This is a genomic window from Prosthecomicrobium sp. N25 (assembly GCF_037203705.1).
In the GTDB taxonomy this organism is placed as follows: domain Bacteria; phylum Pseudomonadota; class Alphaproteobacteria; order Rhizobiales; family Ancalomicrobiaceae; genus Prosthecodimorpha.
In genome coordinates this window covers 111,392-223,768 of the sequence record NZ_JBBCAT010000006.1, presented here as the reverse complement: position 1 = coordinate 223,768, position 112,377 = coordinate 111,392, and the positions used below count along the sequence as shown (strand labels likewise).

Genomic DNA, 112,377 nt, shown 5'->3' with positions numbered 1-112,377 from the left:
CCTTCACGTCGCCTTTCTGGTTGCCCACGAAGGCATCGGGGGCATCGAGGCCGGCCTTCAGCACCTCCGTGAAGGTTTTGGTGTCGTGGGCGGCATTGGGGCCCTCGTCCCACTCGACCGGCAGGGCGTCGAGGGCGGTCTTGGCGCGCCACCAGGTGTCGGCGACGACGGCGACGCCGGTGCCGTCGAGGGCCATCACCTTCTTCACGCCCGGCATGGACTGCACCTTGGCAGCGTCGAAGCTCTTCAGCTTGCCGCCCGGGACGGGGCAGTCGCGAATGGCGGCGTTGAGCATGCCCGGGAGCTTCAGGTCGATGCCGTAGACCTGGCTGCCGTCGAGCTTGCCCTTGGTGTCGAGCCGCTTCACGGGCTGGCCGGCGATCGTCCAGGTCTTCGGGTCCTTGAGCGGCGGGTCCTGCGGGACCTCGAGCTTCGCGGCGGCGGACGCCACCTTGCCGTAGGTGGTCGAGCGGCCGGAGGCCTCGTGGCTGATGACGCCCTTGGACACCTTGCACGCGCCGGCCGGTACGCCCCATTCGGCGGCGGCGGCGTTGACGAGCATGATGCGGGCCGCGGCGCCGCCCTTGCGGACGTAGTCGTGGCTGTCGCGGATGCCCCGGCTGCCGGCGGTGCCGAAGTTGCCCCAGACGCGCTTGCGGGCGACGTTCTGGCCGGGGGTCGGGTACTCGGTGGTGACCTTCGACCAGTCGCACTCGAGCTCCTCGGCGACGAGCTGGGCGAGGCCGGTCAGCGTGCCCTGGCCCATCTCGACGCGGGCGACGCGGATCACGACGGTGTCGTCGGGCTTCACGACGACCCAGGCGTTGATCTCCTTGAGGGCGTCGTGGGTGCCCTCGGCGGCGGCATCGGGGACGTGGAAGCCGAGCGTCAGTCCGCCGGCCGCAGCAGCGGCGCCGGCCAGGACCTCGCGGCGGGAAAGCTTGATCATGCCCATGGGAATCCTCCTCGAGGATCGAATCGATCGCGGTCGGCGGTATCGGCGGGTCAGATGGCGATGCCGGCGGCCTGCTTGATGCCGTCGCGGATGCGGTTGTAGGTGCCGCAGCGGCAGATGTTGGTCATCGCCGCCTCGATTTCGGCATCGCTGGGTTTCGGCGTCTTCGCCAGGAGCGCGGCGGCGGCCATGAGCTGGCCGGACTGGCAGTAGCCGCACTGGGGCACGTCGAGGGCCGCCCAGGCCTTCTGGAGCGGGTGCGAGCCGTCGGGAGATAGCGCCTCGATGGTGACGATCTTCTGCTTTTCGTTGAAGGCCGAGACGGGCAGGGAACAGGACCGCAGGGCCTCACCGTCGACCATCACGGTGCAGGCGCCGCAGGCGGCGACGCCGCAGCCGTATTTGGTACCGGTCAGGCCGAGCTGCTCGCGGATCACCCAGAGCAGAGGGGTATCGGGTTCGACGTCGACGTCGCGCGCGACGCCGTTCACGGTCAGGCGTGCCATTCGGGCCATCCTCCTGTTTGGATTTTTACGTAATCCATTCGACTGAGAGGATGTCATCGGGTCGACTGACTGCGCAAGGCGCGGTCAGGAGGGCCTCATCACCTTTCGGTGAGGGCCTCCGCGGCGGGCCGTCCTCGTCCGGCGGCGGGCGCCGGGCCCGTGCTGCCGCCGGGCCGCAGCGTCGCGTGGAAGCGCACCACGTGCGGCGGCAACTCGGACGTCCCGCCGCGCATCCTCTCGATCAGGAGCTCGGCGGCCTTCTGCCCGATGGCGCCGCGGGGCTGCACGACGGTGGTCAGGGGCGGTTCGCAGTAGCTCGCGAAATCGATTGCATCGAAACCGACCACCGAAACGTCGCGGGGCACCTGGAGACCGGCGTCCCGGACGGTCTTGACGAAGCCGATCGCCATCTCGTCGTTGGCGCAGAAGACGGCGCCGGGGCGCTCGGCCAGGGCGAGGAAGCGCTCGGCGGCGGCGCTGCCGGAGCGGAACGAGAAGTCCCCGGGGAAGACGACGAGGCTCGACTTCGGGATCCCGGCCCGCTCCAGCGCGTCCCGGAAGCCGCCGCCGCGCTCGCGCTCCAGGATGTTGGCGCGCGGGCCCTCGACGTAGCCGAAGCGGGTGTGGCCGAGGTCCAGGAGGGTGCGGGCGACCGCCTCGGCGGCCTCGCGGTTCTGCACCTCGACCTGCGGGATGGGGGCGCCGGGAATGGTCTCGCAGGCGGCCACCACGGGGGTTGCCGCGTCGGTCAGCTTGCGGCCGCGGGCCTGCAGGATGCGGCCGTTGAGCAGGATCACGCCGTCGACCTGGCCCGCGAAGGCGACGTCCACGAAACGGCGGCCCTCGTCGTCGTCCTGGCCGATGTTGCCGATGATCAGGCCGTAGCCGGCGGCCGAGAGGGTCTCGTCGATGCCGCGCAGGACCTCGGAGAAGAACGGGTTGCCGATGTTCGGGACCACCACCAGGACCATGCGGCTCTTGCGGGCGCGCAGGTTCCGGGCCGCGACGTTGGGCGTGTAGCCGGTGGTCCGGACGGCGGCCATCACCTTCTCGCGGGCTTCGGGGCTCACCTTCTCAGGGTTGGCGAGGGCGCGCGAGACGGTGGCGGCGGACACGCCGGCGAGCTTCGCCACCTCGGCGATGCGGGCGGGCCCGGAGGGGGCGCGCTTTCGGCTGGGCTTGGCGGCGGTCATGGCGGGTGCGGGCTCGCGACGTGGAAAGGGCGGCTCGAGGCCGGGCGGCGGCATGCGGGGCGGGGGCATTTACCTCTTTTCGACCCACGCATTCCATGCTAGCGTATGTGTAATCGATTTCAACAATCGTTTGAAGTCGGACGGTCAAAGAACCGAAAACGGGAGGAACACGAGCATGTTGTCCAAGCGAACCGTCTGCCTCGCCCTCGCCGGAGCGCTGATGTCCGGCGCGGCCGCCTTCACCCCCGCCCAGGCGGCGGAGCTGAAGGCCGAGGTCATCCACTGGTGGACCTCCGGCGGCGAGTCCGCGGCCGTGAAGGTGTTCGCGGACCAGTTCACCAAGGCCGGAGGCACCTGGATCGATACCGCCATCGCGGGCGGCGCCAACGCGCGCACCGCGGCGATCAACCGGGTGGTCGGCGGCAAGCCCCCGACGGCGATGCAGTTCAACACCGGCAAGCAGTTCGACGATCTCGTGGCCGGCGACCTCCTGCGCGACATGGACGCGCTCGCCAAGGCGCAGAACTGGGACAAGATCGTTCCGAAGCCGATCCTCGACGCGGTGACCCGCAACGGGCACGTCTATGCCGTGCCGGTCAATATCCATGCCCAGAACTGGCTCTGGTACAACAAGGCCGTGCTCGAAAAGGCCGGCGCCAAGGAGCCGAAGACGATCGACGAGCTCTTCGCCACCCTCGACAAGATCAAGGCCACGGGCGTGATCCCGCTCGCCTTCGCGAGCCAGAAGACCTGGGAGCGCGGCCTCTTCAACTCGCTCCTCGCCGCCCAGAGCCGCGACCTGTTCGTCAACGTCTACACCAAGCGCGACGTGGCGCTCGTCAAGAGCCCCGAGTTCCGCAAGGTGGCCGAGGCCTTCGGCAAGATGCGCGACTACACGGACCCGAGCTCCAAGGGCCGCAACTGGAACGACGCGACCGCGCTCGTGATCACCGGCAAGGCCGGGATGCAGTTCATGGGCGACTGGGCCAAGGGCGAGTTCAACGCCGCCGGCCAGACGGTCGGGAAGGAATACGGCTGCGTGGTCGTGGGCCCGAGCTACGTGATGGGCGGCGACGTGTTCGCCTTCGCGAAGATCAAGGACGCCGACCAGACGGCCGCGCAGGATGTGCTCGCCAAGACGCTCCTCGACCCCGAGACCCAGATCAAGTTCAACGCCAAGAAGGGCTCGGTCCCGGTCCGCACCGACATCGACGTCTCCACGCTCGACGCCTGCGCGCAGACCGGCGCGAAGCTCCTGTCCGACCCGAAGGCGCAGGCCCCGGCGGTCGAGCTGATGACGCCCGCCACCGTCACGGGCGCGGTCGAGGACGTCATCTCGCAATACTGGAACAACCCCTCGATGCCGGTCGACGACTTCCTCAACAAGTTCGCGGCCGCGCTGAAGAGCGACATCTGACGCATCCCGGTCCGGGCGGCGCATGCCGCCCGGATCGTCCGGGCTTCGGTCCGCAGAGACCTTTCCCCGCTTGCGTTTCCAGCCTTGGCGGCGCTCCGGCGCCCGACCCTCCGTGCCCCTGGGGCCATGGGGCGCGGGTCCGGCGACGGGGCGACCGCGGCCGACGGCGAAACGGGCCTGCGCCCCTCGCGCCGGAGGCAAGAGCCCCCGCACCGACGGCAACCCGCATCGAGACCAGAGGCGGACCCATGAAACCGCGCCGTTTCCTGCGCCACATCCCGGGCTTCATCGCGCTCGCGCCGGCGACGCTCGTGGTCCTCGTCGTCTACATCGGCTGCGTCGCCTGGTCGATCCAGATCTCCACGACGAACTCGCGCATCCTGCCGTCCAGCCAGTATGTCGGCCTGCGCCAGTACGAGATCCTGTTCGCCAACGAGCGCTGGCTGACTTCGCTGCAGAACCTCGTTATCTTCGGCCTGCTCTTCATCGCCATCGCGATCGCGATCGGCTTCCTGCTGGCGATCCTGATCGACCAGAAGATCCAGGGCGAGGGCTTGTTCAGGACCGTGTACCTCTATCCCTTCTCCATGTCCTTCGTGGTGACCGGGCTCGCCTGGCAGTGGATCCTGACGCCCGCGAACGGGATCGAGAAGGTAGTGCGCGATCTCGGCTTCCCGAACTTCCGGTTCGACTGGATCGTGGACCAGCAGATGGTCATCTACACGATCGTGCTGGCGGCCGTCTGGCACGCGGCCGGACTCGTCATGGCGATCGCGCTCGCCGGGCTGCGCGGCATCGATGCGGAGATCTGGAAGGCGATCAGGATCGACGGCATCCCGAAGTGGCGGGCCTACCTGTTCATCGTCATCCCGATGCTGAAGGCGAGCCTGGCGACCGCGGTGGTGCTCCTGTCGATATCGGTCGTCCGCCTCTACGACCTGGTGGTCGCCATGACGCACGGCGGGCCCGGAATCGCCTCCGAGGTCCCGGCCAAGTTCGTCATCGACTATCTGTTCGAACGGCAGAACATTGGCCTCGCCACCGCGGGCACCACGGTGATGCTGGTGACCGTGCTCGCGGTTCTCACGCCCTATGTCTACCTGCAGCATCGCCGGTCGCTGAAGGGAGGCCACGCATGAGCGCCACCGCGTCCGCCTCCGTGCCCGCCCGGTCGGGCGCGATCGAGCCGGCAGGCCGGAAGCCGGGCCGGATCAGCGTGGAGATGATCGGCGTCTACGCCGTCCTGATCCTCGCCGCGCTCGCCATCGCGATGCCGCTCTACGTCATGGTGGTCACGTCGATGAAGACCATGCCGGAGATCCGCGAGGGCGCGCTGTTCGCGCTGCCGTCGCGGGCGAACTGGGACGCCTGGGTGAAGGCCTGGACGTCGGCCTGCACGGGGCTCACCTGCGAGGGGATTCGGGTCGGCTTCTGGAACTCGGTGCAGATCCTGATCCCGAGCGTGATCGTCTCGATCGCGGTCGGCTCGATCAACGGCTATGCGCTCGCCTTCTGGAATGTGCCCGGGTCGAAGATCCTGTTCGGCATCCTGCTGCTCGGCGCCTTCGTGCCCTATCCGATCTTCGTCTATCCGCTGGTCCGGATCCTCTCGACGCTCGGGCTCTACGGCTCGCTGCCGGGCATCGTGCTGATCCACACGATCTTCGGCCTGCCGGTCATGACGGTGCTGTTCCGCAACTTCTACGCCTCGCTGCCGATCGAGCTGTTCAAGGCGGCGCGCGTCGACGGCGCCGGCTTCGTCCGGCTCTACCTGAAGATCATGCTGCCGATGTCGATCCCCATCCTGGTCGTCGCCGTGATCCTGCAGGTGACGGGCATCTGGAACGACTTCCTGCTCGGGCTCGTGTTCGCCGGCCGGGAGAACTTCCCCATGACCGTGCAGCTCAACAACATCGTCAACTCGACCCAGGGCGAGCGCGAATACAACGTCGAGATGGCGGCGACCATGTTGACCGCCCTCGTCCCGCTCGCCGTCTATTTCCTGTCGGGCCGGTGGTTCGTCCGCGGCATCGCGTCCGGCGCCGTGAAGGGGTGAAGCCATGAACGCCGTGACCGCTCCCTCGCCCGCCGACGTGCTCGGCATCCGCCCCTCGAACGTGTCCGTGCGGGGCATCGACATCTCGTTCGGCTCCGTCAGCGTGCTGAAGGGGCTGGACCTGGAAGTGGCGCAGTCGGAATTCCTGGTCCTGCTCGGGCCCTCGGGCTGCGGCAAGTCCACTCTCCTCAACGCCATCGCGGGGCTGATGGACGTCGATGCCGGGCAGATCTGGATCGGCGGGCGCAACGTCACCTGGGACGAGCCGAAGGACCGGGGCATCGGCATGGTGTTCCAGTCCTACGCGCTCTATCCGCGCATGTCGGTGCGCCAGAACCTGAGCTTCGGGCTGGAGGTCGCCGGGCTGCCCAAGGCCGAGATCGAGAAGCGGGTGACGGCGGCGGCCGACATGCTCCGGCTCGGGCCTCTCCTCGACCGCAAGCCCTCGCAGCTCTCCGGCGGCCAGCGCCAGCGCGTCGCCATCGGGCGGGCGCTCGTCAAGGAGGCGCCGGTCTTCCTGTTCGACGAGCCGCTGTCGAACCTGGACGCGCAGCTGCGCTCCGAACTGCGGGTCGAGATCAAGCGCCTGCATTCGCGCATCGGCGCCACGATGATCTACGTGACGCACGACCAGATCGAGGCGCTGACGCTCGCCGACCGGATCGCGGTCATGCAGTCGGGCGTCATCCAGCAGCTCGACACGCCGCACAAGATCTACCGCGAGCCGCAGAACCGCTTCGTCGCCTCCTTCGTCGGCTCGCCAGCCATGAACTTCATCCCCGGCCGCATCGAGGGCGGCACGACCTTCGCGGCCGAGGGCATCTCGGTGCCGCTCGCCGGCTACCGCTACAAGCCCGCCGGCGTGCCGGCGGGCGCTGCGCCCGTGACGCTCGGCATCCGACCCGAGCATGTCGACCTCGACCCGGAGGGCGGCCTGGAGGCCGTCGTCGAGATGGTCGAGCCGATGGGCGCCGACAGCCTGGTCTGGTGCCGCCTCGGGCGCAAGGTCTCGATGTCGGTGCGCCTCGACGGCGAGCGCCGGGTCGCGTCCGGCGACCGCCTGAAACTCCGCTTCCCCGCCGACCGGCTGTCGCTCTTCGACGACGCCAGCGGCGACCGCCTCTGAGATCCGAGACCGGAGAGATCCCGTGAGCATTCTCGACCGCCTTTCGTTCCAGCTCTACTCGGCCCGCTTCATTCCCTCCCTCGAAGACCAGTTCGCCATGCTGGCGAGGATCGGCTATCGGCTCGTCGAGCCCTTCGGCGGACTTCTCGGCGAGCCGGACCGGCTGCGCGGGCTCCTGGACAAGCACGGCATGACGGCGCCGAGCTGCCATGTCGGCCTCGACCGCTTCCGGGCCGACGCCAGGGCGACGACCGCGCTCCTGAAGTCGCTCGGCGTGGAGATCGCGCTGGTGCCGGCGCCGCCGCCGAACGAGCGTGAGAAGGACGCCGAAGGCTGGGCCGCGCTCGGGCGGGAGCTCGCCGAGATCGGCAAAGTGGTGACCGGCGAGGGCCTGCGGTTCGGCTGGCACAACCACCATTGGGAGTTCCAGCGGACCGCCGACGGACGCCTGCCGCTCGACCTGATGTTCGACGCCATGCCGGGCGCCGTCTGGGAGGCCGACCTCGCCTGGATCGTGCGCGGCGGCGCGGACCCGATCGCGGAGGTCGCAAAGCGCGCAGACCGGCTGGTCGCCGTCCACGTCAAGGACATCGCGCCGGCGGGGGAATGCGCCGACGAGGACGGCTGGGCGGACGTCGGCCACGGCGTGCTCGACTGGCCGTCCATCATGGCCGCCGTAGCCGAGACCCCGGCCCGGCTCTTCGTCGTCGAGCACGACAAGCCGAACGACGCGGAGCGCTTCGCGCGCCGCTCCTACGAGACCATCGCCCGCTGGTGAACCGAAGAAGGCCCTGTTCCATGTCCGATCTGACCATCGCCGTCATCGGCGCCGGCAACATCTCGACCCGCTACCTGCAGAACGCGCCCCTGTTCCGGGGCGTGAAGATCGCCGCCGTGGCCGACATCGTGCCGGAGGCCGCCGCCCGGCAGAGCCAGCGCTTCGGCGTGCGCGCTCTCTCGGTCGACGAGGCGCTGGCGAGCGACGAGATCCAGGCCGTCATCAACCTCACGGTGCCGAACGCCCATTTCGCCGTCTCGATGGCGGCGCTGTCGGCCGGCAAGCATGTCTTCTCGGAGAAGCCGCTCACCGTCTCGGTCGAGGATGGGCGGCGTCTCGTGCAGGAGGCCGACGCGCGCGGGCTGGCGCTCTCGGTGGCGCCGGACACGTTCCTGGGACCGGGCGCGCAGACGGCCCGGCGGCTCCTCGAAGAGGGCAAGGTCGGCCGGATCGTGGCCGGCACCGCGACCGTCATGTCGCGCGGCATGGAGCACTGGCACCCGAACCCGACCTTCTTCTTCAAGCCGGGCGGCGGGCCGGTGCTCGACCTCGGGCCCTACTACATCACCACCCTGGTGGCGATGCTCGGGCCGGTCCGGCGGGTCGTCGCCATGACCAAGATCGGCCTGCCGGAGCGGCTCGTCACCGCCGAGGGGCCCATGAAGGGCGAGAAGATCCTGGTCGAGACGGCGACGACGGCCTTCGCGGTGCTGGAGTTCGCCTCGGGGGTCGTCGTCTCCTTCGACGCGTCCTGGGACGTCTTCAAGCATGCCCACAAGCCGATCGAGCTGCACGGCACCGAAGGGTCGCTGCGCGTGCCCGACCCGAACTTCTTCGGCGGGCTCGTCGAATATTCGGAGGGGCGCGGCGACTGGGTCGGCATCGACACGCGCATGGAGGTCTGCGGCAAGCCGAACCATCCGGACGCCGACCCGCTCCACGCCAACTACCGCATGCTCGGGGTCGCGGAGTTCGCGGCCGCCATCCGGGCCGGCCGGCCGCCGCGTACGTCCGGGCGCCTGGGCCTTCATGTCCTCGAGGTGATGTACGCGATCCTCGAGGCCGGCGAGACGGGGCGGCAGATCGCGATCGAGGGCGGCGAGCGGCCGGCGGCGCTCGGCGAGGCGGAGCTGCGCAGCCTTCTCGTCGACCCCTTGGCGACGGCGGGCACTGCGGCGGCAGCCGCGGCCTGATCCGCGCCGGACGGAGACAGGCGGCCGGACCGCGGGCCCGGCCGCACGACTAAGAACGATGTCGACGCGCAAGGGAGCAATGCATGCCTGCCACCATCCAGGGACCGGGGATCTTCCTCGCCCAGTTCGCGGGCGACGCGCCGCCCTTCAACAGCTTCGAGGGCATGACCCGGTGGGCCGGCGAGCTCGGCTACAAGGGCGTCCAGGTGCCGACCTGGGACGGGCGCCTGATCGACCTCGCCAAGGCGGCGTCCTCGCAGGACTATTGCGACGAGCTGAAGGGGATCGCGGCCGGGAACGGGGTCGCGATCACGGAGCTCTCGACCCATCTGCAGGGCCAGCTCGTCGCCGTGCACCCGGCCTATGACGAATTGTTCGACGGATTCGCGCCGGCTAACGTCCGGGGCAATCCGACCGCCCGGCGGGCCTGGGCGGAGGAGCAGGTCCGCCTCGCCGCGCAGGCCTCGCGCCGGCTGGGGCTCACCGCCCACGTCTCCTTCCCGGGTGCCTTCGCGTGGCCGTTCCTGTATCCGTGGCCGCAGCGCCCGGCGGGACTGATCGAGACGGCCTTTGCGGAGCTCGGCCGGCGCTGGCGGCCGCTCCTCGACGCCATGCAGGAGAACGGGGTCCGGGTCGGCTTCGAGATCCATCCGGGCGAGGACGTCTTCGACGGGGCGACCTTCGAGATGTTCCTGGACGCGGTCGGCGGGCACCAGGCCTGCGGGATCAACTACGATCCCTCGCACTTCCTGCTGCAGCAGCTCGACTATCTCGACTTCATCGACATCTACCACGAGCGGATCTACGCCTTCCACGTGAAGGACGCCGAGTTCAACCCGACGGGGCGCCAGGGCGTCTACTCGGGGTTCCAGCCCTGGCTGAACCGCGCGGGGCGGTTCCGGTCGGTCGGCGACGGGCAGGTCGACTTCTCGGGCATCTTCTCCAGGCTCGCCGGCTACGGCTACGACGGCTGGGCGGTGCTCGAATGGGAATGCTGCCTGAAGCATCCGGAGGACGGGGCGGCCGAGGGCGCGCCCTTCATCGCCAGCCATATCATCCGCGTCACCGAGAAGGCCTTCGACGACTTCGCGGCCTCCGGCGCCGATGCGTCCCTCAACAACCGTGTCCTGGGGATCGGCCGATGACCATCGAAGCCGCTTCGGAGAAGGATGCCGCCCGCCCGGTCCGCTACGGCATGATCGGCGGCGGCGAAGGCGCCTTCATCGGCGCCGTGCACCGCATCGCAGCCCGCCTCGACGGGCGCTTCGCGCTGGTCGCCGGCGCGCTCTCGTCGAGTGCCGAGAAGGCCCGGCGCTCCGGCCGGGCGCTCGGGCTGGCGGACGAGCGCAGCTATCCCGACTTCGCGGCCATGATGGCCGGCGAGGCGGGGCGGCCGGACGGCATCGAGGCGGTCGTGATCGTTACGCCGAACCACGTGCACGTGCCGGCGGCGCGCGCCGCGCTGGAGGCGGGGCTGCACGTGATCTGCGACAAGCCGCTCGCCGACAGCCTGGAGGCGGGCTTGTCGCTGGAGCCGGTGGTGCGGGGGAGCGCGCGTCTCTTCGCGGTCACGTACAACTACACGGCCTATCCGCTGGTGCGCGAGGCGCGGGCGCTGGTCGCCTCCGGGGCGCTCGGGACGATCCGGACCGTGCAGGCCGAATATGTGCAGGACTGGCTGACCGAGAAGCTCGAGGACACGGGCCACAAGCAGGCGGAATGGCGGACCGACCCGGCGCGCTCGGGCGCGGGCGGCGCCATCGGCGACATCGGAACCCATGCGTTCAACCTCGCCGAGTTCATCACCGGCGACACGGTGGCGTCGCTGGCCGCCGACCTGACGAGCTTCGTGGAGGGCCGGCCGGTCGACGACAACGCCCAGATCCTGCTCCGCTTCGCCTCGGGCGCGCGGGGCTCGCTCTGGGTCAGCCAGGTCGCGCCCGGGCACGAAAACGGGCTCCGGATCCGCATCTACGGCTCGAAGGGCTCGATCCGCTGGGGCCAGGAAAACCCGAACGAACTCCTCTACTCACCCTTCGGCGACACGACCCGCATCGTGACGCGGGCCGGCAACGGCGCGACCGCGGCCTCCTCGGGGCTGGTGCGCATCCCGGCGGGCCATCCGGAGGGCTATCTCGAGGCCTTCGCGACCCTCTACGACGAGATCGCCGACGCCATCGTGGCGGCGCGCGGCGGAGGCCGGCCGGATGCGGGGCTCGTGCCGGGCATCGACGCGGGGCTGCGGGGGCTCAGGTTCGTGTCGGCCTCCATCCGGTCGTCGCGGGCGGGCGGGGTCTGGACGGAGGTCTGAGCGCGCCGCGTGCGGTCGGCGGCGGCACAGGAGAAATGCCGAGGGCGCGGTTGCGGTCGACCCGTCGGCCGGCTAGGGCTCGGCGCATGACCCTCCGCAGCCTCGGCCTCGCCCTCGTGCCCGTCGTGTTCGTGCTCCTTTGGAGCACGGGATGGGTGGTGGCGCGCTATGCGGCCCCGCATGCCGATCCGCTGACCTTCCTGTCGCTTCGCTACGCGGTGGCGACGGTCGTGATCGTCGTCTTTGCGCGGCTCTCCGGCGTCATGCTGCCGCGCAACCGGGACTTGGTCCGGCACGGGCTCGTCTCCGGTGTGCTCCTGCACGCGATCTATCTCGGCGGGGTGTGGTGGGCCATCGCGCACGGCATCCCTGCGGGCCTGTCGGCCCTGATCGCCGCCGTGCAGCCGCTGCTCACCGCGCTGCTCGCGCCGCGGCTCCTGGGCGAGAAGCTCGATGCCTGGCGGTGGGCCGGGATCGGGCTCGGCTTCGTGGGACTCCTGATCGCGCTGTCGCCAAAGCTCGCGGCGGCCGGCGGGGCTCCGCTCGGCGTGATCCTGCTTCCGGTCGCGGTGAACGTGGCCGCCATGGTGGCGGTGACGGCCGGAACCTTCTACCAGAAACGTCATCTCCAGGGCGGCGACCTCCGGGCCATCGCGGCGCTGCAATATGCCGGCGCCTTCCTGGTGACGCTGCCGGCGGCGTTCCTCCTGGAGGACATGCGGCTCGACCCGGTGCCGGAACTCTTCTATGCGCTCGCCTGGTCGGTGCTCGCCCTGTCGATCGGCGCCATTGCGCTCCTCCTCCTGCTGATCCGGCGGGGCGAAGTCTCGCGGGCCGCGACCCTCATCTACCTGATCCCGCCGACCGCGGCCCTGCAGGCCTGGGCGGTGCTGGGCGAGACGCTCATGCCGATCCAGATCGCCGGCATGGCGCTCACGGTTGTGGGCGTGGCCCTGGCGAGCCGGCGCTAGGCCGGCCCGGCGGCGCGGCCCCGCGTCGAAAGGCCTCCGAAAGGACGGCTTGCGGATTGCCGACTCCGGCATATTTTCGCGCTGCAACAGTGACGAAGAGCCGGCGGAGCCGCCGCCCGGGAGGATGCCGATGACCCTCGCCATGCCCGTTTCGCCCGCCGCCAGCCCGGCTACCCTCATCGCCGACGCCCGCGCGGCCGTCGAGGCGCTCGACGTGCTCATCGCCAGCGCCCGGGCGCGGGTCCGGACGCGGGTCGAGCGCGGCGGCAGGATTTCCGGGGACCTGGTCGACCGCGAGCAGCGTGCCGCCCATGGCCTCGCCTGGCTGGCGACTTACGTCGAGGCCCTGCGCGAGATGGCGGCCTATGCGGAGCGGCTCGAGCCGGAGGGCAAGTTCGGGCCCGTCGAGGAGGCGATCGTCCGCATCGCCTTCGGCGAGTACCTGGAACAGGTCCAGGGCGGCATTCCGATGAACCAGGGCGAGATCGTTCGCCCGTCCGACCTCGGCCTCTCCAAGGGCGACCTCGCGGTCCTCGACACGCCCGAGGTCGCGCGGCTCGTCGCCACCGGCAACACGGCCGAGAACCGCGCCGTGCTGACCGCCGCCATGCGGCGGGACGCCGGCAAGCTCACGGTCGGCGAGGACGGGCTCGACGACACGCTCGCGCAGTTCCGGGTCGAGATGCGCAAGTTCGCGGTCGACGAGGTGCTGCCGCACGCCCACGAGTGGCACCTGAAGAACGACTACATCCCCCTCGAGGTGATCGGAAAGCTCGCCGAGCTCGGCGTCTTCGGCCTGACGATTCCCGAGGACTTCGGCGGCCTGGGGCTCGGCAAGGAGTCCATGTGCGTCGTCTCCGAGGAGCTGTCGCGCGCCTATATCGGCGTCGGCTCGCTGGGGACGCGCTCGGAGATCGCGGCCGAACTCATTCTCGGCGGCGGGACCGAGGAGCAGAAGGCCGAGTGGCTGCCGCGCATCGCCTCGGGCGAGGTTCTGCCGACGGCGGTCTTCACCGAGCCCAACACCGGCTCTGACCTCGGCTCCCTGCGCACCCGGGCGGTGCGCGAGGGCGACGTCTACAAGGTCAGCGGCAACAAGACCTGGATCACGCATCCGGTGCGCGCCGACCTGATGACGCTGCTCGTGCGGACCAATCCGGCGGAGCCCGGCTACAAGGGCCTTTCCATGCTGCTCGCGCCGAAGCCGCGAGGCACGGACGCGGAGCCGTTCCCGGCCAAGGGGATGTCGGGCGGGGAGATCGAGGTGCTCGGCTACCGCGGCATGAAGGAATACGAGATCGCGTTCGACGGCTTCGAGGTGCCGGCCGGCAACCTGCTCGGCGGCGTCGAGGGGCAGGGCTTCAAGCAGCTCATGCAGACCTTCGAGTCCGCGCGCATCCAGACGGCCGCCCGGGCGGTCGGCGTGGCGCAGTCGGCGCTCGATCTCGGGCTCAAGTATGCCCAGGACCGCGTCCAGTTCGGCAAGGCGCTGATCGAGTTCCCGCGGGTGGCCGACAAGCTCGCCATGATGGCGGTCGAGGTCATGATCGCCCGCCAGCTCACCTATTTCGCGGCGCGCCAGAAGGACCACGACAAGCGCTGCGACCTGGAGGCCGGCATGGCCAAGCTGCTCGGCGCGCGCGTCGCCTGGGCGGCCGCCGACAACGCCCTGCAGATCCACGGCGGCAACGGCTTCGCGCTCGAGTACCCGGTCAGCCGCGTGCTCTGCGACGCCCGCATCCTCAACATCTTCGAGGGGGCGGCCGAGATCCAGGCCCAGGTGATCGCGCGACGGCTGCTCGACGGGGCCAACTGATCGCCCGGCCGCGTCCCCAGCATATCAAGCATTCAAATAAAACTATGCTCCAAGGTTAACGGAATGCCGGACTCGGGGGCCCCTCGGATTAACCGTCCGGAAGCTTTCGTGTTGTGAAGGAAGGATGACTGTGCGAGAAAACATTCACACGGTCATTGCATACTCCATGACGGAGCCGGTCGGTCCCACCGACCGGCTCTTGTCATTTCCGGGGCCCCCGCGCGGCTTGATGGCGGCCCGCGATCGTGGTCTCGTCCCGGCTTCCGCACCCCCCGCCCGGACGTGCCCATGACCCTCCGCTCCGTCCTCGTCACCGGCTGTTCGTCCGGCATCGGCCGCACCGCCGCCCTCGGGCTGAAGGCCCGCGGCTGGCGCGTCTTCGCGACGGCCCGCAAGCCCGAGGACCTGGCCGCCCTGGATCGGCTCGGTCTCGAAACGGTACATCTCGACTACGCTGACCCGGCGAGCATCGCGGCCGCAGCCGACGCCGTGCTGGCGCGCACCGACGGGCGGCTCGACGCCCTCTTCAACAACGGCGCCTACGGGCAGCCTGGGGCCCTGGAGGACCTATCGACCGATCTCCTTCGGGCGCAGTTCGAGGCGAACCTGTTCGGCTGGCACGACCTGACACGTCGTGTCGTTCCGGCCATGCGGGCGCGGGGCTCGGGGCGGATCGTGCAGTGCTCGTCGATCCTGGGGATCGTGGCGCTGAAGTACCGGGGTGCCTACATCGCCTCCAAGTTCGCCCTGGAAGGGCTGACCGATACGCTCCGGCAGGAGCTCGACGGCTCGGGCATCCGGGTCTCCACCATCCGGCCGGGGCCGATCGCGTCGCGCTTCGTCGAGCACTCCATGGCGCGCTTCCACGCCACCATCGACATCGAGGGGTCGGCGCACCGGGAGGTCTACCGGCGCCGGCTCGAGCGCATGGCGAAGGGCGGGGCGAACCGCTTCAAGCTGCCGCCCGAGGCGGTCCTGGCCAAGCTGATCCACGCGCTGGAGAGCCCGAACCCGCGGCCCTACTATGCGGTCACGACCCCGACCGTGTTGATGGGCTGGGCGCGACGCGTCCTGCCGGACAGGCTGCTCGTCTGGGGCCTCGGGCGCGTCTCCGACTCCGAGCAGTGACGCCGCCGTGACCGGGTGACGCGGGAGCGCGCGATCCGCCCGCGCGTTCGGGCCGTATCGGACGTCGCCCCTTGCGGGCGGGCCCGTCCCATGGTCAACGTCCGCATCCGACCGGCCAGCCGGCCGCCCGTCCACGCCAGCCGAGTCCGTCCTGCATGGCGATCCTGTTCTACAATCTCGTGCCCTTCGCGATCGGCGCCGTCGGCATCGTGCTGGTCTGGGGGCTCTTCAACATGGCGCGCGGCGGCAGTCCGAACCTGTCGCAGAAGCTGATGCGCGCGCGTGTCCTGCTGCAGTTCGGCGCGATCGTCATCATCATGATCACCATCTGGCTGATGGGCCGCTGAACCCGGAGGAATCCCCGATGGTCGTCCTGAACCGCATCTACACCCGCACCGGCGACGACGGCACCACGGGCCTTTCGACCGGCGAGCGGCGGCCAAAATACGACCTCCGGGTGGAGGCCTACGGGACGGTCGACGAGACCAACGCCACGGTGGGGCTGGCGCGGCTCCATACCGCCGAGGCGCATCCGGTCGTCGACGCCATGCTGGGGCGCATACAGAACGACCTCTTCGACCTCGGCGCCGACCTCGCGACCCCGGAGGGCCGCGAGCTGAAGTGGGAGCCGATCCGCGTCACGGAGGCACAGGTCGCCCGGATCGAGAGCGAGATCGACGAACTCAACAAGGACCTGCAGCCGCTGCGCTCCTTCGTGCTGCCGGGCGGCTCCGCGGCGGCGGCGGCGCTCCACCAGGCGCGGACCGTGGCGCGGCGGGCCGAGCGGCTGATGGTCCACCTGGCGGCGGAGCCGGGGGAAGTCGTCGGGACACCGGCGCTCCACTACATGAACCGCCTGTCCGACTTCCTCTTCGTGGCGGCCCGCTGGGTCAACGACAAGGGGACGCGCGACGTTCTGTGGGTGCCGGGCAAGAACCGATAGGGCCGCGCGGACGGGGACCGCCGTCTGGCTCCCGTCGGCTTGCGCGGGGGGCGGCAGTCACTACACTGCGGTCGCCCGCGCTCCGGAGACCCGGCCCCCGTGTTCCTTCCCCTCCACGACACGAACCCGCTTCGCCATGTCCTGCGGCCCTACGTGACATGGACGCTGATCGCGGTGACGTGTCTCATCCACGTGGCGGTCAACTACGGCGCCGTGGAAGGGGTCGCGCAGGCGGTTTCGGTCTCGTTCGGCGTCATCCCGAGCGTGGTGGAGGGATCGCGCCGGCTGCCGGCGATCTACGAGATCGTGCCGGCGCCGCTGACGCTGGTCACCTACGCGTTCCTGCACGGCGACTTCATGCATCTCCTCGGCAACATGCTGTTCCTCTGGGTGTTCGGGGACAATGTCGAGGACGCCTTCGGGCATGTCAGGTTCCTGCTCTTCTACCTGGTGGCGGCGGCCTTCGCGGCGATCGTGCACATCGCCACGCATCCGACCTCCGGGCTGCCGCTGATCGGCGCCTCGGGGGCGATCGCCGCCATCGTGGCCGCCTATCTCCTGCTCCACCCGCACGTGAAGCTCTGGGTCCTGGCGCTCGGCCGCATTCCGTTGTCGATTCCGGCCTGGGTGGCGCTCGGCGCCTGGATCGCGTTCCAGTTCTACAATGTGGCGATCCAGCCGGACGACACGGTGGCGTGGTGGGCCCATGTCGGCGGGCTGATCGCGGGGGCGATCCTGGTGCTCGTCTTCCGCCGGCCGGGGGTGATGCTGCTCGACCGGCAGCCCAAGCTCGACATTCCGGCCTGAGCCGGCGGATCGGCCGCGGCGTCGGCGTCCTTTCGGCCGATTGACTTGGAAAGGTGCCGTCAGTAGCGTCCGGCCGCGTTTCGAAGTCGGGTTCGGCAAAGTCGGTCCGGCCCGTTCCCGTGTATCCGGGACGTCGGGAGGCCGCCTTCCAGGCAGCCACGGACCGAAGCGAGCGAAAGCAGGGCGGAGAGCCATGAAGATACTGGTGCCCGTGAAGCGGGTCGTCGACTACAACGTCAAGATCCGCGTCAAGGCCGACGGATCGGGCGTCGACCTCGCCAACGTCAAGATGTCGATGAATCCCTTCGACGAGATCGCCGTCGAGGAGGCGCTCCGGCTCAAGGAGGCCGGCAAGGCGACCGAGGTGATCGTCGTGTCGATCGGCCCAGCACAGGCGTCCGAGACGCTGCGCACCGGCCTCGCCATGGGGGCGGACCGCGGCATCCTGGTGAAGACCGACGAGACCGTCGAGCCGCTGGCGGTCGCCAAGATCCTCAAGGGGGTCGTGGCCGCCGAGGCGCCCGGCCTCGTCATCCTCGGCAAGCAGGCGATCGACGACGATTGCGGCCAGACCGGCCAGATGCTCGCGGCCCTGCTCGGCTGGGCGCAAGGGACCTTCGCGTCGAAGATCGTCATCGAGGGCGAGACCGCCGCGGTCACCCGCGAGGTCGACGGCGGCCTGCAGACGGTGTCGCTGAAGATGCCGGCGATCGTGACGACCGACCTGCGCCTCAACGAGCCGCGCTACGCGTCGCTGCCCAACATCATGAAGGCCAAGAAGAAGCCCATCGACGAGAAGACGCCGGCCGACTTCGGCGTCGACGTCGCGCCGCGCCTCAAGGTCCTGAAGACGGTCGAGCCCTCGGCCCGCAAGGCGGGCGTGAAGGTGAGCTCCGTCGCCGAGCTCGTCAGCAAGCTCAAGTCCGAAGCCGGCGTGATCTGAGGAGAGAGCCGATGACCATCCTTCTCGTCGCCGAGCACGACAACGCCTCGCTCAAGGACGCGACCCACAAGGCCCTGTCGGCGGCCGTCGCCATGGGGGGCGACGTGCACGTGCTGGTCGCCGGCTCCGGCGCTGTGGCGGCCGCCCAGGAGGCCGCCGGCCTCGCGGGCGTCGCCAAGGTGCTGCACGCCGATGCGCCGGCGCTGGCGCACGGGCTGGCCGAGCCGCTCGCGGACCTCATCGTCTCGCTCGCGGGCGGCTACGACGCGATCGTGGCCCCGGCCACCTCGGCGGGCAAGAACGCCATGCCGCGCGTCGCCGCGCTGCTCGACGTCATGCAGGTGTCGGACATCACCAAGGTCGTCTCGGCGGACACGTTCGAGCGACCGATCTACGCCGGCAACGCCATCCAGACCGTGCAGTCGACGGACGCCAAGAAAGTCGTGACGGTCCGCACCGCCGCCTTCCCGGCGGCCGGGACCGGCGGCTCGGCGCCGGTCGAGACGGTCGGCGCCGCGACGGATGCCGGGCTGTCGCGCTTCGTCGGCGAGGAGCTATCGAAGTCCGACCGGCCGGAGCTGACGTCCGCCCGCATCATCGTCTCCGGCGGCCGCGCCATGCAGAGCCGGGAGAACTTCACCACCTACATCGAGCCCGTGGCCGACAAGCTCGGGGCGGCCATCGGGGCATCGCGGGCGGCCGTCGACGCCGGCTACGCGCCGAACGACTGGCAGGTCGGGCAGACCGGCAAGGTGGTGGCGCCGGAGCTCTACGTGGCGGTCGGCATCTCGGGGGCCATTCAGCACCTCGCCGGCATGAAGGACAGCAAGGTGATCGTGGCGATCAACAAGGACGAGGAGGCGCCGATCTTCCAGGTGGCCGACTACGGCCTCGTGGCGGACCTCTACCAGGCCCTGCCGGAGCTCGCCGCCGAGCTCGCCAAGACGGGCCGCTGAGGCGGACTGTCGCACCGCAGCAAAAGGGCCGGCGAAGGATCGCCGGCCTTCTCGCCCGGAGCAGCCCCCCGGCGGGCAAGGGACCCGGACCGCGGCCGCGGGCGCAGCCTTCCGGGGCCGATCTCAGACGATTTGCGTGCTGGCGCAAGGCCGGCGAGGCTTGTATGCCTGACGGAGCGCGCTAGGATACGCGCCCATTCACCGGAATGGCCGATTGGACGCGGACGGCGCCGGAGAGAGCGAGATCACGATGGGAATCGAAATCAGGAAGGTCGGCGTGATCGGCGCGGGCCAGATGGGCAACGGCATCGCCCACGTCTGCGCGCTCGGCGGCTACGACGTCGCGCTCAACGACATCTCGCTCGATCGCATCCAGTCGGGTCTCGCCACCATCAACGGCAACCTCACCCGGCAGGTCAACCGCGGGCTCATCTCGGACCAGGAGCGGGTGACGGCCCTCGGCCGCATCAAGTCGGCCGAGAATCTCGACGCGCTGGCGGACTGCGACATCGTCATCGAGGCGGCCACCGAGAACGAGCAGATCAAGCGCAAGATCTTCGCGCAGATCTGCCCCCTCCTGAAGCCCACCGCGCTCTTGGCGACCAACACCTCGTCGATCTCGATCACCCGGCTGGCCGCCTCCACGGACCGGCCGGAGAAGTTCGTCGGCGTCCATTTCATGAACCCCGTGCCGCTGATGCAGCTCGTCGAGCTGGTGCGCGGGATCGCCACGGACGACCCGACCTTCGACGCCTGCAAGCAGTTCGTCGCCAGGCTCGGCAAGATCTCGACGGTCGCGGAGGACTTCCCGGCCTTCATCGTCAACCGCATCCTGCTGCCGATGATCAACGAGGCGATCTACACGCTCTACGAGGGCGTCGGATCGGTCGACAGCATCGACACGGCCATGCGGCTCGGCGCCAACCACCCGATGGGCCCGCTGCAGCTCGCCGACTTCATTGGCCTGGACACCTGCCTGTCCATCATGCAGGTCCTCTACGAGGGGCTGGCCGACTCCAAGTATAGGCCCTGCCCGCTGCTGGTGAAGTATGTCGAGGCCGGCTGGCTCGGCCGCAAGACGCAGCGCGGCTTCTACGACTATCGCGGCGAAAAGCCCGTTCCCACCCGCTGAGCGTCTCGAGGGGCCGGGTTAACCTTTGATCAACCTGCGCCGTGCGATCCTGGCCGGTAGCGTGAAGGTTCAGCCATGGCCCTGACCGGGATCTCCAAGTACCGGCCGCAGTTCTATACGCCCAAATATGCGAGCCTGCTGAACCGGCAGGCCGGCCGCGACGCCGCGGACGCCATCGCGGTCGCGGCCAACACGTTCGCGAGCCAGTTCACCGACAACGGCTCGAGCATGGTCAACCTGACGATCAAAAAGGCCGTCGCGCGCGTGCAGGAGCAAGCGAAGGCCAAGCTTGCCAAGAGCATGTCGGGCGTCAACAAGATCGCTTGAGGCTCGAACGAGCCGGGTGCAGGCGTTCCGCCCGGCGCGGCCTGCGCCACCCCGGCGCCGATCGGCCGCCGCCCGCCCCGAGACCGACATGCCCGAGCCCCTCAACCTCGCCCGCCACTGCCTTGCGGCTGCCGGACGATCGCCCGGCAAGACGGCGCTCCTGGTCGCCGAAGGCGCACAGGCGCGCATCGTCGAGACGTGGACCTATGCGAGGGCCGCGACGGCGGTCCTGTCGGCGGCGGCTGCCTTCCGCGCCGCCGGGCTCGCGCGGGGGGACCGGGTGCTCCTGCGCGTCGGCAACACGTCCCGCTTTCCGGTCCTGTTCTTCGGCGCGATCGCGGGCGGCTTCGTGCCGATCCCGACCTCGACCCAGCTGACCGCCGACGAGGCCGGCTGGATCCTGGCCGACAGCCGCGCCGCCCTGGTGGTGCACGACGGCTCCGGAGCGCTGCCGGCGGATGCGGGCCGGGCAGGCGTGGTCGAAGCCGGCCTCGTGGCCGAGAGCGGCCTTTCGCCCGCCGACTTCGCGGAGACGGAGCGGGACGACCCGGCATTCCTGGTCTACACCTCAGGCACGAGCGGCCGGCCCAAGGGCGTGTTGCATGCCCAGCGGGTGATCCTGGGGCGCGCGCCCATGGTGCGCGGGTGGTACGGGCTGACCGCCGAGGACAGGCTCTTCCATGCGGGGGCCTTCAACTGGACCTACACGCTCGGTGCCGGGCTGATGGACCCGTGGGTCGCCGGCGCGACCGCGATCGTGCATCTCGGCGAGCGCCCGCCCGAGGCCTGGCCCGACCTGATCGAGGCGACGGGCGCGACGCTCTTCGCGGCCGTGCCGGGGCTCTACCGGCGCATCCTGAAATATGCGGCTGTCACCCCCGAGCGGATGCCGGCGCTCCGCCACGGGCTCGTGGCCGGCGAGGCCCTGAAGGCGGGGCTGCACGAGGACTGGACGACCCGGACGGGCCGGCCCCTCTACGAGGCGCTCGGGATGAGCGAGATCTCGACCTACGTCTCCTCCGGGCCGGAGGTGCCGACTCGGCCGGGCTCGCCCGGCAAGCCGCAGGCGGGCCGCCGCGTTGCGGTCCTGCCGGCGGAGGGCGGCCCGGACCCGGCGCCTTCGGGCACGACCGGGCTCCTCGCCGTCCACCGGTCCGACCCGGGGCTGATGCTCGGCTACTGGGGCCTGCCGGCGGAGACGGCGGCCGCGTTCCGGGGCGACTGGTTCGTCACCGGCGACCTCGCCCGCTTCGACCAGGACGGCTATCTCTGGTACGAGGGTCGGGCCGACGACCAGATGAACGCCTTCGGGTACCGGGTCGCGCCGGAAGAGGTCGAGCGGGCCCTGGCGCTGCATCCCGCGGTCGCCGAGGTGGCGGTGACCGAGGTGCCGGCCGGGGACGTCAGTCTCGTCACCGCGTTCCTGGTTCTGCATCCCGGCATGACCGCGACCGAGCATGATCTGGCCGGCCACGCGGCCCGGCATCTCGCCGACTACAAGCGTCCGCGGGCCTGGGTCGTGCTCGAGGAACTGCCCCGGACGGCCTCCGGCAAGGTCCTTCGCCGCGCGCTGCGGGATATGTCTCCCCCTTGAGCGGCCGCCCGATACGTGCCGGGCTCCGCAGGGCTCCGGATTGGCTAGGGGTCCCGTCCGGGCGATACTGAAGCGTTGCCGACGGAGATGGGCCCATGCCGATCGTGAACCGTTTCGAGGAACTGGCCCCCGAGATGACGGCCTGGCGCCGCGCCTTCCACCGCGCGCCCGAACTGCTCTACGACGTCCAGGGCACGGCCGCGGCCGTGGCCGAGCACCTCCGGTCCTTCGGGGTCGACGAGGTGGTCACGCAGGTCGGCCGGACGGGGGTGGTCGGGGTCATCCGCGGGCGGGCGCCCGGTCCCGCGATCGGCCTCAGGGCCGACATGGACGCCCTGCCGATCCTGGAGACCACCGGCAAGCCCTGGGCCTCCGCGGTGCCCGGCCGGATGCACGCCTGCGGGCACGACGGCCATATGGCCATGCTGCTCGGGGCGGCCCGGCACCTGGCCGAGACGCGGAATTTCGCGGGCAGCGCGGTGATGATCTTCCAGCCGGCCGAGGAGGGGGGCGCGGGGGCGCGCGCCATGATCGAGGACGGGCTGATGGAGCGGTTCGGCATCCGCTCGGTCTACGGCATGCACAACGTGCCGGGCCTGCCGGTCGGGCGGTTCGCGATCCGGAGCGGCCCCTTCCTGGCCTCCTGCGACACGATCGTGATCGACCTCGAGGGGGTCGGCGGCCACGCCGCCATGCCGCACCTCTGCGCCGACACGGTCCTGGCCGGTGCCGCGATCGTGCAGGCGCTCCAGCAGATCGTCTCCCGCACGATCGACCCGATCGCGTCGGCGGTCGTCTCCATCACCTGCTTCAACGCCGGCCATACAGACAACGTGATCCCGCAGACGGCCCGTCTGGTCGGGACCGTGCGGACGCTCGACCGGGTCGTGCGCGATCATGTCGAGGGCCGACTGCGCCGGATCGTCGAGGCCACGGCGGCGGCGCACGGGGTGCGCGCGGCGGTCGACTACCAGCGGGACTATCCGGTGCTCGTCAACGACGTGCGCGAAGCGGCGTTCGCGGCCGAGGTGGCGCGCGAGGTGGCGGGGGTCGACAAGGTCGATACCGCGGCTGCGCCGGAGCTCGGGTCGGAGGACTTCGCCTTCATGCTGGAGGCCCGGCCCGGGGCGTTCATCTTCGTCGGCAACGGCGACAGCGCCTACCTGCACCACCCGGACTACGACTTCGACGACGAGGCGCTCGCGTATGGGGCGTCCTACTGGGTGCGGCTCGTGGAGCGTGCGCTGCCGGCCTGACGGCTCGGAGGCGGACCCATTCCGCAGGCTGTGACAGAACACGGGCCCTGGCGTTCCGCCGGGGCGTGGCGAGCCGGAGGCCGGGTCATCTCGGGACGGCTCCCGCGGGGGGGCGTCGCGTACGTCTTGCGTGCAAGGGAGCGGCGAGCAAGGTCCCGGGCGGCGGGAACCGGCGCCGCGGCTCGACGGTTCTCGCAGCGATGGGGCGCCGGGTCCGTGGCACGGGCCGGCCGACCTCCGACCTTGCGGCCGGGCCTCCGCGCCGCGCAGCGATCCGGGAGCCTGCCATGGCCGAAGTGACCACCGACCACGACCAGATCCGCAAGTGGGCCGAGAAGCACGGCGGCAAGCCGGCGGCCGTCGACCGGACCCACAAGGGCGGCGACGTCGGCATCATCCGCATCATGTTCCCCGACGCGCCGAATTCCGAGCACGGCCACCTGGTGGAGATCAGCTGGGACGAGTTCTTCGAGGAGTTCGAGGACCGCCAGCTCGCGCTGCTGCACGAGCCCGACAGCATGTTCTCCAAGATCGTCGGCCGCGACACGGCGGAGAAGCGGGCCCACGGCGACCACAAGGCGGCGCGGTAGGGACGGCGGGCCGGAGAACCCGGTCGGGACTGCGCGAACACGAAAATGCCCGGGAGGTCCCGGGCATCGTCGGATTCCGGTCAGGCCGTGTCCGTCAGTGCGCCGAACCCACGTTGCCGAGGACGGCCTGGACTTCGCGGAGCTGGTCCAGCTTCTCCTGGGCGAGGCGCCGCTTCTCGTCGGTCTGGGCGTCGGCGACGTCCTCGGAGGCGTCCTGGATTTCCCGGGCGATCACGTCGGCCCTGAGTTCCTCGACCGGGATCGCGCGCTCGGCGAGGATCGTCAGGCTGGTCGGCGAAGCCTCCGCGAAGCCGCCGCGCACGAAAATGCGTGCGATCTTGCCGGCCTCTCGGGTCACCTCGATCACGCCGGGGCGGATGGTCGACATGAAGGGGGAGTGACCCCGAAGCATGGTGAACTGGCCCTCGGAGGCCGGGACGACCACCTGGGCGACGTCCTCGGACATGAGGAGCCGCTCGGGGGAGACCAGCTCGAACTTGAACGCTTCAGCCATCGGCTCCATCCGCCTTCATGACGGCGGCCGCCAAGACGGGCGACCGCTCCTTGCCGTTTCGGGTCGTCGCGGCCGGATCAGGCCGCGGCGGAGGCGAGGCGCTTGGCCTTCTCGACCGCTTCCTCGATCGCGCCGACCATGTAGAAGGCGGCCTCGGGGAGATGGTCGTATTCGCCGTTCACGAGGCCCTGGAAGCCGCGGATCGTGTCCTTCAGCGGCACGAGCTTGCCGGGCGAGCCGGTGAAGACCTCGGCCACGAAGAAGGGCTGCGACAGGAAACGCTCGATCTTGCGGGCGCGGGAGACGGTGAGCTTGTCCTCTTCGGAAAGCTCGTCCATGCCCAGGATCGCGATGATGTCCTGGAGCGCCTTGTAGCGCTGCAGGATCGCCTGCACCTGTCGGGCCACCGCGTAGTGCTCCTCGCCGACGATGAGGGGCGAGAGCATGCGCGAGGTCGAGTCGAGCGGGTCCACGGCCGGGTAGATGCCCTTCTCGGCGATCGAGCGCGACAGCACGGTCGTGGCGTCGAGGTGGGCGAAGGAGGTGGCCGGGGCCGGGTCGGTCAGGTCGTCGGCGGGCACGTAGATGGCCTGCACCGAGGTGATCGAGCCCTTGGTGGTCGTGGTGATGCGCTCCTGCAGGGCGCCCATCTCGGTGGCGAGCGTCGGCTGGTAGCCGACGGCGCTCGGGATGCGGCCGAGCAGCGCCGACACCTCGGAGCCCGCCTGGGTGAAGCGGAAGATGTTGTCGACGAAGAAGAGCACGTCCTGGCCGCGGTCGCGGAAGTCCTCGGCGACGGTCAGGCCGGAGAGCGCGACGCGGGCGCGGGCGCCCGGCGGCTCGTTCATCTGGCCGTACACCAGGGCGCACTTGGAGCCCTCGCCGCCGCCGTGCTTGTTCACGCCGGACTCGATCATCTCGTGGTAAAGGTCGTTGCCCTCGCGGGTGCGCTCGCCGACGCCGGCGAAGACCGAGAAGCCGCCGTGGGCCTTTGCGACGTTGTTGATGAGCTCCATGATGAGCACGGTCTTGCCCACGCCGGCGCCGCCGAAGAGGCCGATCTTGCCGCCCTTGGCGTAAGGCGCGAGCAGGTCCACGACCTTGATGCCCGTGACCAGAATCTCGGCCTCGGTCGACTGCTCGACATACTCGGGCGCGGACGCGTGGATCGGGCGGGTCTTGTCGTGGACGATCGGGCCGGCCTCGTCGACCGGCTCGCCGATGACGTTCATGATGCGGCCTAGCGTGCCGTCGCCGACCGGCACCTGAATGGCGTTGCCGGTGTCGACGACCTCCTGGCCGCGGGCGAGGCCCTCGGTCGAGTCCATCGCGATCGTGCGGACGGTGTTCTCGCCGAGGTGCTGGGCGACCTCGAGCACGAGGCGCGAGCCGCGGTTGTCCGTCTCGAGCGAGTTCAGGATCGCCGGCAGATGGCCGTCGAACTGGACGTCGACGACGGCGCCCATCACCTGCCGAATGCGACCGATCTTGTTGTCAGCCATCGTGTATGCCCTCGTTCGGTTCTCAGACAGCCTCGGCGCCCGAGATGATTTCGATCAGTTCCTTGGTGATCATGGCCTGACGCGTCCGGTTGTAGGTCTGCGTCAGCTTCTTGATCATCTCGCCCGCGTTGCGGGTGGCGCTGTCCATCGCGGACATGCGCGCGCCCTGTTCGGAGGCGGCATTCTCTAGCAGGGCCCGGAAGACCTGGACCGCGACGTTGCGCGGCAGCAGGTCCTCGAGGATCTCCTCCTCGCTCGGCTCGACCTCGTAGATCGCGCCGTTGGTGCCGGCGCCGGCCGCGCCCTCGGGGAACTCGGCCGGGATCAGCCGCTGGGCCGTCGGGATCTGCAGGATCACGGAGCGGAAGCGCGAGAAGAAGAGCGTCGCCACGTCGAAGCCGCCGGCTGCGAAGAGGTCGAGCACCTTGCGGGCGACCATCTGGGCCTCGCCGAAGCCGATCGAGCGGATGCCCTTCAGCTCGATCACCTCGATGATCTTGTCGCCGAACTGGCGGCGCAGGACGTCCGCGCCCTTGCGGCCGACGCAGAGGATCTTGACCGTCTTTCCGTCCGCAATCAGCCGATTGGCGTGGTCGCGGGCGAGGCGGGAGATCGAGGTGTTGAAGGCGCCGCAAAGGCCGCGCTCGGCGGTGCAGACGACCAGGAGATGCACGTCCGACCGGCCGTTGCCGGCGAGCAGGACGGGCGCGTCGGTGCGTCCCTCGAAGGCGGCGCCCAGGTTGGCGAGCACGGCGGACATCCGCTCGGCATAGGGCCGGGCGGCTTCGGCCGACAACTGCGCTCGACGCAGCTTGGCGGCCGCGACCATCTGCATGGCCTTGGTGATCTTCTGCGTCGCCTTCACGGAGGCGATGCGGTTGCGCAGTGACTTTAGGCTCGGCATCGGGCCGTCGAAGCTCCCGGAAGAGGCCTAGGGGCCGCGCCGCCCGGAGGAGCGGCGCGGACTTGCGGGATCAGGAGAAGGACTTGGCGAAGCCCTCGACCACGGCCTTGAGGCGCGCGCCGAGTTCGTCGGTCAGTTCCTTCTTGTCCCGGATGCCGTCGAGCAGGGACTGATGCTCGGAGCGGAGCAGCCGGAGCAGGCCGTCCTCGAAGGCGCGGACGCGGGCGACCGGCAGCGGATCGAGGTAGCCGTTGATGCCGGCGTAGATGACCGCGACCTGCTCTTCCGTCTTCAGCGGCGAGAACTGCGGCTGCTTCAGGAGTTCGGTCAGGCGGGCGCCGCGGTTCAGGAGCTTCTGCGTCACCGCGTCGAGGTCCGAACCGAACTGCGCGAAGGCGGCCATCTCGCGATACTGCGCGAGCTCGCCCTTGATCTTGCCGGCGACCTGCTTCATCGCCTTGATCTGGGCCGAGGAGCCGACGCGCGACACCGACAGGCCGACGTTCACGGCCGGACGGATGCCCTGGTAGAAGAGGTCGGTCTCGAGGAAGATCTGGCCGTCGGTGATCGAGATGACGTTGGTCGGAATGTAAGCCGACACGTCGTTCGCCTGGGTCTCGATCACGGGCAGCGCGGTCAGCGAACCAAGGCCGTTGTCCTTGTTCAGCTTGGCGGCGCGCTCGAGCAGGCGGGAGTGCAGGTAGAACACGTCGCCCGGGTAGGCTTCGCGGCCCGGCGGGCGGCGGAGCAGGAGCGACATCTGGCGATAGGCGACGGCCTGCTTGGAGAGGTCGTCGTAGATGATGACCGCGTGCATGCCGTTGTCGCGGAAGTACTCGCCCATGGCGCAACCGGAGAACGGCGCGATGAACTGCATCGGCGCCGGGTCGGAGGCCGTGGCGGCGACGACGATCGAGTATTCCAGCGCGCCGTGCTCCTCGAGCACCTTGACGAACTGGGCGACCGTCGAGCGCTTCTGGCCGACGGCGACGTAGACGCAGTAGAGCTTCTGGCTCTCGTCGCCGAGTGCGTTGATCGGCTTCTGGTTCAGGATCGTGTCGAGCGCGATGGCGGTCTTGCCGGTCTGGCGGTCGCCGATGATGAGCTCGCGCTGGCCGCGGCCGATCGGGATGAGCGCGTCGACGGCCTTGAGGCCGGTGGACATCGGCTCGTGCACCGACTTGCGCGGGATGATGCCCGGGGCCTTGACGTCGACACGGCGGCGCTCGGTCGCCGGGATCGGGCCCTTGCCGTCGATCGGGTTGCCCAGGCCGTCGACCACGCGGCCGAGCAGGCCCTTGCCGACGGGGACGTCCACGATCGCGCCGGTGCGCTTGACCGTATCGCCTTCCTTGATGTCCCGGTCGGAGCCGAAGATCACGATGCCGACGTTGTCGACCTCGAGGTTCAGCGCCATCCCGCGGATCCCGTTCGCGAACTCGACCATCTCGCCGGCCTGGACCTTGTCGAGGCCGTAGACGCGCGCGATGCCGTCGCCGACGGAGAGAACCTGGCCGACCTCGGATACCTCGGCCTCCTGGCCGAAGTTCCTGATCTGCTCCTTGAGGATTGCGGAAATTTCCGCCGCCCGGATATCCATCAGCGGACCTCTTTCAGTGCGACCTTGAGGGAAGTGAGTTTCGTCTTGAGCGAGGTGTCGATCATGCGGCTGCCGATCTTCACGATCAGCCCGCCGATGAGGGACGGATCCACAGACGATTCGAGTTTGACGTCCTTGCCGCCGGTCACGCCGCGAAGCGCGTCCTTGAGCGCGGAAACCTGCGTCTCGGAGAGAGGCTCGGCCGAAACCACGTCGGCCGTCGCCTCGCCCCGGTGGACGGCGACCAGCGCGCGGTAGCCCCGGATCATGTCGGGGACGACGAAGAGACGACGGTTCTGCGCGGCGAGCTTGATCAGGTTGGCGGCGAGGCCGCCGATGCCGGCCCGGTCGAGGACCGCGCCGACGGCGCGGAGCTGCTCCTCGGCGGCGAAGACGGGGCTCCTGACGAGACGGGCAAGGTCCGGGCTCTCCTTGACGAGCCGGTCGAAGCCGTCGAGCGCCGTCCCGACCTCGTCGACGACGCCGGCGTCGAGCGCCAGCTCGAACAGGGCGCCCGCATAACGCGACGCCACGCCGGATACGATGGTTGTCTCAGTCAAGGGCGACGACCCCCACGCCAATTCGGGCGGGAGAAGGTTTGCTACCTTCGCACGCCCTTGATATTGTTCGGCTTTTTGGTCGGGACATCCGAAGGAACGGGCCGAATTCCCGAAGCCGGGCGTGTCCTAGCACACGGGGTCTGGCCACGCAACATGGTGCGATGCGACATTTCCGAAAGTCTAACGTCAGCCTCGCGAGGGGGCCGGGCCGCCCTCGGGGCCGGACCCGGGCGGCGCGTCACAGGAAGCTCTGCGGGTCGATGTCGACGTGGACCTTGACGCCGCCCTGGCCCCAGCGGCGGGCGCCGAGCCAGCCGGCGAGGTAGGCCTGCAGGTCGGCGTTGCGCGGGGCGATGACCAGGAAGCGGAAGCGGTGCCGGCCGCGCACGACGGCAATAGGGGCCTCGGTCGGGCCGAGGACCCTGATCGTGTCGGAGGGGGGAATCGCCTGCGCCAGCGACTGGGCGGCGCCGAGGGCGGGATCGCGCCCCTCGGCCGAGACGACGATGCCGGCGAGCCGGCTGAAGGGCGGCATGAAGGCCCGCATGCGCTCCTCGATCTCGGTCCGGTAGAAGCGTTCGCGGTCGCCGGAGACGATCGCGCGCAGAACCGGGTGCTCGGGGGCGTGGGTCTGCAGGTAGCCGTGCGCCTCGCCGCCGGCGCGGCCGGCGCGGCCGGTCACCTGCTGGAGCAGCTGGAAGGTCTTCTCGGCCGCCCGCGGATCGCCGTGGGCGAGGCCGAGGTCGGCGTCGATCACGCCGACGACCGTCATGCGCGGGAAATTGTGCCCCTTGGCGACGAGCTGCGTGCCGATGACGATGTCGACGTCGCCGCGGGCGACCGCGGCGAGTTCGTCCTTGAGGCGGCCGGTGCCGCCGGGGAGGTCGGAGGAGAGCACGAGCCGGCGGGCCTCGGGGAAGAGCGCGGCGGCCTCCTCGGCGACGCGCTCCACGCCGGGCCCGCAGGCGGTGAGGCTGTCGAGGTCGCCGCAGGACGGGCAGGCCTCGGGCTTGCGGATGGTGTAGCCGCAATGATGGCAGGCGAGCACGCCGCGGAACCGGTGCTCGACGAGCCAGGTCGAGCAGTCGGGGCACTGGAAGCGGTGGCCGCAGCTCCGGCAGAGGGTCAGCGGCGCGTAGCCGCGGCGGTTCAGGAAGAGGAGCGCCTGCTCGCCCCGCCCGATCGCCTGGTTGACGGCCGCCTCGACCAGCGGTGCGACGGAGCGGCCGCGCGGCAGGCCGTTTCGCCTCAGGTCGACGGTGGTGATCTCGGGGAGTTGCGCGCCGCCGACGCGCGCCGGCAGGACCAGCCGGCGGTAGCGGCCGAGATCGGCGTTGACCCGGCTCTCGATCGAGGGGGTCGCGGAGGCGAGCACGACCGGGAAGCCGCCCAGGCGGCCGCGCACCACGGCCATGTCGCGGGCATGGTAGACGACGCCCTCGTCCTGCTTGTAGGCGCCGTCATGTTCCTCGTCGACGACCACCAGGCCGAGGTCGGGGTAGGGCAGGAACAGGGCGGAACGCGCGCCGATGACGGTGCGAATCTCGCCGGTCGCGACGCCGCGCCAGGTGCGGGCGCGCTGCCGGGCGCTGATCTCCGAGTGCCACTCGGCCGGTTTCGAGCCGAACCGGGCCTCGAAGCGGTCGATGAACTCGGCGGTCAGCGCGATCTCGGGCAGAAGCACGAGGGCCTGGCGGCCCCGTCGGACCGTCTCGGCGATCGCCTCGAAATAGACCTCGGTCTTGCCGGAGCCGGTGACGCCGTCGACCAGCAGGACCTTGAAGCCGCCGTCCCGGACCGCCTCGGTGAGGACGCCGGCGGCCTCGCGTTGGTCGGCGGAGAGTTCAAGCCGCGCGTAGTCGGGCTCCGGGATCTGCGCCGGCCGGCCCGGCATCAGGTCCACGGGTTCGAGGGTGCCGCAGGCGATCAGGCCGTCGACGACGGAGGCGGAGACGCCCGCGGAGGCGGCGAGGCCGACACGCGACCAGGCGAAGCCGCCCTCCAGGGCCTCGAGCACGCGGCGCCGGGCCGGCGTCAGGCGTTCGGGCGGCGGGCCCGCCAGGCGGACACCGCGGACCGGGGGCTCCGGCTCCAGCGCCTCGGGCGCGCGCAGCACCATGCGCAGGACCATGCCGCGCGGCATCATGTAGTAGTGCGCCACCCAGTCGACGAAGCGGCGCACGGTGGGGTCGAGGGGCGGGGCGTCGAAGACGCCGGCGATCGGCCGGAGCCGGTTGTGGCCGACGGGCTCCCCGCCCGGCTCGTCGTCCCAGACCGCGCCGATCACCTCGCGCGGCCCGAGCGGCACGGTGACGATCGAGCCGGGGCGCACCGTCATGCCGCGAGGCACCTTGTAGGAATAGGCCGTGCCGATCGCGACCGGCACCACAACCGGGACCACGTCGCGGTCCGGTCGGGCGGGGTCGGCGAAGAGGAGGTCGGTTTCGTCCATGGGGGCAGGGGGGCGATTCGGACGGGGCGGGAGCATGAGGGGAAGATAGGCGGTAATGGGCCGTTCATCACGTGCCCGGAAGATGCGGCCATGACCAGTCAGGCTCCTCTCCTCATCGCCGCGCCGGACCTCGCCGCCGCCGTCCAGGACTGGCTCCGCCACCTGGGGGCCGAGCGGCGCTATTCGCCCAAGACCCTGGAGGCCTACGAGCGCGACGCGCGCCAGTTCCTCTCCTTCCTGACCGGGCACCTGGGGGAGCCGCCCCGGATCGCCGCGCTCTCCGACCTCCGGCCCGCCGACGTCCGCGCCTTCCTGGCCCGCCGCCGGCACGAGGGACTCGAGGCGCGTTCGCTCGGCCGCGCGCTCGCGGGGGTCCGGTCCCTGGTGCGCTTCCTGGAGCGGCGGGACGGGGTCAACGCGGCGCCCTTCGCGGCCGTGCGCGCGCCAAAGCCGGGGAAGTCGCTCCCAAAGCCGCTGGAGGCCGGGCCGGCGCTCAGGCTCGTCGACGCCCGCGAGAGCCTCGCCGAGGAGCCCTGGGTGGCCGCGCGCGATGCCGCCGTTCTGGGCCTCCTCTACGGGGCGGGACTGCGCATCTCCGAGGCCCTGGCGCTGACGCGGGCCGCCGCGCCGATCGCCGCCGAGAGCCTGCGGGTGACGGGGAAGGGCGGCAAGACCCGGGTGGTCCCGATCCTGCCGGCGATCCGGCGGGGCGTGCTCGACTACCTGAAGCTCTGTCCCTGGCCGCTCGAGCCGGAGGGGCCGCTCTTCGTCGGCGTGAAGGGCGGACCCTTGTCGCCGCGGGTGGTGCAACTGGCCGTCGAGCGGCTGCGCGGGGCGCTCGGCCTGCCGGACAGCGCCACCCCGCACGCGCTCCGGCACTCCTTCGCGACCCACCTGCTGGCCGGCGGGGCGGACCTGCGCTCGATCCAGGAACTGCTCGGGCATGCCAGCCTGTCCACCACCCAGGTCTATACGGGGGTCGACACCGCGCGGCTGATCGAGATCTATCGCAAGACCCATCCCCGTGCCTGACCGTCCCGGAGGCGTCCCATGCGCGCCCTGCGCCTTCTTCCGCTGATCGTCGCCGCCCTCCTGTCGGCGCCGGCCGAGGCCGCCCCGCCGGTCTGCGGCGGGCGCGACTTGCTGGCCGAGATGAAGACCGCCGATCCGGTGCAGCATGCGGCGATCCTGGCGAGCGGCGCGGCGGTCGAGAACGGGGAGGCGGGCTTCTGGCGCATCGACCCGCCGAACGGGGCGGCCCCCTCGTGGCTGCTCGGCACCGCCCATCTGTCGGATCCGCGCATCCTCGACCTGCCGCCCGCCCGGGCCCGGGCGCTCGACGGGGCGCGGGTGGTGGCGCTCGAGAACACCAATGTGCTCGACCCGGCCTTGGCCCGGGCCGCCTATGGCGAGGGCCTCACGGCCATGGTCTACCAGGACGGCCGGACGCTCGCGGGCGTGATCGGGCCGGAGGCCTGGGCGGCCGTCAAGGCGGAGGTCGAGCGGCGCGGCATCCCGGGCTGGGCGGTGATGGGCTGGAAGCCCTGGATCCTCTCCTTCGGGCTCCTGATGTATCCGCCCTGCGAACTGCAGCGGTGGATCGCCGGGGTCGACTTCCTCGACATCGCCATCGGCAAGCGCGCGAAGGCGGCCGGCAAGCCGGTGGTCGACCTGGAAACCGTGATCGACCAGTTCCAGGCCATCGACGCGATGAGCGAGGCGGAGCAGATCGCCTTCCTGCGGGCGCTGGTCGCCGCGGGGCCGCGGCTCGAGGACCTGCAGGAGACGACCGTCGCGCTCTATCGGAGCGGCCGGGTCGGACTTTTGTGGGCGACGGCGGTCGCCCTGTTCAGGCCGCCCGAGGGCGGGTCGGGCTTCGCGGAGGGCCTGTTGCGCAACGCGTCCTTCCGCCGCAACCACGCGATGGCCGCGACCGCGCGTCCGCTGATCGACGGCGGCAACGCGTTCCTGGCGGTCGGGGCCCTGCACCTCGTCGGCGAGGAGGGCCTCGTCGCCCTGCTGCGCCGGTCGGGCTACCGGCTCACGGCGGTCCCGTGACGGCTGCCGGCGCAGACGTGATGAGCGGGCGGATGGCCAGGGCGGGGCGGATGATGCTAGGCTGACAACCGCGGGGTCGGCTTCCCCGATCCCGCGCCTTTCTGCGAGGAGAACGATCGATGATCCGGACAGCATCCGTCGTCGCTGCGGGCCTGGGGCTCGCGCTCTCCGCCTCGGCCGCCCTGGCCGATTGCGGGCACAACGTCAACGCCCAGTCGAAGCCCGCCCAGCCCATCACCACAGCCGAGGCCCCGCCTCCGGCTCAGGCACCGGCCACCGTGAAGAACTGAGCCCCCGGCCGGTCGCGAAAGGCGCCTCCGGGCGCCTTTTTCACGAAGGGGCGGCCGCATGAACCGAAACTGAACGCGCATTTCCCGGGGCATTCACGCAGCCCGGTCCACTCTCCCCGCCAACCGGACCTAAGAACCGGGGAGAGCCACGATGAGACGTCATGGGATCGGAGCCGCCGGCGTCGCCGCCGCAGGGTTCCTCGTTTTCACGCTGGGCCTGACGCCCGAGCGCGCCGGGTCGACCGACGCCGCCTGCGACGCGGCCCGATTCGCCGGGGCCTGGCGCAACGTGGCGCCGGTGGAGGGCAGCGACGTGATCGCGGCCGACATCCGCGTCGACTGCCGCGAGCAGGACGCCGGCAAGCCGAGGGCCGAGATCGCCCTCAGGGTGCGTTGCCTCCGCTACGAATGCGCCTGGCAGGCCATCCCCGCGGCCTGGACCGGGTCCCGGGCCGACCGGCTCGGGCTCGTCGCCGCCTACCGGGAGGACCGGGTCGAGCGGGCCATCACGGTGGAGGCGCCCGCGAACGGGCGCCTCAGACTCAGCGTCACCACCCGGTTCCTGCGCGTGCCGCTGGAACCGCGCCAGGTCACCTACGAGATGGAGCGGGTGGAGAACTGACCTCCGGCCGTGCCGCGGGGCGCACGCGCGCCCGCCTCACATGTGGATGGGGCGCTTGTCGACCGCCAGGGCCGCCTCTTTGACGGCCTCCGACATGGTCGGGTGGGCGTGGCAGGTGCGGGCGAGGTCCTCGGCGGAGCCGCCGAACTCCATCAGCACCGCCGCCTCGTGGATCATCTCGCCGGCGCCGGCCGCGATGATATGGACCCCCAGCACCCGGTCGGTCGCGGCGTCCGCGAGCACCTTGACGAAGCCGTCCGTATGGCGGGTCGACTTCGCGCGGCCGTTGGCGGTGAAGGGGAACTTGCCCGCCTTGTAGGCGATGCCGGCGGCCTTCAGCTCCTCCTCGGTGCGTCCCACGGAGGCGACCTCCGGCATGGTGTAGACCACGCCCGGGATGACGTCGTAGTTCACGTGGCCCGCCTGGCCGGCGAGGATCTCGGCGACCGCCACGCCCTCGTCCTCGGCCTTGTGGGCGAGCATGGGGCCCTTCACGACGTCGCCGAGGGCGTAGATGCCGGGCACGCTGGTGCGGAAGTGGGCGTCGATCTCGACCCGGCCGCGATTGTCCCTGGCGACGCCGACCTCCTCCAGGCCGAGGCCGGCCGTGTAGGGGACCCGGCCGATGGCGACCAGCACCACGTCGGCATCGATCGCCTGGGGCTCGCCGCCGGCCGCCGGCTCGACCGTCACCTTCAGGGAGTCGCCGGCCTTCTCGACCTTCGTCACCTTGGTTGACAGGCGGAAGGCGAACTTCTGCTTTTCGAGAAGGCGCTGGAACTGTTTGGCGACGTCGAGATCCATGCCGGGCAGGATGCGGTCGAGATACTCGACGACGGTCACCTCGGAGCCGAGGCGGCGCCAGACGGAGCCGAGCTCGAGGCCGATCACCCCGGCGCCGACGACGACGAGCCGGCCCGGGACCTTGTCGAGTTCCAGCGCGCCGGTGGAGGAGACGACCTGCTTCTCGTCGATCTCGATGCCGGGCAGCCGGGCGACGTCGGAACCGGTGGCGATCACGATCGCCTTGGTGTCCAGCACCTGCTTCGACCCGTCCTCGGCGGTGACCTCGACCTGGCCGGCCGAGACGATGCGTCCTGTGCCGTGGTGGGCCGTGATCTTGTTCTTCTTCATCAGGAAGTCGATGCCGGTGACGTTCGACCGCACCGTGTCCTCGCGGTGCTTCATCATCGCGGGCAGGTCGAGTTCCGGCGTTGCCTTGATGCCGAGCACCGCGAAGCCGTGGCCGGCCTCGTCGAACAGCTCGGAGGCGTGGAGCAGGGCCTTGGACGGGATGCAGCCGATGTTCAGGCAGGTGCCGCCGTGCGTCTTGCGCTTCTCGACGACCGCCACCTTGAGGCCGAGCTGGGCCGCACGGATCGCGCAGACGTAGCCACCCGGGCCGGTTCCGATGACGACGAGATCGTAGGCCATGACCTTCCTGCCTTTCGCACTGCTTCTGGCGCCCGTCTAGCGCGGCCTCGGCCGCGCCGTCGACCCGGCAATCCGTATATGGAGACCCGTCATCGGCCGCCGGTGACCGGCAGGACCGCACCGACCGAATAGCTCGCCTCGTCGGACAGGAGCCAGAGGATGGCGCGGGCGCATTCCTCGGCGGTTCCCTCGCGCTTCATCGGGATCGTGTCGCGGAGTTGGGCGATGCGGTCCGGGATGCCGCCGGAGGCGTGGATGTCGGTGTCGATCAGGCCCGGCCTGACGGCATTGACGCGGATGCCCTCCGCGGCCACCTCGCGGCCGAGGCCGAGCGTGAAGGTGTCGATGGCGCCCTTGGAGGCGGCATAGTCGGCGTACTGGCCGGGCGCGCCGAGCACGGCGGCGGCGGATGACAGGTTGACGATCGCGCCGCCCCTGCCGCCGTGACGGGTCGACAGGCGCTTCACGGCTTCCCGTGACGCGAGGATCGTGCCGATGACGTTGATGCGCATCATCCGTTCGAGGCGCGCGACCGACATCTCGTCGACCCGCGCCTGGAGGTCGAGCACCCCGGCGTTGTTGACGAGACCCGCGAGGGTGCCGAGCCGGTCGGCCGCGGCGAAGAGGGCCAGGACGTCGGCCTCGACGCCGATGTCGCTCCGGACCGCGACGGCGGTCCGCTCGGCCTTGGAAACGGCGTCGACGAGGGAGTCCGCGGCCGCCTTGTCGCTCACAAAGGAGAAGACGACGTCGTAGCCGCGCTCGGCCGCCAGGAGCACGGTGGCGCGTCCGATCCCGCGGCTCCCGCCGGTGACGACGAGAACCCGGTCAGACATGCGCGATCCCTCCCCGCCGATACAGGCCGGACATCAGATGTCCATCACCAGGCGCTGCGGATCCTCGATCATCTCCTTGACGCGCACCAGGAAGGTCACGGCCTCCTTGCCGTCGATGATGCGGTGGTCGTAGGAGAGGGCCAGGTACATCATGGGGCGGACGACGATCTGGCCGTTGCGGACGACCGGACGGTCCTCGATGCGATGCATGCCCAGGATGGCGGACTGGGGCGCGTTGAGGATCGGGGTCGACATCAGCGAGCCGTAGACGCCGCCGTTCGAGATCGTGAAGGTGCCGCCGGTCATGTCGTCGATCTTCAACTGCCCGTCGCGGGCGCGGCGGCCGAAGTCGCCGATAACCTTCTCGACGCCGGCGATCGACAGCCTGTCCGCGTCGCGCACGACCGGCACGACCAGGCCCTTGTCGGAGCCGACGGCGACGCCGATGTGGTAGTAGTTCTTGTAGATGACGTCCTGCCCGTCGATCTCGCCGTTGACGGCGGGGATCTCCTTCAGGGCCGCTACGCAGGCCTTGACGAAGAAGCCCATGAAGCCGACGCGCACGCCGTGCTTCTTCTCGAAGAGATCCTTATACTGGTTGCGGATCGCCATCAGGGACGACATGTCGACGTCGTTGAACGTCGTCAGAATGGCGGCGGTGTTCTGGGCGTCCTTCAGGCGGCGCGCGATCGTCTGGCGCAGCTTGGTCATGCGCACCCGTTCTTCGCGGGAGGCGTCGTCGGCAGCCGGGCTCGGGCGCGGGGCGGGCGGCGCCGCCGGGGCGGGGGCCGGGGCGGGTGCGGGCGCCTTCGCGGCGGTGTCGATCGCGGCGAGGACATCGCCCTTCAGCACCTGGCCGCGCTTGCCGGATCCTTCCGCCACCGCGACGCCGGTCTCGGCCATCAGCTTGGCGGCGGAGGGGGCCGGCGGCATGCCGCCGGAGGGCGCCGCCGCGGCGGGGGCGGGGGCGGGTGCCGGGGCCGGAGCCGCAGGGGCCGGGGCGGCCGCGGCCGCGGCCGCCGGGGAGGCTGTCCCGGCCGCGCCGGCCGCGATGGTGCCCAGGAGGGCGCCCACAGCGACGGTCTGGCCGGCCTCGGCGAGGATCGACTCGAGCGCGCCGGCCGCCGGCGACGGGACCTCGACCGTGACCTTGTCGGTCTCGAGCTCGACGAGCGGCTCGTCCGCCTTCACGGCCTCGCCGGGCTTCTTGAACCACTTGGCGACGGTCGCCTCGGTGACGGATTCCCCGAGCGTCGGAACCTTGATTTCGGTGGCCATGGTGTCGGTCTCTTGCTTTCGGGTCTTTTTCGGCCGGGCCGCACGGCGGCCGCCCGGCCCCGTTGGGAGGGATCAGTCGCCGAGGGCGTCGTTCAGGAAGGCCTGCATCTGCGCCATGTGCTTGGACATCAGGCCCGTGGCGGTGGCGGCGGAGGCCGGCCGTCCGGTGTAGCGCGGGCGGCGCGACTTGGCGTCGACCTGGGCCAGCACCCATTCCAGGTAGGGTTCGATGAAGAACCAGGCGCCCATGTTCTTGGGCTCCTCCTGGCACCACACGATCTCGGCCTGGCGGAAGCGGGTCAGCTCCTTGACGAGCGCCTTGAGGGGCACCGGGTAGAGCTGTTCGACGCGGAGCAGGTAGACGTCGTCGATGCCGCGCTTCTCGCGCTCCTCCAAAAGATCGTAGTAGACCTTGCCGGTGCACAGGACGACGCGCCGGATCCGGGCGTCCGGCACCAGCCGCGTGGCGGTCAGCTCCGGATTGGTCTCCGCGTAGTCGTAGAGCAGGCGGTGGAAGGAGGAGTCGGCGTCGAAGTCCGACAGCTTCGACACGCACTTCTTGTGCCTGAGCAGCGACTTCGGCGTCATCAGGATCAGCGGCTTGCGGAACTCGCGCTCGAGCTGCCGCCGCAGGACGTGGAAGAGGTTGGCCGGCGTCGAGGCGTAGCAGACCTGCATGTTGTCCTCGGCGCACATCTGCAGGAAGCGCTCGAGGCGCGCCGAGGAGTGCTCCGGCCCCTGCCCCTCGTAGCCGTGCGGCAGCAGGCAGACGAGGCCCGACATGCGCAGCCACTTGCGTTCGCCCGACGACAGGAACTGGTCGAACACCACCTGGGCGCCGTTGGCGAAGTCGCCGAACTGGGCCTCCCAGAGGGTCAGCGCATTCGGCTCGGCGAGCGAGTAGCCGTACTCGAAGCCGAGCACCGCCTCCTCGGAGAGCATCGAGTTGATGACCTCGTAGCGGGACTGGCCCTCCGCGAGGTTGTTCAGCGGGATGTAGCGGCTCTCGGTCTCCTGGTCGTAGAGGACCGAGTGGCGCTGCGAGAAGGTGCCGCGCTCGCAATCCTGGCCCGACAGGCGGACGGGGTGCCCCTCCAGCAGGAGGGTCGCGAAGGCGAGCGCCTCGGCGGTCGCCCAGTCGATGCCCTCGCCGGTCTCCATCATCTGGCGCCGGTTGTCGAGGAAGCGGCCGATCGTGCGGTGCAGGTTGAAGCCCTTGGGCACCTCGGTCATCTTCAGGCCGAGCCGCTTCAGCTCGGCCCTCGGGACGCCGGTCCTGCCGCGCCTCGCCTCGTCGGCCTCGCCGCCGGCGGCCTTCAGGCCGGCCCAGCGGCCGTCGAGCCAGTCGGCCTTGTTGGGCTTGTAGCCCTGGCCGGCCTCGTGCTCGCCGTCCAGATGCTTGCGCCAGTCGGCCGCCCACTCCTCGACCTCGCCGCGCGTCACGACGCCCTCGCCGACCAGCTTCTCCGAATAGATCTGCAGGGTCGTCGGGTGGTTGCGGATCTTCCGGTACATGATCGGCTGGGTGAAGCCCGGCTCGTCGCCCTCGTTATGGCCGTAGCGCCTGTAGCAGATCATGTCGATGACGACCGGCTTGTGGAACTTCTGCCGGAACTCGGTCGCCACCTTGGCGGCGAAGGTGACCGCTTCGGGGTCGTCGCCGTTCACGTGGAAGATCGGCGCCTCGATCATCTTGGCGACGTCGGACGGGTAGGGCGACGAGCGCGAGAAGCGCGGGTTGGTGGTGAAGCCGATCTGGTTGTTGATGATGAAGTGGATCGAGCCGGCGGTGCGGTGGCCGCGCAGCCCCGAGAGGCCTAGGCACTCGGCCACCACGCCCTGTCCCGCGAAGGCGGCGTCGCCGTGGATGAGGAGCGGCAGCACGCGGGCCCGCTGGTCGAGGGAGACGACGTCGCCGCGCGGCTTGTCGGCGAGCTGGTCCTGCTTGGCGCGCGCCTTGCCGAGCACCACCGGGTCGACGATCTCCAGGTGAGACGGGTTGGCGGTCAGCGACAGGTGCACCTTGTTGTTGTCGAACTCGCGGTCCGAGGAGGCGCCGAGGTGATACTTGACGTCGCCCGAGCCCTCGACCTCATCGGGAGCCGCAGAGCCTCCCTTGAACTCGTGGAAGATGATCCGGTGCGGCTTGCCCATGACGTTGGCGAGCACGTTCAGCCGGCCGCGATGCGCCATGCCGAGCACGATCTCACGCACGCCGAGATTGCCGCCGCGCTTGATGATCTGCTCGAGCGCCGGCACCAGGGCCTCGCCGCCGTCCAAGCCGAAGCGCTTGGTGCCGGTGTACTTGACGTCGATGAACTTCTCGAAGCCCTCGGCCTCGATCAGCTTCCTGAGGATCGCGCGCTTGCCCTCGGGGGTGAACGCGATGGTCTTGTCCGGCCCCTCGATGCGCGCCTGGATCCAGGCCTTCTCGGACGGATCCGAGATGTGCATGAACTCGATGCCGAGCGTGCCGCAATAGGTCCGGCGCAGAATGCCGATCATCTCGCGCACGGTCGCGAATTCGAGACCGAGTACCTTGTCGATGAAGATCTTGCGGTCGAGATCGGCCTCGGTGAAGCCGTAGGACGAGGGATGCAGCTCCTCGTGGTCCTTCTCGGCGGCGATCTCGAGGGGGTCCAGCCGAGCGTGCAGATGGCCGCGCATGCGATAGGCGCGGATCATCATGATGGCGCGGACGCTGTCGCGCGCGGAGGCCTGCAACTGCTCCTGGGTGATCTCGGCGCCCTTGGCCGAGGCCTTGCCCTTGAGCTTGTCGCCCATCTGCTTCTCGAGCCAGCCCCAGTCGGAATCGAGGGCGGACACGAGCTCGCCGTTCATCGGCCGCGGCCAGTCCTTGCGCTCCCAGCTGGCGCCCTTGGCGTTCTTGATGACCGCCTGCTTGTCGTCCTTCAGCTCCTCGAAGAAGTCCCGCCAGCCGGCGTCGACCGATGCCGGGTCCTGCTCGTAGCGCGCGTGCAGTTCCTCGATGTAGGCGGCGTTGCCGCCGTACAGGAATTCGAGAGCGGAATTCGCCATCGTCCGTCCCGGGCCCCTCGCGGGTCCCGCCTCTGCTGGAGGCCGCGCCCGTTCTTCGGGCGTCGGTCCTCGTGAAGTCTCGTCCCCCTCGCCGGCGCGCCGCCCGGAAGCCCGCGCGCCGTCTTGCCTCATCGTCGCCGCGTTCGGCTTATTTTCCGTTCAGGACGGCGACGAGCGTCTCGCCGAGCTTGGCCGGCGACGGCGACACGCGAATGCCGGCCGCCTCCATCGCCTTGATCTTGTCCTTGGCGCCGCCCTTGCCGCCCGAGATGATCGCGCCGGCATGGCCCATGCGGCGGCCGGGAGGGGCCGCGACGCCGGCGATGAAGCCGGCCATGGGCTTCTTGATCTTGTGCGACGCGATGAACTCCGCGGCCTCCTCCTCGGCCGAGCCGCCGATCTCGCCGATCATGATGATCGACTTGGTCTCCGGGTCCTTGAGGAACATGTCCAGGACGTCGATGAACTCGGTCCCCTTCACCGGGTCGCCGCCGATGCCGACCGCGGTGGTCTGGCCGAGGCCGACGTCGGTCGTCTGCTTGACCGCTTCGTATGTGAGCGTGCCGGAGCGCGACACGATGCCGACCGAGCCCTTCTTGAAGATGTGGCCCGGCATGATGCCGATCTTGCACTCGTTCGGGGTCAGGACGCCCGGGCAGTTCGGCCCGATCAGGCGCGACCGGGAGCCCTTCAGCGCCTTGCCGACCCGGACCATGTCCATCACCGGGATGCCCTCGGTGATGCAGACGATCAGCTCGATCTCGGCGTCGATGGCCTCCAGGATGGCGTCGGCCGCGAAGGGCGGCGGGACGTAGATCGCCGAAGCGGTCGCGCCGGTGGCCGCCTTCGCCTCGCCGACCGTGTCGAAGACCGGCAGGTTCAGGTGGGTCGTGCCGCCCTTGCCGGGCGTCACGCCGCCGACGACCTTGGTGCCGTAGGCGATCGCCTGTTCCGAATGGAAGGTCCCCTGGGCTCCGGTGAAGCCCTGGGTGATGACCTTGGTATCCTTGTTGACGAGTACGGACATGAGACGATGCCTCCGGGCGTCGTGCGTCGTTCAGTGCGGTTGAGGAACCGTCCCGCCTGCGGGTCGCGGCGGACGGATGGGGTCCGGAATCACCCCCGGACCGCCGCCACGATCTTCTTCGCCGCGTCGTCGAGGTCGTCGGCCGCGATCACGTTGAGGCCGGACTCGCGGATGATCTGCTTGCCGAGCTCGACGTTGGTGCCTTCGAGGCGCACCACCAGCGGCACCTGGAGGCCGACCGTCTTCACCGCCGCGAGCACGCCGCGGGCGATGATGTCGCATTTCATGATGCCGCCGAAGATGTTGACCAGGATGCCCTTCACCTGCGGGTCGGCGGTGATGATCTTGAAGGCGGCCGTGACCTTCTCCTCGCTGGCGCCGCCGCCGACGTCCAGGAAGTTGGCCGGGCTCTCGCCGTAGAGCTGGATGATGTCGAGGGTCGCCATGGCGAGGCCGGCGCCGTTGACCATGCAGCCGATGGTGCCGTCGAGCGCAATGTAGGAGAGGTCGTACTTGGAGGCCTCGATCTCCTTGGCGTCCTCCTCGGTCTCGTCGCGCAAGCTCACGATCTCGGGATGGCGGAAGAGCGCGTTGGAATCGAAGTTCACCTTGGCGTCGAGGACCCGCAGGTTGCCGTCCTTCGTGACGATCAGCGGGTTGATCTCGAGGAGGCTCATGTCCTTCTCGACGAAGGCGCGGTAGAGGTCGCCGACCAGCTTGACGCACTGCTTGACCTGGGCGCCCTCCAGCTTCAGCGCGTAGGCGACGTTGCGGCCGACATAGGGCTGGTAGCCGGCGGCGGGGTCGACCCGGAAGGTGTGGATCTTCTCGGGCGTGTCGTGCGCGACGGCCTCGATGTCCATGCCGCCCTCGGTGGAGACCACGAAGGCGACCTTGCCGGTGGCGCGGTCGACCAGGATCGACAGGTAGAGCTCGCGGGCGATCTCGGAGCCGTCCTCGATGTAGAGGCGGTTGACGACCTTGCCGGCCGGGCCGGTCTGGAGCGTCACCAGCGTGTTGCCGAGCATCTCCTTCGCGTGGGCCTGGACCTCCTCGACCGACTTGGCGAGGCGCACGCCGCCCTTGGCGTCGGGGCCGAGTTCCTTGAACTTCCCCTTGCCGCGGCCGCCGGCATGGATCTGGCTCTTCACCACGTAGAGCGGGCCAGGCAGCGACTTCGCGCCCGCGACCGCCTCCTCGACCGTGAAGGCCGGAGCGCCGGCCGAGACCGGCACGCCATAGTCCTTGAGGACGGCCTTGGCTTGATACTCGTGGATGTTCATGTCCGGGGCCTCGTCGGGTCGGCCGATCCCGGGGGGATCGGAGAGGTCGGTCTCGTGGGGCGTCTCGGGAGATCCGGCAGGCGGGCGCCCGCCGGGCTTCAGGTAGGGTCGGGCGCTCGCGGCCGCCAGGGCTCAGGCGAGCGACGGCTGGATCTGCTTGCAGGCCTCGATCAGGCCGTTCACGGAGGCGAGCGACTTGGCGAACATGGCCTTCTCGGCCTCGTCGAAGGCGATCTCGACGATCTTCTCGACGCCGCTCGCCCCGATCAGGACGGGCACGCCCACATAGGTGCCGTTCACGCCGTACTGGCCGGTCAGGTAGGCGGCGCAGGGCAGGATGCGCTTCTGGTCCTTCAGGTAGCTCTCCGCCATGGCGATCGCCGAGGTGGCGGGGGCATAGAAGGCGGAGCCGGTCTTGAGCAGGGCGACGATCTCGCCGCCGCCCTTGCGGGTGCGGTCCACGATGGCGTCGAGCTTCTCCCGGGTCATCCAGCCCATCTTGACGAGGTCGGGCAGCGGCACGCCGCCGACGGTCGAGTGGCGGACGAGAGGGACCATGTCGTCGCCGTGGCCGCCGAGCGTCATGGCGTGGACGTCGCGCACCGAGACGCCGAGCTCCTCGGCCAGGAAATAGCGGAAGCGGGCGCTGTCGAGCACCCCCGCCATGCCGACCACCTTGTTGACGGGCAGGCCGGAGAACTTCTGCAGCGCCCAGACCATGGCGTCGAGCGGGTTGGTGATGCAGATCACGAAGGCGTCCGGGGCGTACTGCCGGATGCCCGCGCCGACGGCCTCCATGACCTTGAGGTTGATGCCGAGCAGGTCGTCCCGGCTCATGCCGGGCTTGCGCGGCACGCCGGCGGTGACGATCACCACGTCGGCGCCGGCGATCGCCTCGTAGGAGGAGGCGCCGGAGAGCTTCGCGTCGAAGCCCGCGACCGGGGAGGACTCGGCGATGTCGAGGGCCTTGCCCTGGGGCACGCCGTCGACGATGTCGAAGAGCACGATGTCGCCGAGTTCCTTCAGGCCGGCGAGGTGAGCGAGCGTGCCGCCGATCTGACCGGCGCCCACCAGGGCGATCTTGTTACGCGCCATGTGCGTGCTTTCCCTTGACGTGATGGGTTTGTGGGACTGCGACATCCTGTCCGGGGTCGCAATACTCCGTTCCAGGTGGTGGTGCAAGTCATCCGAACGATGCATTCCCGCTGTGCAGCAGATCCCGGAAGATACGGATATGCCTGCATTTTGAAGCGCATCAGGGGATCGTTCCGGACGGATTTTGCGGCGCTGCAAGATATTCGGCCGAGCGCATTTCCGTGAGCCTCGAAACTGTCCGCCTGAACTCGAAAGCCTCGCTGGAATCCCCGCCGCGGAACAGCGCCTGCGGCTCCGCCGCCGCCGAGATCACCAGGCGGATGCGATTGTCGTAGAGGGCGTCGACGAGGTGGATGAAGCGGCGCGCCTCGTTGCGCTTGTCGGGCCCGAGCAGCGGCACGTTCTCCAGCATCAGCGTGTGGTACCGGCCGGCGATCTTCAGGTAGTCGGCGGCGCCGAGCGGGCGTTCGCACAGGTCCTGGAAGGAAAAGCGCGCGATGCCCGGCACGGAGCGGGGGATCGGGATCTGGCGGCCGCGGAATTCGACCAGCGCCAGCTCGCCCTCCGCCCCGCCGGTCAGCCGGTCCCAGATCTCGTCGACGGCCGCGGTGGCGTCGGGTCCGAGCGGGGAGAAGTAGACCCGCCCGATGTCGACCTTCTCGGAGCGGAAGTCGGTCCGGGCCTCGAGCTCCAGGACCTCCATGTTGGCTCCGAGCAGGTCGATGAAGGGCAGGAACAGCGAGCGGTTGAGGCCGTCCCAGTAGAGCCGGTCGGGCGGCACGTTGGAGGTCGCCACCACGCAGGTGCCCTGCTCCCAGAGACGGGCGAAGAGACGGCCGAGGATCATGGCGTCCGCGATGTCGGTGACGACGAACTCGTCGAAGCAGAGGAGGCGCGCCTCCGCGCCGATCTCGGCGGCGACGGGGCCGATCGGGTCGTCGCCCTTGAGGGTGCCGGCGAGGATCGCCTGGCGGGCGGCGTGGATGCGGTCCTGCGTCTCGCTCATGAAGGCGTGGAAGTGGGTCCGCCGCTTGTGCACGACCTGGGCGCGCTCGAAGAAGAGGTCCATCAGCATGGTCTTGCCGCGGCCGACCTTGCCCCAGACGTAGAGGCCGCGCACCGCGGCGTGGCGGGTCTGCACCTTGCGGCCGAAGATCCAGCCGAGGGCGGACTTCTTGGAGGCGAGGCTAGCCGTGCCGATCTCCTCGGCGAGGCGGTCGAGGCGGTGGGCGAGGGCGACCTGGGCGGGGTCGCGGCCGATGGCACCCGACGCCACGAGCTGGTCGTAGCGTTCCGTCACCGTCCGCATGGCGCCCATGGGCTCGCTCATCGTCCCCCCTCGGACGACGTTGCACTGCAGCACCGCTTAGCCTCCCGCGCGCGGGACGGCAAGCCGGACGAAAGCCTTGCGTCATCCGGTCAGGGGGGGCCGGCCGTCCGGTCAGGGCCGCGGTGCGCCGCCGAGCCGCTCGGCGTTGGAGCGCAGGCGCCGTACCACCGGGGTGGTGGCGGCGCGCGAGACCGCGTCGGCGGCCCGGAGCGGATGGTCCCCGGAGAGAAGCGCGACCCCGACGGCGGCGCCGACCGCCACCGCGCTCTCGCCCATCACCGCCAGCTTCTCGGCGACCATGAGGCCGTGCTCGAAAGGGTGGACCGCGAAGGGGTTGAGCCAGCCGGCCATGAGGACGCCGGAGCGCAGGCCGACGACCTCCTGGGTGAGCGCGCCGATTTCGCCGAGGGTGGCGGCGGTCTGCGCGAGCGACTGCGCGAATTCGTCGAGTGCCCCGATCATGCGAGTCTCCTCCCCCGATCCCATTCTTATGCTCGGAGGATTTGACGGGGGGACAGCCGCGTCAAGCCCCCTCGGCGGAACAGACCCGCCTTGGAGGTCGCGGGGAACTGGGGTATTCGGACCCTCCGAGGGTAGGAGGGGCCATGGCCGAGGCACTGAGCGCATCGTCGATCGAAGCCGCCCACGAGCGGATCCGGCCGCATGTCCGGCACACGCCGGTCTTCGAGGTCGAGGGTGCGCCATTCGGCATCGCGGAGCCGATCTCGCTGAAGCTCGAGCTCTTCCAGCATGCCGGGTCGTTCAAGACCCGGGGCGCCTTCAACAACCTGCTGACCCGGCCCGTGCCTGCGCAGGGCGTGACGGCGGCGTCCGGCGGCAATCACGGTGCGGCGGTGGCCTATGCGGCGGCCTGCCTGGGGGTGAGGGCGCGCGTCTTCGTGCCGACGATCTCCAGCCCGGTGAAGATCCAGCGCATCAGGGACTACGGCGCCGAGGTGGTGGTCGGCGGCGACCGCTACGCGGACGCGGCGGTGCTGTCGGAGGCTTATGCGGCGGAGAGCGGCGCGCTCGTGGTGCACCCCTTCGACAGCCCCTTCACGATCGCCGGCCAGGGGACCGTCGCGCTCGAGTGGGAGGCCGATGCCGGGCACCTCGACACCGTGCTGGTCGCGGCGGGCGGCGGCGGGCTGGTCGCGGGCATCGGCTTGTGGTTCGGGCGAAGGACGAAGGTCGTGGCCGTGGAGCCGCAGGGCTCGCGGGCGCTGCACGCGGCGCTGGAGGCGGGCGGACCGGTCGACGTGCCGGTCGAATCCATCGCGGCCGACAGCCTCGGGGCGCGCCGTGTCGGGGACCTCGTCTACGCGGTGGCACGCGACTGCGTGGACGAGGTCGTGCTTGTCGGCGACAACGCCATCGAGGAGACGCAGCGCCGGCTGTGGCGCCGTTTCGGTATCGCGGCGGAACCCGGCGGGGCCGCGGCGCTCTCCGCGCTGCTGCCCGGCGGCTACCGTCCGGCGCCCGGCGAGCGCGTCGGGGTGCTGGTCTGCGGGTCGAACGTCGACCTGGCGAAGCTCGCCGCCACCGTCGAGTGACGTCGGTCAGCGCGGGGTGAGGACCTCGGTCCCGGCGCCCGATTCGTCCGCGATCGTCCAGGTGCCGTCGAGCGAGCCGTCGGGGCGGATCTGGTAGAGCACGAGGCCGATCTTGTTGCCGAGCACGTAGGCGGCCGCGAAGGAATCGTGGGTGCGCATGCAGATGCCGGTCGACGCGGAGGCGCCCGTCTGCCAGACGATCCGGCAGGTCGTGTTGCTGGTGAGCGTGATCGACGCGGTGCCCGTATAGGCGGTGCCGTCGAAGTTCGTGCCCCGGACAGTGTACGAGCCGCCGATGTTCTGGGCCGCGGCCGGGCCGGCCGCGCCGATGGAGAAAAGGGCGATTGCCGCCCCGATCCAGTCCCTCCGCATACCCGCCCCCTGGACCTCCGCCGGTCAGCGCTGAAACACGCGCACGCAACATCCGGCGAACGAGTTTAGGGCCGCGAACGTTTCCGGGTTATTTCGCCGCCCGACCGGGTGCCCGGCCTGCGGCGACGAATGGCAGCAGGGCGATTGGCCGACTCCCCAGCCGGCGCGTTATGGGGCAGGAGTGGAGCGAGACGGGATCGGAGGGACGATGGCGATGTTTCCGGAAAGGCTGCTGCGCGGCTACGAGAGCTTCCGCACCGGGCGCTATCCGTCCGAGAACGAGCGATACCGGCACCTGGCCGAAACCGGCCAGCGGCCCGAGACCATGATCATCGCCTGCTGCGACAGCCGGGCCGCCCCCGAGGTGATCTTCGACGCGCCGCCGGGCGAGCTCTTCGTGGTCCGCAACGTCGCCAACCTGGTGCCGCCTTACACGCCGGACGGCGAGTATCACGGGACGTCGGCGGCGCTCGAGTTCGCCGTCATGGGGCTCAGGATCCGCAACATCGTGGTCATGGGGCACGGGCGCTGCGGCGGCATCGCAGCGGCGCTCCGGGAGGACCCGGAGCCGCTGTCGCCGGGCGACTTCATCGGCAAGTGGATCTCGCTGCTCGAGGCGCCGGTGGCGGAATGCGCCTGCCACACGGGGCTCGCGCCCGAGGAGCGGCGCCTGCTCCTGGAGCGCATCTCGGTCGCGCACAGCCTGCGCAACCTCAGGACCTTCCCCTGCGTGCGCACGCTGGAGGAGCGCGGCAAGATCGCGCTGCACGGGGCGTGGTTCGACATCTCGCTCGGCGAACTGCACGTCTATGACGAGGCGGGCGACAGCTGGTCGGCGCTCGACGAGACCCGGTTGCACACCGACGCGGCGTGACGCCGGTCCGCCGGCGATGACGCCGGTCAGCCGGCGGGCTCCTCCGGGGCGGGCGGTGCGGACGGGGGCGCCTTGCGGCCCGGCTTGACCGCGTAGTCGGAGTCCCGAAAGCGCTGCAGCATGCGGCGGAAGGTCGACAGCATGCGCGTCTCGATCTCGGGCCGTCCTTCAAGCCGGCTCAGCACGAAGGCGATCGCCTCGAGGGTGGAGAGCCCCTCGCGGCGCGGCTCCTTGCGCAACCGGCCGTAGAGCGACGGCTGGCGCGGCAGGATTACCAGGCGCTTTGCCTTCAGGACCCAGGGATTCCGCCACCAGAGCGTCTTGGCCTGGCTCCAGGAGCCGTCGAAGGCGATCACGCCCTCGATGTCGGCGAGCGCGGCGTCCTGGTCGGCGACCGGACGGCCCTTGGCGTCGACGACCACGAGGTCCCGGCCGGCCGGCATCGCCGAAGGCTCGACCGAGCCCAGGTGCAGGACGGCCCAGCGCTTCGTCGGTGCTTCGTGGCCGACGGCCTTGGCGAGGCTCGCCCAGGAGAGCCCGATCCGGAACGCGGCCCGGGCGAGATGGCCGACCGCGACGCGCGCCGTGCCGAGCAGCTTGTCCTGCTCCTGCGGGTGCTGGAGGACCAGGACCTCGACCCGGTTGTCGATGACCTCGACGGCATCGCAGACGCAGAGCGGCAACGGCTTCAGGCAGCGGGGGCATTCCGGATCGGCCGGGCGGGGCGTCGTCTCGGTCGGGGTCACGCGCGTCTCCTCGTCGACCGCTGTCCTAGCGCGCCAGCACCCGGGGCGCCACATGGCCGGCATGCGCGCGGGCCCGCTCCGCTGAATTGAAGTATTGGTATCTTGCATGCCAGCCCGTTTCGTGCATGCTGCGATCTGACGCAGCCACTCGGGCAAAGGACACGGGGACAGGACGACAGGACCGCTGCCCGCCGATCAGGCCGGCCCCCGCCAGGGGCCGCGGCGAGCAGGGTTCCTCGAGGCCTCAACCTCCGTCGCTGCAGAGATTTCGGGAGATAACGGCCATGGACTCCACCACGAAGGAACGCAAGGTCTCCGCCATGGAGACGACGGCGGCCTCCACGGGCGCCGAGGCGGAGCGGGAGCTGACGGACGGCTTCCACCTCGTCATCGATGCGCTGAAACTCAACGGCATCACCAACATCTACGGAGTCCCCGGCATCCCGATCACGGATCTCGGCCGCCTCGCGCAGGCCGAGGGCATGCGGGTCTTCTCGTTCCGCCACGAGCAGAACGCCGGGAACGCCGCGGCGATCGCGGGCTTCCTCACCAAGAAGCCGGGCGTCTGCCTGACCGTCTCGGCCCCGGGCTTCCTCAACGGCCTGACCGCGCTCGCCAATGCGACCACCAACTGCTTCCCGATGATCCTCATCTCCGGGTCCTCCGAGCGCGAGATCGTCGACCTGCAGCAGGGCGACTACGAGGAGATGGACCAGCTCGCCATCGCCAAGCCGCTGTGCAAGGCCGCCTTCCGCGTGCTCCACGCGCAGGACATCGGCATCGGCGTGGCGCGGGCCATCCGGGCCGCGGTGTCGGGCCGTCCGGGCGGCGTCTACCTCGACCTGCCCGCCAAGCTCTTCTCGCAGGTGATGGACGCCGAGGCGGGCGCGCAGTCGCTCGTCAAGGTGATCGACCCGGCGCCCGCCCAGATCCCGGCCCCGGCCGCGGTGAAGCGGGCCATGGAGCTCCTGAAGGACGCCAAGCGGCCGCTGATCATCCTCGGCAAGGGCGCGGCCTACGCGCAGGCGGACGACGAGATCCGCACCTTCGTGGAGAAGAGTGGCATTCCCTATGTGGCGATGTCGATGGCCAAGGGGCTGCTGCCGGACACCCACCCGCAGTCGGCCGGCGCCGCCCGTTCGCTGGTGCTGAAGGATTCCGACGTCGTGGTCCTGATCGGCGCGCGGCTCAACTGGCTCCTGTCGCACGGCAAGGGCAAGCAGTGGGGTCCGGTCGGCTCGAAGAAGTTCATCCAGGTGGACATCGAGCCACGGGAGATGGACAGCAACGTCGAGATCGCCGCCCCGGTGGTGGGCGACATCGGCTCCTGCGTGTCGGCCTTCCTGCAGGCCATGGGCTCGTCGTTCCCGACCCCGCCGGCGGACTGGATCGACACCATCAAGGCCAAGCGGGACGAGAACGTCGCCAAGATGGCCTCGAGGTTGAAGAAGAACTCGGCACCGATGGACTTCCACGGCGCGCTCGGTGCGCTCAAGGAGGTCGTCCGCCAGCGTCCCGACGCGATCCTGGTCAACGAGGGTGCCAACACGCTCGACCTCGCCCGCGGCGTGATCGACATGTACAAGCCGCGCAAGCGGCTCGACGTCGGCACCTGGGGCGTGATGGGCATCGGCATGGGCTTCGCGGTGGCGGCGGCGGTCGAGACCGGCCTCCCGGTCCTGGCGGTCGAGGGCGACTCGGCCTTCGGCTTCTCGGGCATGGAGGTGGAGACGATCTGCCGGTACAACCTGCCGGTCTGCATCGTCGTCTTCAACAACAACGGCATCTACCGGGGCACCGACACGAACCCGTCGGGCGGCCCGGACGCGGCCACCACGGTCTTCGTGCCGGGCGCCCGCTACGACAAGATGATGGAGGCCTTCGGGGGCGTCGGCGTCACCGTCACGACCCCGGACGAGCTCTACCAGGCGGTCTCGGCCGCGATGGACTCCGGCAAGCCGACGCTCGTCAACGCGATGATCGACCCGAAGGCCGGCACCGAGAGCGGCAACATCGGCAGCCTCAACCCGCAGAGCGTGGTGAAGAAGAAGCCCGCGGCGGCTTGAGGCGTCGGCGCATCGAGGGCCATCGCCCCGACGACAGCATCGAAGCGCCGGACCTCACCGTCCGGCGTTTCGCGTTCGTATGGACGTTTGCTCCCCGCCGTGGCTGCAAACCGAACGCCGCATCGCCTTCGAATGCCGGCCCGGGCGACCCCGACCTCCACAACCCGTCTTGGCCGACATCCGCTGTAGGAGCGGGTGTCCGACTTCGACGGTGTCCCGCTGCCTCCACTCTTCTCCCGTCGGCGGAATTCCGTCATGCTGCGCGCCGGGAGAACGCGGGGGCTTTGGATCATGGCGAGCGGCCGGACGGTGTGGATGAAAGCCGGTCTGGCCGTGGCGCTTGGGCTCGTGCTCCTCGCGCCCGCCGCCGCCCAGACTCCCAAGAAGGCGGCCGAGCCTGCCGCCCTGCGACAGGAATTCGAGGGCTTCATCGCGAAGTTCCGGGCGGCCCTGAAGGCCAACGATCCCGCCGCCGTCGCGGGGATGTCGAAGCTGCCGTTCATGGGCGACACTGCCATCGCCGACGTCGCCCAGTTCCGCACGAAGGTCTACGCCGTCAGTTTCGGCGCCAAGCAGCGCACCTGCCTGCAGCGCGGCAAGGCCGTCTACGACCGGGACGGCCTGAACAACGACAACTACGTCCTCTTCTGCGGCGAGGCGCTCTACGTCTTCACCAAGACGCCGCAAGGTTTTCTGCTCACCGACATCGCTGCGAATGATTGAGGTGCGGGCCGCGATAAAGGGCACTCCGGGGCTCCCCACTCGAATGTGGCGTCAGTCGTGTGACATCGTCCACCCCACGCGTGCCGCCGCAACCGAACCGTCCAAAATCAGCAAAAGCTACTGTTGATAAGCCGTCGCCCGCAAGCTACGCTGTCGGGCGAGTACTTGTACGCTTGCAGGGGCTAGAGTATGCAGTTCGAGCTTTCGCTCAATAATTTTAGGGGCTTCAAGTCGACTTCTTTTGTCCCGATTCGGCCCCTCACCTTACTCGTCGGCGAAAACAGCGCGGGGAAGAGTTCATTTCTGGCATCTTTGCAGTATTATCTCGATTTTTTTGGCGGATTCAATCCTGCGTCATTCAATAGCGACCCATTTCAGCTCGGCACGTTCCAGCAGATTGCCCACTACCGAGGCGGCAAGGCGGGAAGAGCTCGAAGTTTCGACATTAGTGTGCGAGGCTATCCAAGGCGCTCCAGCGATGGCATGCACCCCTCCGAAATGACGATCACCCTTTGTTTCGAGAACATTGACTCCGAGGCGGAGGTCCGAAGCATTAGGGCCTCAAGTCAGGGTCATGCAATTGTTCTCCTGGCTTCAGCTAATGAGGTTTCGCTACAGCTCTCTCGCGAAGGCCAAGAACAAGTCCGTATTGACTTTGGGGGGCCAAAGATTTTTCCCAGACGGCGAGGGGCAGGTCGAATTATTGGATCTATACTAACAGAACTAGAGTTTTACTTGAAATATCGGGCGCAGCAGCCGCCGACCGACGACCTGAATATAAGGGAAGCAGTTCGGCTCTCTCGGTTAGCTGGCACGCTAATCCGTGCGATGCAGGGAGAGCATGAAGCCACGTCTGCAATTCGCACTAAGCCACTGCGAACGTATACTCCAGGGGTTACGGTAAAAGACGGGCAGGGGTCCCACGTTCCGTTTGAACTTGCTTCGCTCTATAGAGCGAAGAATAAGGATGCCTGGCTAAATCTAAAACGTAGTATTGATAGCTTCGGGCGAGATTCTGAGATGTTCAAAGAACTGAACATAAAATCATTCGGATCGAGTATCAGCGACCCATTCCAGTTACAATTCTCGCTCGACGGCCCTAAGATGAATATTGTGGATCTTGGTTACGGAACCAGTCAAGTCTTACCTATTCTACACATGATTAGTTCGGCATCGAAGAACGCGCGATTTCTCATACAGCAACCAGAAGTTCACTTGCATCCTCGCGCTCAAGCCGCTCTAGGAGCCTTCTTTGTAAAGGCATACAAAAGTAACCAGGTGAATCTGGTTATTGAGACCCATAGTGACTTCATTATAGACCGCATCCGCAATGCGATAATGGAAGGTCAATTGAAGCCAGATGAAATTTCATTGCTTTTTTTCGAGCGTAAGAAACTAGATAACACTATTACTCACATAAATCTGGGTGATGATGGCAGCCCAATTGATGCGCCCGAGAGCTATAGAACTTTCTTCATTGACGAACAAATGAAGCTCCTGGGAATCTAGCAATGCTCATAATTATCGATGCAAACCGAGCGAACGACTTCACTGCTCCATTGAAATGTCACGCCCAAGAGATATTGGAGCATGTCCGACGCCGCCAGCTCCGCGTTGTAGCCGGAGGCCAATTGCTGGCAGAGTTGTTTGGCACGAAAATGCGTGCGTTGATTGTCGAGTGGGAGAGGAGTGGTAGGCTAACGAGAAAAACGGACTCTGAAATCGAGCCTTACCTAGTCAACCTCCGCGAGAAAGCGGTCAGATCCAATGATCATTGCATATTAGCTCTCGCTCTCGCTTCCCAAGCCAGGCTACTTTATTCTGACGACAATGAACTTCGTAGCGATTTCAAAGACCCGCTAATTTTGCGACCTAAAGGTAAGGTCTTCGGGTCGCAAACGAGCGTGGAAATATGCCGCTCGTTGCTTCGCCGAAGGTAAAAAAACCGGGGCTCGCGCCCCGGTTCAGTTTACCTCCGCTGGGAGGGGAGAGGGTGGGGCGGCCGGGCGGGCCCGGCCGCGGAACTCATTCGGCGGCCATGCGGCCCTCCTCGCCGAGGGCGCCGGAGGCCTTGATCTCGTCGACCGCCTTGGGGTCGAACTTGAGGACCTGGGTCAGGATCTCCTCGGTGTGCTCGCCGAGCAGCGGCGAGCGGAGGACCTCGGTCGGGCTGTCGGAGAGCTTGATCGGGTTGCCGACGGACAGGTACTTGCCGCGGACCGGGTGATCGACCTCGACGACGGTGCCGGTCGCGCGGAGCGACTGGTCCTCGGCGATCTCCTTCATGGAGAGGATCGGCCCGCAGGGGATGTCGTACTGGTTCAGGATCTCCATGGCCTCGAACTTGGTCTTGGTCATGGTCCACTGCTCGATCCGGCCGAAGATCTCGTTGAGACGCGGCAGGCGGGCCTTCGGCTTGGCGTAGTTCGGGTGGGTCTTCCACTCCGGTTCGCCGATCACGTCGCAGATCTTCTCCCAGACCGGCGCCTGGGTGATGAAGTAGATGTAGGCGTTCGGGTCGGTCTCCCAGCCCTTGCACTTCAGGATGCGGCCCGGCTGGCCGCCGCCCGAGTCGTTGCCGGCGCGCGGCACGGCATCGCCGAACGGGATGCCCTCGCCATACTGGCTGTATTCCTCGAGCGGCCCGTGGGCGAGGCGCTGCTGGTCGCGCAGCTTGACGCGGCAGAGGTTGAGGACGCCGTCCTGCATGGCGCAGGTGACCTTCTGGCCGCGGCCCGTCATGGTGCGCTGGTAGAGCGCGGTGACGATGCCGAGGGCGAGGTGCAGGCCCGTGCCCGAGTCGCCGATCTGGGCGCCGGTGACGAGCGGCAGGCCGTCGCGGAAGCCCGTCGTGGAGGCCGAACCTCCGGTGCACTGGGCGACGTTCTCGTAGACCTTGCAATCCTCGTAGGGGCCCGGGCCGAAGCCCTTGATGGAGGCCACGATCATGCGCGGGTTCAGCTCCTGGATCTTCTCCCAGGTGAAGCCCATGCGGTCGAGCACGCCGGGGGCGAAGTTCTCGACCATCACGTCGCAGGTCTTGACCAGCTCCTCGAGGACGCGCTTGCCCTGGGGGTTCTTGGTGTCCAGCGTGATCGAGCGCTTGTTGTGGTTCAGCATCGTGAAGTAGAGGCTGTCCGCGCCGGGCACGTCCATGAGCTGCCCGCGCGTGATGTCGCCGGTGCCGGGGCGCTCGACCTTGATCACGTCGGCGCCAAACCAGGCCAGGAGCTGCGTGCAGGTCGGACCCGACTGCACGTGCGTGAAGTCCAGAATTTTGACGCCTTCGAGGGCCTTGCCCATGATCATCCTCCCGGTTCGGGTCTCGTGTCTCACTCGCCGAGGCCCTTCGACCTCGCGCCAGGGCTTCTCGGGCCCCGCTTGGGCCGGCACGGCACCGGCGCCGCGGGGCGCCGGCCGATCCGGCCGTGTGACGGTGGCCCATGCTGACATGTGGTATACCACGCCAGCGTGACAGACGGCCACCTTGCCCGGGGCGCGCCGATTGTCTCAGCCGCGCCCGGAGCGCGTCTTGTTGTCGCTTCCAGGGCTCAATGGTTGGCATGCCAGATGCCACCTGTCAACGGATGGGGTGCGACGTGCAATGCAACAACTGTTGTGCATTGCAAAACCCGCTGGCACCCTTCCATGGGCGGCGCCGGTGAAGTGGCACCTGGCGTGCCAGACCAGCCTGGTCGATGCCGCTCCGCCTCACCGGAGGTCCGACCAGGAGACCGGATGACAAGCATCGTCATCCTCGGCAAGCGCGTCGCGACCCTCCGCGACCGGATCGCCACTCTGGCGCTGGGCCTCGTGAGGGCCGTCACGGAGGCCGACCGGCGCAGCGGGCGCCCGGTTCCGCAGGGACTCTGACCGGGCGGGGCTCCTCCGGCGTCCTGCCCGAACCCGGGTCCCGGACGTTGCGTCAAAGCTTTCCGGGCCACCTTTCACCCGATGGACCGGTTATCCGAAGGATAGAGCCGAAGGGCCGCTCTTATCCGTCAGTTTATTGTCAGCTTATTCTGAGAATCGTCGCTCGGCTTCGGGCATGCATTGCTGCTATGCAATTTTTATATACCTTGCGGAAATGCCAGTCTTACCCGAGGTCTGCACGGCGTGGCCGATCGTCCCGGACACCAAATCGGTTCGATACTGCCGCCAAGCCCGCGTCACGGCGCCGCGTGACCCATTGCCATGCTGGCATACCTGATACCAAGATAGCCCTCGAAACGGACGGCGGGAAGACCGTCCAGGCCAACAATCACCAAACACGAGGGACGGATATGCCTACTACGGCACACAGCGAGGCCTCGGCCGCGCGCGTCAGCGATCGTTATCGCTGGACCCAGCTCGCCATCGGCGTGGTCTGCATGACCATGATCGCCAACCTCCAGTACGGCTGGACCTTCTTCGTACCGGACATCCAGAAGCAGTTCGGCTGGAACCGCGACGCGATCCAGTGGGCCTTCACGCTGTTCGTCCTGTTCGAGACCTGGCTGGTCCCGATCGAGGGCTGGTTCGTCGACAAGTACGGCCCGCGGGTGGTGGTCCTGTTCGGCGGCGTGCTCTGCGCGGTCGGCTGGGTGATCAACTCCTACGCCACCACGCTGACGATGTTCTACGTCGGCCAGGTGATCGCGGGCATTGGCGCCGGGGCCGTCTACGGGACCTGCGTGGGCAATGCGCTGAAGTGGTTCCCGGATCGCCGCGGCCTCGCCGCCGGCATCACGGCCGCCGGCTTCGGCGCCGGCTCGGCGCTGACCGTCGCCCCCATCCAGGCGATGATCGCCGACCAGGGCTACCAGGCCGCCTTCTACTGGTTCGGCATCGGCCAGGGCGCGATCGTGGTCGTCATGTCGCTCTTCCTGCTGTCGCCCAAGCACGGCCAGGTGCCGCCGCCGGTCGTCAGCAACACGGTCGTGCAGACCCGCCGCAACTACGCCCCCGTCGAAGTGCTGCGCCAGCCGATCTTCTGGCTGATGTACTTCATGTTCGTCATCGTCGGCGCCGGCGGCCTGATGGTGACCGCCAACCTGAAGCCGATCGCCGCCGACCTGCACATCGACAAGGTCCCGGTCACCCTCATGGGTGTCACCATGGCGGCCGTCACTTTCGCGGCGACGCTCGACCGGATCCTGAACGGCCTCACCCGTCCCTTCTTCGGCTGGGTCTCCGACAAGATCGGGCGCGAAAACACCATGTTCATTGCCTTCGGGATGGAGGGGATCGGCATCTACCTGCTCTACCTGTGGGGCCACGACCCGGTGTGGTTCGTGCTTCTCTCCGGCTTCGTGTTCTTCGCCTGGGGCGAGATCTACAGCCTCTTCCCGTCGACCTGCACGGACACCTTCGGGTCGAAGTTCGCGGCCACCAACGCCGGCCTGCTCTACACCGCCAAGGGCACCGCGGCGCTGCTCGTGCCCTTCGCCAACACCCTGCAGCAGAGCCACGGCAACTGGGACGCGGTCTTCCTGCTGGCGGCCGGTGCCAACATCCTCGCCTCGTTCCTCGCCATCGCGGTCCTGAAGCCCTGGCGCGCCGGGGTCATCGCCAAGGGCCAGGCGGAGATCGGTGCGGTCGGGGCCGCGGCCTGACGCCTGCCCACGAACCGTCGGGAGGCCCGTCGTCCGGCAGCGGACGGCGGGCCTCGCGCGTTTCGGGCGGGGCCCGTCAGCCATGATCCCGAGTGATGGCTCGCCCGGATCTGCGGGCATGGCGGGAGACGGGCACAGCCGGCCGCATCGGGGCCGAATTCCTTGCGGATGGGGCGACTTGCCGCATCGCAGCATCGAAAGTGCGACATCGCGGCACTTCCGGCCTTGACATCCGCCGCATCTGGTATGCCAAATGCCACTCCATCACCCATGAAAATGCCGGGCGCGGCCCCTGGGCCAGACCTCCGGTCGAAGCAAGACCCATAGCGCCGAGTCATGGCTCGGCTCCTCGAGGGAGGATCGAATGAACATGCAGCCGAAGACCGTCACGAGCGCAACGGCCGCCGTCCGGCAGGTGCTTGACCGCGTCAAGGCCGAGGGCCGCGACGCCCTGACCGCCCCCGAGGGCAAGCTCGTCTGCGACGCCTACGGGATCGCGGTGCCGAAGGAAGGCGTCGCCAAGTCCGGCGCCGAGGCCGTCGCGCTCGCCGACGGCATGGGCTACCCGGTGGTGCTCAAGATCGTTTCGCCCGACATCCTGCACAAGACCGAGGCGGGCGGCGTGCTGGTCGGCGTCAAGTCGGCCGACGAGGTGCGCGCCGGCTACGACAAGATCCTGGCCAACGCCAAGGCCTACAAGGCCGATGCCCGCATCGACGGGATCCAGGTCCAGCAGATGCTGAAGGGCGGCACCGAGGTCATCATCGGCTCGATCACGGACGGCTCGTTCGGCAAGCTGGTCGCCTTCGGGCTCGGCGGCGTGCTGGTCGAGGTCCTGAAGGACATCACGTTCCGCCTGGCGCCGGCCACCAAGGAGGACGCCTTCTCGATGCTCGACGGCATCCAGGCGGCCGAGATGCTGCGCGGCGTGCGCGGCGGCGACCCGGTCAACCGGGACGCCCTGGCGGAGATGATCGTCAAGGTCTCGAAGCTCGTCACCGACTTCCCCGAGATCGTCGAGCTCGACCTCAACCCGGTCTTCGCCACCAAGTCGGACGCCACCGCGGCGGACGTGCGCATCGTCGTCGACTTCAACCCGCAGCCGCAGCGGCATCGTCCGAGCCAGGACGAGATCGTCACGGCGATGAACCGGATCATGAAGCCGCAGGCCGTTGCGGTGATCGGCGCCTCCTCGGAGGACGGCAAGATCGGCAACTCCGTGATGAAGAACCTCATCAACGGCGGCTACAAGGGCCAGATCTACCCGATCCATCCGAAGGCCGACGAGATCCTCGGCTACAAGGCCTACAAGTCGGTCAAGGATGTGCCGGGCGTCATCGACACGGCGGTCTTCGCCATTCCGGCCAAGTTCGTCGCGGCGGCGCTGACCGAGTGCGGCGAGAAGAAGATCCCGGGCGCCGTCCTGATCCCGTCGGGCTTCGCCGAGACGGGCAACGAGGAGGGCCAGCGCGAGATCGTCGAGATCGGGCGCAAGTACAACATCCGCCTGATGGGGCCGAACATCTACGGCTTCTACTACACGCCGGCGAACCTCTGCGCGACCTTCTGCACCGCCTACGACGTCAAGGGCTCGGCCGCCCTGTCGTCCCAGTCGGGCGGCATCGGCATGGCGATCATCGGCTTCTCGCGCTCGGCCAAGATGGGCGTCTCGGCGATCGTCGGCCTCGGCAACAAGTCGGACCTGGACGAGGACGACCTGCTCACCTTCTTCGAGCAGGACGACAACACCAAGATCATCGCCCAGCACTGCGAGGACCTGAAGGACGGCCGCTCCTTCGCGGAGGTCGCGGCCCGCGTCTCCAAGAAGAAGCCGGTCGTGGTCCTCAAGGCCGGCCGGACCTCGGCGGGCGCCAAGGCGGCCTCGTCGCATACCGGCGCGCTCGCCGGCAACGACAAGATCTACGAGGACGTCTTCAAGCAGTGCGGCGTCATCCGCGCCCGCTCGCTGCGCCAGCTCCTCGAGTTCGCCCGCGGCGTGCCGGTCATGCCGACGCCCAAGGGCGAGAACGTGGTGATCATCACCGGCGCGGGCGGCTCGGGCGTGCTGCTCTCCGACGCCTGCGTGGACAACGGGCTCAACCTGATGAGCATGCCGAATGACCTGGATGCGGCCTTCCGCAAGTTCATCCCGCCCTTCGGCGCGGCCGGCAACCCGGTCGACATCACGGGCGGCGAGCCGCCGACCACCTACAAGAACACGATCAAGCTCGGGCTCGAGGACGACCGGATCCACTCCATCATCCTCGGCTACTGGCACACGATCATCACGCCCCCGATGGTGTTCGCGAAGCTGGTCGTGGAGGTGAAGGAGGAGATGAAGGCGAAGGGCATCGAGAAGCCGATCGTCGCGTCTTTGGCCGGCGACGTACAGGTCGAGGAAGCCGCCGAGTATCTCTACGCGCACGGCGTTCCGGCCTACGCCTACTCCACCGAGCTCCCCGTCGAGGTGCTCGGCGCCAAGTACAAGTGGGCCCGCGGCGCCGGCCTGCTGTGATCCGGCAGGGCGTCCCCTCCCGCATGGGCGGGGGCGCCCGCGTCGCAGCACACTCGATGCCCGTCGCGATCTGCGGGTCGGGAGCCCTGACCGCGGTCAGGCGCCCGGTGCAGGCCGGCGCCGGGCGGCGACCGATACCCGCCCCATGAAGTCTCAGCCCCTGATCGGCCTTCGTTTCTGTCATGCCCGGGCTTGTCCCGGGCATCCACGCCGGGCGCTCCGTCGTCGTGGAATGGAGTGCCGGGACAAGCCCGGCCATGACAGATCGAGAGGTGGGACTTCGTAGAAGTGTCGCCGGCGGACCTACCACTTCATTGCCGTCATGCGGACGATCCGACGCCCCTCGGGGCGGACGTGTCCGCATGTCCAAACGACAGACGACCCAGGGAGGGCACCCCTCATGAACATCCATGAATACCAGGCCAAGGCCGTGCTGAAGGACTTCGGCGTGCCGGTGCCGACCGGCTACCCGGTGCTCAAGGCCGAGGAGGCCGAGGCCGCCGCCGCCAAGCTCGCCGGGCCGGTCTGGGTCGTGAAGGCCCAGATCCACGCCGGCGGGCGCGGCAAGGGCAAGTTCAAGGAGGCCGCGGCCGGCGAGAAGGGCGGCGTGCGGCTGGCGAAGTCCGCCGAGGAGGCGACGGCCTACGTCCGCGAGATGCTCGGCCACACGCTCGTCACCCTGCAGACCGGCCCGGCCGGCAAGCAGGTGAACCGGCTCTACATCGAGGAGGGCTCGGCGATCGACCGGGAGTTCTATCTCTCCATGCTGGTCGACCGCGCGACCTCGCGGGTCGCCTTCGTGGTGTCGACCGAGGGCGGCATGAACATCGAGGACGTGGCGCACGACAGCCCTGAGAAGATCGTCACCTTCTCGGTCGACCCGGCGACCGGCATCCTGCCGCAGCACGGGCGGCGCGTGGCCGATGCGCTGAAGCTCTCGGGCGACCTCGCCAAGCAGGCGGAGAGCCTCGTCGCCAGGCTCTATGCGGCCTTCGTCGCCAAGGACATGAGCCTGCTCGAGATCAACCCGCTGATTGTCACCAAGGACGGCCAGCTGCGCTGCCTCGACGCCAAGATCGGCTTCGATGGCAACGCGATCTACCGGCACCCGGACATCGCCGCGCTGCGCGACGAGACCGAGGAGGACGACAAGGAGATCGAGGCCTCCAAGTACGACCTCAGCTACATCGCGCTCGACGGCACCATCGGCTGCATGGTCAACGGCGCCGGGCTCGCCATGGCGACGATGGACATCATCAAGCTCTACGGCGCGGCGCCGGCCAACTTCCTGGACGTCGGCGGCGGCGCCACCAAGGAGAAGGTGACGGCGGCGTTCAAGATCATCACCGCGGACCCGAACGTGAAGGGCATCCTGGTCAACATCTTCGGCGGGATCATGCGCTGCGACGTGATCGCGGAGGGCGTCATCGCCGCCGTGAAGGAGGTCGGGCTGCAGGTTCCGCTGGTGGTCCGCCTGGAAGGCACCAACGTCGACCTCGGCAAGAGGATCATCCGGGAGTCCGGCCTGAACGTCATCCCGGCCGACGACCTCGACGACGCGGCCCAGAAGATCGTGGCGGCCGTCCACGGCCAGACGCAGGGAGTGCACTGATGTCGGTTCTGATCAACGCCGAGACCCGGGTCATCACCCAGGGCTTCACCGGCAAGACCGCGACCTTCCATTCCGAGCAGGCGCTCGCGTACGGGACGAAGCTCGTCGGCGGCACCTCGCCGGGCAAGGGCGGCTCGACCCATCTCGGCCTGCCGGTCTTCGACACGGTCGCGGAGGCGAAGGCGAAGACGGGGGCGGACGCCTCGGTCATCTACGTGCCGCCGCCCGGCGCCGCGGACGCCATCTGCGAGGCGATCGACGCGGAGATCCCGCTGATCGTCTGCATCACCGAGGGCATCCCGGTGCTCGACATGGTCAAGGTCAAGCGGGCGTTGTCGGGCTCCAAGTCGCGCCTGATCGGGCCGAACTGCCCGGGCGTGATGACGGCGGGCGAGTGCAAGATCGGCATCATGCCGGGCAACATCTTCAAGCGCGGCTCGGTCGGCATCGTGTCGCGCTCCGGCACGCTGACCTACGAGGCGGTGTTCCAGACGACCCGCGAGGGGCTCGGCCAGACCACCGCCGTCGGCATCGGCGGCGACCCGGTCAAGGGCACGGAGTTCGTCGACGTGCTCGAGCTCTTCCTGGCGGATCCGAAGACCGAGTCGATCGTCATGATCGGCGAGATCGGCGGCTCGGCCGAGGAGGATGCTGCGCAGTTCCTGAAGGACGAGGCGAAGCGCGGGCGCTGGAAGCCGACGGTCGGCTTCATCGCCGGCCGCACGGCGCCTCCGGGCCGCCGCATGGGCCATGCCGGCGCGATCATCGCGGGCGGCAAGGGGGGCGCCGAGGACAAGATCGCCGCCATGGAGGCGGCCGGCATCCGGGTCTCGCCGTCGCCGGCGCGGCTCGGGCGGACGCTGGTCGAGCTGCTGGCCGAGGGCGCCCGCAAGGCGTCCTGACCGCGCCCGAACCCCTCGGAACCCAATGGAATGCCCGGGCCCAGGCCCGGGCATTCGCCGTTCCGGAGGCCGGACGACCGGCCCCTCGGTCGCCAAAAGGAAAGGGCGCGGTCCCTGCGGACCGCGCCCCGATGTCTCCATCATCCGGCCGCTCGGGCCGACTCCGTCACTCCTGGCGCTGGCCGAACAGCTGCAGCAGCATGGTGAAGAGGTTGATGAAGTCGAGGTAGAGCGTCAGCGCGCCCATGATCGCCGAGCGGCCGATAGTGGCCTCGTCGGCGCCCTGGAGGCTGTAGACGTACTCCTCCTTGAGGCGCTGGGTGTCGTAGGCGGTCAGGCCCGCGAAGACCAGCACGCCGATCACCGAGATGGCGAACTGCAGGGCCGAGGAGGCCAGGAAGATGTTCACCAGGCTCGCGATCAGGATGCCGATCAGACCCATGAACAGGAAGGAGCCCCAGCCCGACAGGGACTTCGACGTCGTGTAGCCGTAGAGCGACAGGGCGCCGAAGCTCGCCGCGGTGATGAAGAACACCCGCGCGATCGAGGCGTGCGTGTAGACCAGGAACACGGTGGCGAGCGAGACGCCGACGAGGGCCGCGTAGAGCCAGAATACCATCTGGGCGGTGGACGGCTGCATCGACTGCACCCGGAAGCCCAGCAGGAACACCAGCGCCACGGGCGCGAAGACGATCACCCACTTCAGCGGGCTCACGAAGAGCAGCCGGCCGAGTTCGGTCAGTGCGATACCGCCGCGGATCGTAGCCACCGCATCGGGGGCGCCGACGGTCGTCACCGACATGTTGTAGACGACGAGCGCGGCAAGCCCGGTCAGCGCCACGCCGATCGCCATGTAGTTGTAGATCGAAATCATGTAGGCGCGCAGGCCCTGGTCAACGGCCTGGGCGTCCGCACGCGCCACGGTCGAGCCGAACCGCGCGTATTGGTTCCCGTAGTTCGACATCGGCAGACATCCTCTCAAGTCGACGGTCCAAGGACCGCTCCTCGCGGTCGTACCGTAATATGGGTCCCTGCGCAGAGCCCCGCAAGCGGGTCACGTCAGGTTTTTATCAGTTTCAGGGCCATGGTGACAGGCGAACCTTAACGGCGGCTTCACAGGTTGCGGAGGGCCGGCGCGGGCCGGGCGCCGAGCGCGCGCCAGGTGTCGATCAGGCCAAAGCCGATGGTCGCCGCCAGGGAGGCGAGGACGGCGCCGACCGCGACGGTGCCGTCGAAGGCGAAGCCGAGGTTCATCACGCGGGAGACGACCATCCAGGCGCCCGCGGTGCCGGCCGCGAGGCCGAAGACCGCGGTGGCGAGGCCGAGAAGACCGTATTCGAGCGCGAGCGCGGTGACCAGCCGGCGGCGGGTGGCGCCGAGCGTCTTCAGGATCACCGCATCCAGGATGCGCCGGCGCTGGCCGGCCGCGAGCGCGCCGGCGAGGACGAGCACGGAGGTCAGGACCGTGACGCCCGCGGCGGCGCTGATGCCGTCGGCGAGCTTGGAGACGAGGTCGTCGACGGCCTTGAGGGCGTCCTTGACGCGGATTGTGGTCACGATCGGGAAGGCGGCCGTGACCTTGCGCAGGAGCGCGATCTCCTTCTCGGCCGTGCCGCCGTCGGGCCAGGTCACGGTGGCGAGGTGGCCGTGCGGGGCGGCGCGGAAGGTGTTGGGGGTAAACACCATCACGAAGTTGATGGCGAGCGACTCCCATTGGACGCTGCGCAGGTTGGCGATCCGGGCCTCGAACTCGCGGCCGAGCACGTTGACCTTGAGGGTGTCGCCGAGCTTGAAGCCGAGCTGCCGGGCGAGTTCGGCGTCGAAGGAGACGAGCGGCGGGCCGGCATAGTCCTTGGCCCACCAGGCCCCCTCGACGACCCGGGAGTTGTCCGGCACCTCTCCCGCGTAGGTTATGCCGCGGTCGCCGTTCAGCACCCAGGCGGCGTTGGGCGGCGGCTTGAGCTCGGCGGCGGCCACGCCGTTCGCGGCGACGATGCGGCCGCGCAGCATGGGGACCTGCTGGACGAGCGCCTCCGGGGCCTCGCGCTTCAGGAGCGCGTCGAAGGCGGCGAGGTCGCGGTTCGGCACGTCGAGGAAGAAGAAGCTCGGCGCCTGGCGCGGGATCTGGTTGGTCAACTGACTGCGCAGGTTGGAATCCACGAGCGCGAGTGTGACGAGGAGCGTGAGTCCGAGGCCGAGCGACAGGACGACGGACGGCGTGGGCGCGCCCGGGCGGTGGATGTTGCGCAGCGCCAGCCGGAGTTCGGTGGAGCGGACGGCCGGGGCGCGGCGGGCGAGCGCCATGACCCCGGCGGCGACGCCGCGCAGCAGCAGGAAGGCGCCGACGAGGGTGCCCAGGTACATGAGGGCGACGAAGCGGTCCTCGGCGAGGCCGATCGCCAGGGCGGCGAGGCCGGCGAGCGCGGCGGCCACGCCTGCGAGGTAGCGCGGGCGGGGCCAGCGGCGGTCGGGCTCGACCTGGTCGCGGAAGAGGGCGGTCGGGGGGATGTCGTGGGCGCGGCCGAGCGGCAGGCACGCGAAGGCGGCGGCGGCCAGGAAGCCGTAGGCGACCGCCAGAGCCAGCTCGGACGGGTAGAGGGCGGCGCGGGCGCCGAGCGGGATCAGGTCGGCGAGAAGGCGGCCGGCGAACCAGGGCGTCACCGCGCCGGCCACGAGGCCCAGGAGGATGCCGGCGGCGGCGAGCGCCATGATCTGCAGGAAGTAGACCCGGAACACGAAGCCGCCGGTCGCGCCGAGGCACTTGAAGGTGGCGATCACCTCCCGCTTGCCTTCCAGATAGGCGCGCACCGCGTTGGCGACGCCGACGCCGCCAATGATCAGGGCCGTGAGGCCGACCAGGGTCAGGAACTGGGCGAAGCGGTCGATGTTGCGCTTCAGGTTGGGGGCCGCGTTGGCGCGGCTGCGCATTTCCCAGCCGGCGGTCGGGAAGAGGCGGTCGGCCTCCTTGCCGATGGCGTCGAGGGCGGCCTCGTCGGGGGCGGCCGCTGCGAGGCGCACCCGGTAGTGCCAGCGCACGAGGCTGCCCGGCTGGACGAGGCCGGTGCCGGCGAGGGCCTCCGCGCTCATCAAGAGGCGCGGGCCGAAGCCGACCCCGCCCGCCACCTTGTCTGGCTCGTTGCGGACGATGCCGGTGATCGTGAAGGCGCTCGTGCCGACCGAAACCTTGTCGCCGACCCTGAGGTCCAGGCGCACCAGGAGCGGCACCTCGACGAGGCCGCCCCAGGAGCCGTCCGGTTGGCGGGCCAGCAGCGCGCGGGCATCGGGGACCGGCGCCCCGCCGGCGTCCTCGGCCTCGAGCCGGCCGTAGAGCGGGTAGGCCCCGTCCACCGATTTGATCTCGACCAGCGCCTGGTCGACGCCGTCGCCCTTGCGGGCCATGGCGCGCAGGGTGGCGACCTCCGAGACGGCGCCGAGCCGGTTCAGATAGGCCCGCTCGTCGGGCGTCGCCTGCCGGTGGATCAGCGCGAAGGCGACGTCGCCGCCGAGGATGGTCTGGCCCTCGTCGGCGATCGTCTCCGTCATGGCGCGGCTGACCGAGTTCACGCCCGAGATCGCCATCACGCCGAGGGCGATGCAGAGGATGAAGATCCAGAAGCCGCGCAGGCCGCCGCGCAGCTCGCGCAGGGCGAAACGGAACGCGACCGCGTTGGACTGGGCGCGGGGGGCGGGCACGAAGGCGGCCATCGGCGGGCTCAGGCGGTCAGGGCGGGGGCGGTCGCGCCCTCCGCCGGGTCGGAGGCGATGCGGCCAGACTCGACGCGGACGATCCGCTCGCAGCGCCGGGCCAGGGCGACGTCGTGGGTGACGAGCACCAGGGTGGCGCCGCGCTCGGCCTGCTTGGCGAAAAGCAAGTCGGCGATCTGGCGGCCTGTGGCCTGGTCGAGGTTGCCGGTGGGCTCGTCGGCGATGACGATCTCCGGGCGGGGCACGAGGGCGCGGGCGATGGCCACGCGCTGCTGCTCGCCGCCGGACATCTCGGCCGGATAGTGCTTCATGCGGTCGGCGAGGCCGACGGCGGCCAGCTCCTCTGCGGCACGGTCGAAGGCCCTCGCCTCGCCGGCGAGCTCGAGCGGCACCGCGACGTTCTCGAGCGCGGTCATGTTGGGGACGAGGTGGAAGGCCTGGAAGACGATGCCGATCCGGCGTCCGCGGAAGAGGGCGAGGTCGTCCTCACCCATGCGGGTCAGGTCCGTCCCGGCGACCGTCACGCGCCCGCCCTGGACCCGCTCGAGGCCGGCCATCACCATCAGGAGCGTCGACTTGCCGGACCCGGACGGGCCGACGATGCCGACCGAGCGGCCTCTCTCGACGGACAGCGAGGCGCCGCGCAGGACGTGGACCGAGACCGCCCCCTTGCCCAGCCTGAGATCGAGGTCGGTCAGTTCGATGATGGGATCGGGCACGGGCGGGACCTATATGGTGGACGGCGGGCCGGATGCCCGCGGACGGGACGCGGCCACGCCTGATATGGGAGCGGCCCGGTTTCGATCCAGTCACATCGGAGCGAACGGTTCATCTCATGATTTTCAGCCGACGCCTCAGGGGACTCGTCCCGGTCCTCCTCTGCCTCGCCGCGACGGCCCTGCCGGCCGCTGCCGCGGACCCGATCCGCATCCTGGCGCTCGGCGACAGCCTGACGGCGGGCTACGGCCTGCCGCCGGGCGACGCGTTCCCGGTTCGGCTCGAGGAGGCCCTGAAGGCGCGGGGGCATCACGTTCGCGTGATCAACGCGGGCGTCTCCGGCGACACCGCCGACCAGGGATTCGCGCGGCTCGACTGGGCGCTGGCCGAGGGGGCGGATGCGGCGATCGTGGAGTTCGGCGCCAACGACGCCCTGCGCGGGATCGACCCGAAGGTCACCCGGCAGGCGATCGACGGCATCGTGGGCACGCTGACCGGGCGCGGCATCCCGGTGTTGCTGGCCGGCATGCTGGCGCCGCGCAACATGGGGCCGGCCTACCAGGCCGCCTACGACCCGATCTTCCCCGAGGTGGCGGCCAGGTACGGCGTGATCTTCGATCCGTTCTTCCTGGAGGGCGTGGTGCTCGACCCGGCGCTGAACCAACGCGACGGCATCCATCCGAACCGGGCGGGGGTGGACCGGATCGTGGCGCGGATCTTGCCAAAGGTGGAGGAACTGATCGGGCGGGTTCGGGCGAAGCGGTCTTGAGTCCCGAGTCGCGATCGGGCTACTGATCCGTATCTTCCGCAATCCTACGAGGATTACCATGCCGGCCAGCCGCGAACCCGTGTCCATGACTTACCGCCCGCTCGGGCGGACCGACCTCCGGGTCTCCGCCCTCTGTCTCGGCACGATGACCTGGGGCGAGCAGAACACCGAGGCCGAGGGGCATGCGCAGCTCGACGCGGCGCTCGATGCCGGGATCAACTTCATCGACACGGCCGAGATGTACGCCGTCCCGCCGCGGCCGGAGACGCAGGGCCGGACCGAGGAGATCATCGGGACGTGGTTCGCGGCCCGGAAGAACCGCGACAAGGTCATCCTCGCCACAAAGGTGTCGGGCCGGAGCGCCAATTCGTGGCTGCGCGACGACGGCTCGCCGACCCGGCTCATGCGCCGTCAGATCGACGAGGCGGTCGCCAAGAGCCTGAAGCGGCTCAGGACAGACTTCATCGACCTCTACCAGGTGCACTATCCGGACCGGCCCGTGGTGCAGTTCGGATCGAACCCCATGGTCTGGCGCACGCCGGCGCCGGCCGCAGACGAGACGGCGATCGAGGAGTCGCTCGACGCGCTCGCGGCGCACGTGAAGGCGGGCCGCATCCGCCATCTCGGCGTCTCGAACGAGACGTCCTGGGGTACGATGAAGTGGCTGTTCGCGGCCGAGACGCGCGGGCTGCCGCGCATCCAGTCGATCCAGAACGCCTATTCGCTGGTCAACCGCACCTTCGAGGTCAACCTGGCGGAGGTCGCGCTGCGCGAGGACGTCGGGCTCCTGGCCTACTCGCCGCTCGCGCAGGGATTCCTGACCGGCAAGTACCGGAACGGGGCGCTGCCGCCGAAGTCGCGCAAGGCGCTGTTCAACCGGCTGCAGCGCTACGAGGGCCCGCAGGCCGCGCCGGCCTTCGACGCCTATTGCGAGCTGGCCGCCGCGCAGGGGCTCGATCCGGCCCAGATGGCCATCGCCTTCGCGGCGTCGCGGCCCTTCACGACTGCCGCCATCATCGGGGCGACCACCATGGACCAGCTCGCCACCTGCCTCGGCAGCCTTTCGGTGAGGATCACGCCGGAGCTCGAGGCGGCCATCGACGCCATCCACCTGAGGTCTCCGAACCCTTGCCCGTGAGCGGGGCCGGCCCGCTCAGGCGTCGGGACGCCAGAGGCGGGCGAGGTCGAAGCGGCGGACGTCGTCGAGGAGCTCGACCATGACGGCCGCCGCATGGTCGAGGGAGGCGTTCCCCTTTTCGGCCGTGGCGATGGCGGCGTTGCCGACGGTACCGTCGCGGTTCAGGTCCTGGGCCTTCCAGCCGAACTGGATCTGGCCGTGGGCGCGCAGGTGCTTGAACTCCTGCTCGAAATCCTCCTGGGCGGAGCGGAAGTCCTGGGCGAGATCCATCTTCACCAGGTCCGGGCGCAGCGCCAGCATGATGGAGGTCTCGATCTCGCCGCCGTGGATGCCGAAGGCCCGGTCGTGGGCGCCGTAGAGGCCGTCCGGCTGGCCGAATCGCGACCAGGCGGTCGCCACCACCAGCATGTCGTGGCGGACGCGCAGCTCGCGGGCGACGACGTCGATGATCGGCACGTTGCCGCCGTGGCTGTTGATGATCACCATCTTGCGCAGGCCGGCGCGCGCCACGCTGTCGCCGATCTCGAGCCAGCTCCGTGTCACGGTTTCCCACGTGAAGGTCAGGGTGCCGGGGGACGAGATGTGCTCGTTCGACTTGCCGATCGCCTGGGTGGGCAGGAAGACGGCGGGGATGTCGGCGGGCAGGATCTTCAGCGTGCGCGCGATATGGCCGTTGTTGATGATCATGTCGGTGGCGAGCGGCAGGTGGGGGCCGTGCTGCTCGATGGCCGCGACGGGAAGCACGGCGATCCATTCGGCGGCCTCCGGGACGCGGAAGTCGTAGGTGGTCATCTCGTGCCAGAAGCGCTTCGGGGGCATGCGCGGGGCCTTCTTCAGAGGTTTTCGAGGAAACGGCGGGCGGCGGCCCCATGCTGGGCGCGCAGTTCCGCGACGTCGACGTGGAGCGGCAGGCCGTCGACCACGCGCCAGTCGCCGGCGACCATCACCCGGTCGGCCCTGTGCGCGCCGCAGAGGACGAGGGCCGCGATCGGGTCGCCCGCGCCGGAGAAGCGCAACTCGTCCAGGGTGAAGAGCGCCAGGTCGGCCTGCAGCCCGGGCGCGATGCGGCCGATGTCGGTGCGGCCGAGGCAGGCGGCCGAGCCTTCGGTCGCCCAGCGCAGGGCGTCCAGGTGGGTGAGCGTGGCGTCGTAGGTGAGGCGCCCGATCATGAGGGCGTGGCGGACGCCCTCCATCAGGTTGGAATTGTCGTTCGACGCCGAACCGTCGACGCCGAGGCCGACGGGAACGCCGGCCGCCTCCAGCTCGCGGGTCCGGCAATGGCCGGAGGCGAGCACCATGTTGGACGTCGGGCAATGGCAGACGCCGACGCGGTGCCGGCCGAGACGGCGCACCTCCTCGTCGGTGAAGTGGATGCCGTGGGCGAGCCAGGTCCGGTCCTGAAGCCAGCCGACCTCCTCGAGATAGTCGACCGGCCGGCACTGGAAGTTGGCGAGACAGTACTCGTCCTCGTCGCGGGTCTCGCCGAGGTGGGTGTGCAGCCGGCAATCGTGGCGCTCGGCGAGCCGGGCGGTCTCGACCATCAGGCGCTTGGTGACGTTGAAGGGGGCGCAAGGAGCCAGCGCGACCTGCAGCATGGCGCCTTCGGACCGGTCATGGTAGCGGCCGAGCACGCGCTCGCAGTCGGCCAGGATGGTGTCGACGTCCTGGGTGGCGTCCGCCACCGCGTTGCCGCCCTCCTCGACCGACATGTTGAGCGAGCCGCGGGTCAGCGTCATGCGCATGCCGGCGGCGGTCGCCTCCTCGGCCTGGATGTCCATCGCGGCGTCGAGGCCGGGCGGGAAGAGGTACTGATGGTCCGACACGGTGGTGCAGCCGGACATCAGGAGCTCGGTCAGGGCGAGCCGTGTGGCGAGGCGCAGGTTTGCGGGATTCACGTTCTTCGCCCAGATGGGGAAGAGCGCGGCGAGCCAGGGGAAGAGTTCCTTGTTGATCGCGGCCGGGTGCGCCCGCGTCAGCGTCTGGAACATGTGGTGGTGGGTGTTGACGAGGCCGGGCACGACCACGTGGCGCGAAGCGTCGAAGACCTCGTGCACCGGGCTCGCCGGTTCGCGCCCGCGGCCGACGAGCTCGACGATGCGCCGCCCGTCGATCACGACGCCCCGCTCGGCGCCGTCGGCGAGCAGGGCGATGGGGTCTTTCAGCCAGAGGGGCATTCAGGCACGTGTCCTATAGAAATCGCGCAAGGGGATGTCGAGGCCGATCGCCGGCATGCCGATCACGGTGTCATAGCCGAGGAATTCCTGCATGGTCCAACCCCCGTCTTGCCGGGCATGCAGGATGCCGACCGGTTCGGCCGGCTCGATCAGCAGGATGTACTGGATCGTGGCGACGCGCTGGTACTCCAGGACCTTGCGCAACGTATCGACGCTCCGTGTCGACGGGCTCAGGACTTCGATGACCAGAATCGGCCTGTCCGCGTAGAGCAAGTCGTCATCCGGACGACCGCAGTCCACCGTGATGTCGGGGCGGCGGACGTTGCCGTTCGGGATACTGATCGCGAGAGCCTCGGTGAAGGGCTCGCACGGGCTGCCCTCCAGCCTTCGCGACAGCGACGACAAACCCAGGACGACGGCCCGGTCGTGACCCTTTCGGGCCCCGGTCATGGCGCGCGGGATGCCGTCGACGAGTTCGTAAGTCCCCTCCTGGCGCGTCGCCCACGCCAGGAACGTCTCGGGATCCATCCGTTCGAACTTGGTCTCGGCCATCAAGACACCTCGCGACCGCACCGTATCACGGCAGCCGCGCGGCGATCACCTCCACCTCGACCTTCATCTCGGGGCGGGTGAAGCCGGTGACGACGACCAGGGTCGAGGCGGGCGGGGGCGAGCCGACGCGGGCGTCGCGGACGGCCATGTAGTCCCTCATGAAGGCCCGGTCGGTGACGAAGGCGCGCAGCTGGACGACGTCGTCGAGGGTCATCCCGGCCTCGGCCAGGATGGCGGCGATGTTGTCGAAGCAGAGGTGGGCCTGGTCGGCGACGCTCTCCGGGACGGTGTCGTCGGCGCGCACGCCGAGCTGGCCGGAGACGAAGACCGTGCGCGCGCCGGGCGCGAGCTCGATGCCGTGGCTGTAGCGCGCGAAGGGCGCACGGATCGCGGCAGGCTGGAGGGGCGTCTTCGACATGAGGCGGCCTGGGGAAACGGAGGAGGGGGACGGCGGAGATTAGGAGGGCGGGGCCGGACTCGACAAGGTGGAGCGCAGGCAGGCGCCCTCTGGGCTTGCACAAAGGATAATCAATTGCCTTCTCGCAGAGCATGCGCTTCCATCAGCTCGGTCGGACCGGCACGTCCGGCCGCGGCTTGCCCATTTGCGCGGCGGCGCCTCGGCATCCGCGCTCGGGGAAAAGACGTACTGGGACGGACCCGTGGCACGACACTTGCGACGGGTCGCCACCACACCCGAACGACCCGCAGGCCCGCCCGGGCCACGAGCGGGCAGGGCCTGAAGGAGAGCGTCATGACGATGGGATGGAAGGCGGTCGGCTTGCGGATCGTGGCGGCGGCAGGCCTGGTGGCCGGTGCGGCGACGGGCGCGGCGGCGCAGGACAAGGTGACCTTCGGCACCAATTGGCTCGCCCAGGCCGAGCACGGCGGATACTACCAGGCGGTCGCGGACGGGACCTACAAGAAGTACGGGCTCGACGTGACGATCCGCCAGGGCGGTCCGCAGGCGGCGAACCGAACGCTGCTGGTCGCCGGCCAGATCGACTTCTACATGGGCGGCAACATGCTGCAGTCGATCGACTCGGTGAAGCAGGGAATCCCGACGATCGTCGTCGCGGCGATCTTCCAGAAGGATCCGCAGATGCTGATGGCGCATCCGGATTCGGGGGTGGAGAAGTTCGCCGACCTCGCCAAGCTGCCCACCATCTTCATGGGCAAGGACGGCTTCATCACCTTCTTCCAGTGGATGAAGGTAGCGTATCCGGGCTTCAAGGACGAGCAGTACAAGCCCTATACCTTCAACCCTGCGCCCTTCATCGCCGACAAGAAGTCGGCGCAGCAGGGCTACATCACCTCCGAGCCCTTCGAGGTCGAGAAGCAGGCCGGCTGGAAGCCGAAGATGTTCCTGCTCGCCGACAACGGCTTCGACACCTATTCGACCACGATCGAGACGACCCAGAAGCTGGTGGACACCAAGTCCGACATGGTCCAGCGCTTCGTCGATGCCTCCATCATCGGCTGGTACAATTATCTCTACGGCGACAACAAGGCCGCCAACGCGCTGATCAAGAAGGACAACCCCGAGATGACGGACGCGCAGCTCGCCTTCTCGATCGCAAAGATGAAGGAGTTCGGCATCGTCGAGTCCGGCGAGGCTCTCGCCAAGGGCATCGGCTGCATGATCGACGCGCAGCACAAGTCCTTCTACGACAAGATGGCGGGCGCCAAGGTGGTCGACGCGGGCGTCGACTACACCAAGTCGTTCACCACCAAGTACGTCTGCAAGGGCGTCGGGCTCGACGTGAAGAAGAAGCTCGCCGGCGGCTGATGTCCGGTATAGGTAGCGGCGGGCGTCCCGGCGCCCGCCGTCCCGTTGCGAGTCGAGCAGTCCGTCCTGATGAGCGCCAGCGCCAAGCCGATCGTCTCCCTGAAGTCCATCTCCAAGACCTTCTCGAACGGAACGGTCGCGCTCGCCGACATGTCGCTCGACATCCGGGAGGGTGAGTTCGTGTCCCTGCTCGGCCCGTCGGGCTGCGGCAAGTCGACCGCGCTCAGGATCATCGCCGGCCTCGGCGCGGCGACGACCGGCAGCGTCGACTGGCCGACGTCGCAGTACGATCCGGAAGGGCGGCCGTCCCGCGAGATCGGCTTCGTGTTCCAGGAGCCGACGCTGATGCCCTGGGCGACGGTCTTCTCGAACGTCTTCCTGCCGCTGCGGATCCGGGGCCAGTCCAGGGCGCAGGCCCGCGAGGAGATCATGCACGCGCTGGAGCTGGTCGGGCTCGCGAAGTTCGCGGAAGCCTATCCGCGCGAGCTCTCCGGCGGCATGAAAATGCGCGTGTCGATCGCCCGCGCGCTCGTCACCAAGCCGAAGATCCTGCTGATGGACGAGCCCTTCGCGGCGCTCGACGAGATCACCCGCTTCAAGCTCAACAACGACATCCTGCACCTGCGCGAGACGCTCGGCTGGACGGTCGTGTTCGTCACCCACTCGGTGTTCGAGTCCGTCTACCTGTCCAGCCGCATCGTCGTGATGGCGGCGCGGCCCGGGCGGGTCGTGTCCGAGATCGGGATCGACGTGCCGGGCGAGCAGGGGGAGGAATTCCGCACCTCCGACACCTACGCGGCCTATTGCCGGCGCGTCTCGGAGGCGCTGCACGCCGCCATGGGAGCGAACGACCACCTATGAGCGCCGTCGACACCGCCGTCGAGACGACAACGCCCTCCGAGCCGGCCTTGGCGCATTTGCGCCACCTCGCCCTCAAGGTGGGCATCCCGCTCGTCATCCTGGCGATCATGATCGGGGTCTGGGACTGGATCGTGGTGGCCAACGACATCAAGCCCTACATCCTGCCGCGGCCCTGGCTGGTCTACCAGACGCTGCTGAAGGACTGGCCGACCCTCTATCCGGCCCTGCTGGTCACAGTCAAAATCACCTTCTCGGCGCTCGGACTGGCGCTCGTCGGCGGGGTGGTGCTGTCGATCGTCATGGCGCAGTCGCGCTGGGTGGAGCTGGCGCTTGCGCCCTACATGGTCGTCCTGCAAGTGACCCCCATCGTGGCGATCGCGCCCCTGATCCTGATCTACGCGCCCGACACCCAGACGGCGCTGCTCATCTGTGCCTTCATCGTCACCTTCTTCCCCGTCCTGTCCAACACCACGCAAGGCCTGAAGAGTGTCGACCACAACCTCCTGAACCTGTTCGAACTCTACGGGGCGGGGCCGCTCCAGACGCTGTTCCTGCTCAAGCTTCCATCGAGCCTCCCCTACTTCATGACAGGGCTCCGGATCGGCGGCGGGCTGGCGCTGATCGCCGCCGTGGTGGCGGAGTTCGCGGCCGGGTCGGCGGGGGCGGGCTCCGGGCTCGCCTTCCGTCTGCTCGAATCGCAATACAGGCTCAACATCCCGCGCCTCTTCGCGGCGCTGATCCTGCTCTCCGGCACGGGCGTCGCGATCTTCGGGCTGACCAGCCTCGTGTCGTACCTGACGCTGCGCCGCTGGCACGAGAGCGCGCTGAAGCGGGAGAACTGAGGACCGGCGATGCAGATGGGCTTCCTGAAGATCCCCGAGGCGGAAGCCTGGTTCCTGTCGCGCGCGACCGTTCCGGCCTGCCTCCTCGGCCATGCGAGCCCGGCGGCGGATCAGGACGGGCTGGCGCTCGTCGACATTTTGGTGGCCGGCGGGCGGATCGCCCGCATCGCGCCGGCAGGGGCGGCGGCCCCGCAGGACCTGCCGGTCGTCGACATGGACCGGGGCATGGTGTTCCCCGCCTTCGTGGAACTGCACACGCATCTCGACAAGGGGCACATCTGGCCGCGCCGGCGGAACCCCGATGGGACCTTTCCGGGGGCGCTGGAGAATGTCGGGCTGGACCGGGCGCAGAACTGGACGGCCGACGACGTCCGGCGGCGCATGGACTTCGCGATCCGCTGCGCCTACGCGCATGGGACGGCGCTGATCCGCACCCATATCGATTCCATCGCGCCCCAGCACCGGATCTCCTGGCCGGTGTTCCAGGCCATGCGGGAGACCTGGGCCGGCAAGGTGGACCTGCAGGGCTCCTGCCTGTTCGGGATCCAGTTCACCGCCGATGCCGCCTTCATCGAGGACGTGGTGGCGCATGTGACGGAGGCCCGGGGCGTCCTGGGCGCGGTCACGTATGTGGATCCGACGCTCGTTCCCGGCCTGGACCTGATGTTCCGCAGTGCGGCCGAGAAGGGGCTCGATCTCGACTTCCACGTCGACGAGACCGGCGACCCGACTGTCCGCACCCTCGGGGTCATCGCCGAGACGGCGATCCGGCACCGATTCCAGGGGCGCATCACGGTCGGGCACTGCTGTTCGCTGGCCCGCCAGGACGAGGCGACGATCGACCGGACGCTCGACCTGGTGGCCGAGGCCGGGATGGCGGTCGTGTCGCTGCCCATGTGCAACATGTACCTGCAGGACCGGGTCCCCGGGCGGACGCCGCGCTGGCGGGGCGTGACGCTCCTGCACGAGATGAAGGCGCGGGGGATCCCGGTCGCGGTCTCCTCCGACAACACGCGCGATCCCTTCTATGCCTACGGGGACCTCGACGCCATGGAGGTGTTCCGCGAGGCGGCGCGCATCCTGCACCTGGACCACCCGTTCGGCGACTGGCCTTCCGCGATCACGCGGACGCCGGCCTCGGTGATGCGTCGGGACGACCGCGGGCACCTCTCCGAGGGCGGGGCGGCCGACCTTGTGCTGTTTCGTGGGCGGACCTGGACGGAGCTCCTGTCGCGTCCGCAGGCCGACCGGGTGGTGGTGCGCGACGGGCGCGCGATCGACAGGACGCTTCCGGACTACCGCGAACTCGACGACCTGATGCGGCGGTGAAATCCTGCCGCGGAGGCCGGACGAGGCGGCACGACGCGAGACGAGGCAAGGGACGGGCGGGGAACCATGGGCGACATCGCGAAGCTGCGCCGGCTCATCGACGGCATGCGGATCGAGGACAATCCCCAGCTCGTCAAGCAGAAGAGCCGGGACTTCTACTGGTACTCGCCCGTCCTGAAACGCCAGCTCGATCACGTGACGGGCGACCTGGTCGTCTCGCCGAAGGACGAGGCGGAGGTCGTGCGGCTGCTCGCCGCCGCCCACGAATGCGAGGTGCCGGTCACGACCCGCGGCGCCGGGACGGGCAACTACGGGCAGGCGATGCCGCTCTCCGGCGGCGTCGTGCTCAACATGACGGAGCTCAAGGGCGTCACCGGGGTGAAGCCCGGTTCGGTCACGGCCGGGGCCGGGGCGATCATGTTCGAGCTCGACGAGGAGACGCGGGCGACCTCGGGCCAGGAGATCCGCCTGCATCCATCGACCTACCGGACGGCGACCATCGGCGGCTTCATCGCGGGCGGATCGGGCGGGGTCGGGTCGATCAACTGGGGGGGCCTGCGCGACCTCGGCAACATCATCCGGGCGCGGGTGGTGACCTGCGAGGCGAGCCCGCGCGTGCTCGACCTCACGGGCGACGACCTCGGCAAGGTGGCGCATGCCTACGGCACCAACGGGGTCATCACCGAGGTCGAGCTGCCGCTCTCGGCCGCCTACGCCTGGATCGACGTGCTGGTCGGCTTCGACAGCCTGGAGGCGGCGACACGCTTCGCCGACGACCTCGGACATCAGGACGGCATCCTGGTCAAGAACCTGGCGGTCGTGTCGGCGCCGTTGCCGCACGACTATTTCCTGCGGCACCAGAAGTTCATCCGGCGCGACCAGTCCGTGGTCGTCGTGATGCTGGCGCCGCACGCGGTCGGCGCCTTCGAGACCTTCTGCGCGCGCAAGCGGGCCGCGATCCTGTTCCGGTCCGACAAGGCGACGGCTGAGGAGCTCAAGGGGCTGCCCCCCGCCTACGAGCTCTCGTGGAACCACACGACCCTGCGCGGCCTCCGGGTCGACCCGACCATCACGTACCTGCAGGTCCTCTACCCCTATCCGAACGCCGTCGACTTGGTGGCCAAGATGGCGCGGATCTTTGGCGACGAGGTGCCGGACCACCTGGAGTTCGTGCGCTTCAACGGCAACGTCACCTGCTTCGGCCTGCCGATCGTCCGCTTCACCACCGAAGAGCGGCTCGAGGCGATCATCAAGACCTTCGAGGACAACGGCTGCCCGGTCTTCAACCCGCACCGCTACACGCTGGAGGAGGGCGGCATGAAGCAGTCCGACCCGGTGCAACTCGCCTTCAAGGGCGAGGCGGACCCGAAGGGGCTGCTCAACCCCGGCAAAATGATCGCCTGGGAGGATCCGGACTTCGACCTCGGCTCCGGCAAGCTCTACCTGTTCCCCGGCATTCCGGCGGCGGAGCAGGCCTGATGCGGGTTCTCGTCCTCTACGCGCATCCGGTGGAAACCAGCTTCAATGCCGCCATCCACGCCAAGGTCGTGGAAACCCTCTTGAAGGCGGGGCACGAGGTCGACGACTGCGACCTCTATGCGGAGGGCTTCGACCCGGTGCTGACCCGCGAGGAGCGCCTCGCCTACCACACGGTGCCGGACAACCGCGCGCCGGTTCAGGGCTATGTCGACCGGGTGCTGGCCGCCGACGCGATCGTGATCTGCTCGCCCGTGTGGAATTTCGGCTTCCCGGCGATCCTGAAGGGCTTCTTCGACCGGGTGTTCCTGCCGGGCGTGTCCTTCAAGATCGTCGACAAGGGCTGGCGGCCGGCGTTGCAGCATGTCTCCAAGATCGCGGCGGTGATGACCTACGGGGGCACCCGGTTCCGGGCCTTCCTGGTCGGCGACCCGCCCCGCAAGGTGGTCACCCGCTCGATTCGCGCCGTCATCAAGCCGACGGGGCGGTGTCTCTATCTGGCTCACTACAACATGAATGCGACGACGCCGGAGAGCCGGGCGGCGTTCCTGGCGAAGGTCGAGCAAGAGATGCTCGCCTTTTGAGCAACGCGTGTGTAAAGGCGCGGCACGAACCGGTCCCCGCAGAAGGAAACGCGGGCCGCCCCAGTGGAACGACCCGCGCTCTATTTCCTCCGAGCGAGTGAGACTTTGCCCAGAGCCCCGCGGCTCCGCAATGCGGCAAAATGTTCGCGCCTGCGCAACCTTCATTCATCAGACAAAACGGTCCGCCGCGAGGGCGGCCGGGTTCATGAAATTGACACGGCAAACTATTAAGTGACAATGCGGCATGACCTTCAGTTATCGAAAGACGATCACGTATCGCCTGGCCCAGGCCGCCAAGGCCCACCGGGCCCGGGCGGGCTCGCATCTCGGCCGCATCGGGCTGCATCCGGGACAAGAGACGGTCCTCAAGCTGCTCGCCGAACAGGACGGGCAGACCATGAGCCAGCTCGCCCAGGCCCTCAGCGTCCAACCGCCGACGGTGACCAAGATGATCACCCGGCTCTCCGCCCAGGGCTTCGTGCGTCGGGTCGCCTCGGAGAGCGACGGGAGGCTGGCGCGGGTCCAACTGACCGAGACGGGCCGTCTCAAGATCGAGGATATCGACAAGGCCTGGAAGCGGCTCGAGAAGGAGGCGCTCGCCGGCTTCGACGACAAGGACCGCAAGCGGCTGCGCAAGCTCCTGCGCGAGATCGAGCGCAACCTCTCCGGCGCCGTCATCCCGCCCGAGGAGGAGAGCCCGCCGGAAGAGGAGCCGGCGGAGGACGAGGCGGAGGCTTAGGCGGGCGTTCCGGCCTTCTACCGCGCCAGGCCCAGGGCCCGGAGCGCCTCGACGGTCGCCGTCGTGAGCGGCGCCGGCAGGGCGTCGAGGGCGAACCAGCCCACCCCGGCGTGCTTCGCCGGCTCGCGGTTCTCCGGCTCCCCCTCGAAGGCGGTGACGAGGTAGACGGGCGAGATCCAGTGTTCGCCGTCGCCGCGGTCGATCAGGTCGACCACGCACAGGAGCCGCTTCGATCGGACTCCGATGCCGAGCTCCTCGGCGACCTCGCGCTCGATCGCCGCGCCGACCGGCTCGCCCCAGTCGACCTTGCCGCCGGGCAGGCCCCAGTGGCCGGCCTCCGGTTGCTTGACGCGCTTCAGGAGATACAGGGCTCCGTCGCGCAGGATCGCGGCCCCGCAGCCGGATCGTGGCTTGCGCCGTCGGCCCTCCTGATTCATGCGCACTCTCCCGTCCGACCCGGGCCGGCATAGCACGGGATGCACCCGCGGGCAGCCGCGTTTCCAGTCACGCGAGGCCGCCCGTCGCCAGGCGGGCGGCGAGGCCGAGGGCGGCGGTGAGGCCGACCGTGGCGGCGATCGACCAGTGGCGCGCGAAGAGGACCCAGGCCGCCACCGCGGCCAGGGCGACCGAGACCGGATCGACGGTGGCCAGCACGGGCAGGTCGAGCGCGAACGGCCCGGAGCCGTAGGTTTCGACCCGCCCGAACAGGACGTGGAAGGCGAACCAGAGGGAAAGCTTGAGGATCACGCCGACGACTGCCGCGGTGATGCCGGCGAGCGCGGCCGAGAGGGCCGGGACCCGGCCGATGCGGTCGACCAGCGGGGCGCCGAGGATGATCCACAGGATGCTCGGCGTGAAGGTGACCCAGAGGGTCATGGCCGCCGCCAGGACGCCCATCGTGGCCGGTCCGGCCGGGGCCGGGTTGCGCCAACCGGCGAGGAAGCCGACGAACTCGGTGACCAGGATCAGGGGACCCGGCGTCGTCTCGGCGAGGCCGAGGCCGTCGAGCATCTCGCCGGCGGAGAGCCAGCCGTGCCGGGTGACCGCCTCGTCGGCCATGTAGGCGAGCACCGCGTAGGCGCCGCCGAAGGTGACGACCGCGAGCCGCGAGAAGAAGCCGGCGACCTCCACCAGGACGTGGCTCGGCCCGAGCAGGAGCGCGGCGAGCGCCACCGGGGCGGCCCAGAGGGCGATGCCCGCGAGCCCGACCCGGAGCGTGCGGCGGACGGCCCGGCCCCAGTCGATCGGGGCGGCGGGGGCCGGGGCGGTCGCCCTGGCCGGGCTGATCCGGTTCGCCAGGGCGCCCGCCAGGCCGGCGGCGAGGACCACGGCGGGATAGGGGACGCGGGTGGCGAACAGGGCCAGGAAGGCGACGCCGGCGATGACCCAGGCCGTCCTGGTCTTCAGGGCCCGGCGGCCGACGCGCAGGAGCGCCTCGACCACGATGGCGAGCACCCCGGCCTTGACGCCGTAGAAGAGCGCCTCGATGAGCGGAAGCCGACCGAAGGCCGCGTAGGCCCAGGCGAGCGCCAGCATGCAGAGGGCGCCGGGCAGCACGAAGAGGATGCCGGCCGCGAGCGCGCCGGCCGTGCGGTGGAGGTGCCAGCCGCAGAAGGTGGCGAGCTGCTGCGCCTCGGGGCCGGGCAGGAGCATGCAGAAGTTGAGGGCGTCGAGATAGCGCTTCTCGTCCACCCAGCGGCGCTCGTCGACGATCATCCGGTGCATCAGCGCGATCTGCCCGGCCGGTCCGCCGAAGGAGAGGAGGCCGATCTTCAGGAACACGCGGAGGAGCTCGCCGAAGGACGGGGACGTCCCGGCGGGGTGGTCGGCGGTGGCGGCGGTCATGCGGTGGGGCTCTCCGGACGGGGCGTCCAGTCGTGGGTCTCGCCGGTCGCGTCGCGGCACCAGCGGTAGAGGGCGTCGTAGAGGAGCATGCCAGCGTCGAGCTGCGCCAGGTCGGCGGCGAACAGGCGGGAGAGGCCGAGCGAGGCCGCCAGGAGTCCGGCCGCTTCCGGAACCAGGTCGAGGCGGGCCGTGTCCGCCCCGCGCACGATCGCGGCGAGACGCAGGAGCGGCTCGGTTCCGAGTTCGAACGTCTCGATCATCGTGTCGAACGTACAGGCGGGACCGCGGTGGCTGAAGAACACGTTCTCCACATCGAATGGCGTGGCTGCGAACCGGTCGGCCACGTCGCTGACGTCGGCCGGAGGGACGAACAGGAACACGGCGCGGGGATCGACGAACCGGCGGATCAGCCAAGGGCAGGCGATTCGATCGATCTTCGGCCGCGCCCGCGTGACCCAGACGGTACGCCCTTGCGCGTCGGCCGCGGGCACGCGGGCGACGGGCACGAGGGGCAGTTTCGCCGCCGCCCAGGCAGCGAAGCCGCCTTCCAGGACCACGGCCTCCGCACCGGCGTGGCGCAGCCAGGCGGCGACCCCGTGGCTGAGCTTGCGCCCGTGCAGACACACGACCACGACCTCGCGGCCGGCGAACTCGGCGGCCCGGTCGCGTGCCGCCTCGTGGCCGATGCGCCGGGCGGCGGGGATCAAGCGCGGATCCTCGTCGAAGGCATCGTGGGTGCGCACGTCGAGGATGACGGGCGCCGTGGGCAGCCCGACGAGACGTGCGAGTTTGTCGACCGAAATGGTGCCGAACGCAGGCATGGGGCGCCCTCGCGAAAATGGGAAAGGGACGCGATCGTTCGGCTGACGCCTGGTGGGGACATCGCTCTCCCCATGGGGCCCATGATGGGCGCCCCGCTTCGGAAGATCAAGCCGGTCGCGGCCCGTCAGATCGTCTCGATGAGGTCGATGCCGACCCGGATCGCCGCCAGGGCGGCGGCGGCCGCGGTGGCGAGCGCGGCCCGCGAATTGAGGATCTGCGTGCGGTTGAGCGCCGTCACGATGCGGTTTATGTCGGCGGCGTCGAGCGTCTCCCGCAGCGAGATCCGTCGCACCCGCTGCCGGCTCGCGCGCCACCAGAACCAGGACGACGCGAGCGTGGCGGCGATGATCCCGCAATCGAGGACCTGGACGGCGAGGGAGGACGACGGCATCGGGAAAGCCTCGAGGTTCGACCGCGACCGTTCGCACCTACCGTGGCGGGCTCTTCCACGCAACGGTGCTTGAACTCGGGCGTGCCGCTCCCTACCTCGCGGTCAACCCGGTGGTCCGGGCCCCTCTGGTGGAAGCCTAGGTCGGCGCTTCCGCGATGTCGGACCCTTCTTCGAGTCGCGCGCCGACCCGTGAAGGATCCATGAGTTCCTCCGTCCTCTTCGTGGATTGGCTCGGCAAGCCGCTCTGGATGTGGCTCGCCTTCCTGGCCATCGTGATCGTCCTTCTGGCGCTCGATCTCGGCGTGCTCAACCGCAAGGCCAAGGAGATCGAGGTCCGCCGGAGCCTCGTCCTGTCCGCCGTCTACATCGGCCTCGGCCTCGCGTTCGGCGGCTGGGTCTGGTGGTACCTCGGGGCGGACTCCGGCATCGCCTACATGACCGGCTTCGCGGTCGAGAAGGCGCTCGCGATGGACAACGTCTTCGTCATCGCGATGATCTTCGCCTTCTTCGCCGTGCCGCGCCATCTGCAGCACAGGGTGCTGTTCTGGGGCATCCTCGGCGTGATCGTGCTGCGGGCGATCATGATCGGCCTCGGCGCCGCGATCGTCTCCGAATTCTCCTGGGTGCTCTACGTCTTCGCGCTCTTCCTGATCGCCACCGGCGTCAAGATGATCGTGTTCGCCGACAAGACCCACGATGTCGGCGCCAATCCGGTCCTGAAGCTCTGCCGGCGCTGGTTCAACGTGACCGACGGCCTCGAGGGCGAGCGCTTCTTCGTGCGCAAGCCGCACCCCGCGACCGGCAGGGTCGTCGTCTTCGTGACGCCGCTGTTCCTGGCGCTCGTCATGATCGAGATCGCCGACCTGATCTTCGCGGTCGACAGCGTTCCGGCCATTTTCGCGATCACGACCGATCCCTTCATCGTCTACACGTCGAACATCTTCGCCATTCTCGGCCTGCGCGCCCTCTATTTCGCGCTCGCCGCCATGGTGCACCGCTTCGCATACCTGAAGTACGCGCTCGCCGCGGTGCTCATCTTCATCGGGTCGAAGGTGTTCCTCGCCGACCTCATGGGGCTCGACAAGTTCCCGCCGGTGGCGTCGCTCGCCATCACGTTCGGCCTGCTCGCCGGCGGTGTGGTGTGGAGCCTCGTGAAGACCCGCGACGCCGCCCGGCGCGCCGCGACCTGATCCCCTCGAAACCGAAGGAGAAATCCATGATCCAGGACATGCTCGTGTCGATCTTCGTGGCCCTCGTGGTCGATCCCGCCATGGCCGAGATCCGGTCGGACCTCGAGGCCGCGAAGGCGCCGGCCGCCGTCATGGCGCAGGTCTCGGACTGCGTGACCGGCGCCGGCCCGGCGCTCGCCCGGAAGGCCTGGGACGATCCCTGGTGGGGCGTCGAGACCGCGATCGGCGTGGCCGCGGGGTTCACCGAGGCCGAGACGGCGCTCCGCGCGGCCTCGCCCGCCTGCGCGGCCGCGATCGACGCGGTCCGTCCGCTGCTCCAAAACGACGTATGATCGTCCGGAGGCGCCAGCCCCGAATTGGTCGAGACGCCGAGGCCCCGGCACCACCGCGCCGGGGTCTCGGCATGGGGCCCGCTCCCGGGCTTGCCCCGAGTGGCGGTCCGCGGCGTTGCATGATCAACATGCCGCATCGGGACTGCCGCCGCTGACCGTAGTCGGCTAGTTTGCCCGGACAATCAGAGGGGAGACGTCATGGCGACACGGTTCGATTTCGAGGGCCAGGTGGCGGTGGTGACCGGCGGGGCGCAGGGGATCGGCCGCGCCGTGGTCGAGCGGCTCCTGGACGACGGGGCGCGCGTGGCGATTTGGGACCTCGACGTGGAACTGGCCGCGGAGACTGCGGCCGAGCTCGGCGACGACGGCGACATCGCGCCCGTGAAGGTGGACATCTCCAACTGGGCCTCCGTGCAGGCCGCGCGCGATGCCACGCTGGCGCGCTTCGGCCAGGTCGACATCCTGGTCAACAACGCCGGGATCGCCGGGGCCAACGCCAAGGTCTGGGACTATCCGATCGAGGAATGGCAGCGGATCTTCCGCATCAACACCGAGGGCACGTTCTTCTGCTGCCGGGCGCTGGTGCCGCAGATGATGGAGCGCAACTACGGGCGGATCGCCAACGTGGCCTCCATCGCCGGCAAGGAGGGCAACCCCAACGCCTCGGCCTACTCGGCCTCGAAGGCGGCCGTGATCGCGCTGACGAAGTCGCTCGGCAAGGAGCTCGCCGATTACGACATCGCGGTCAACTGCCTGACCCCGGCCGCCGCCAAGACCGCCATCTTCTCGCAGATGTCGGAGGAGCATATCGCCTTCATGCTGGCCAAGATCCCGCGCGGGCGCTTCGTGGCGGTCGAGGAGGTGGCGGCGACGATCGCCTTCATGGTCTCGCGCGAGTGCTCCTTCACCACGGGCGCGGTCTTCGACGTCTCGGGCGGGCGGGCGACCTATTGAGCCTGGCTGCCGAGGAGCCGGAGGACGCCCTCGCGCTCGCCGCCGCGGCGCGGCGGGAGCGGGCCCGCCGGCTCAAGGGAATCGGGTTCATGTGCCTGGCGGTCGCGCTCTTCTCCGTGCTCGACGGCTCGGCGAAGTGGCTGGGGCGCGACCTGCCGGCCCTGCAGATCACCTTCGCGCGCTACGCGGTGGCGCTCGTGCTCATCGTGGTCGCGCTCAATCCGCTCACGGTGGAGCGGGCCTGGAGCACGCGCCGGCCGTGGATGCAGGGCGCGCGCGGGCTGGCGCTGTTCGGCTCGACCATGTTCAATTTCATGGCGATCCGCACCCTCCAGCTCTCGGAGGCGATGTCGATCATCTTCGCGACGCCGTTCCTGATCGCCGCCCTGTCCGGGCCGATCCTCGGCGAGCGGTCGGACTGGCGGCGCTGGGTGGCGATCGCGGTCGGCTTCACGGGCGTGCTGATCGTCACCCGGCCGGGCGCCGAGGGCGTCAATCCCGGCGTGTTCTGGTCGGTCGCCGGCGTGTGCTGCTACGCCGTCTACGCGATCCTCACGCGCATCCTCACCCGGGTGGACTCGACCGCCAGCATGCTGGTGATCTCCGCGCTGATCCCGACGGTCGTACTGGCGCCCCTCATGCCGGCGACCTGGGTCTGGCCGAAGGACCTCCTCACCTGGACCGTCATGCCGGTGCTCGGGATCACCGGGGCGGTCGGGCACTTCTTCCTCATCAAGGCCTACGCGCAAGCGCCGGCGCCGGTGGTGGCACCCTTCATCTACACGCAGATCGTCTGGTCGACGCTCATCGGCTTCGTGGTCTTCGCCGAGATACCGGTCCTCAACACCATCGTGGGCGCCGGCGTGGTGATCGGCAGCGGGCTCTACCTGATCTGGCGCGAGACCGGCGCGAAGGCTTAAGCCGCGCTCAGGCCGACACGTAGGAGAGGATCAGGTCGACCACGTGGCGCCGCCGCTCCTCCCGGGCCGCGGGCGCGTCGAAGTCGCGCCGGAAGATAGTCGAGAGCGTGTGGAGGTTGGAGAAGTAGAAATAGCCGGCGGCCGCAATCGAGATCCACGTCTGGAGCGGGTCCAGACCGGGCCGGAAGGCACCCTCGGCGGCGCCGCGCTCCAGGATGCGGGCGACGGCGGCGATGAGGGGCGAATGCATCTCGGCGATGCGCTTCGAGCGCTTGAGGTGGGCGGCCCGGTGCAGGTTCTCGTCGTTCAGGAGCTTGATGAAGCTGCGGTCCGCGACGAAGCCGTCGAAGGTGAGTTCGACCAGGCGGACCATCGCCTCGCGCGGTGCCAACTCGTCGACCGCGATGGCGCGCTCGCCCGACCGGGTCCGCTCGTAGGCGTGCTCCAGGACGGCGAGATAAAGGTTCTCCTTGCTTTGGAAGTACTGGTAGATCGAGCGCTTGTTGGCGGCGGCGCGCGCGGCGATGCGATCCATCCGGCCACCGCCGAAGCCGTGTTCGGCGAACTCCGCATAGGCGGCCTCAAGGATGGCGGCCGCGGTGGCGGCGCTGTCGTAGCGGCGCCGCCTGGGGCGGCCGGCTCCGGTCGGCACGGCGTCGTTCATGGGGCGGAGGCGCTCCGCGGCCGGCGCCGGAAGGCGCGGGCGACCAGCGCGCGCACCTGCGGGACGGCGCCGAGGATCAGCAGGAGCGTCAATCCCCACAGGACCGCGCTGATGGGCCGGGTGAAGAAGATCGAGACGTCGCCGTCGGCCAGCGTCAGGGCCCGGCGCAGGTTCTTGTCGAGAATGTCGCCGAGGATCACTCCCAGGACCAGGGGCGCCATCGGGTACTTCATCTCGCGCAGCACGAATCCGACGAGGCCGAAGCCGACCATCACCCAGACGTCGAAGAGACGCTGGCTGATCGCGAAGGGGCCGATGACGCAGAGGACGAAGACGATCGGCATCATGACGTGGCGGGGCACGCGAAGCACGTAGAGGAGCGGGCGGGCGAGGGCGAGGCCGAGGAACGCCATGGCGAGGGTGGCGAGCACCAGCATGATGACGGTGCCGTACACGAACTCGGGCGCCTCCTGCATGATGAGCGGCCCGGGGCGGACGCCGTGGATGAACATGGCGGCGAGGAGCACCGCGGCGGGCGCCGAACCGGGGATGCCGAGGGTCAACACCGGGATGATGGCGCCCGGGATCGCGGCGTTGTTGCCGGTCTCGGCGGCGGTCAGGCCCTCGACCGATCCCTTGCCGAAGAGATGCGCCTCCTTGCTGGCGCGGCGCGCGGCGGCATAGGAGACCCAGGCGCCGATGTCCTCGCCGACGCCCGGGATGATGCCGATGCCTGTGCCGATCAGGCCGGAGCGGATGATGGTGCGCCAGTAGCGGGTAATATCGGAAAGGCGGGGCACCACCCGGTCGAGCTTCGTCGTGGCCAGCACCGCGGGGGGATCGCGCATGACGGTCAGCACTTCGGCGAGGCCGAAAACGCCGACCAGGACGGGGATGAGGTTGAAGCCGCCCGCGAGATCGGTGACGCCGTAGGAGAAGCGCTCGTAGGCGTGGATCGTCTCCTGGCCGACCATCGCGGCCAGAAGGCCGAGGATGCCGGCGATCCAGCCCTTCAGCGGGTCGTCGGCGGCGCACATCAGGCCGGCGATGACGATGCCGAAGACGGCGAGCCAGAAGAACTCGTAGCTTTGGAAGCGGAGCGCCAGTTCGGCCAGCGGCGGGGCGAGGAGCAGGAGGAAGACGATGCCGATCAGCGTGCCGATCGCCGAGGAGGTCGTGGCGATGCCCATGGCGAAGCCGGCCCGGCCCTGCTGGGCGAGCGGAAAGCCGTCCAGGGTGGTCGCCGCGTTGGCGGGGGTGCCGGGGATGTTGAGGAGGATGGCCGAGCGGCTGCCGCCGTAGATGGCGCCGACATAGACGCAGATGAGCACCAGGATCGCCTGGTTGGGCTCCATCGTGTAGGTCAGTGTCGTGAAGAGGGCGACGCCCATGGTCGCGGTCAGGCCGGGCAGGGCGCCGATGACGATGCCTATGAAGGTCGCGCCGAGCACGTTGAAGAGCGTCGCGAAGCTCGCGAAGGAGGCCAGGGCAGCGAGGAAGTGGTCGAGCTGCGAGGTCATCGGGGCCTCACGGCAGGCGCACGAGGAAGAGGGTTTCGAACAGGTAGATGACGCCCGCGGTGGCCGCCGCCGTTACGAGGCCGAAGACCGCGAGGCGCGCGAGGACGCCGGGCCGGCGCGGCTCAAGGCCGAAGACCGCCATGAAGGCGAAGACGTAGACGGCGGTCGCGGCCGCGTAGGGGATGCGACCGACGAGCAGGCAGGCGTAGACCAGGTTGAGCGCGAGGGCCACGAGGAAGCGGCGGCGGGCGTCGCCCTCGCCGAAGATGCGGACCGGGCGGGCCGCCGGGGCGGCCCGGACCTCCTTGGCGGCTCTCAGCGCCAGGACGACGCCGAGAACCGCCAGGGCGGCGCCGAGCACGCCGGGGACGATGCCGGGGGCGGTCCAGGGGTCGATGCCGCGCTCCTCGAGCCGCGGCATGCGCCAGGACTCCTCGGCGGTGGCGAGGCCGAGAAGGGCGAGCGCCAGCCCGGTCCAAAGGTCGTGGCGGGCGAGGGTCGGCTTGTCGGGGTCGGACATGGTGGCCTCGGCAGGGCGGGCCCTCCCGGCGATACCGGGCGGGCGCTGCTTCAGGCGGGGGCGGGGCGACGATCCGGCGAGCGTCGCCCGTTCGGCTTCGGTCAGGGCTTCTCGATTCCGATCGAGGCGGGGTCGATCTTCGACTGCTTGCGGTCGACGAGCGCCCAGGCGGCGATCTGGATCGCGGGCATGACGGCCTTGCGGGCCTCCTCGCCCGACAGGACGGCGACGATCGCACCGCGGCTCTCGGCGTATTTGGCGAGGGCCTCCGACTTCGGCATGACCTCTTTCCAGATCCTGTCGAGCGTGTCGGTCACCTCCTTGGGGGCGCCCTTCGGCACGAAGATGCCGAAGTAGTTGTCCGCCAGCTTGAAGTCCGCCTTGAACTTGGTGACCGGGTCGATCGGCGGCACGCCCTCCAGGGCGAGCGGGCGGGCGGAAAGGACCGCCAGGCCGCGCAGCTTGCCGGCGCGGATCATCTCGGCCTGCTCGACGCCGAGCTGGGTGGTGGCATCGGTCTCGCCGCCCGCGGTGGCGATCACGGCGGGGTTGCCGCCGTCATAGGTGATCTGCTTGGCCTCGACGCCGAAGGCCGTCTGGAGCTGGCGCAGGCCGTCGCCGCCCGAGGAGGTGATGCCCGCGGTCGCCACCTTCAGCGACCCCGGCTTGTCCTTCATGGCCTGGATCAGGTCGGGCAGGGTCTTGAAGGGCGTCGAAGCGTTGACGCCGATCACCGAGGCGTTCACCACGGCCAGGTAGAGGTGCCAGTCCTCGATGCGGGTGTCGAGGGCGCCCGAGACCGCGTAGGTTCCGAGATCCTTGGCGGCGCCCGAGGCGATGGTCAGGCCGTCCTTGGGGGCGTCCAGCACCGACTTGGTGCCGATCGCGCCGGAGGCACCCGGCTGGTTCACGACCACGACCTTCTGGCCGAGCGCCTTCTCGACCTCCTGGGCGACGACCCGGACCACCTGGTCGGTCGACCCGCCCGCGCCCCAGGGCACGATGACCGTGATGGGCTTCTCGGGCTTCCACTGGGCGGCGGCGGGGCCCGCGAGAAGGCCGAACGCCATCGTGCCGGCCGCGAGGCCGCGCCAAATCCCTTGCCTCTCCATGGTCTTCCTCCGTGCGCGGGCTCGTTCGGCGGCCCGCCTTCATGGACCCGGTCTGGTGGCCGGGATCGGGTCCATGCAAGGCCCGAGGGAGGAGGTTGTCAAGATGTAACCGAATGGTTCCTGACAGAAGCGTGACCGTGAATGCATATGCCGCGACCGCGTCGGCGGCCGGGATCCGCGGCGGCCGGGCCCTCGCTCACTTCGCCCAGGTGCCGCCGAGCTCGTCCTCGATATGGACCCGGATGATCTCGTCGAAGGTCTTCTCGGCCTTGAACCCGAGGGATTGCGCGCGCGAGGCGTCGAAATTGCGCGGCCAGCCGGCGACGATGCCGCGGATGGTGGCGTCCGGCTCGCGGCGGATCCGGGCGACGACGGAGTCGCCGGCGACGCGGCGCAGCGCCTCGATCTGCTCGCCGACGGTCACGGACAGGCCGGGCATGCTGAGGTTGCGGCGCCAGCCGAGCGCGGCGGTGTCCATCGTGGCGGCGTGGATCAGGAAGCCGACGGCGGAGCGGGGCGACGCATGCCAGTGGCGGACGTCCTCGTCGACGGGCAGGACGGCCTCCTGTCCGGCGAGCGGCTCGCGGATGATGTTCGAGAAGAAGCCGGAGGCGGCCTTGTTGGGCTTGCCGGGCCGGACGCAGATGGTCGGCAGGCGGATGCCGACGCCGTCGAAGAAGCCGCGGCGGGAGTAGTCGGAGAGGAGCAGTTCGCCGATCGCCTTCTGGGTGCCGTAGGAGGTCAGCGGCGTCGTGAAGAACTCGTCGCCGATCGCGTCCGGGAAGGGGGCGCCGAAGACGGCGATGGACGAGGTGAAGACCAGGCGCGGCTTGTAGCCGTTGCCGATTCGGCGGACGGCGTCGAACAGGAAGCGGGTGCCGTCGAGGTTGATGCGGTAGCCCTTCTCGAAGTCCGCCTCCGCCTCGCCCGACACGATCGCGGCGAGATGGAAGATGACCGAAGGCCGCGCCGCCACCAGGCGCTCGGCCTCGCCGGGGGCGGAGAGGTCGCCCTGAAGCGTCACGATGGGGAACGGAGCCTCGGGCCGGTCCGGCACGACGACGTCCGTGAGCGTCATGGCGGTGATCCGCTCGCCGCCGAGCGCGCCGTTCTCGAGGAGCCGGTCGGTCAGCTTGCGGCCGACCATGCCGGCGGCACCGATGATCAGGATATGCATGGGAATGGGTCCTCGTGCTTGCAGTCAGGTGCGGTCGCGGGACCAGTCCTGGATGGAGATCCCGCCGGTCTCGTCGATCGATACCACCTGGTTGACGATCTCGGCCCTGGCTTCGACGAAGTCGAGCAAAGCGACAAAGAGCTGGTTCTGCTTCGGGCCGGATACGACCGGCAGAACGAGGAGCAGCCCCGGATGTAGCTCCAGCCCTCGATAGATCTTCAGGAAATCTCGCGCATTGTTGGTTACGACAATGTAGTCGCGCTCCAGGGCGATGCGCATAACATCTCGGTCGCTGGCGGCGGAGCGACCGAGCCAGACCACGTGCACGGAATCGTAGCCACGGGCCCGAGCCGTTTCGGCCAGGAGAGGCGACAGACACTCGTCCACGAGGAAGCGATTCATCGGGATTGTTCGTCGGGGGTCAGGGACAAGCCCTGGTCCAGAGCCCACGTGCGAACCACCTCGATCCCGTCCACCGGAAGACCGGGGTAGTGACGGAAGATGTCGGCGTCTGCAAGGCCGGCCCGGATCTGGGCCACGATGGCATCCGCCGGGATGCGGGTGCCCGCGATGCAGGGTCGCCCGCCCATGATCTCGGGGTTGGAGACGATCTCGGCCGGGAGTTGCGGATAGCGTGCGCGAGGAAAAGCCATGACGTGCGGTCCTCCCGAATGGGACAGCATAGTTCGGCATCCGGCCGAGCACCAAGCCTCAGAGCGCGAAGCCGCCGTCGGCGAGGTGGATCTGGCCGGTGGTGTAGCTCGCCTCGTCGGAGGCGAGGTAGACGGCCAGCATGGCGATCTCCTCCGGCTTGCCCAGGCGACCCATGGGCTGGCGGTCGACGAAGGCCTGGCGGACGCTCTCCACGGGCTGGCCGGTGGTCCTGGCGAGCGTGGCGATGCGGTCGTCGAGGGACGGGCTCTCGATGGTGCCCGGGCAGATCGCGTTGGCCCGGATGCCGCGCTTGATGTAGTCGGCCGCGACCGCCTTGGTCAGTCCGATCACGGCGGCCTTGGTGGCCCCGTAGACGTAGCGGTTCGGGATGCCGCGCACCGAGCCGGCGCCGGACGCGATGTTGACGATGGACCCGGCGCCCTTGTCCAGCATTCCCGGCAGGAAGGCCCGGATCGTCCGGTGCATCGACTTGACGTTCAGGTCGAAGGAGAAGTCCCAGTCGTGCTCGGAGCAGTCGAGGATCGTGCCGTGGTGCACGAAGCCGGCGCAGTTGAACAGGATGTCGACCGGCCCGACGGCCTCGGCGGTGGCCGCGACCGCGGCGGTCGAGAGGACGTCGAGCGGCTGGACCTCGGCGACCCCGTGGTCCTTCAGGTCGGCGATCTTGGCGAGATCGAGGTCGGTGGCGATCACGTGGGCGCCCTCGCGCGCGAACGCGATGGCGGTCGCCCGGCCGATGCCGGCCCCCGCGGCCGTGCAGAAGGCTCGCTTGCCCTGAAGTCGTCCCGCCATGTCGTCCTCTCCTGCTACCATGTTACGGATTGTGGTCGTCTTCTTAGGCCGGAACGGGCCTGCGGGGAAGCCGGCCCGCCTGCATTCCTCCGATGAATGTCGCGCCTCTCAGGACGCGCCGGCGCCCGTGAGGGACCCGAGGGAGCGCCTCTGGCGGCCCTCGGGGTCGAAGTTCTCCGGCGAGAGCCAGGACTCGAAGGCCGGCTTCAGGGCCGGCCATTCCCGGTCCAGGATGGAGAACCAGGCGGTGTCGCGATTGCGGCCCTTGACGATCATGTGCTGACGGAAGACGCCCTCGGGGGTGAAGCCGAAGCGGCGGGCGGCGCGCTTGGAGGGCTCGTTGCCGTTGTCGCATTTCCATTCGAAGCGCCGGTAGCCGAGCTCGTCGAACACATAGGCCATCAGGAGGAAGATCGCCTCGGTGGCGATCGGGGTGCGTTGGAGGGACGGCGAGAAGAAGATGTGGCCGACCTCGATCACCCCTTGGGCCGGCCTGATCTCCATCAGGGTGGCGCAGCCGAGCGCCCGCCCCGTCGACCGGTCGACGACGGCGAAGTAGAGCGGGTCCGAGAGGGTGTCGCGGGTGGCGAGCCAGACCAGGAAGGCGGCCTCGTCGGCGAAGGGACCGTAGCCGAGGTAGGTCCAGATCTCGGGGCGGTCCACCCCCGCGGCCCAGATGTCCGGGCCGTGGCGGGCGGCGTCGAGCGGTTCGATGCGCGCGAAGCGGCCCTCGCGGACGACGCGTTCGGGCGGGCGGGCGGGGCGGGGGGCGGTCATCGGGGTCTCCAGCTGCGGCGGCGCGGACGGATCAGCGGGCGAGGTCCTCCAGCCCGGCGAAGAGATCGAGCGCCTCGGGGTTGGCGAGCGCCTCCTTGTTCTTCACCGGCCGGCCGTGCACCACCTCGCGCACGGCGAGTTCGACGATCTTGCCGGACTTGGTGCGCGGGATGTCGGCGACGGACAGGATCTTCGCCGGCACGTGGCGCGGGCTGGCGCCGGTGCGGATCTTCGTCCGGATCCGGCCGGCAAGCGCCTCGTCAAGAACGATCCCGGGCTTCAGGCGGACGAAGAGGACGATGCGGACGTCGCCCTGCCAGTCCTGGCCGATGGCGAGCGCCTCGACGACTTCAGGGATCTGCTCGACCTGGGCGTAGATCTCGGCCGTGCCGATGCGCACGCCGCCGGGGTTGAGGGTCGCGTCCGACCGGCCGTGGATGATCATGCCGCCGTGCGGGGTCCATTCGGCGAAGTCGCCGTGACACCAGACGTTCGGGAAGCGCTCGAAATAGGCGGCGCGGTACTTCGCGCCGGTCGGGTCGTTCCAGAACATGACGGGCATGGACGGGAAGGCCCGGGTGCAGACGAGCTCGCCCTTCTCGCCACGCACCGGCCGGCCCCCGTCGTCGAAGACGTCGACCGCAAGCCCCAGGCCGGGGCCCTGGATCTCGCCCTTGAACACGGGCTTCTCCGGGATGCCGAGGACGAAGCAGGAGACGATGTCGGTGCCGCCCGAGATGGAGGCGAGGTGCACGTCGCGCCGGATGGCGTCGTAGACATACTGGAAGCTCTCCGGCGCCAGCGGCGAGCCGGTCGAGCAGATCATGCGCAGGGCCGAGAGGTCGTGGGTCAGCGCGGGCTTCAGGCCCTCCTTGGCGATCGAGTCGATGTATTTCGCCGATGTGCCGAAGAGGGTGACTGCCTCCGCCTGGGCGTAGTCCCAGAGGACGGCCGGGGAGGGGGCGAAGGGGGACCCGTCGAAAAGCACGAGTGTCGCCTCGGAGGCGAGGGCGGAGACGAGCCAGTTCCACATCATCCAGCCGAGCGTGGTGAAGTAGAAGACGCGATCGCCCGGGCGGACGTCGGCGTGCAGGCGGTGCTCCTTGAGATGCTGCAGGAGTGTGCCGCCGACGCCGTGCACGATGCACTTCGGCACCCCGGTGGTCCCCGAGGAGAAGAGGATGTAGAGCGGCTGGTCGAAGGGCACCCGCTCGAAGCGGAGGGGCGCGGGCGCGAAGGGCGCCACGAAGGCGTCCATGGCGACCGCATGGGGGATCCGCCCGGCGGTTTCTCCGGCGCGGCCGAGGACCGGGGCGACCACGATTCGCCGGACGCTCGGCAGTTCGGCCGCTACGGCCCGGACCTTGTCGCCGACGTCGATCTCCTTGCCGCCGTACCAGTAGCCGTCGCAGACCACGAAGACCTTCGGCTCGATCTGGCCGAAGCGGTCGAGCACGCCGCGCTCGCCGAAGTCGGGAGAGCAGGAGGACCAGGTCGCCCCGAGGGAGGCCACCGCCAGCACGAAGGCGACCGCCTCCGGCCCGTTCGGCAGCATGGCGGCGACGCGGTCGCCGACCCCGACGCCCTCCGCGGCCAACGCCTGCTGAAGTCGCGAGACGAGGTCGCCCAACTCCTTCCAGGTCAGCCGCCCGGCGCGGCGATCCTCGGCCCGGTAGAGAATGGCGGTGGTGTCGTCGGCGCGGCGAAGCAGGTTTTCGGCGAAGTTCAGGCGGGCCTCGGGGAAGAAGCGGGCGCCCGGCATGCGGTCGCCGTCCTCGAGGCGGACGGAACCCTTGTCGCCGATCACCCCGCAGGCGTCCCAGACGAGGTCCCAGAAGCCGCCCCTGTTCTCGATCGACCAGGCATGGAGCGCGTCGTAGTCGGCGAGCGGACGGCCGGCGCGTGCGACCGCCTCGGCCTTGAAGCGGGCATAGGCCGAGCCGGCGAGGCGCCCCGCGTCGGGGGTCCACAGCGGACCGGCGTCCGCGGGCGGTTCGGGCGTGTTGGTCATGGTCGTCTCCCTCACGCCGTCCTCATAGCGCGGGCCGGCGGTGAAGACTACGGACCGTTGGGCCCGATTTGCCAAACGGCCTTGCTTCAGGCACCCTTCCTCGTTATCGACGCGGGCACGGCGTTGACATCCGGCGCTCGGGGGCGGCGGAGGTTCGAACCAGAGTCGGGTTTCACGGCGGAGCCTTCGCCTCTGCCGCAGATCACTCACGGGGACGAATGAAGAGGCTCCTGTTCGGACTGGCCTTTGCGGGCGGCTTTGCGGCGAGCCTCGCGGCCACCAAGCATCTGGTGCCAGCCGACGTGGTCCGGTCCGAGTTGGCGCGCACCCTGTCAGGCCTCGCCGGGACATCGGTGGCGCTGTCGGGCGACGCCGACGTGTCCGTCTTCCCCGTCCTCAAGGTTCGATTCCGGGATCTGGCGGTCGATCGCGCCGACGGCGGCGGGCGGCTGGCGTCCATGCGCGAGCTCGCCGCCCGGCTCGATGTCCTTCCCCTTCTGATCGGGCGCGTTTCGGTGAGCGAAATCGCCCTGACGGCGCCGAGCCTGCGGCTCGATCGCGCCCTGTCCCTCGACGGATTGGCACCCGCCAAGGCCGGGCTCGCGGCCCTCGAACCGCTGCGCCTCACGGTCGAAGACGGCACGCTGGAGATCGCCGATCCGGAAACCGGCCGGCGCGAGAGCCTGGAGGGCGTGAACGCCTCCTTCATGTGGCCGCGGCTGGCGAGCGGCGCCTCGCTGGAGACCACCTTCCGCTGGCGCGGCGAGCCGGTCGCGGTGGCGCTCCAGGGCATCGGGCCGCGCGCGCTCGCCGAGGGCACGCCGGGGTCGGCGACCTTCACGCTGACATCGGCCCCGCTCAGGGTCGCCTTCGACGGCAAGGGGCTCCTGCTCGACCGCCTGCAGCTCGACGGCGTGTTGCGGGTCTCGGCGGCGGATCTCGGCCGTGCGGCAGCCTGGCTGGGACGACCGGCGGGCAGTCCGGGCGCCTTCAGGGACTTCTCCCTCGACGGGCGCATGCGTTCGCTCGGGCTGGCCGCGACGGTGTCGGACGCCCGATTCGGGCTCGACGGCAACAGCGGCGACGGCGTCCTGTCGGTCCGGCTCGACGCGCCGCGACCGCAACTGCGCGGCACGCTGGCCTTCGAGAGCTTCGACGTCGGACCCTATATGGCGGCCTTCGCGGGCGGCCGGTGGCGGGGGCTCGGCCTCGACCAGGAACGGCTCTCCGGCGTTGACCTCGACCTCAGGCTCTCCACGTCCTTGCTCAGGGCGGGGGGCCAGGAGGCCGACAAGGTGGCAGCGACCCTGCTCGCCAAGGACGGTCGCTTCGATGCGGAGGTCGGCGAAGCGTCGGCCTTCGGCGGGTCCCTCCGTCTCGTGCTGCGCGGGGAGGCGAAGCCCGAGGGCCTGCGGGTCGCCGGGCGGCTGACCGGGGCCGACCTGATGGCGGGCCGTCTCGCCGCGGCGCTCGGATTGCCGGCGATCGAGGACGGGCGGCTCGCGGTCTCCACTGAGGGCGAGGCGCTCGGGGCCACGCTCGGCGGCCTGGTCGACGCCTTCTCGGGCCGCTTCCACGCCGAGGCGCGGCATGTCGTGCTCCGGAGCGCGGATGCAGCCGCGGTGGGCGGCGCCCGGGTGCAGACGATCGCCTTCTCGACGCCGCGGACCGGCCGGCCCCAGGTGTTCGACAAGGCGGTGGCGGACGCGATCGTGCTCGACCGGGTGGCGCACGTGCACCGGCTCGAGGCGGACAGCGCGGCGCTCTCGGCGCGGCTGACCGGCGAGGCGTCGCTCGCCACCGGCAGCCTGTCGCTCTCCGGCCAGATGACGATGCCCGAGCAGGCGGGCGACATCCGCAGCGGGCCGCCACGCCGCGCCGTCCCGGTGCGCATCGGCGGGACGCTCGCCAAGCCGGTGACCGTCTCGACCGGAAGCGGGGCGCAGCCCGCGATCCCGAACGAGTGGCCGGGCCGCTAGCGTTCCGCGCGCCGCCCGTCGCTCGTGTGCCGGTCTGATAACCGCGCAAACGCCCCGCATTGTCCGTCGGTCAGCCGGCCGCAGCGAGCCGCTCCGCCTTCTCGCGCTCCATTTCCTGTCGCTTGGTCAGGATCGAGGCGATGACGACCGCCACGGTGACGACCGCGATCATGATCGTCGAAACGGCGTTGATCTCGGGCTTCACGCCCAGGCGGACATCCGAGTAGATCTTCATCGGCAGGGTGGTGGCACCCGGGCCGGACGCGAAGCTGGCGATGACGAGATCGTCGAGCGACAGCGTGAAGGCGAGCATCCACCCCGACACGACCGCCGGCATGATGAGCGGAAGGGTGATGCGGAAGAAGGTCCGGACAGGCGGGCAGCCGAGGTCCATGGCCGCCTCCTCCAGGCTCCGGTCGAAGGTCACCAGCCGGGACTGCACGACTACGGCGACGAAGCACATCGTGAAGGTCGTGTGGGCGAGCAGGATCGTGGTGAAGCCGCGGTCGAAGTCGACGGCGACGAACAAGAGCAGGAGCGCCAGGCCGGTGATCACCTCGGGCATGACGAGCGGCGCGAAGACCATGCCGGAGAAGAGCAGGCGGCCGGGGAAGCGGCCGTAGCGGGTCAGCACGATGGCCGCGAGTGTGCCGAGGACGGTCGCCAGCGTGGCGGACAGGAAGGCGACCCGCAGCGAGACCCAGGCCGCGTTCATCAGCTGCTCGTTCTGGAAGACCTCGCCGTACCACTTGGTCGACCAGCCGACCCAGACCGCGACGTTCCGCCCCTCGTTGAAGGAGTAGATCACGAGGAGGAGGATCGGGATGTACAGGAAGGCGAAGCCGAAGGTCAGCGAGACGGCGTTGAACAGCGTGAAGCGTCTCATCGGCCCGCCTCCTGCAGCTTCGCCTGGTTGTGCTGGAAGATCACGATGGGAACGACCAGGAAGATCAGCAGCGTGACCGCCACGGCGGAGGCCGCGGGCCAGTCGCGGTTGTTGAAGAACTCCTCCCAGAGCGTCTTGCCGATCATCACGGTGTCGGAGCCGCCGAGCAGGTCCGGGATGACGAACTCGCCGACGGCGGGGATGAAGACCAGGAACGAGCCGGCGACGACGCCCGGCAGGGAGAGCGGGAAGGTGATGCGCCAGAAGGTCTGGAGGGGCGTGCAGCCGAGGTCCTGCGCGGCCTCCAGCAGGGTCTCGTCCATCTTCTCGAGCGCCGCGTAGAGCGGCAGGACCATGAAGGGGAGGTAGGAGTACACGATGCCGATGTAGACCGCGGTATTGGTCGACAGGATGGCGAGCGGCTCGTCGATGAGGCCGAGCTTCAGGAGGAACTGGTTGAGCAGGCCCTCCTGGGACAGGATCCCGATCCAGGCGTAGACGCGGATCAGGAAGGACGTCCAGAAGGGCAGGATGATGAACATCAGCAGGGTCGGGCGGATCGCCTTCGGGGCGCGCGCCATCGCGTAGGCGATCGGATAGCCGATCAGCAGCATGAGCAGGGTAGAGATGCCGGCGATGAAGAGGCTCGACCCGTAGGATTCGACGTAGATGCTCTCCTGGACCAGCCGGCGGTAGTTGTCGGCGGTGAATTCGGACGCCTTCTCGAACAGGTCCGCGAGGCCGTCGATCACAGGGGTGTAGGGCGGCTGGGCGATCTCGGTCGTGGAGAGCGAGATCTTCAGGACGATGAAGAAGGGCACCAGGAAGAAGACCAGGAGCCAGGCGTAGGGCACGGCCGCGACGGCGAAGCGGCCCCAGCTGCGGTTGGTGGCGGCCATGGCGACCCTCACTTCGTCAGGAGAATGCCGGCGTCGCGCGACCAGGACAGCCAGACCTTATCGTCCCACGTGATGGGGCGGTCGATGAGGCGGCTGGTATTGGCGACGGTGGCGCGGACGGTCGGGCCCGAGTCGAGCTTCACGTGGTAGATCGAGGTGTCGCCGATGTAGCCGATGTCCCAGACGGTACCGGCGGCGACGTTCGACAAGGTCGCGGGCGGCGGGTCGTGGGAGATGCGGACCTTCTCCGGCCGGATCGCGAACCAGGCGGTGGTGCCGGCCGCGATGGGAGCGTCGTCTTCCACCTCTATGGGCGCCTGGACGGCCGAGGCGGCGAGCCGCACCAGCGTGCCGTCCCGGGCCGCGACCGTGCCCTCCAGGATGTTGATGTCGCCGATGAAGTCGGCCACGTAGCGGGAGTTGGGCTGCTCGTAGATCTCCGAGGGCGTGGCGACCTGGATCAGCTTGCCGTGGTCCATGACGGCGATACGGTCCGCAACCGTCATGGCCTCCTCCTGGTCGTGAGTGACGATCAGGAAGGTCATTCCGAGCTTCATCTGCAGGTCGGTCAGCTCGAACTGGGTCTCCTCGCGCAGCTTCTTGTCGAGCGCGCCGAGGGGTTCGTCGAGGAGCAGGACCTTGGGCTTCTTGGCGATCGAGCGGGCGAGCGCCACGCGCTGGCGCTGGCCGCCGGAGAGCTGGTGGGGCTTGCGCTTGGCGAAAGGCTCGAGCTTGACGAGCTTCAACATCTCCTGGACGCGCGCCTCGATCTCGCCCTTGGGCAAGCGGTCCATCTCCAGCCCGAAGGCGATGTTCTTCTCCACCGTCATGTGCGGGAACAGCGCGTAGGACTGGAACATCATGTTGACGGGCAGCTTGTAGGGCGGGATCCCGACCACGCTCTCGCCGCCGAGCAGGATGTCGCCCGAGGTCGGCATGTCGAAGCCGCCGAGCATGCGCATCAGGGTGGTCTTGCCGCAGCCGGAGGGGCCGAGGAGCGCGAAGAACTCGCGCTCGTAGATGCCGAGCGTGACGTCGTCGACCGCGGTGAAGTCGCCGAAGCGCTTGACCACGTTCCGATACTCGATCAGGGGCTTCGCGGCCGGGTCGTTCCAGGGCGCGAACTTGCGCCTGACCGGGCCGAGCGTCTTCGCCATGGTGAGCCTCTGCGGAAGAAGGGGCCGAAAGAAAGAACCCGGCGCGGGCGCCGGGTTCGGAAGTCTTACTTGCGCTTCATGTCGCGCCACGTGTTCGTCAATTCGCGCTGCGTCTTCGTGTCGTTGGCGGTGAGGGTATAGAGCTTGGCGAGGACGTCGGGCGTCGGATAGATGCTCGGGTCCTCGAGGATCTCCTTGTTGACGAACTTCTGCGAGGCCAGGTTGCCGTTCGGATACTGGACGAAGTTCGTCGCCTTGGCGGCGACCTCGGGCCGGAGCATGTAGTTCAGGAAGATGTGGGCCTCCTCGACGTTCTTGGCGTCCTTCGGGATCGCCATGTTGTCGAACCACATGTAGGCGCCCTCCTTCGGGATCGCGTAGGCGATCTCGACGGCCTTGCTCAGGTCCTTCAGCTTCTTGTTGCGCTCCTCGGCGCGGGTCGAGGCCTGCTTGATGTCGCCGGACCAGCCCAGAACGAGGCAGATGTCGCCGTTGGCCAGCGCATTGATGTATTCCGAGGAGTGGAACTTGCGGATGTTCGGCCGGATCTTCTTGAAGTGCTCGGCGGCCTTCTTGAAATCCTCCGGGTTCTTGGAGTCCGGGTCTATGCCGAGATACTTCATCGCGGCCGGGATCATCTCATCGCTGGCGTCAAGCATCATGACGCCGCAGTCCTTGAATTTCGACACGATGGCGGGATCGAAGATCATGGCGAGGCTGTCGACGGGCGCATCGGGCATGCGCTCCTTGATCTTCTTGACGTTGTAGCCGATTCCGGTGGTGCCCCACATGTAGTTGATGGCGTGCTCGTTGCCGGCGTCGTACTTGGCCAGGCGGTTCATGATGTCCGGCCAGGTGTTGACGAGGTTCGGGAGCTTCGACTTGTCGAGCGGCTGGAACAGCCCTACCTTGATCTGGCGGGACAGGAAGGTCGCGGTGGGCACGACGATGTCGTAGCCGGACTTGCCGGCGAGCAGCTTCGTCTCGAGCAGGTCGTTCGAATCGAACGTGTCGTACTTGACCTTGATGCCGGTTTCCTTCGTGAAGTCCTCCAGGATCGACTCGTCGATGTAGTCGGACCAGTTGTAGATGTTGACCTGCCTCTGCTGGGCTTGCGAGGCGGCGGGCGCCAGCAGGCCGAGGGCCCCGGCGAGCCCGAGAAGAGACAGTGCCATCGCAGATTGTTTCATCGTCTTCGCACTCCCACGGTCGGATCCCTGACGGACCGCTCGGCCAAAGTATCAAGTTCACGCCGGCCCACAACGGTGCAGGCCCCGGTTCGGCACCCCCGCGGCCTCAGAGGTAGGTCAGGCGCTCCAGCGGGGTGATCTCGCTCTCGAAGGCCTTCACCTCGGCGCGCTTCAGGTGCGCCAGGAGGCTTCTGTATTCGAGACCGAAGGTCCGGCGGATGAAGTCCGAGCGCTCGAACAGCGTGATGGCGTCGTCCATGGCGTCGGGGAGCGGCGGGACCGGTTCCTCGTAGGCGTTGGTGACGACCGGGGGCGGCGGGGTCAGCTCGCGCTCCAGGCCGTCGAGCACGCCGGCGAGGACCCCGGCCAGGACCAGGTACGGGTTGGCGTCCGCGCCGGCGATGCGGTGCTCCAGCCGGCGGGCCTCGTCGGGCCCGGCCGGGATGCGCACGCCCACGGACCGGTTGTTGTAGCCCCAGGAGGCGGTGGTCGGGGCGTAGGAGCCCGGCTGCAGGCGGCGGTAGCCGTTCCAGGTCGGGACGAAGAGCAGGGTCGCGGCCTGCATGGTGTCGAGGAGCCCGGCGACGCAGTGGCCGAGGCGCTTCTCGCCCGTGACCGGGTCTGCGAAGACGTTGTGGCCGTGGCGGTCGAGCAGGCTAACATGCACGTGCAGCCCGTTGCCGGCGACCTCCATGAAGGGCTTGGCCATGAAGGTGGCCTTGAGCCCGTGCCGGCGCGCGACCTCGCAGACGAGGCGCTTCAGCATGACCGCGTCGTCGGCGGCCGCCAGGGCATCCGGGCGATGCTTGAGGTTGATCTCGAACTGGCCGGGTGCGGCCTCCGACACCATGGTGTCGAGCGGCAGACCCTGGGCCCGGCCGTGGCTCCAGATCTCGGAGAAGAGGCCGGAGAACTCGGAGAGGTCCGACATCGCGTACATGTTCTGCGGCACCGGGCCGGCCGTGGCGCGGTAGACCGGCGCGGGCATGCCGTTGGTCATGGGCGGCGCCTTCGGGTCGAGCAGGTAGAATTCCAGCTCGATGGCGCAGCAGGCCGTGTAGCCGGCGGCGGCGAGGCGGCCGACCACGCGGGCGAGCGCGTTGCGCGGGTCGCCGATGTAGGCCTCGCCGTGCTCGGTGTGCATGGTGAGGATGGCCTGGGCGGTGGGCCGGTCCGCCCAGGGGACGGGCCGCAGCGTGCCGGGCACGGCGCGGCAGTAGCCGTCGCGGTCGCCGGTCGTCACATGCAGGCCGGTCTCCATCACCTCGCGGCCCCAGACGTCCAGGCCGTAGAGCGAGAAGGGGAAGTTCACGCCGTCCTTGAAGGCCTTCTTGAGCGCCGTGGCGGGCGCCCACTTGCCGCGCAGGACGCCGTTCGAGTCCGTGATCAGGAACTCGATCGCCTCCAGGTCCGGATGGGCCGCCAGGAAGCGCTCCGCCTCGCCGGGCCCGGCGAGCGGCTCGCCCGCGACGGTCCCGCCCGCGGCGGCGCCCACGTCCATATGCCCCATGACGGCTCCGTTGTCGGCGCAGGGCTTGGCGGATCGGATCGGCGAGGATCCGGTGCGGCAGGCCCGAGCGGCATTGCATCCGGGCGAAAACGTGATCACATTGTCCGAGCGCTGTCAACGACGCAGGGACACAGCCGGGGAGAGATCGGCCAGGATGCCGCTGACATTGGACAAGACCGCGGTCGGACCCGGGTCGGGGCGGAGCCGCCCGCCCGAGAAGCCGAAGGGGCCCGGACCGTCCGGCGCCGAGCCCTCGGCCGCCGCGCCGATCCACGACCAGGTCTACGGCGCGCTGCGCGAGGCGCTGGTGACGGGGCGGATCGTGCCGGGCCGGGCCGTGACGCTACGCGGCCTCGCCGCCAATCTCGGGGTCTCGCCCATGCCGGTCCGCGAGGCGATCCGCCGGATCTCCGCGGAGGGCGGGCTGGTCGTGCAGGCAAACCGCCGCGTCTCGGTGCCGGACATGACGGCGGAGCGTTTCGACGAGCTGGTGCGCGCCCGCTCGCTCCTGGAGCCGGAAGCCGCCGCGAGGGCGCTGCCGCACATCGACGCCGCGCGCCTGAAGCGCATCGTCGAGGCTGACGACCAGATCGAGCAGGCGCTGCAGTCGGGCGACGTCGAAGGCTACATGGCGGCCAACCACCGGTTTCATTTCGAGATCTACCGCGCCGCACCGTCCACCGTTTTGGTGCCGATGATCGAGAGCCTCTGGCTGCGCTTCGGGCCCTTCATGCGGCGCGTCTACGGGCGCTACGGCACGGCCATCCTGATCGACCAGCACGAGCGCGCCATCGCGGCGATCCGGGGGGGCGACGAGGCGGGGCTGCGCGCGGCGATCCGGGCGGACATCCTCGACGGCATGAACGAGATCGGCGCGTCGGGCCTGGACCCCTGAGGCGGGGCCGGGCGCGGCGGTCCCCGCCCGGGGACGCCCTTGACGCCCAAGCTGTCGGCTGCGAAAATGTGATCACAAAATCTCCGGAAGCCGATCGTCATGTCGAAGAAGAAGAAGCAGCCCAAGTCCAGCGAATCCGTGCGGGGCGTCGCCTCGCCGGAGGCGGCGTCGTCGTGGCTGGACGCGCGCGGGCTCGACGACATCGAATGCGTGGTGCCAGACATGTCTGGCGTGGCGCGCGGCAAGATGATGCCGGTGCAGAAGTTCGTCGACGGGCCGACCATGTCGATCCCGGGCTCGATCTTCCTGCAGACCATCACGGGCGAATATCCGGACGAGGACGAGGTGTTCAAGTTCGACCCGGCGGACGGGGACATCCTGCTGGCGCCGGACTATTCCACCCTGGCGGTGGTGCCCTGGGCGTCGGATCCGACCGCGCAGATCATCCACGACGCCTATCATCGGGACGGGCGGCCGGTGGAGATCGCGCCGCGCCAGCTCCTCCGGCGCATCGTCGAGCTCTACGAGCACAAGGGCTGGAAGCCGATCGTCGCGCCGGAGATCGAATTCTACCTCGTCGAGCGCAACCAGGACCCGGACTATCCCCTGAAGCCGCCGGTCGGACGGTCGGGGCGGGCGGAAACAGGGCGGCAGTCCTATTCGATCGCGGCGGTCAACGAGTTCGACGCGCTGTTCGACGACATCTACGACTTCTCGGAGGCGCAGGGGCTCGAGATCGACACCCTGATCCACGAGGAGGGGGCCGCCCAGATGGAGATCAACCTCCTGCACGGCGACCCGCTCGCGCTGGCCGACCAGGTGTTCCTGTTCAAGCGCACGATCCGCGAGGCGGCGCTGCGCCACAACATGTATGCGACCTTCATGGCGAAGCCCATCGCCAACGAGCCCGGCTCGGCCATGCACATCCACCAGTCGGTCGTCGACGCCGAGACGGGGGACAACATCTTCTCCGGGCCGGAGGGCGGGCCGACGCGGGACTTCTTCGCCTTCATCGCCGGCCAGCAGCGCTACCTGCCGCATGTCATGTGCATGCTCGCGCCCTACGTGAACTCCTACCGGCGCCTGATGCGCAAGTCGGTGGCGCCGATCAACGTTCACTGGGGCTACGACAACCGCACGGTCGGGCTCCGCGTGCCCAACTCCTCGCCGGCGGCGCGGCGCGTCGAGAACCGGGTCCCGTCCTCGGACGCCAACCCCTACCTCGCCATCGCGGCCTCGCTCGCCTGCGGCTACATCGGGCTGACCGAGGGGCTGACGCCGGAGGAGCCGGTCGAGGGCTCGGCCTACACGCTCGCCTTCGGCCTGCCGCGCGGCCTCCTCGAGGCGGTCGCGCTGTTCGAGGAGTGCGAAGAACTGACGGACATCTTCGGCAAGGCCTTCGTGGCGACCTACCGGGCGATCAAGCAGGCCGAATTCGAGACCTTCATGCGCGTGATCAGCCCCTGGGAGCGGGAGTACCTGCTCCTGAACGTGTGATGCCGCACCGCGCGCGAGAGTGAGTGCGGCCCGGTCCCGCCGCACCGGTTCCATCCTTCCCCGTCCCCGACCGCTCCAGGCCTGGAGGGCCATGATGCTGCAGTCCAACGTCTATCCGACCGCCGAACTCAGGGCCGCGGACGCCGCCCACTACCTGCATCCCTTCACGGACTTCAAGGCGCTGGCGCGGGAGGGAAGCCGGATCATCGTCAAGGCGGACGGGGTCTGGCTGTGGGACAGCGAGGGCAATCGCATGCTGGACGGCATGGCGGGGCTCTGGTGCACCAACGTCGGCCACGGGCGGCGCGAGATCGCCGACGCGGTGCATGCCCAGATGACCGAGCTCGCCTACTACAACTCCTTCTTCAAGACCACCAACGCGCCGGCGATCCGGCTCGCCGAGAAGCTCGCCGCCCTCGCGCCGGAGCACGTCAACAGGGTCTTCTTCTGCGGCTCGGGGTCGGAGGCGAACGACACCGTGCTGCGCATGGTGCGCTACTACTGGGCGCTCAAGGGCAAGCCGTCGAAGCAGATCGTCATCTCCCGCCGGAACGCCTACCACGGGTCCACGGTCGCGGGCGCGTCGCTCGGCGGCATGGCGCCGATGCACGGGCAGGGCGGCCTGCCCATCCCGGGGATCGTGCATATCCAGCAGCCCTACTGGTTCGGCGAGGGCGGTGACCTGTCGCCGGACGAGTTCGGGGTCGTTGCCGCGCGCGAGCTGGAACGTATGATTCATACACTCGGGATCGACAACGTGGCGGCCTTCATCGCCGAGCCGATCCAGGGCGCCGGCGGGGTCATCATCCCGCCGGAGACCTACTGGCCGGAGATCAAGCGCATCTGCGCGCGGCACGACATCCTGCTGGTCGCCGACGAGGTGATCACCGGATTCGGCCGCACGGGCCGGTGGTTCGGCTCCGACTTCTACGGTCTCGAACCGGACCTGATGCCGATCGCCAAGGGCCTGACCTCCGGCACCATCCCGATGGGCGGGGTGATGGTGTCCGACAGGGTCGCCGACGTGGTGGTCGGGATCGGCGAGGAGTTCTTCCACGGCTATACCTACTCGGGCCATCCGACCGCGGCTGCGGCGGCCTTGGAGACCCTCCGCATCATGGAGGAGGAGAAGCTCGTCGAGCGGGTCGCGACCGACATCGGTCCCTACATGCAGGCGCGATGGACGGCGCTGGGCGATCATCCGCTGGTCGGCGAGGCGCGCATGGTCGGCTTGATCGGGGCCCTGGAACTCGTCCCGGCCAAGCCCTCGCGGGCGCTGCGCTTCGCGCCGGTCGGCGAGGTCGGCACGCTGGCGCGCGACATCTCGTTCCGCAACGGCCTGGTCATGCGGGCGGTGCGCGACAGCCTGATCATCGCGCCGCCGCTGGTCATCTCGCATGCGGAGGTGGACGAGCTGGTCCGGCTCGCGCGGCTCACGCTGGACGTGACCTGGGAAGCCCTGAAGGCCCAGGGCAAGGTGGCGGCCTGAGGCCGTCCACCCCGCCATGGGCCTGCCGCTCCCCCATGCGCCGTCCCTCTACGCCGCGACCGCGGTCGGCGATCATCCGCGCGCGCCGCTCGCCGGCGACGTGCGGGCGGACGTCTGCATCGTCGGCGGCGGATACACGGGACTGTCGGCGGCGCTGCATCTGGCCGAGGCAGGCCGGAAAGTCGTCGTCCTGGAGGCCAACCGGCTCGGCTGGGGCGCGTCGGGACGGAACGGCGGCCAGCTCCATTCCGGCCAGCGGCAGGACGTCTCCACCCTCGAGGCCTGGTTCGGGCGGGCCCGGGCGCGCGCGCTTTTCGACCTCGGCGAGGAGGCGAAGCGGACCGTCAAGGACCTGATCGCCCGCCACGCGATCGACTGCGAGTGGCAGGACGGGCTGATCCACGCCATCCACAAGCGGCGCTACCTCGACGTCGTGCGGCGAGAGGTCGAAACGCTCGAACGGGACTACGGCTACGCAGGGATCACGCTTCTCGACCGGACCGCGGCGGCGGCGGCGATCGGCACCGACGTCTATCACGGCGCCTGGCGGGACGCCTCGGCGGGGCACCTGCATCCGCTCAACCTGGCGCTCGGGATCGCGGCGGCGGCCGAGCGCGCCGGGGCGGTGCTGCACGAGGGGACGCGCGCGACGCGCCTCGTCGACGGCCCGGTGCCGAAGGTGGTCACGCCGCAGGGCACGGTGACGGCCGACGCGGTGGTGCTCGCCGGCAACGGATACCTCGAGGGTCTCGACCGGGAAACCGAGGCGCACGTCATGCCGATCCACAACTACATCCTGGCGACCGAGCCCCTGGGCGCGCGGGCGGACCGGCTGATCCCGGGGCGGGAGGCAGTGTCGGACAGCCGCTTCGTGGTGCACTACTGGCGGCTCACGCGCGTCGGGCGCCTGGTGTTCGGCGGCGGGGAGACATACTCGCGGCAGTTTCCCGCGGACATCAAGGGCTTCGTGCGCCGACACATGCTGGCCATCTATCCGGGCCTCGCCGACGCCCGGATCGACTACGGCTGGGGCGGCACGCTCGCTGTCACGCGCTCGCGCCTGCCCTTCATGAGGAGGTTGCGGCCGGGGCTCTACACGTCGGGCGGCTACTCGGGGCAGGGGGTCGGACTGGCCACCTTTGCCGGCAAACTATTGGCCGAGGCGATCGCCGGGGACACCGGACGGTTCGACGTCTTCGCGGGCCTGCCGGCGCGGCTTTTCCCCGGCGGGCGGCATCTTCGCTACCCCTCGCTCGTGCTCGCCATGAGCTGGTACGCGCTGCGCGACCGCCTCTGAGCGGGCCGGTCCGGGACCGGAACCGTTGCTCCCGCGGTGCGTTCGAAACCGGGGCAGCAACGAGAAGGAACATCCCATGACGAAGCGTTTCGTGCTCGCCGCCGTCGCTTTGGCGGCGCTCGGTTCGGCCGCCTCCGCGCAGAGCGTCATCCTGTCGGATGACGACGACGTGGTGATCCGCCGGGTGATCCGCGAGCCGGCGCCGCGGGTGGTGCTGCGCGAGCGGGTGACGATCGGCGCCACGCTGCCCGATACGGTCGAGCTCTCCGACTTCCCCGACGAGGCGCGGTCGCGCACGACCGTCCGCGAGTACCGCTACGTGCGGGACGCGGACGACCGGATCGTGGTCGTCGAGCCGCAGAGCCGGAAGGTCATCAAGGTGATCGAGCGCTGAAGGGCCGAGGGTCGGGCGCCCTTGCGGGTGCGTCCGATCCGGCCGTTGAAGCAACACGTTAACCGTCGCCGGAAAGCGCGGACTCGACCGCCGGGCCGCCGCGCTTCCGTCGCGAACCGGACACGATCGGGCCCGAGCCTTTCCAACGGGCATTCTCCGGCCCCGGAAGGTGCCGGGCCGGGGCGGGGGCACGGCGCGGACGGTCTCGACCCGACCGCGCCCGTCAATCACGATCGAGGGAGTGTGTCATGAACAGGTATGTCCTGGCGGCGGTCGCCGGTCTCGCGTTGACCGGAGCCGCCTCCGCACAGACCGTCTTCGTCGACGGCAACGACGACGAGGATACCACGGTCGACCGCACCTATCGCGAGGCGCCGGTGCCGCCGCGCGACATCGGGCCGGACAGCGAGACCGAGGTGATCGTCCGGCGGCCGCCGCCGCGCTACGTCGAGGAACCGCATGGCGGACCCGGTGTGGTCGTGCACGAGCGGACCGTCACGGAGCGCACCGTGCGCCCCGTGGACCGCGACGGGCGCGTGATCTGGCGGGACCGCGCCGACTGGCACGAGCGGGGGGACTGGCACGAGCGGGGGGGCTGGCGCGAGCGGGCCGACTACGACGACGACGGGCCGCGCGCCCGTGTCCGGGTGGCGCCCGGCTACTACGACCGGGACCCCCGGCCCGTGGTGCTCGCCCGTCCGGTCGTGGTCGGGGCCGTCATCCCGCCCACGGTCTTCTTGTCCCCGGTGCCGCCGCGCTACGGCTTCGCGGGCTACCATTGGGCCGCCGATCCCTATGGCCGCCGCGTGGTGGTGGAGCCGCACTCGCGGCGGGTGGTCAGGATCGTCGAGCGCTGGTGATCCGCCGGCCGAACCGTCTTCGAAAGGGCCCCGGGGCACTCGCTCCGGGGCCTTTGCGTCAGATGCAGCGGCCGCCGTCGACTTCCAGGGCGACACCGGTCACGAAGGCCGCCTCGTCGCTCGCCAGATAGAGGGCGGCGTTGGCGATGTCGTCGGGCCGGGACAGCCGGCCGAGCGGCACGGAGGCGACGAACTTGGCCCGCATCTCGGGTGTGTCGGCGCCCATGAAGTCGGCCAGCATGCCGGTCTCGCCGGCCACCGGGCAAAGGCAGTTGACCCGGATCTTCTGGGGCGCGAGTTCCACCGCCATGGACTTGGTCATGGTGATGACCGCGCCCTTCGAGGCGTTGTACCAGGTCAGGCCCGGGCGGGGGCGCAGGCCCGCCGTCGAGGCGGTGTTGATGATGACGCCGCCGCCCTTGGCGGCCATGACCGGGACGGCGGCCAGCGCGGCCAGGTAGATCGACTTGACGTTCACGTCGAAGATGCGGTCGAAGACCTCCTCGGGGACGCCGAGCATCGAGCCGTTGCGGTGCGTGTAGCCGGCGTTGTTGACGAGGATGTCCAGCCCCCCGAAGCGGTCGGTCGCGGCCCCGATCATGGCCTCGACGTCGGCGCGCCGGGCCACGTCGGCCGTGACCGCCACGGCGGCGGCGCCGATCTCGCCCGCCACCCGTGCGGCCCCCTCGCCGTTGAGGTCCGCGACCACCACGCGCGCACCCTCGGCGGCGAAGCGCCGGGCCATGCCCTCGCCGAAGCCCGAGGCCGCCCCCGTGATCACCGCCACCTTGCCGTCCAGCCGCATGCTCGTCCTCCCGTCTTGAGATCGTCCCGTCCGGCTCAGCCGTGGTTCAGCACGATGGTCTTCAGCGCCGTGAACTCGGTCAGGGCCTCGAAGCCCTTCTCGCGGCCGTGGCCGGACTTCTTGAAGCCGCCGAAGGGCAGCTCGACGCCGCCGCCGGCCCCGTAGGAATTCACGAAGACCTGGCCGGCCCGGATGCCGCGGGCGAGGCGCATCTGGCGGGCGCCGTCGCGCGTCCAGACGCCGGCGACGAGGCCGTAGTCGGTCCCGTTGGCGAGCGCCAGGGCCTCGGCCTCGGTCTCGAACGGGATCACGGCGAGGACGGGGCCGAACACCTCGTCGCGGGCCAACCGGTGGGCGGGCGGCACCGGGCCGAAGAGAACTGGCTCGTGGTAGAAGCCGCCCGACGGCGCATCGGCGGCGATCCGGCCGCGCGCCAGGACCGGGATCCCGGCCGCCTGGGCCTCGCCCACGAACCCGGCCACGCGGGCGCGCTGGCGGGCGCTGATCAGGGGTCCGAGGTCCAGGTCGGCGTCGTGCGGGCCGGCGACCAGCGCCTCGAAGCGTGCGGCGAGGCGCTCCACCAGGGCGTCGCGGACGGAGGCCTCGACCAGGATCCGGGAGCCGGCCGAGCAGGTCTGGCCGGCGTTCTGGATTATGGCATTGACGAGCACCGGGGCGGCGGCGTCCAGGTCGGCGTCGGCGAAGACCAGCTGTGGCGACTTGCCGCCCAGTTCGAGGGTGCAGCCGATGCGGTTCTCGGCGGCCGCCTTCTGGATCAGGGTGCCGACCTCCGGCGAACCCGTGAAGGTGACGAAATCGATCCCCGGGTGGGCGGCGAGCGCGGCGCCCGCTTCCGAACCGAGACCGCTCACCACATTGAGGACGCCGGGCGGCAGGCCCGCCGCCAGGGCCAGTTCGGCGACGCGCAGGAGCGAGAGGCCGGCGTCCTCGGCGGGCTTGACCACCAGGGTGTTGCCGGTCGCGAGCGCGGCGCCTGCGACGCGCCCGAAGATCTGTGCCGGGTAGTTCCAGGGCACGATGGAGCCGACGACGCCGTGCGGCTCGCGAATCGTCAGGGCGGTGAAGCCGGTCGAGACCGGGATGGTGTCGCCCATGAGCTTGTCGGCGGCGCCGCCGTAGAATTCGAGGTAGCGGACGAGCGCCGCCATGTCGGCCCGGCCCTGGCGCAGGGGCTTGCCTGTGTCGCGCGATTCCAGGGCGGAGAGTTCGTCGGCGTGGGCCTCGACGAGCGCGGCGAGGCGGCTCAGGATGCGGCCCCGCTCCACGGCCGGCGTCCGGCCCCAGGGGCCCTCGAAGGCTGTCCGGGCGGCGGCGACGGCGTGATCGACATCAGCGGCGCCGCTGCGCGGGATCTTGGCGAAGACCGCACCGGTCGACGGCGCGACGACGTCCAGGGTCTCGCCCGAGAGGGCGTCCTGCGGGCGGCCGCCGATCCAGTTGCGGTAGACGGTTCCCTCCGCCGTCAGGCGGCCCGACTGTTCACCCATGCGGCCCTCCCGAGACCTCTCCGTGACGATGGGACCATAGGACAGGCCGCTATGGGGAGCCACCCCGGGGGATGCGGGTCGGGTGCTTATTCCGGCATGGCGAAATCACCTTGCGGGGCCGGCGCAGGCGCCTACGATCGGAGCGGTCCGAGGCCGCCGAGCCCCGGAACCGGCAGACCCGATTCGCGTTGGAGAACCGACCCCGGCCGCGGCGGCGTCACGCTGATGCCACCATGACGGTCCATGGTCCGCCGACAGGGTGGGCATCATACCTTCAAGGATCGCAGGTCCGTCATGCGTCGCGCGTCACTTCTCCTCATCGCTTCGAGCCTCCTCGCGGGCGCCGCGGCCCTGCCGCCGATCCCTGCGTCCGCGCAGGACGCGTCCGGCCCGAGCACGTCGGGCGGGAGCCTCCCGTACATCTCCGGCCAGGGCACCGCGAAGAAGCCCGAGGAGGAACGGCCGCCCGCCGCGAAGACCCAGGCGACCAGCCCGGGGACGCCGGCCGCCGCCCCCCCGCGCGTGCCCGGACCGCTCTCGGCCGACAAGCCGCTGTTCGGCCCCAAGCCCACCGAGCCGGCCGTGGCCGACAAGCCCGTCGAGCCCGCTGCGGCCGGAAAGCCGGCCGAGAAGGCCGAGGAGCCGGTGCGCAAGATCGAGATCACCAAGGATCGGCCTCCGCAGCCGCCGAACGAGACCACGGCCGGGACGCCGCCGAAGCCGCCGGCCGACGAGACGCGCGACGCCGAGGCATCGCCGGCCGACAAGCCGCGCCGGGAGGCGGCGCCGAAGCCGACCGAGCCCCGCAAGCGGCCGACCGTCGCCGAGACGAGGCCGGCCCGGCCCCAGCCGCAGACC

General features: G+C 69.5%; 105 protein-coding genes (2 of these 105 only partly in view). 56 read left to right on the top strand and 49 right to left on the bottom strand.

Annotated elements, in window-relative coordinates; all coding sequences use genetic code 11:
* The 3 genes from WBG79_RS26800 to WBG79_RS26790 form a co-directional block, all read right to left on the bottom strand.
* A protein-coding gene (locus WBG79_RS26800) for a xanthine dehydrogenase family protein molybdopterin-binding subunit (RefSeq protein WP_337360312.1) crosses the window boundary here: on the bottom strand, positions 1-955 show its start. Its footprint begins 1,217 nt before the window's first position; the window shows 955 of its 2,172 coding nt (coding positions 1-955); the start codon lies at positions 953-955; its stop codon lies off the left edge, out of view.
* A 50-nt stretch (positions 956-1,005) separates the two neighbouring features.
* The gene (locus WBG79_RS26795) at positions 1,006-1,461 is read right to left on the bottom strand and encodes a (2Fe-2S)-binding protein (RefSeq protein ID WP_337360311.1); all 456 of its coding nucleotides are present in this window, start codon (positions 1,459-1,461) and stop codon (positions 1,006-1,008) included.
* 98 nt (positions 1,462-1,559) lie between these two features.
* A complete protein-coding gene (locus WBG79_RS26790) occupies positions 1,560-2,654 on the bottom strand; it encodes a LacI family DNA-binding transcriptional regulator (protein ID WP_337360310.1) in 1,095 nt (364 codons plus the stop codon).
* Positions 2,655-2,829: 175 nt separating this feature from the next.
* Between WBG79_RS26790 and WBG79_RS26785 the strand changes: the two genes are divergently transcribed.
* The 21 genes from WBG79_RS26785 to WBG79_RS26685 all read left to right on the top strand — a co-directional run bounded on the left by WBG79_RS26785 (position 2,830) and on the right by WBG79_RS26685 (position 23,998).
* The gene (locus WBG79_RS26785) at positions 2,830-4,071 is read left to right on the top strand and encodes an ABC transporter substrate-binding protein (RefSeq protein WP_337360309.1); all 1,242 of its coding nucleotides are present in this window, start codon (positions 2,830-2,832) and stop codon (positions 4,069-4,071) included.
* Between the two features lie 248 nt (positions 4,072-4,319).
* Positions 4,320-5,210, top strand: a complete 891-nt coding sequence (locus WBG79_RS26780) for a carbohydrate ABC transporter permease (protein WP_337360308.1) — start codon at positions 4,320-4,322, stop codon at positions 5,208-5,210.
* Entirely contained in the window at positions 5,207-6,127 is a 921-nt protein-coding gene (locus tag WBG79_RS26775) for a carbohydrate ABC transporter permease (RefSeq protein ID WP_337360307.1), read from the top strand. Before WBG79_RS26780 ends, WBG79_RS26775 begins: the two co-directional genes overlap by 4 nt.
* 4 nt (positions 6,128-6,131) lie before the next feature.
* The gene (locus WBG79_RS26770) at positions 6,132-7,253 is read left to right on the top strand and encodes an ABC transporter ATP-binding protein (protein WP_337360306.1); all 1,122 of its coding nucleotides are present in this window, start codon (positions 6,132-6,134) and stop codon (positions 7,251-7,253) included.
* Between the two features lie 22 nt (positions 7,254-7,275).
* Positions 7,276-8,031: a sugar phosphate isomerase/epimerase family protein gene (locus tag WBG79_RS26765; protein ID WP_337360305.1), complete on the top strand. Its 756-nt coding sequence runs from the start codon at positions 7,276-7,278 to the stop codon at positions 8,029-8,031.
* Between the two features lie 20 nt (positions 8,032-8,051).
* Positions 8,052-9,224, top strand: a complete 1,173-nt coding sequence (locus tag WBG79_RS26760) for a Gfo/Idh/MocA family protein (RefSeq protein WP_337360304.1) — start codon at positions 8,052-8,054, stop codon at positions 9,222-9,224.
* A gap of 83 nt (positions 9,225-9,307) precedes the next feature.
* On the top strand, positions 9,308-10,369 hold the full coding sequence (locus WBG79_RS26755; protein ID WP_337360303.1) for a sugar phosphate isomerase/epimerase family protein: 1,062 nt from the start codon (positions 9,308-9,310) through the stop codon (positions 10,367-10,369).
* Entirely contained in the window at positions 10,366-11,535 is a 1,170-nt protein-coding gene (locus WBG79_RS26750; protein WP_337360302.1) for a Gfo/Idh/MocA family protein, read from the top strand. The genes WBG79_RS26755 and WBG79_RS26750 overlap by 4 nt, the downstream gene beginning before the upstream one ends.
* A gap of 86 nt (positions 11,536-11,621) precedes the next feature.
* The gene (locus WBG79_RS26745) at positions 11,622-12,506 is read left to right on the top strand and encodes a DMT family transporter (RefSeq protein WP_337360301.1); all 885 of its coding nucleotides are present in this window, start codon (positions 11,622-11,624) and stop codon (positions 12,504-12,506) included.
* A 130-nt stretch (positions 12,507-12,636) separates the two neighbouring features.
* Entirely contained in the window at positions 12,637-14,322 is a 1,686-nt protein-coding gene (locus WBG79_RS26740; RefSeq protein WP_337360300.1) for an acyl-CoA dehydrogenase family protein, read from the top strand.
* A 288-nt stretch (positions 14,323-14,610) separates the two neighbouring features.
* Positions 14,611-15,450 carry an SDR family oxidoreductase gene (locus WBG79_RS26735; RefSeq protein WP_337360299.1) on the top strand — a complete coding sequence of 280 codons (840 nt, stop codon included), beginning with the start codon at positions 14,611-14,613 and terminating at the stop codon, positions 15,448-15,450.
* A gap of 155 nt (positions 15,451-15,605) precedes the next feature.
* Positions 15,606-15,797, top strand: coding sequence for a twin transmembrane helix small protein (locus tag WBG79_RS26730; protein WP_337360298.1), 192 nt, complete (start codon positions 15,606-15,608; stop codon positions 15,795-15,797).
* 17 nt (positions 15,798-15,814) lie between these two features.
* Positions 15,815-16,393: a cob(I)yrinic acid a,c-diamide adenosyltransferase gene (locus WBG79_RS26725; RefSeq protein WP_337360297.1), complete on the top strand. Its 579-nt coding sequence runs from the start codon at positions 15,815-15,817 to the stop codon at positions 16,391-16,393.
* A 99-nt stretch (positions 16,394-16,492) separates the two neighbouring features.
* Positions 16,493-17,200, top strand: coding sequence for a rhomboid family intramembrane serine protease (locus WBG79_RS26720; protein WP_337360296.1), 708 nt, complete (start codon positions 16,493-16,495; stop codon positions 17,198-17,200).
* A gap of 193 nt (positions 17,201-17,393) precedes the next feature.
* A complete protein-coding gene (locus WBG79_RS26715) occupies positions 17,394-18,143 on the top strand; it encodes an electron transfer flavoprotein subunit beta/FixA family protein (protein WP_337360295.1) in 750 nt (249 codons plus the stop codon).
* Positions 18,144-18,154: 11 nt separating this feature from the next.
* Positions 18,155-19,099 (top strand): electron transfer flavoprotein subunit alpha/FixB family protein, encoded by a 945-nt coding sequence (locus tag WBG79_RS26710; RefSeq protein WP_337360294.1) that lies wholly within the window; start codon positions 18,155-18,157, stop codon positions 19,097-19,099.
* Positions 19,100-19,349: 250 nt separating this feature from the next.
* Positions 19,350-20,231: a 3-hydroxybutyryl-CoA dehydrogenase gene (locus tag WBG79_RS26705; RefSeq protein ID WP_337360293.1), complete on the top strand. Its 882-nt coding sequence runs from the start codon at positions 19,350-19,352 to the stop codon at positions 20,229-20,231.
* A gap of 75 nt (positions 20,232-20,306) precedes the next feature.
* Positions 20,307-20,558, top strand: coding sequence for a hypothetical protein (locus WBG79_RS26700; protein WP_337360292.1), 252 nt, complete (start codon positions 20,307-20,309; stop codon positions 20,556-20,558).
* 88 nt (positions 20,559-20,646) lie between these two features.
* Positions 20,647-22,152, top strand: a complete 1,506-nt coding sequence (locus WBG79_RS26695; RefSeq protein WP_337360291.1) for a class I adenylate-forming enzyme family protein — start codon at positions 20,647-20,649, stop codon at positions 22,150-22,152.
* A 95-nt stretch (positions 22,153-22,247) separates the two neighbouring features.
* Positions 22,248-23,408, top strand: a complete 1,161-nt coding sequence (locus WBG79_RS26690; protein WP_337360290.1) for a M20 aminoacylase family protein — start codon at positions 22,248-22,250, stop codon at positions 23,406-23,408.
* Between the two features lie 287 nt (positions 23,409-23,695).
* On the top strand, positions 23,696-23,998 hold the full coding sequence (locus tag WBG79_RS26685; protein ID WP_337360289.1) for a hypothetical protein: 303 nt from the start codon (positions 23,696-23,698) through the stop codon (positions 23,996-23,998).
* Positions 23,999-24,092: 94 nt separating this feature from the next.
* Here WBG79_RS26685 and WBG79_RS26680 read toward each other — a convergent pair whose 3' ends face one another.
* The 6 genes from WBG79_RS26680 to WBG79_RS26655 all read right to left on the bottom strand — a co-directional run bounded on the left by WBG79_RS26680 (position 24,093) and on the right by WBG79_RS26655 (position 31,530).
* Entirely contained in the window at positions 24,093-24,512 is a 420-nt protein-coding gene (locus tag WBG79_RS26680; RefSeq protein ID WP_337360288.1) for a F0F1 ATP synthase subunit epsilon, read from the bottom strand.
* A 77-nt stretch (positions 24,513-24,589) separates the two neighbouring features.
* A complete protein-coding gene (gene atpD / locus WBG79_RS26675) occupies positions 24,590-26,014 on the bottom strand; it encodes a F0F1 ATP synthase subunit beta (protein ID WP_443147521.1) in 1,425 nt (474 codons plus the stop codon).
* Positions 26,015-26,036: 22 nt separating this feature from the next.
* Positions 26,037-26,918, bottom strand: coding sequence for a F0F1 ATP synthase subunit gamma (locus WBG79_RS26670; RefSeq protein ID WP_337360287.1), 882 nt, complete (start codon positions 26,916-26,918; stop codon positions 26,037-26,039).
* A 70-nt stretch (positions 26,919-26,988) separates the two neighbouring features.
* Positions 26,989-28,518 (bottom strand): F0F1 ATP synthase subunit alpha, encoded by a 1,530-nt coding sequence (gene atpA, locus WBG79_RS26665; protein ID WP_337360286.1) that lies wholly within the window; start codon positions 28,516-28,518, stop codon positions 26,989-26,991.
* The gene (locus tag WBG79_RS26660; RefSeq protein WP_337360285.1) at positions 28,518-29,078 is read right to left on the bottom strand and encodes a F0F1 ATP synthase subunit delta; all 561 of its coding nucleotides are present in this window, start codon (positions 29,076-29,078) and stop codon (positions 28,518-28,520) included. Before WBG79_RS26660 ends, atpA begins: the two co-directional genes overlap by 1 nt.
* A 238-nt stretch (positions 29,079-29,316) precedes the next feature.
* The gene (locus WBG79_RS26655) at positions 29,317-31,530 is read right to left on the bottom strand and encodes a primosomal protein N' (protein WP_337360284.1); all 2,214 of its coding nucleotides are present in this window, start codon (positions 31,528-31,530) and stop codon (positions 29,317-29,319) included.
* Between the two features lie 90 nt (positions 31,531-31,620).
* Between WBG79_RS26655 and WBG79_RS26650 the strand changes: the two genes are divergently transcribed.
* From WBG79_RS26650 to WBG79_RS26635, 4 genes are all read left to right on the top strand, one after another.
* The gene (locus tag WBG79_RS26650; RefSeq protein WP_337360283.1) at positions 31,621-32,562 is read left to right on the top strand and encodes a tyrosine recombinase XerC; all 942 of its coding nucleotides are present in this window, start codon (positions 31,621-31,623) and stop codon (positions 32,560-32,562) included.
* 18 nt (positions 32,563-32,580) lie between these two features.
* Entirely contained in the window at positions 32,581-33,588 is a 1,008-nt protein-coding gene (locus WBG79_RS26645) for a TraB/GumN family protein (protein WP_337360282.1), read from the top strand.
* 119 nt (positions 33,589-33,707) lie between these two features.
* Positions 33,708-33,878, top strand: coding sequence for a hypothetical protein (locus tag WBG79_RS26640; protein ID WP_337360281.1), 171 nt, complete (start codon positions 33,708-33,710; stop codon positions 33,876-33,878).
* A 151-nt stretch (positions 33,879-34,029) separates the two neighbouring features.
* A complete protein-coding gene (locus WBG79_RS26635) occupies positions 34,030-34,500 on the top strand; it encodes a hypothetical protein (protein ID WP_337360280.1) in 471 nt (156 codons plus the stop codon).
* 36 nt (positions 34,501-34,536) lie between these two features.
* Here WBG79_RS26635 and lpdA read toward each other — a convergent pair whose 3' ends face one another.
* From lpdA to WBG79_RS26590, 9 genes are all read right to left on the bottom strand, one after another.
* Positions 34,537-35,934, bottom strand: coding sequence for a dihydrolipoyl dehydrogenase (gene lpdA, locus WBG79_RS26630; protein WP_337360279.1), 1,398 nt, complete (start codon positions 35,932-35,934; stop codon positions 34,537-34,539).
* A gap of 89 nt (positions 35,935-36,023) precedes the next feature.
* Positions 36,024-36,770 carry an SDR family oxidoreductase gene (locus WBG79_RS26625; RefSeq protein ID WP_337360278.1) on the bottom strand — a complete coding sequence of 249 codons (747 nt, stop codon included), beginning with the start codon at positions 36,768-36,770 and terminating at the stop codon, positions 36,024-36,026.
* A gap of 33 nt (positions 36,771-36,803) precedes the next feature.
* The gene (odhB, locus tag WBG79_RS26620; RefSeq protein ID WP_337360277.1) at positions 36,804-38,048 is read right to left on the bottom strand and encodes a 2-oxoglutarate dehydrogenase complex dihydrolipoyllysine-residue succinyltransferase; all 1,245 of its coding nucleotides are present in this window, start codon (positions 38,046-38,048) and stop codon (positions 36,804-36,806) included.
* A gap of 72 nt (positions 38,049-38,120) precedes the next feature.
* Complete coding sequence (locus tag WBG79_RS26615) at positions 38,121-41,087, bottom strand: 2-oxoglutarate dehydrogenase E1 component (RefSeq protein WP_337360276.1); 2,967 nt, start codon at positions 41,085-41,087, stop codon at positions 38,121-38,123.
* A gap of 148 nt (positions 41,088-41,235) precedes the next feature.
* On the bottom strand, positions 41,236-42,114 hold the full coding sequence (gene sucD, locus WBG79_RS26610) for a succinate--CoA ligase subunit alpha (protein ID WP_337360275.1): 879 nt from the start codon (positions 42,112-42,114) through the stop codon (positions 41,236-41,238).
* 89 nt (positions 42,115-42,203) lie between these two features.
* Positions 42,204-43,397, bottom strand: a complete 1,194-nt coding sequence (gene sucC / locus WBG79_RS26605; RefSeq protein WP_337360274.1) for an ADP-forming succinate--CoA ligase subunit beta — start codon at positions 43,395-43,397, stop codon at positions 42,204-42,206.
* A gap of 132 nt (positions 43,398-43,529) precedes the next feature.
* Positions 43,530-44,492 carry a malate dehydrogenase gene (gene mdh, locus WBG79_RS26600; protein ID WP_337360273.1) on the bottom strand — a complete coding sequence of 321 codons (963 nt, stop codon included), beginning with the start codon at positions 44,490-44,492 and terminating at the stop codon, positions 43,530-43,532.
* A gap of 160 nt (positions 44,493-44,652) precedes the next feature.
* A complete protein-coding gene (zapE, locus tag WBG79_RS26595) occupies positions 44,653-45,822 on the bottom strand; it encodes a cell division protein ZapE (RefSeq protein ID WP_337360272.1) in 1,170 nt (389 codons plus the stop codon).
* A 111-nt stretch (positions 45,823-45,933) separates the two neighbouring features.
* Positions 45,934-46,284, bottom strand: coding sequence for a hypothetical protein (locus tag WBG79_RS26590; RefSeq protein ID WP_337360271.1), 351 nt, complete (start codon positions 46,282-46,284; stop codon positions 45,934-45,936).
* Between the two features lie 143 nt (positions 46,285-46,427).
* Here WBG79_RS26590 and WBG79_RS26585 point away from each other — a divergent pair, with 143 nt between their 5' ends.
* A complete protein-coding gene (locus tag WBG79_RS26585; RefSeq protein WP_337360270.1) occupies positions 46,428-47,375 on the top strand; it encodes a threonine/serine dehydratase in 948 nt (315 codons plus the stop codon).
* A gap of 6 nt (positions 47,376-47,381) precedes the next feature.
* Here WBG79_RS26585 and WBG79_RS26580 read toward each other — a convergent pair whose 3' ends face one another.
* Positions 47,382-47,747, bottom strand: a complete 366-nt coding sequence (locus tag WBG79_RS26580; RefSeq protein ID WP_337360269.1) for a hypothetical protein — start codon at positions 47,745-47,747, stop codon at positions 47,382-47,384.
* A gap of 208 nt (positions 47,748-47,955) precedes the next feature.
* Between WBG79_RS26580 and WBG79_RS26575 the strand changes: the two genes are divergently transcribed.
* Entirely contained in the window at positions 47,956-48,621 is a 666-nt protein-coding gene (locus WBG79_RS26575; protein ID WP_337360268.1) for a carbonic anhydrase, read from the top strand.
* 26 nt (positions 48,622-48,647) lie between these two features.
* Here WBG79_RS26575 and WBG79_RS26570 read toward each other — a convergent pair whose 3' ends face one another.
* Positions 48,648-49,367 (bottom strand): tRNA-uridine aminocarboxypropyltransferase, encoded by a 720-nt coding sequence (locus tag WBG79_RS26570; RefSeq protein WP_337360267.1) that lies wholly within the window; start codon positions 49,365-49,367, stop codon positions 48,648-48,650.
* 320 nt (positions 49,368-49,687) lie between these two features.
* On the opposite strand from WBG79_RS26570, the gene oxc reads away from it, so the two are divergent.
* The 3 genes from oxc to WBG79_RS26555 all read left to right on the top strand — a co-directional run bounded on the left by oxc (position 49,688) and on the right by WBG79_RS26555 (position 53,665).
* Positions 49,688-51,433 (top strand): oxalyl-CoA decarboxylase, encoded by a 1,746-nt coding sequence (oxc, locus tag WBG79_RS26565; RefSeq protein WP_337360356.1) that lies wholly within the window; start codon positions 49,688-49,690, stop codon positions 51,431-51,433.
* 315 nt (positions 51,434-51,748) lie between these two features.
* Complete coding sequence (locus tag WBG79_RS26560) at positions 51,749-52,156, top strand: hypothetical protein (protein WP_337360266.1); 408 nt, start codon at positions 51,749-51,751, stop codon at positions 52,154-52,156.
* 189 nt (positions 52,157-52,345) lie between these two features.
* Positions 52,346-53,665 carry an AAA family ATPase gene (locus WBG79_RS26555; protein ID WP_337360265.1) on the top strand — a complete coding sequence of 440 codons (1,320 nt, stop codon included), beginning with the start codon at positions 52,346-52,348 and terminating at the stop codon, positions 53,663-53,665.
* Positions 53,666-54,181: 516 nt separating this feature from the next.
* Here WBG79_RS26555 and frc read toward each other — a convergent pair.
* Positions 54,182-55,459, bottom strand: coding sequence for a formyl-CoA transferase (gene frc / locus WBG79_RS26550; RefSeq protein WP_337360264.1), 1,278 nt, complete (start codon positions 55,457-55,459; stop codon positions 54,182-54,184).
* A 435-nt stretch (positions 55,460-55,894) separates the two neighbouring features.
* Here frc and WBG79_RS26545 point away from each other — a divergent pair, with 435 nt between their 5' ends.
* The 5 genes from WBG79_RS26545 to sucD (WBG79_RS26525) all read left to right on the top strand — a co-directional run bounded on the left by WBG79_RS26545 (position 55,895) and on the right by sucD (WBG79_RS26525) (position 62,779).
* Positions 55,895-56,029 (top strand): hypothetical protein, encoded by a 135-nt coding sequence (locus WBG79_RS26545; protein WP_337360263.1) that lies wholly within the window; start codon positions 55,895-55,897, stop codon positions 56,027-56,029.
* Between the two features lie 410 nt (positions 56,030-56,439).
* Positions 56,440-57,750: an oxalate/formate MFS antiporter gene (gene oxlT, locus WBG79_RS26540; protein ID WP_337360262.1), complete on the top strand. Its 1,311-nt coding sequence runs from the start codon at positions 56,440-56,442 to the stop codon at positions 57,748-57,750.
* Between the two features lie 370 nt (positions 57,751-58,120).
* Positions 58,121-60,265 carry an acetate--CoA ligase family protein gene (locus tag WBG79_RS26535; RefSeq protein ID WP_337360355.1) on the top strand — a complete coding sequence of 715 codons (2,145 nt, stop codon included), beginning with the start codon at positions 58,121-58,123 and terminating at the stop codon, positions 60,263-60,265.
* A 400-nt stretch (positions 60,266-60,665) separates the two neighbouring features.
* On the top strand, positions 60,666-61,877 hold the full coding sequence (sucC, locus tag WBG79_RS26530) for an ADP-forming succinate--CoA ligase subunit beta (protein WP_337360261.1): 1,212 nt from the start codon (positions 60,666-60,668) through the stop codon (positions 61,875-61,877).
* Complete coding sequence (gene sucD, locus WBG79_RS26525) at positions 61,877-62,779, top strand: succinate--CoA ligase subunit alpha (RefSeq protein WP_337360260.1); 903 nt, start codon at positions 61,877-61,879, stop codon at positions 62,777-62,779. The genes sucC (WBG79_RS26530) and sucD (WBG79_RS26525) overlap by 1 nt, the downstream gene beginning before the upstream one ends.
* A gap of 166 nt (positions 62,780-62,945) precedes the next feature.
* Here the strand turns inward: sucD (WBG79_RS26525) and WBG79_RS26520 are convergent, their stop codons facing one another.
* From WBG79_RS26520 to WBG79_RS26510, 3 genes are all read right to left on the bottom strand, one after another.
* On the bottom strand, positions 62,946-63,743 hold the full coding sequence (locus WBG79_RS26520; protein ID WP_337360259.1) for a Bax inhibitor-1/YccA family protein: 798 nt from the start codon (positions 63,741-63,743) through the stop codon (positions 62,946-62,948).
* Between the two features lie 149 nt (positions 63,744-63,892).
* Complete coding sequence (locus WBG79_RS26515; RefSeq protein WP_337360258.1) at positions 63,893-66,484, bottom strand: ABC transporter permease; 2,592 nt, start codon at positions 66,482-66,484, stop codon at positions 63,893-63,895.
* An 8-nt stretch (positions 66,485-66,492) separates the two neighbouring features.
* Complete coding sequence (locus tag WBG79_RS26510; protein ID WP_337360257.1) at positions 66,493-67,203, bottom strand: ABC transporter ATP-binding protein; 711 nt, start codon at positions 67,201-67,203, stop codon at positions 66,493-66,495.
* A gap of 116 nt (positions 67,204-67,319) precedes the next feature.
* Here WBG79_RS26510 and WBG79_RS26505 point away from each other — a divergent pair, with 116 nt between their 5' ends.
* Both WBG79_RS26505 and WBG79_RS26500 read left to right on the top strand, forming a co-directional pair.
* The gene (locus WBG79_RS26505) at positions 67,320-67,970 is read left to right on the top strand and encodes an arylesterase (protein WP_337360256.1); all 651 of its coding nucleotides are present in this window, start codon (positions 67,320-67,322) and stop codon (positions 67,968-67,970) included.
* An 85-nt stretch (positions 67,971-68,055) separates the two neighbouring features.
* Positions 68,056-69,108 carry an aldo/keto reductase gene (locus WBG79_RS26500; protein WP_337360354.1) on the top strand — a complete coding sequence of 351 codons (1,053 nt, stop codon included), beginning with the start codon at positions 68,056-68,058 and terminating at the stop codon, positions 69,106-69,108.
* 15 nt (positions 69,109-69,123) lie between these two features.
* On the opposite strand, the gene WBG79_RS26495 is transcribed toward WBG79_RS26500, so the two are convergent.
* From WBG79_RS26495 to WBG79_RS26480, 4 genes are read right to left on the bottom strand one after another with little or no spacing between them, the layout of a single operon-like run.
* On the bottom strand, positions 69,124-69,927 hold the full coding sequence (locus tag WBG79_RS26495; RefSeq protein WP_337360255.1) for a creatininase family protein: 804 nt from the start codon (positions 69,925-69,927) through the stop codon (positions 69,124-69,126).
* Positions 69,928-69,941: 14 nt separating this feature from the next.
* Positions 69,942-71,282, bottom strand: coding sequence for an 8-oxoguanine deaminase (locus WBG79_RS26490; protein ID WP_337360254.1), 1,341 nt, complete (start codon positions 71,280-71,282; stop codon positions 69,942-69,944).
* Complete coding sequence (locus WBG79_RS26485) at positions 71,283-71,834, bottom strand: Uma2 family endonuclease (protein WP_337360253.1); 552 nt, start codon at positions 71,832-71,834, stop codon at positions 71,283-71,285.
* 25 nt (positions 71,835-71,859) lie between these two features.
* Positions 71,860-72,252, bottom strand: coding sequence for a RidA family protein (locus tag WBG79_RS26480; RefSeq protein WP_337360252.1), 393 nt, complete (start codon positions 72,250-72,252; stop codon positions 71,860-71,862).
* 333 nt (positions 72,253-72,585) lie between these two features.
* Here WBG79_RS26480 and WBG79_RS26475 point away from each other — a divergent pair, with 333 nt between their 5' ends.
* The 7 genes from WBG79_RS26475 (at position 72,586) to WBG79_RS26445 (ending at position 79,451) form a co-directional block, all read left to right on the top strand.
* A complete protein-coding gene (locus WBG79_RS26475; RefSeq protein WP_337360251.1) occupies positions 72,586-73,620 on the top strand; it encodes an ABC transporter substrate-binding protein in 1,035 nt (344 codons plus the stop codon).
* A gap of 69 nt (positions 73,621-73,689) precedes the next feature.
* Positions 73,690-74,481: an ABC transporter ATP-binding protein gene (locus WBG79_RS26470; protein WP_337360250.1), complete on the top strand. Its 792-nt coding sequence runs from the start codon at positions 73,690-73,692 to the stop codon at positions 74,479-74,481.
* Positions 74,478-75,323 (top strand): ABC transporter permease, encoded by an 846-nt coding sequence (locus WBG79_RS26465; RefSeq protein WP_337360249.1) that lies wholly within the window; start codon positions 74,478-74,480, stop codon positions 75,321-75,323. Before WBG79_RS26470 ends, WBG79_RS26465 begins: the two co-directional genes overlap by 4 nt.
* A 9-nt stretch (positions 75,324-75,332) precedes the next feature.
* Positions 75,333-76,652: a cytosine deaminase gene (locus tag WBG79_RS26460; RefSeq protein ID WP_337360248.1), complete on the top strand. Its 1,320-nt coding sequence runs from the start codon at positions 75,333-75,335 to the stop codon at positions 76,650-76,652.
* A 66-nt stretch (positions 76,653-76,718) separates the two neighbouring features.
* Positions 76,719-78,131, top strand: coding sequence for an FAD-binding oxidoreductase (locus tag WBG79_RS26455; RefSeq protein WP_337360247.1), 1,413 nt, complete (start codon positions 76,719-76,721; stop codon positions 78,129-78,131).
* Positions 78,131-78,712, top strand: a complete 582-nt coding sequence (locus WBG79_RS26450) for an NAD(P)H-dependent oxidoreductase (protein ID WP_337360246.1) — start codon at positions 78,131-78,133, stop codon at positions 78,710-78,712. Before WBG79_RS26455 ends, WBG79_RS26450 begins: the two co-directional genes overlap by 1 nt.
* Before the next feature lie 244 nt (positions 78,713-78,956).
* Positions 78,957-79,451 carry a MarR family winged helix-turn-helix transcriptional regulator gene (locus tag WBG79_RS26445; protein WP_337360245.1) on the top strand — a complete coding sequence of 165 codons (495 nt, stop codon included), beginning with the start codon at positions 78,957-78,959 and terminating at the stop codon, positions 79,449-79,451.
* 17 nt (positions 79,452-79,468) lie between these two features.
* On the opposite strand, the gene WBG79_RS26440 is transcribed toward WBG79_RS26445, so the two are convergent.
* The 4 genes from WBG79_RS26440 to WBG79_RS26425 form a co-directional block, all read right to left on the bottom strand.
* A complete protein-coding gene (locus WBG79_RS26440) occupies positions 79,469-79,888 on the bottom strand; it encodes an NUDIX hydrolase (protein WP_337360244.1) in 420 nt (139 codons plus the stop codon).
* 67 nt (positions 79,889-79,955) lie between these two features.
* Entirely contained in the window at positions 79,956-81,296 is a 1,341-nt protein-coding gene (chrA, locus tag WBG79_RS26435) for a chromate efflux transporter (RefSeq protein ID WP_337360243.1), read from the bottom strand.
* Positions 81,293-82,117: a sulfurtransferase/chromate resistance protein gene (locus WBG79_RS26430; RefSeq protein WP_337360242.1), complete on the bottom strand. Its 825-nt coding sequence runs from the start codon at positions 82,115-82,117 to the stop codon at positions 81,293-81,295. The genes chrA and WBG79_RS26430 overlap by 4 nt, the downstream gene beginning before the upstream one ends.
* 125 nt (positions 82,118-82,242) lie before the next feature.
* Positions 82,243-82,509 (bottom strand): hypothetical protein, encoded by a 267-nt coding sequence (locus WBG79_RS26425; protein ID WP_337360241.1) that lies wholly within the window; start codon positions 82,507-82,509, stop codon positions 82,243-82,245.
* A gap of 200 nt (positions 82,510-82,709) precedes the next feature.
* Between WBG79_RS26425 and WBG79_RS26420 the strand changes: the two genes are divergently transcribed.
* From WBG79_RS26420 to WBG79_RS26405, 4 genes are all read left to right on the top strand, one after another.
* Complete coding sequence (locus tag WBG79_RS26420; protein ID WP_337360240.1) at positions 82,710-83,699, top strand: TerC family protein; 990 nt, start codon at positions 82,710-82,712, stop codon at positions 83,697-83,699.
* 26 nt (positions 83,700-83,725) lie between these two features.
* Positions 83,726-84,031: a hypothetical protein gene (locus tag WBG79_RS26415; protein ID WP_337360239.1), complete on the top strand. Its 306-nt coding sequence runs from the start codon at positions 83,726-83,728 to the stop codon at positions 84,029-84,031.
* Between the two features lie 198 nt (positions 84,032-84,229).
* Entirely contained in the window at positions 84,230-84,985 is a 756-nt protein-coding gene (locus WBG79_RS26410; RefSeq protein WP_337360238.1) for an SDR family NAD(P)-dependent oxidoreductase, read from the top strand.
* The gene (locus WBG79_RS26405; RefSeq protein WP_337360237.1) at positions 84,982-85,905 is read left to right on the top strand and encodes a DMT family transporter; all 924 of its coding nucleotides are present in this window, start codon (positions 84,982-84,984) and stop codon (positions 85,903-85,905) included. Before WBG79_RS26410 ends, WBG79_RS26405 begins: the two co-directional genes overlap by 4 nt.
* A 7-nt stretch (positions 85,906-85,912) precedes the next feature.
* Here the strand turns inward: WBG79_RS26405 and WBG79_RS26400 are convergent, their stop codons facing one another.
* The 10 genes from WBG79_RS26400 to WBG79_RS26355 form a co-directional block, all read right to left on the bottom strand.
* A complete protein-coding gene (locus tag WBG79_RS26400) occupies positions 85,913-86,569 on the bottom strand; it encodes a TetR/AcrR family transcriptional regulator (protein WP_337360236.1) in 657 nt (218 codons plus the stop codon).
* Positions 86,566-88,089, bottom strand: coding sequence for a tripartite tricarboxylate transporter permease (locus WBG79_RS26395; RefSeq protein WP_337360235.1), 1,524 nt, complete (start codon positions 88,087-88,089; stop codon positions 86,566-86,568). Before WBG79_RS26395 ends, WBG79_RS26400 begins: the two co-directional genes overlap by 4 nt.
* A 7-nt stretch (positions 88,090-88,096) precedes the next feature.
* Positions 88,097-88,609 (bottom strand): tripartite tricarboxylate transporter TctB family protein, encoded by a 513-nt coding sequence (locus tag WBG79_RS26390; protein ID WP_337360234.1) that lies wholly within the window; start codon positions 88,607-88,609, stop codon positions 88,097-88,099.
* 101 nt (positions 88,610-88,710) lie between these two features.
* Positions 88,711-89,721, bottom strand: coding sequence for a Bug family tripartite tricarboxylate transporter substrate binding protein (locus tag WBG79_RS26385; protein ID WP_337360233.1), 1,011 nt, complete (start codon positions 89,719-89,721; stop codon positions 88,711-88,713).
* A gap of 196 nt (positions 89,722-89,917) precedes the next feature.
* A complete protein-coding gene (denD, locus tag WBG79_RS26380; protein ID WP_337360232.1) occupies positions 89,918-90,898 on the bottom strand; it encodes a D-erythronate dehydrogenase in 981 nt (326 codons plus the stop codon).
* Positions 90,899-90,922: 24 nt separating this feature from the next.
* Positions 90,923-91,300: a DUF5615 family PIN-like protein gene (locus WBG79_RS26375; RefSeq protein WP_337360231.1), complete on the bottom strand. Its 378-nt coding sequence runs from the start codon at positions 91,298-91,300 to the stop codon at positions 90,923-90,925.
* Complete coding sequence (locus tag WBG79_RS26370; protein WP_337360230.1) at positions 91,297-91,551, bottom strand: DUF433 domain-containing protein; 255 nt, start codon at positions 91,549-91,551, stop codon at positions 91,297-91,299. The genes WBG79_RS26375 and WBG79_RS26370 overlap by 4 nt, the downstream gene beginning before the upstream one ends.
* A gap of 58 nt (positions 91,552-91,609) precedes the next feature.
* The gene (locus tag WBG79_RS26365; protein WP_337360229.1) at positions 91,610-92,365 is read right to left on the bottom strand and encodes an SDR family oxidoreductase; all 756 of its coding nucleotides are present in this window, start codon (positions 92,363-92,365) and stop codon (positions 91,610-91,612) included.
* Between the two features lie 108 nt (positions 92,366-92,473).
* Positions 92,474-93,142 (bottom strand): GNAT family N-acetyltransferase, encoded by a 669-nt coding sequence (locus WBG79_RS26360; protein ID WP_337360228.1) that lies wholly within the window; start codon positions 93,140-93,142, stop codon positions 92,474-92,476.
* Between the two features lie 31 nt (positions 93,143-93,173).
* On the bottom strand, positions 93,174-95,153 hold the full coding sequence (locus WBG79_RS26355; RefSeq protein ID WP_337360227.1) for an acetoacetate--CoA ligase: 1,980 nt from the start codon (positions 95,151-95,153) through the stop codon (positions 93,174-93,176).
* A 218-nt stretch (positions 95,154-95,371) separates the two neighbouring features.
* Between WBG79_RS26355 and WBG79_RS26350 the strand changes: the two genes are divergently transcribed.
* On the top strand, positions 95,372-97,132 hold the full coding sequence (locus tag WBG79_RS26350) for an AsmA family protein (RefSeq protein ID WP_337360226.1): 1,761 nt from the start codon (positions 95,372-95,374) through the stop codon (positions 97,130-97,132).
* A 70-nt stretch (positions 97,133-97,202) separates the two neighbouring features.
* Here WBG79_RS26350 and WBG79_RS26345 read toward each other — a convergent pair whose 3' ends face one another.
* The 5 genes from WBG79_RS26345 to WBG79_RS26325 form a co-directional block, all read right to left on the bottom strand.
* Positions 97,203-98,018 (bottom strand): ABC transporter permease, encoded by an 816-nt coding sequence (locus WBG79_RS26345; protein WP_337360225.1) that lies wholly within the window; start codon positions 98,016-98,018, stop codon positions 97,203-97,205.
* On the bottom strand, positions 98,015-98,917 hold the full coding sequence (locus WBG79_RS26340) for an ABC transporter permease (RefSeq protein ID WP_337360224.1): 903 nt from the start codon (positions 98,915-98,917) through the stop codon (positions 98,015-98,017). Before WBG79_RS26340 ends, WBG79_RS26345 begins: the two co-directional genes overlap by 4 nt.
* Positions 98,918-98,925: 8 nt before the next feature.
* Entirely contained in the window at positions 98,926-100,074 is a 1,149-nt protein-coding gene (locus WBG79_RS26335) for an ABC transporter ATP-binding protein (RefSeq protein WP_337360223.1), read from the bottom strand.
* 65 nt (positions 100,075-100,139) lie between these two features.
* On the bottom strand, positions 100,140-101,264 hold the full coding sequence (locus tag WBG79_RS26330; RefSeq protein WP_443147520.1) for a polyamine ABC transporter substrate-binding protein: 1,125 nt from the start codon (positions 101,262-101,264) through the stop codon (positions 100,140-100,142).
* 106 nt (positions 101,265-101,370) lie between these two features.
* Positions 101,371-102,774: a glutamine synthetase family protein gene (locus WBG79_RS26325; RefSeq protein ID WP_337360222.1), complete on the bottom strand. Its 1,404-nt coding sequence runs from the start codon at positions 102,772-102,774 to the stop codon at positions 101,371-101,373.
* Between the two features lie 154 nt (positions 102,775-102,928).
* On the opposite strand from WBG79_RS26325, the gene WBG79_RS26320 reads away from it, so the two are divergent.
* The 6 genes from WBG79_RS26320 (at position 102,929) to WBG79_RS26295 (ending at position 109,206) form a co-directional block, all read left to right on the top strand.
* Complete coding sequence (locus WBG79_RS26320; RefSeq protein ID WP_337360221.1) at positions 102,929-103,669, top strand: GntR family transcriptional regulator; 741 nt, start codon at positions 102,929-102,931, stop codon at positions 103,667-103,669.
* A gap of 99 nt (positions 103,670-103,768) precedes the next feature.
* Positions 103,769-105,166 (top strand): glutamine synthetase family protein, encoded by a 1,398-nt coding sequence (locus tag WBG79_RS26315; protein WP_337360220.1) that lies wholly within the window; start codon positions 103,769-103,771, stop codon positions 105,164-105,166.
* Positions 105,167-105,260: 94 nt separating this feature from the next.
* The gene (locus WBG79_RS26310; protein WP_443147519.1) at positions 105,261-106,655 is read left to right on the top strand and encodes an aspartate aminotransferase family protein; all 1,395 of its coding nucleotides are present in this window, start codon (positions 105,261-105,263) and stop codon (positions 106,653-106,655) included.
* A 16-nt stretch (positions 106,656-106,671) separates the two neighbouring features.
* Entirely contained in the window at positions 106,672-107,952 is a 1,281-nt protein-coding gene (locus WBG79_RS26305) for an NAD(P)/FAD-dependent oxidoreductase (protein WP_337360218.1), read from the top strand.
* A 76-nt stretch (positions 107,953-108,028) separates the two neighbouring features.
* Positions 108,029-108,346, top strand: a complete 318-nt coding sequence (locus tag WBG79_RS26300) for a DUF1236 domain-containing protein (protein ID WP_337360217.1) — start codon at positions 108,029-108,031, stop codon at positions 108,344-108,346.
* A gap of 248 nt (positions 108,347-108,594) precedes the next feature.
* The gene (locus WBG79_RS26295) at positions 108,595-109,206 is read left to right on the top strand and encodes a DUF1236 domain-containing protein (protein WP_337360216.1); all 612 of its coding nucleotides are present in this window, start codon (positions 108,595-108,597) and stop codon (positions 109,204-109,206) included.
* Between the two features lie 58 nt (positions 109,207-109,264).
* Here WBG79_RS26295 and WBG79_RS26290 read toward each other — a convergent pair whose 3' ends face one another.
* Both WBG79_RS26290 and WBG79_RS26285 read right to left on the bottom strand, forming a co-directional pair.
* Positions 109,265-110,011 carry an SDR family oxidoreductase gene (locus WBG79_RS26290; RefSeq protein ID WP_337360215.1) on the bottom strand — a complete coding sequence of 249 codons (747 nt, stop codon included), beginning with the start codon at positions 110,009-110,011 and terminating at the stop codon, positions 109,265-109,267.
* Between the two features lie 35 nt (positions 110,012-110,046).
* Positions 110,047-111,519 carry an aldehyde dehydrogenase family protein gene (locus WBG79_RS26285; RefSeq protein WP_337360214.1) on the bottom strand — a complete coding sequence of 491 codons (1,473 nt, stop codon included), beginning with the start codon at positions 111,517-111,519 and terminating at the stop codon, positions 110,047-110,049.
* A 294-nt stretch (positions 111,520-111,813) separates the two neighbouring features.
* Between WBG79_RS26285 and WBG79_RS26280 the strand changes: the two genes are divergently transcribed.
* Positions 111,814-112,377, top strand: partial view of a hypothetical protein gene (locus WBG79_RS26280; RefSeq protein ID WP_337360213.1) — the 5' portion only. The gene runs 474 nt beyond the window's last position; 564 of the gene's 1,038 nt are visible here — the first part of the coding sequence; its start codon is at positions 111,814-111,816; the stop codon falls past the right edge of the window.

Bases quoted from the DNA above. Each gene is read 5' to 3' on its own strand.
- WBG79_RS26470 (WP_337360250.1), top strand. From the start codon at position 73,690: ATGAGCGCCAGCGCCAAGCCGATCGTCTCCCTGAAGTCCATCTCCAAG.
- WBG79_RS26745 (WP_337360301.1), top strand. From the start codon at position 11,622: ATGACCCTCCGCAGCCTCGGCCTCGCCCTCGTGCCCGTCGTGTTCGTG.
- WBG79_RS26535 (WP_337360355.1), top strand. From the start codon at position 58,121: ATGCAGCCGAAGACCGTCACGAGCGCAACGGCCGCCGTCCGGCAGGTG.
- WBG79_RS26710 (WP_337360294.1), top strand. From the start codon at position 18,155: ATGACCATCCTTCTCGTCGCCGAGCACGACAACGCCTCGCTCAAGGAC.
- WBG79_RS26350 (WP_337360226.1), top strand. From the start codon at position 95,372: ATGAAGAGGCTCCTGTTCGGACTGGCCTTTGCGGGCGGCTTTGCGGCG.
- WBG79_RS26790 (WP_337360310.1), bottom strand. From the start codon at position 2,654: ATGACCGCCGCCAAGCCCAGCCGAAAGCGCGCCCCCTCCGGGCCCGCC.
- WBG79_RS26310 (WP_443147519.1), top strand. From the start codon at position 105,261: ATGCTGCAGTCCAACGTCTATCCGACCGCCGAACTCAGGGCCGCGGAC.
- oxc (WP_337360356.1), top strand. From the start codon at position 49,688: ATGGAGACGACGGCGGCCTCCACGGGCGCCGAGGCGGAGCGGGAGCTG.
- WBG79_RS26450 (WP_337360246.1), top strand. From the start codon at position 78,131: ATGCGGGTTCTCGTCCTCTACGCGCATCCGGTGGAAACCAGCTTCAAT.
- WBG79_RS26515 (WP_337360258.1), bottom strand. From the start codon at position 66,484: ATGGCCGCCTTCGTGCCCGCCCCCCGCGCCCAGTCCAACGCGGTCGCG.
- WBG79_RS26505 (WP_337360256.1), top strand. From the start codon at position 67,320: ATGATTTTCAGCCGACGCCTCAGGGGACTCGTCCCGGTCCTCCTCTGC.
- WBG79_RS26475 (WP_337360251.1), top strand. From the start codon at position 72,586: ATGACGATGGGATGGAAGGCGGTCGGCTTGCGGATCGTGGCGGCGGCA.
- chrA (WP_337360243.1), bottom strand. From the start codon at position 81,296: ATGACCGCCGCCACCGCCGACCACCCCGCCGGGACGTCCCCGTCCTTC.
- WBG79_RS26585 (WP_337360270.1), top strand. From the start codon at position 46,428: ATGGCCGAGGCACTGAGCGCATCGTCGATCGAAGCCGCCCACGAGCGG.
- WBG79_RS26290 (WP_337360215.1), bottom strand. From the start codon at position 110,011: ATGCGGCTGGACGGCAAGGTGGCGGTGATCACGGGGGCGGCCTCGGGC.
- WBG79_RS26545 (WP_337360263.1), top strand. From the start codon at position 55,895: ATGACAAGCATCGTCATCCTCGGCAAGCGCGTCGCGACCCTCCGCGAC.
- WBG79_RS26385 (WP_337360233.1), bottom strand. From the start codon at position 89,721: ATGGAGAGGCAAGGGATTTGGCGCGGCCTCGCGGCCGGCACGATGGCG.
- WBG79_RS26400 (WP_337360236.1), bottom strand. From the start codon at position 86,569: ATGAACGACGCCGTGCCGACCGGAGCCGGCCGCCCCAGGCGGCGCCGC.
- WBG79_RS26685 (WP_337360289.1), top strand. From the start codon at position 23,696: ATGGCCGAAGTGACCACCGACCACGACCAGATCCGCAAGTGGGCCGAG.
- WBG79_RS26575 (WP_337360268.1), top strand. From the start codon at position 47,956: ATGGCGATGTTTCCGGAAAGGCTGCTGCGCGGCTACGAGAGCTTCCGC.
- WBG79_RS26795 (WP_337360311.1), bottom strand. From the start codon at position 1,461: ATGGCACGCCTGACCGTGAACGGCGTCGCGCGCGACGTCGACGTCGAA.
- WBG79_RS26670 (WP_337360287.1), bottom strand. From the start codon at position 26,918: ATGCCGAGCCTAAAGTCACTGCGCAACCGCATCGCCTCCGTGAAGGCG.
- oxlT (WP_337360262.1), top strand. From the start codon at position 56,440: ATGCCTACTACGGCACACAGCGAGGCCTCGGCCGCGCGCGTCAGCGAT.
- WBG79_RS26780 (WP_337360308.1), top strand. From the start codon at position 4,320: ATGAAACCGCGCCGTTTCCTGCGCCACATCCCGGGCTTCATCGCGCTC.
- WBG79_RS26295 (WP_337360216.1), top strand. From the start codon at position 108,595: ATGAACAGGTATGTCCTGGCGGCGGTCGCCGGTCTCGCGTTGACCGGA.
- WBG79_RS26410 (WP_337360238.1), top strand. From the start codon at position 84,230: ATGGCGACACGGTTCGATTTCGAGGGCCAGGTGGCGGTGGTGACCGGC.
- WBG79_RS26655 (WP_337360284.1), bottom strand. From the start codon at position 31,530: ATGGACGAAACCGACCTCCTCTTCGCCGACCCCGCCCGACCGGACCGC.
- sucC (WP_337360274.1), bottom strand. From the start codon at position 43,397: ATGAACATCCACGAGTATCAAGCCAAGGCCGTCCTCAAGGACTATGGC.
- WBG79_RS26335 (WP_337360223.1), bottom strand. From the start codon at position 100,074: ATGGCGAAGACGCTCGGCCCGGTCAGGCGCAAGTTCGCGCCCTGGAAC.
- WBG79_RS26305 (WP_337360218.1), top strand. From the start codon at position 106,672: ATGGGCCTGCCGCTCCCCCATGCGCCGTCCCTCTACGCCGCGACCGCG.
- WBG79_RS26420 (WP_337360240.1), top strand. From the start codon at position 82,710: ATGAGTTCCTCCGTCCTCTTCGTGGATTGGCTCGGCAAGCCGCTCTGG.
- WBG79_RS26580 (WP_337360269.1), bottom strand. From the start codon at position 47,747: ATGCGGAGGGACTGGATCGGGGCGGCAATCGCCCTTTTCTCCATCGGC.
- WBG79_RS26320 (WP_337360221.1), top strand. From the start codon at position 102,929: ATGCCGCTGACATTGGACAAGACCGCGGTCGGACCCGGGTCGGGGCGG.
- WBG79_RS26330 (WP_443147520.1), bottom strand. From the start codon at position 101,264: ATGAAACAATCTGCGATGGCACTGTCTCTTCTCGGGCTCGCCGGGGCC.
- WBG79_RS26425 (WP_337360241.1), bottom strand. From the start codon at position 82,509: ATGCCGTCGTCCTCCCTCGCCGTCCAGGTCCTCGATTGCGGGATCATC.
- WBG79_RS26360 (WP_337360228.1), bottom strand. From the start codon at position 93,142: ATGACCGCCCCCCGCCCCGCCCGCCCGCCCGAACGCGTCGTCCGCGAG.
- WBG79_RS26460 (WP_337360248.1), top strand. From the start codon at position 75,333: ATGCAGATGGGCTTCCTGAAGATCCCCGAGGCGGAAGCCTGGTTCCTG.
- WBG79_RS26650 (WP_337360283.1), top strand. From the start codon at position 31,621: ATGACCAGTCAGGCTCCTCTCCTCATCGCCGCGCCGGACCTCGCCGCC.
- WBG79_RS26625 (WP_337360278.1), bottom strand. From the start codon at position 36,770: ATGTCTGACCGGGTTCTCGTCGTCACCGGCGGGAGCCGCGGGATCGGA.
- WBG79_RS26775 (WP_337360307.1), top strand. From the start codon at position 5,207: ATGAGCGCCACCGCGTCCGCCTCCGTGCCCGCCCGGTCGGGCGCGATC.
- WBG79_RS26645 (WP_337360282.1), top strand. From the start codon at position 32,581: ATGCGCGCCCTGCGCCTTCTTCCGCTGATCGTCGCCGCCCTCCTGTCG.
- WBG79_RS26355 (WP_337360227.1), bottom strand. From the start codon at position 95,153: ATGACCAACACGCCCGAACCGCCCGCGGACGCCGGTCCGCTGTGGACC.
- WBG79_RS26730 (WP_337360298.1), top strand. From the start codon at position 15,606: ATGGCGATCCTGTTCTACAATCTCGTGCCCTTCGCGATCGGCGCCGTC.
- WBG79_RS26555 (WP_337360265.1), top strand. From the start codon at position 52,346: ATGCAGTTCGAGCTTTCGCTCAATAATTTTAGGGGCTTCAAGTCGACT.
- WBG79_RS26445 (WP_337360245.1), top strand. From the start codon at position 78,957: ATGACCTTCAGTTATCGAAAGACGATCACGTATCGCCTGGCCCAGGCC.
- WBG79_RS26735 (WP_337360299.1), top strand. From the start codon at position 14,611: ATGACCCTCCGCTCCGTCCTCGTCACCGGCTGTTCGTCCGGCATCGGC.
- frc (WP_337360264.1), bottom strand. From the start codon at position 55,459: ATGGGCAAGGCCCTCGAAGGCGTCAAAATTCTGGACTTCACGCACGTG.
- WBG79_RS26325 (WP_337360222.1), bottom strand. From the start codon at position 102,774: ATGGGGCATATGGACGTGGGCGCCGCCGCGGGCGGGACCGTCGCGGGC.
- sucD (WP_337360275.1), bottom strand. From the start codon at position 42,114: ATGTCCGTACTCGTCAACAAGGATACCAAGGTCATCACCCAGGGCTTC.
- WBG79_RS26750 (WP_337360302.1), top strand. From the start codon at position 10,366: ATGACCATCGAAGCCGCTTCGGAGAAGGATGCCGCCCGCCCGGTCCGC.
- sucC (WP_337360261.1), top strand. From the start codon at position 60,666: ATGAACATCCATGAATACCAGGCCAAGGCCGTGCTGAAGGACTTCGGC.
- WBG79_RS26490 (WP_337360254.1), bottom strand. From the start codon at position 71,282: ATGCCCCTCTGGCTGAAAGACCCCATCGCCCTGCTCGCCGACGGCGCC.
- WBG79_RS26640 (WP_337360281.1), top strand. From the start codon at position 33,708: ATGATCCGGACAGCATCCGTCGTCGCTGCGGGCCTGGGGCTCGCGCTC.
- WBG79_RS26430 (WP_337360242.1), bottom strand. From the start codon at position 82,117: ATGCCTGCGTTCGGCACCATTTCGGTCGACAAACTCGCACGTCTCGTC.
- WBG79_RS26365 (WP_337360229.1), bottom strand. From the start codon at position 92,365: ATGGCGGGACGACTTCAGGGCAAGCGAGCCTTCTGCACGGCCGCGGGG.
- WBG79_RS26375 (WP_337360231.1), bottom strand. From the start codon at position 91,300: ATGAATCGCTTCCTCGTGGACGAGTGTCTGTCGCCTCTCCTGGCCGAA.
- WBG79_RS26615 (WP_337360276.1), bottom strand. From the start codon at position 41,087: ATGGCGAATTCCGCTCTCGAATTCCTGTACGGCGGCAACGCCGCCTAC.
- WBG79_RS26465 (WP_337360249.1), top strand. From the start codon at position 74,478: ATGAGCGCCGTCGACACCGCCGTCGAGACGACAACGCCCTCCGAGCCG.
- odhB (WP_337360277.1), bottom strand. From the start codon at position 38,048: ATGGCCACCGAAATCAAGGTTCCGACGCTCGGGGAATCCGTCACCGAG.
- WBG79_RS26520 (WP_337360259.1), bottom strand. From the start codon at position 63,743: ATGTCGAACTACGGGAACCAATACGCGCGGTTCGGCTCGACCGTGGCG.
- WBG79_RS26590 (WP_337360271.1), bottom strand. From the start codon at position 46,284: ATGATCGGGGCACTCGACGAATTCGCGCAGTCGCTCGCGCAGACCGCC.
- WBG79_RS26370 (WP_337360230.1), bottom strand. From the start codon at position 91,551: ATGGCTTTTCCTCGCGCACGCTATCCGCAACTCCCGGCCGAGATCGTC.
- WBG79_RS26560 (WP_337360266.1), top strand. From the start codon at position 51,749: ATGAAAGCCGGTCTGGCCGTGGCGCTTGGGCTCGTGCTCCTCGCGCCC.
- WBG79_RS26680 (WP_337360288.1), bottom strand. From the start codon at position 24,512: ATGGCTGAAGCGTTCAAGTTCGAGCTGGTCTCCCCCGAGCGGCTCCTC.
- WBG79_RS26340 (WP_337360224.1), bottom strand. From the start codon at position 98,917: ATGGCCGCCACCAACCGCAGCTGGGGCCGCTTCGCCGTCGCGGCCGTG.
- WBG79_RS26785 (WP_337360309.1), top strand. From the start codon at position 2,830: ATGTTGTCCAAGCGAACCGTCTGCCTCGCCCTCGCCGGAGCGCTGATG.
- WBG79_RS26285 (WP_337360214.1), bottom strand. From the start codon at position 111,519: ATGGGTGAACAGTCGGGCCGCCTGACGGCGGAGGGAACCGTCTACCGC.
- WBG79_RS26315 (WP_337360220.1), top strand. From the start codon at position 103,769: ATGTCGAAGAAGAAGAAGCAGCCCAAGTCCAGCGAATCCGTGCGGGGC.
- WBG79_RS26740 (WP_337360300.1), top strand. From the start codon at position 12,637: ATGACCCTCGCCATGCCCGTTTCGCCCGCCGCCAGCCCGGCTACCCTC.
- WBG79_RS26700 (WP_337360292.1), top strand. From the start codon at position 20,307: ATGGCCCTGACCGGGATCTCCAAGTACCGGCCGCAGTTCTATACGCCC.
- WBG79_RS26695 (WP_337360291.1), top strand. From the start codon at position 20,647: ATGCCCGAGCCCCTCAACCTCGCCCGCCACTGCCTTGCGGCTGCCGGA.
- WBG79_RS26635 (WP_337360280.1), top strand. From the start codon at position 34,030: ATGAGACGTCATGGGATCGGAGCCGCCGGCGTCGCCGCCGCAGGGTTC.
- WBG79_RS26440 (WP_337360244.1), bottom strand. From the start codon at position 79,888: ATGAATCAGGAGGGCCGACGGCGCAAGCCACGATCCGGCTGCGGGGCC.
- WBG79_RS26395 (WP_337360235.1), bottom strand. From the start codon at position 88,089: ATGACCTCGCAGCTCGACCACTTCCTCGCTGCCCTGGCCTCCTTCGCG.
- WBG79_RS26480 (WP_337360252.1), bottom strand. From the start codon at position 72,252: ATGTCGAAGACGCCCCTCCAGCCTGCCGCGATCCGTGCGCCCTTCGCG.
- WBG79_RS26390 (WP_337360234.1), bottom strand. From the start codon at position 88,609: ATGTCCGACCCCGACAAGCCGACCCTCGCCCGCCACGACCTTTGGACC.
- WBG79_RS26300 (WP_337360217.1), top strand. From the start codon at position 108,029: ATGACGAAGCGTTTCGTGCTCGCCGCCGTCGCTTTGGCGGCGCTCGGT.
- WBG79_RS26760 (WP_337360304.1), top strand. From the start codon at position 8,052: ATGTCCGATCTGACCATCGCCGTCATCGGCGCCGGCAACATCTCGACC.
- atpD (WP_443147521.1), bottom strand. From the start codon at position 26,014: ATGGCTGACAACAAGATCGGTCGCATTCGGCAGGTGATGGGCGCCGTC.
- denD (WP_337360232.1), bottom strand. From the start codon at position 90,898: ATGCATATCCTGATCATCGGTGCCGCCGGCATGGTCGGCCGCAAGCTG.
- atpA (WP_337360286.1), bottom strand. From the start codon at position 28,518: ATGGATATCCGGGCGGCGGAAATTTCCGCAATCCTCAAGGAGCAGATC.
- WBG79_RS26485 (WP_337360253.1), bottom strand. From the start codon at position 71,834: ATGGCCGAGACCAAGTTCGAACGGATGGATCCCGAGACGTTCCTGGCG.
- lpdA (WP_337360279.1), bottom strand. From the start codon at position 35,934: ATGGCCTACGATCTCGTCGTCATCGGAACCGGCCCGGGTGGCTACGTC.
- WBG79_RS26705 (WP_337360293.1), top strand. From the start codon at position 19,350: ATGGGAATCGAAATCAGGAAGGTCGGCGTGATCGGCGCGGGCCAGATG.
- WBG79_RS26690 (WP_337360290.1), top strand. From the start codon at position 22,248: ATGCCGATCGTGAACCGTTTCGAGGAACTGGCCCCCGAGATGACGGCC.
- zapE (WP_337360272.1), bottom strand. From the start codon at position 45,822: ATGAGCGAGCCCATGGGCGCCATGCGGACGGTGACGGAACGCTACGAC.
- mdh (WP_337360273.1), bottom strand. From the start codon at position 44,492: ATGGCGCGTAACAAGATCGCCCTGGTGGGCGCCGGTCAGATCGGCGGC.
- WBG79_RS26495 (WP_337360255.1), bottom strand. From the start codon at position 69,927: ATGCCCCCGAAGCGCTTCTGGCACGAGATGACCACCTACGACTTCCGC.
- WBG79_RS26455 (WP_337360247.1), top strand. From the start codon at position 76,719: ATGGGCGACATCGCGAAGCTGCGCCGGCTCATCGACGGCATGCGGATC.
- WBG79_RS26715 (WP_337360295.1), top strand. From the start codon at position 17,394: ATGAAGATACTGGTGCCCGTGAAGCGGGTCGTCGACTACAACGTCAAG.
- WBG79_RS26415 (WP_337360239.1), top strand. From the start codon at position 83,726: ATGATCCAGGACATGCTCGTGTCGATCTTCGTGGCCCTCGTGGTCGAT.
- WBG79_RS26500 (WP_337360354.1), top strand. From the start codon at position 68,056: ATGACTTACCGCCCGCTCGGGCGGACCGACCTCCGGGTCTCCGCCCTC.
- WBG79_RS26770 (WP_337360306.1), top strand. From the start codon at position 6,132: ATGAACGCCGTGACCGCTCCCTCGCCCGCCGACGTGCTCGGCATCCGC.
- WBG79_RS26345 (WP_337360225.1), bottom strand. From the start codon at position 98,018: ATGAGACGCTTCACGCTGTTCAACGCCGTCTCGCTGACCTTCGGCTTC.
- WBG79_RS26755 (WP_337360303.1), top strand. From the start codon at position 9,308: ATGCCTGCCACCATCCAGGGACCGGGGATCTTCCTCGCCCAGTTCGCG.
- WBG79_RS26725 (WP_337360297.1), top strand. From the start codon at position 15,815: ATGGTCGTCCTGAACCGCATCTACACCCGCACCGGCGACGACGGCACC.
- sucD (WP_337360260.1), top strand. From the start codon at position 61,877: ATGTCGGTTCTGATCAACGCCGAGACCCGGGTCATCACCCAGGGCTTC.